We start from the raw sequence: 115343 nt of genomic DNA on the forward strand, positions 1-115343 counted from the left end.
TCCGGGGCGGCGCTTCGCCGCCGATAGGGCTCACCGGCCCTCCGGGTCGGCGCTTCGCCGCCGATAGGGCTCGCCGGGCCCTCCGGGGCGGCGCTTCGCCGCCCACCATCGCCCGGGCGCCGGTCTGCCCGCCCGGCTCAGCTCGCCGCCGAGCCGGTGACTCCGCCGGCGGCCCCGGCGAAGCGGGCGATGATCGCATGGGCCGCATCCCGGCCCTGCGCCGCCGCCGAGACAACCATCGCCTCGCCCTTCCCGGCGCCGAAGACAATGTCGCCGGCGGCGTAGATCATCGGATCGGAGGTGGCGTGCGTCCGCTCCTCCACCGTCACCACGCCGCGCTCATGGGCAAGGCCGAGATGGCCGATGAGTCCGGTCAGCCGCTCCTGGCCGATCGCCAGCACGACAGCATCGGCCGGAAGGATAAATTCCGAGCCCGGCACCGGCACCGGCGCAAGCCGTCCGTCCCTCGTCTTCTCGCCCGTCAGCCTCATCTGCACGCATTCCAGGCCGGCGACCCGGCCCTGTTCGTCGCCTACGATCCGGACCGGCTGGGTCAGCCAGTTGAATTCCACGCCCTCCTGCTTCGCGAACGCGTACTCGAAATCGTACGCCGTCATCTCGCTGCGCGTCCGGCGGTATACCATCTTCACGTTCGCCGCGCCGAGGCGAACCGACGTGGTCGCCGCGTCAATCGCCGTATTGCCGGCACCGATCACCGCTACCCGTTTGCCGAGCAGTTCCAGCGGCGGCACGCCGGCTTTGGTCGACTCCACCAGCCGGATGGCGTCATAGACGCCGCTCAGCTCTTCGCCCGGAATGCCGATCGGCGGCACATAGCCCATTCCGGCCGCCAGCACGAGCACATCATGCCGCGCCTTCAGCTCGTCGGCCGAAATATCCTCGCCGACCCGAATCCCCGTGCGGATCTCGACGCCCAGGCGCTCCACCTGCTCCACCTCCCACAGCGAGACGGACTGCGGTAGCCGGAATGAGACGATGCCGTACGTATCCAGCCCACCGGCGAGCGGCTTCGCTTCATAGACGACGACTTCCCACCCCGCCCGGGCCAGCTCGCGGGCGGCGGAGAGGCCGGCCGGACCGCCGCCGATAATGCCGGCGCTGAGGCCAGTGGGCGGGCCGGCCTGGAACAGCGCCGCCCCGCTGTTCATCGCCCAGTCGGTCGCATAGCGCTGAAGCAGACCGATGGCGATCGGCTCGGAGGCGCCGTTCAGCACGCAGGCGCCTTCGCACAGCTCCTCGGTCGGACAGACGCGGGCGCAGGTGGCGCCGACCGGGTTGGCGTCCATAATGGCATGGGCGGCGCCGCGGAGATTGTCCGTGGCGATTCTTTTGATGAAGGAAGGGATATTGATGCCGGTGGGGCAGGCCTTGATGCAGGGAGCATCGTAGCAGTACAGGCAGCGGTTGGATTCTTCAGCTGCGCCTTTGCGGGTAAGACCCGGCTCGGCTTCGGCAAAGTGTCGCATGAACCACTCGGGAGTCAGTTGCGGCTCATGATGATGATTATCCATCTACAATCCCTCCTTATGTAAAATAAAGTGACGCAATTATGGAATTTCAACCTACAGTCTAGACAGAATGGCCGGGATATAGTGTAAAATAGACCATAACCACAGCACCTGCACCCCACTCCACGGCCTAAATGAGTCAGTTATCCTTACATCTTACTCCACACTATAGTCAATTCACTTTTTCGTTACATTAGACAGAATGTCTAATTTCAAAAGTTAATTTTTTACGCGCGTCTAAGCGAGGGGGAGAGCGATGGATTGGGAATTGGTATTCACCATTCGGGAGGCGCTGAAGCGCCCGCTGTTCAGCGAAGCGGTACTGGCGGGGGGAAGAAGCGGAATAGACCGCCCCGTACGCTGGGTGCATGTGCTGGAGAGCACGGATTTTGACGGACTGATTCACGGCGAGGAGATGATTCTGACCACAGGGCTCGGCTTCCACACGGATCTGCCTGCGGCGCTGTCCTTCCTGGACAGTCTGATCCGCAAAAAAGCCGCCTGTCTCTGTATCGAGCTCGGCGGCTATTTTCCCGAAGTTCCGCCGGAGATGGCCGAGCTGGCCGACCGGCATGATTTTCCGCTGATTATCTTCACCAAGACAGTCCGCTTCGTCGATATTACGCTGGATCTGCATTCCCTCATCATCAACCGCCATCACAAAATGCTGCAGGAGCTGGAGAGCATCTCCCGCGAATTTCACCGGCTCACCCTGACCTCCCAAGGGACGGTCAAAGTGCTCCAGCTGCTGGCCAAGAGCAGCCGCGCCCAGCTTCTCTATCTGCCGATCCAGGGCAAGCCGCAGTTCCTCCCGGCCCTGCCCCCGGAAGAACAGGCTGCCCTGCTCCATTACGCCCTGCGGCTTGCCGAAGAGGAAGACCACGCCTCCCAGCCCGATGCGTCGCCGGTCATCCGCGATTACCGCGGCCGTCCCGCTCTGCTGAAGCCGGTCGGAGCGCATGATCAGACCTGGGCCTACCTGCTCATGATCTGTCCGCACAAACCCCAGGAATTCGACTGCCTGCTTCTCGATTCCGCCTCCCTCTCTATTGCCCAGGAGCTGCTGCGCACACGCTATATGGAGGAGCGCAAGCTGTTCTCCGAGAACCTCTGGGTCGATGAATTGATCGGCGGGCGGCTGGAGGATGAGAACCGGCTGAAGAGCGTGATCGGACCCGACTACGGTGTCGTGAACGAGCTGAACTACCGGGTATGCCTGATCGAGATCGAGCATGCCTCCGGTGCGCCCTGGAGCGGCTCCGAGAATGAGTGGGAAGCGGTCACCTTCCATCTGTCGCTCATTCTGCGTTCCATCTTCGAGAAATACTCGCTCCGGCCGCTCCTTACGCGGAGGAACAACCGGCTGACCGTCATCGCGCTGGATCTTCCGGCGAAGCTGCCCGGGCGCGCCCGGCTGCAGCAGGCGCTCGAGGCGCTCCAGAACGTCCGGTCCGACGAGAAGGTCAAGGATCTGCAGCTTATCATCGGCGTCAGCACCAGCCGCACAGGACTGCGGGAAGCGCCCGCCGGGTACCGCGAGGCCGCCCAGGCGCTGTCGCTGCACGGCTGCCGGAGGCAATCGACGCTCTTCTACGAAGAACTCGGCGTCTTCCAGCTCCTGCTGGGCCTCAACGACGGCCGGACGCTCCAGTCCTTCGTCCGCACCTACCTCGGTCCGCTGATCGACCATGACCGGCAGAAGGGCAGCGAACTCCTGCTGACGCTCCGCGTCTACCTGGACCATGACGGCTCCAAGCAGATTGCGGCGCGCAAGCTGTTCATTGTCCGCCAGTCCCTCTACTACCGTCTGGACAAAATCACCGAGCTGCTCGGGCCCGACTTCATGTCTCCCGAGAACCGCATCTCCATTCAGGTCGCGCTGCGCGCCTACCAGTTCCTCTACGACGGCAAGCTTACGTTGCCGGACTCGCGTTCATTACCGATGTGAAGGTCTCCAGTAGGAAGGCGATGTCTTCGTCGGTGGAGGAGAGCGGCGGCGCGAAGGTCAGGACATTGTTGTAGCCGGCCACCGTATCGCCGTTCTTGCCGATAATCAGTCCCTTGGCTTTGCAGGCGGCGATAAGGCCCTTGACGGTGTCCAGCGAAGCGGGTCTGCGCGAGACCTTGTCTTCGACCAGCTCTACGCCGGCCATCAGGCCGAAGCTGCGGACATCGCCGACCAACGGATGGTCCGCCAGCGCACGCAGTCCCTCTTCCAGCCGGCGGCCAAGCAGCTCCGCCCGCTCCACCAGCTTCTCGTCCTCCATGATCTGCAAATTCCGCAGCGCCAGGGCGCAGGCGGCCGGATTGCCGCCGAAGGTGTTCACATGGCGGAAGTATCCGTATTCGTCCGCATTGTCCTTGAACGCTTCATAGATCTCCTTGCGCACCGCCGTCGCCGACAGCGGCAGATAAGCGCTCGTCAGCCCCTTGGCCATCGTCACGATATCCGGCTTCACGCCGTAATTCTGATGGCCGAACTTGCGGCCCGAGCGTCCGAAGCCGCAGATCACCTCGTCGATGATGAGCAGGACGCCGTGGTCGCGGCAGATCTCCTGCACCCGGTCCAGATACACCTGATGCGGCACCAGAACGCCGCCCCCCGTAATCACCGGCTCCATGATGACGGCGGCCACGGTCTCCTCGCCTTCCCAGATGATCCGCTCCTCGATCTGCTGCGCCATCAGCAGATTGAATTCCTCCACCGTCTGTCCCGCCGGGCGGCGGTAGCTGTCCGGCGGAGAGACATGCAGGAAGCCGCCGGCAAGCGGTTCGTATTTATACTTCCGCTGGGCCTGGCCCGTCGCGGCCAGGGCGCCGAAGGAGTTGCCGTGATAGCCCCGGTAGCGGGCGATGAACTTGTGGCGGTACGGCCGGCCGATCTGCTGCTGGTACTGCCGGACGATTTTGAACGCCGCTTCATTGGCCTCGGAACCGCTGTTCGAGAAGAAGATGACATAGTCGCCCTCCAGCCATTCATTCAGCTTCTCCGCCAGCGAAATCGCCGGTATATGACTCTGGGTCAGCGGAAAATACGGGAGCGTCGCCAGCTGTTCATACGCCGCCTCCGCCAGTTCCCGCCGTCCGTAGCCGACATTGACGCACCACAGGCCGGACATGCCGTCCAGATAGCGGTTGCCGTCGATGTCCGTCACCCAGGAGCCGCTTGCCTCCGCCGCGATCATCGGCGGGTTCGCCTCATTGTAGGGAACGATGTTGTGCCACAGGTACTGGCGGTCTTTCAGGATGGCCTCCCGGCTCTTCATCCCCGTCTCAAGCATTGCTCTCTCTCCTCTCCTCAGTACCGCGCGGTCACCATCTTCTTCCGGGTGTAGAACTCGACGCCGTCCCGGCCGTTCGCGTGAAGATCGCCGTAGAACGACTGCTTGTAGCCCGAGAACGGGAAGAAGGCCATCGGCGCGGGCACGCCGAGATTCACGCCCAGCATCCCCGCGTCCATCTCTTCCCGGAACCGGCGCACCGCCCTGGCGCTGTCCGTATAGAGGCAGGCTCCGTTGGCAAAAGGCGACCGGTTGGCGACCGCTATCGCCTCCGTCAAATCCTTGACCCGGACAATCGACAGCACCGGCGCAAAAATCTCGTCCCGCCAGATCCCCATCCCCGGCTTCACCCGGTCGAAGATCGTCGGTCCGAGGAAGAACCCCGGACCGCTTGCGGCGGCGTCGAGACGGCCGTCCCGGACCAGCACGGCGCCCTCCGCCTCTCCGGCTTCAATGTAGCCGCAGGTCCGGTCCTTGCTCGACTGGCGGATGACCGGGCCGAGGAAGACGCCGTCCCGGGAACCGTCGCCGATGACGAGGCCGTCGGCCGCCGCCTTCAGGCGGGCGACCACCTCATCGGCCACCTCCTCCTGCACGGCCACGACCGAGCAGGCCATGCAGCGCTCGCCCGCCGATCCGAAGGCGGCGGCGATGATGTTGCGGACCGCGTTGTCCAGGTCCGCATCCGCCAGCACGATGGAATGGTTCTTCGCGCCGGCCAGAGCCTGCACCCGTTTGCCGTTCCCGCAGCCGGTCTTGTAGACGTACTCCGCCACCGGCTGGGAGCCGACAAAGGAGATGGCCTTGACCTCCTCGTGGGCCAGAAGGCCGTTAACAACCTCATGGGCGCCGTGCACCACATTCAGCACACCGGGCGGAAAGCCCGCCTCGGCGAACAGCTCCGCCAGTCTTCCGGCAAGCAGCGGCGTCCGCTCCGACGGCTTCAGCACGAAGGTATTGCCGCAGGCGACCGCAATCGGGAACATCCAGCACGGCACCATCATCGGGAAATTGAACGGCGCAATCCCGGCCACAACGCCGAGCGGATACCGGTACATGCCGGATTCGATGCCGGCGGCAATATCGGGCAGCTGGCTGCCCATCATCAGCGTCGGCGCCCCGGCGGCGAATTCGACACATTCGATCCCGCGCTGTACTTCGCCGCGGGCTTCCTCCAGGTTCTTGCCGTTCTCCAGCGTAATGATCGCCGCCAGTTCTTCCGCATGCTCCAGCAGGAGCTGCTGGTAGCGGAACAGATAGCGGGCCCTCCGGGGGACGGGGACGCCGCGCCAACCGGGGTAGGCTTCGGCGGCCGCAGCCACGGCCGCCGCTACATCCGCTGCGCCGGAGATCGGCACGAACGCAATCGTCTCGCCGGTCGCCGGGTTGAGGACCTCCTCCACCCGGCCGTCCGCCGGCTCAACCCAGGAGCCCGCAATGAAATTGCGGACCGGTTCGCTTGTTCGGGCGATAAGGGACATGCCGACACCTTCTTTTTCATTAATGTAGAACCGCTGCCTTGCACACGCGCTGCGCTACTTGCCGGCCATCTCCACAATCTCGTTGGTGAACGCCTTGCTGACATCCGCCTCTTCCTTGATGACCCCGAACTGGTGGGCAATTTCGGCAGTCTGCTTGAACGCAGCCTCATCGGTATATCCGAGCTTGGAAGCGTCGAAGCCCTCCGGCTGGATCAGCTTCGCCACCTCTTCCATCATCTTGAGCTGATGCTCCCGGTTCGTGCTGCCCTCCTCCGCCTGCTTCATCACGATGTCCACGGCGGCCTCCGGATCGGCGATGGCTTCCTTCCAGCCTTTGAGCGAAGCGCGGACGAACTTGGCCGCCGTCTCCTTGTTGTCCTTCAGCCAATCCGAATTGGCGAACAGATTGTCTTCCAGCATCGCCACGCCCTCTGCGTTCATGTCGATGACGTTCAACTCTTCCGGCTTGATTCCCGACTCCAGCACCACTTGATACTCGTTGTAGGTCATCGCCGAAGCGGCATCCAGCTCGCCGCCGAGGAACTGATCCATCGTGAAGCCCTGCTTCGTGAACTTCAGGTCTTTATTGGGGTCCAGCTTGTATTTGTCGAACAGCGCCAGCAGCTCGAACTCGTTGCCGCCCATCCAGTTGCCGACCTTCTTGCCCTTCAGATCGGCGGGCGCGCTGATATTCACCGACTTCTTGGAGACCAGCACAAGACCGCTCTTCTGATAGATCTGCGCGATCTGCACCAATGGCATGCCCTGCTCCTGGCTGGTCAGCAGACTCGCCACCCAATCGACGCCGATGTCCGCGGTGCCGCCGGCCACCTGCTGCTCCGGCACAATATCCGGGCCGCCGGGCAGAATCTCGACGTCCAGCCCTTCATCCTTGTAGTAGCCTTTGTCCAGCGCCACGAAGTACCCCGCGAACTGCGCCTGCGGCACCCATTTGAGCTGCAGCTTCACCTTGACCGGATCGCCGGCCGGAGCCGCCGAAGTTCCCGCTGCGGCAGACGGGTCGGCTGCATTCGCTTCCCCGTTGTTGTTCCCGCCGCATCCCGCCAGAGCCCCGGTCAGCAGCACCGCCGCCAGCAGTCCCATCCCGCGCTTCTTGCCGAATCTCTTCCTCTTCATTCCTACTCCCCCTATCCGGTATTGGTCTGTCTCTTCCCGCCGGTCCGGACCGGCAGGCTGTTATCGGCTAACGCCCGCCTGGCGGCGGGAAGGATGCCATTTGATAAACCGCCGTTCTATCCCTTCTACCAGCAGGTAGAACAGGACACCGGCTACGGCGGCCAGCACGATGCACGACCAGCCGATCGGCATTTTGGCGACCTTGATGGAATTCGAGAGCAGATATCCGAGGCCCCGCGACGAATAGAAGAACTCGCCGACAATGGCCGCGATCATGCTCGCCGTCGTGTTGATCTTCAGCGCCGTGAACACATGGGGCAGGCTGCTGCGAATCCGGAGATGGCGGAACACGGCGCTTCGGGACGCGGCGCAGGAACGCATCAGATCAAGCGCCAGCGGGTCCACCGAGGTCATGCCCTTGAAGGCGTTGATGGCCATGGCCGGAGTCGTCGCCGCCATGACGATGGCGACCCGCGAGCCGATCCCGTCCCCGAACCACAGATTCAGGATCGGAGCGAGCGCAACAATCGGCACGGCATTCAGGGCAGCGGCAAGCGACAGCCCGCTTCCGCCCCAGCGGGGCCAGCCGCTCGCCGCGATGGCGACGACAAATCCGAGCGCCGAGCCCGCCAGCATGCCGAGCACCGCCTCTGTCAGCGTATAGCCGGTGTACGTCGCCAGCAGACTGCTGTTCTCCCGCAGCGCCTCCACAATGGCGGAAGGCAGCGGAAGCTGGTACTTCTTCAGGTCGAAGAGCCGGTGGAACAGCTCCAATTGCCAAGCTGCCAGGAACGCGATTCCCGCCAGAAGCGGAAGCAGAATCCCCGCGGCCAGCGCTCTGGAGCGGCCGGATGAGGCGGAAGCGCGTGTCCGGCCTTCGGATTTCTTCCGGGGTGCTGCGGCGGGCGCCGCCGCGTGAAGGACAGGTTCCGGAGAGCCGGTTCCCTGGGAAGGGAGTATCGCTGTTTTGCGGGCGGTGCCGGTCTTCATGACCGCTCCCCTCCTTTCGGGCGGAATTCGGGCTGCCAGGGCGACAGCAGCCGTTCCAGCAGACTGATCAGTCCGTAGCCGGCCAGACCGAGCAGGGCGCCGACCAGTACCGTGGACCAGAACATGTAGGCGTGGGAGGGACCGTAATACAGGTTGCGCAGCATGAGAACGCCGATGCCGTGCCGGGCGCCCATCAGCTCCACGAGGATCGCGCCGGTAACGGCGAGGGGAGCGGCAATCTTCAGTCCGGCAAAAAGCCCCGGAACCGCCGCCGGAAGCCGCAGCTTCCCATAGACCGTCCACGGCCTGGCGGCCAGCGAATGCATCAGATCGACCGCATTCGGATCGACGCTGCGCAGACCGCGAAGCATATTCAGCGCTACCGGGAAGAACGTGATATAGCCGGAGATCAGAATCCGCGAGGTCTGTTCATCCCTCACGATTCCGTAGATAATCGGGGCCAGCCCCAGGATGGGTATCATCTGGGACGCGACGGCATAGGGGAAGGTCAGCCGTTCGACCAGCTTCGAGACGCTCATCAGCACCGCCAGCAGGACGCCTGCGGCCGCCCCGGCCGCAAAGCCGACGCCCGCGCTTGCGAAGGTTGCGCCTCCTTCACGGGCCAGCGTGCCGCTGTATTCCCACAAGGTGGCAAGAACTTCATGCACGTAGGGCAGCTTCGACTGGGCCAGCGGCACGTTCCGCTGAAGCAGCAGCCAGGAGACGAATTCCCACAGCGCCAGCAGCCCCGCAATCCACACCGCCAAGGGCAGCAGCCGCCCCCGGGCCGGGAGGCCGCCCCCTCTCATGGCTGCCCTCCTTCGAAGCTGCTCCGAATGCCGGCCACCAAGCCAAAGAACTCGGGACTGTTCCGCATCTCCGCCGTCCGCGGACGCGGGAGAGGGATGTCCACGACCGCTGACAGGCGGCCCGGATGCGGGGAGAGCACGAAGACGCGGTCGGAGAGGAAGATGGACTCGGGGATGCTGTGGGTTACGAAGACCACCGTGCTGCCGACCTTGCTCCAGACCGACAGCAGTTCCTCGTTCAGCCGCTCGCGGGTGAACTCATCCAGGGCGGAGAACGGTTCGTCCATGAGGAGAATCTCCGGCTCCATGGACAGCGCCCGGGCAATGGCCACCCGCTGCTGCATGCCGCCGCTGAGCTGCCACGGGTACTTGTCGGCAAAGCCGCTCAATCCCACCAGCTCCAGCAGCTCCAGCGCCTTCTCGTCGCGCTTGGCCTTCCGCACGCCCATCAGTTCCAGCGGCAGGGTGATGTTGTCCTTGACCTTGCGCCAGTCGTAGAGGACCGGGCTCTGAAAGACAATGCCGTACTTCCGGGCAAGCCGGGCTTCCTTCGCCGTCTTCCCGGCCACCGTCAGCGTCCCGTCTGTCGGTTCGAGCAGATCGGCCATAAGCCGAAGCAGGGTCGTCTTGCCGCAGCCCGAAGGCCCCAGCAGGGAGACAAATTCCCCCTTGGCGATATCAAGGCTGACCTGGTGCAGGGCCAGCACATCCGCCGTTCCGGCGCGGTATCTCATCTCCACATTCTCCATTCGAATCTCCGGTATGGAGCGCGCTGCCAAAGACATGTTCATCCACCCGCTTTCTGAAGTAAGTTCCGGATCTTCCCGGCTGTTGATGTAGCTTTAACTAACATCATACCGGGTGGAAGAAGGCTCTACACTAGACAAAAGGTAAAGTCGGAAGCCTGAAATACCGTCGTTTTGTCCAGACCGGCCATTTTGTTGTCAGCTTTCTTCCCTCAACCTTTCCGCATCCTTTCCATTCCGCTTCCCGCAACTTTCTGAAATTCCGGCTGCGCCATCGTCTCAAAACGGCAGACCTCTGCCGATATATTAGAAATAGGCGCTGCGGTCGAATATGCTATGATAGAATCCAAGCGCGTAATCGCTTTCCAGGAAGCACTTCCGGAGGTACCCTATTGTCTAACTTCAATTTTGTTTATACAGTTCTGGTCTGCATGGCAGGGGCGATGAACCTGCTGCTGACCGCCCTTGCCTATCATCGAAGGAATGATTTTGCCGGAGCCCGGATCTTCGTGGCAATTGCCGCCTTCTCTGCCGTCTATGTGTTCGGCACTGCCCTTGGGATGGCGGGCGATTCCTTGTCCAGCCTAATATGGTGGACCAAGGTCTCTTATCTGGGCCTGCCGTTCATCGCACCCTGCAGTCTGATTATGATTCTGTATTTTGTCGGCTTTGAGCGCTGGGTAACCCGCTTGCGGGTTGCGCTTCTCTTCGCCATACCGGTTATCACCGTTGCTTTGGTCTGGACGAACGAGCGGCACCATCTCTTCTACCAGCGCATCGAGGCCCTTGGCGACGGCCCTTATCCCTTGGCATCTGTCGTCGGCGGCCCTTGGTATCTCGTACAGGGCAGCCTGACTTTTCTCTGCCTGGCAGCGGCGACGGTGCTGCTGCTTCAGGGCTGGGAACGGCTGAAGGCCGCCTACCTGCCCCAATACATGGTGATGCTGATCGGTCAATTGCTTCCCATGGCCTGCGCCTTCCTCTACCTCATCGGAGCCGCGCCTCCCGGCATCGACCCGGTTCCGGCCAGCATGAGCATAACGGCAACCCTCTATATCTGGGCCATTCTGTCCCGGGGGATGCTTACGGCCGCGCCGATTGCCCGCGAGAATCTGTTCGAGTGCCTCCGCGACGGCGTGCTGGTGCTCGATCTGGAGGACCGTCTGGTGGACTTCAACCAGGCTGCGTCCGAGATGGTGGACGGTCTTGGCCCGTCGTCGATCGGCAGGCCGCTGGCCCAGCTCTTCATGGGAGCGGGCCCCGAGGCGCTCGCCTATGTTATGGAAGGCGCAAATCCGCCGGGCGAGACGGTGAAGGACCTGAAATGGCGGCGGGCCGGAGAGAGCGGCTATTACCAGATCCGCTCCTCGCCCGTCCAGAAGCGCGGCGGACAAGTCGCCGGACGGATGATTATGCTGATCGACATTACCGAACGTATGCTGCTTCAGGAAGGCCTGCGGCGGCTGGCTACCATTGACGGCTTGACCGGAACAGCCAACCGGGCCCATTTCATGGAACTCAGCCGCAAGGAATTGGAACGGTTCGATTCCCTCCAGCATTCCCTGTCCTTTATCCTGCTCGACGTCGACCACTTCAAGAACATTAACGACCGTTACGGCCATCCCTGCGGCGATGCCGCACTCCGGCATATCACGGATATTTGCGCGGCGCATCTGCGGGAGGGCGATGTGCTCGGCCGTTACGGAGGCGAGGAGTTCGTCCTCTGCCTGCCGGGCATCGGTCTGCTGGAAGCCGCCCGGCTGGCCGATGCCATCCGCCTCGATATCCGCAGCCGGCCGCTGGCTTCCTCCTCGGGCCCGGTTGCGATTACCGCCAGCTTCGGCGTTACCGAAGCCGTGACCGGAGACACGCTCACCGAGCTGCTCCGGCAGGCGGACCGGGCGCTCTACGCGTCCAAGAATGCGGGACGGGACCGGGTGCACCTGTTCCGGGAATCTGTCACCCTTCCCTATGACCAGAATGACCAGACCGTCCATGAAACACCGACAGCCGCAGCCCCGTGACGGAGCGCGGCTGTCTGCATTTCCGGAGCCCCTCATCCCTAAGCGGCCTGTCCGCCTGTTCATTAAATTTTAAATTCCGCCAACCGATATATAGAAGGTCTCGGACCACACTTCCAGAGAAACTATTGTTCAGCAAAGGAGATTATATGAGAAACACCCGTTTGGTCTCTCGAACCATTTCTGCTCTAACCGCAGCCTCGCTGCTGGGGGCCCTGGCCTTCCCGGCATCGGCAGCCCCCGCTGTGAACGACATCCCTAACAACTACGCCAAGGAAGCGATCCAGGAGCTGATCTCTAAAGAGATTATGGCCGGCACCGGGAACGGACACTTCAAGCCGTCCGGCCAAATTTCGCGTCAGGACTTCGTTATCGTCCTCGTCAAAGCGCTGAACCTGGACCTTACCCAGCCTCCTCGGACGGCGACATTCAAGGATGTGGCTCCCGGCCACTATGCCTATGCTGCCGTCGAAGCAGCGGCCAGCGCCGGACTGGTCAAGGGAGTCGGCGGCCAGCTGCTGGGCGCCTCCCAGAATATCACCCGCGAGCAGATGGCGGTCATGTTCGTCCAGGCTCTGAAGGTGAACCCTGAAGGCATGGGCCGCAATCTATCCTTCACGGATGCGGCTTCCATCTCCGGCTGGGCCAGAGATTACGTCGGAGCCGCCATCCGGCACGGCCTGATGGTCGGAAGACCCGACGGGACCTTCAGCCCGGCAGAGACGGCCAGCCGGCAGGATGTGGCGCTGGTTACCGTCAAGTTCCTGACGGAGAAGACCCGGATTGCCGGGCAGACCCAGCTTCAGAGCCCCACGCCGGAAGCGACGGCGGAACCTTCAGCTGTTCCTGCAGCCACGCCGACGCCTGCCGTTTCCGCAGCAAGCTCTGCTCCATCGGCTTCAAGCCCTTCGATACCAGACCCGACACCGGAGCCGCCGCACAATCAGGCCCCTGTCGTCTCTGGCCTTAGATTTGTTGACGACGACCGCCATGCCATTGAATCCAAGCTCCAAGCCGGAACCCGGGTTCATGTTGATTTTGACTACAACGACGCCGAGAACGATCCGCCTGAAATTATCCGGTACAACTGGTACCGATCAGCAGAAGCCGATGGCAGCGACAAGGCGCTTATTCCCGACGCGCATCTCTATTACTACACGCCTGGAGCGGCCGACATCGGCAAATATTTAACCGTCGAGGTTACTCCCTATGCCGCTTCCGGCACGGAAGCCGGCGCCGGAGTATTCAAGACACTCGCTGTTCCCGTGTCCGCCCAGACGACGCTGACCGGAGGCTTCGGCTTTAATACCGACGCGTCGCTGGCCTCCAAGGAATTTACGGAAGGCAGCTTGTCCAAAATCCGGTTCGATTATTTTCCGAAAGAAGCCTTTATCGACGGAACCTTGCAGATCGACATTGAAGGCGTGTCCGTCACTACCGGGGACTATTACAGCCTGGGCGATGATACCGGCTGGACGAAATTCACAGCGGATCAGCTCAGCAATGACGGCCATACCGTCACCATTACACACATCAATACTGCCGCACAAAACGATGTATCTGTTGAGTTGGGCGGTTCCGTCTTTCCGGTCGGGAAGACCATTCCCGCCGCAGGCTCGTACCCGATTACCCTGAGGGCCGACGCCGACGGAGCCGGCGCCAAGCTGCCGTCCGAAGAACAGACGATCACGCTGGTTTCAACGGCCGCTCCGGCCGCTCCAGCAGTTCGAACACCGAATTCAACCTCTTACGGGGTCTACCAGATGGACAACTCGCTGACAACCGATTATTTCCTTGACGGCGACAGCACCCGAACCTTCATTCTGGGTTACCAGGTGGCTCCCCCTTTTGACAACGGCACCGTCACCATTACCATGGATGATTTCACGTTCACTACGAGCGATCAGTATTCACCGGGTTTTAACTGGTCGAACCTGACTGAAGAGCAGATCAGCAACAACGGTCATACGCTGACAATCAGCGGAATCGGCACCGTCTTTGATTCGGTTCTCATGGTCAAGCTCATGAACAAACAGACGCCGGAAATGGGCAGTTCCCTCGTTCGGTTCGTTGCCGATGCAGACGGTGCAGGAGGCAGCATGCTGCCGTCCCAGGAGCAGACCGCAACGCTGAGTTACACATCGCCTTAAGTCTTCTCCTCTTGCACGAAGAAGCAGAACCGCCGGCCAATGGCCGGCGGTTTTTTGACTTCCGCTGGTCCTTCGGGCTCCGCCGGCAGACACCAGGTATGATCGACCTGGCGATAGGTCAGGCTATTTTTAGCCGGCCCGGCTTATCCCGTGTAAGCGGAATTATCGGTCCCGCTGTTTGCCTGATGGGCTTTTCCGTTTAATGACATGTAGAACCAGGCGACACGGGGAGGGAACCGCATGATCAGAATCGGATTAACCGGGTTCGGAGACCACGAAGAACTCTACGGCAAGCTCAAGGCGCCGGAAAGGCTGCCGGCCTACAGCGCCCATTTTTCTATCGTCGAGATTGACAGTTCCTTCTATGCCGTGCAGCCTGTGCGCAACTTCAAGAAGTGGGTCTCCCAGACGCCCGCAGACTTCCGGTTCATCGTCAAGGCGTATCAGGGCATGACCGGACACTTGCGGAACAAGAAGAACTATTTCGACCATCCCGATGACATGTACCGGGCTTTTCATGAATCCATCGAGCCGGTTCGGGAAGCCGGCAAGCTGGCGATGACGCTGTTCCAGATGCCGCCGTGGTTCGACTGCACCAAAGAGAATGTGGAGACGCTCCGGGATACGAAAGCACGGATGAAGGATGTGCCCTGCGCCATTGAATTCCGCAATGCGACCTGGTACAATCCGCGCTTCCGGGAAGGCACCCTGCGGTTTCTCTCGGAGGAAGGCTGGATTCATACCGTGGTGGACGAGCCTCAGGCAGGCGTCGGTTCGATCCCGATTGTGCCTGAAGCCACATCGGCTGAGGCTACCTATGTCCGGCTGCACGGCCGCAATACGGCCGGCTGGAATCAGAGCAGCCATCCCGATTGGCGCAAGCTGCGTTATTTATACCGCTACAATACGGAGGAGCTGACCGAATGGCGGGACCGTCTGCGGGAGCTGGAGCAGAAATCCCGGGATGTCTATGTCGTCTTTAACAATAATTCGGCCGGAGACGCCACTCCCAATGCCAAGGAGCTGCAGGAGCTGCTCGGCGGCGGCGGAGAAGACGGGCTCGCGCCGTTGCAGATGGACCTTTTTACCGGGCGTCATACATAAATTCCGATACCCGATTCTATCAAGCAAGAATTCAAGCAGCCATTATAAAGGAGGGCAACTGTACAGATGAAGCGGAACCATACAATGATGCAGTTTTTTGAGTGGCATGTCGCCGCGGACGGAGAGCATTGGAAGCGTCTGGCCCGCCTGGCCCCCGAGCTTAAGGCGGCGGGGATCGACTCGGTCTGGATTCCGCCTGTCACCAAGGCGGTGAATGCGGAGGACAACGGCTACGGCGTATACGATCTGTACGATCTGGGCGAATTTGACCAGAAGGGCACGGTGGGGACAAAATACGGCACCAAGGATGAGCTGATTGAAGCCATTGCGGAGTGTCTCAAATGCGGCATCGCCGTCTATGTGGACGTCGTAATGAACCATAAGGCCGGAGCCGATGAGACTGAGGTGTTCGAGGTGGTAGAGGTCGATCCCAACGACCGGATGAAGGAGATTTCCGAGCCTTTTGAAATCGAGGGCTGGACCAAGTTCACTTTCCCGGGCCGGGGAGAGGAGCATTCCGCTTTCAAATGGGACCACACGCACTTTAACGGCACCGACTACGACGCCCGCGATGACCGGACCGGGGTCTTCCGGATTGTCGGAGAGAACAAGGGCTGGAATGAGAATGTGGACAACGAGTTCGGCAATTACGACTACCTGATGTTCGCCAATATCGACTACAAGCATCCCGAGGTTCGCGAGGAAATGCTGAACTGGGGACGCTGGCTTGTCGATACGCTTCAGTGCAGCGGGTACCGCCTGGACGCGATCAAGCATATCAACCATGAATTCATCAAGGAGTTCGCCGCCGAGATGAAGCGCAAGCGCGGCGAGGATTTCTACATTGTGGGCGAATTCTGGAACCCGGATGTGGGAGCCTGCCGGGAATTTCTGAATACGGTCGATTATCAGATCGACCTGTTCGACGTCGCTCTCCACTACCGGCTCTATTCCGCTTCGCTCGGCGGGAACAGCTTCGACCTGCGGACGATATTTGACGACACGCTGGTGCAGACCCATCCGCTGAACGCCGTAACGTTCGTAGACAACCATGATTCCCAGCCGCATGAATCGCTGGAGTCCTGGGTGGGCGACTGGTTCAAGCTGAGTGCCTATTCGCTGATTCTGCTGCGCCGCGACGGCTACCCCGTCGTGTTCTACGGCGACTATTACGGCATTGACGGACCGGCGCCGGTGGAAGGCAAGCGCGAAGGCATCGACCGCATGCTCGCCGCCCGCTACCACCGGGCCTACGGTGACCAGGACGACTATTTCGATCATCCGAACACGATCGGCTGGGTCCGGCGCGGCCTTCCGGAGCTTCCGGGCTCGGGCTGCGCGGTGGTGATTACCAACGGCGATGAAGGCAACAAGCGGATGTTCGTCGGAGAAGAACGCGCCGGTGAGGAGTGGATCGACCTGACCGGGCACCGTCAGGATTTGATCGCCATCGGCGAGGACGGCTGGGCCGAATTCCCGGTGAACGGCGGAAGCGTATCAGTCTGGGCGCTGCCGCTCGATGAGGAGGAAGCCGATAAGCCGGCGGAGGCTTCCCCGCCGCAATCGGGCCATAAGGGAGCCTCCGACTGATGCCGGTCCGGATGGGGCTTAGAGCCGGGGACGCCGCCAAGCGTCCCTTCCGGCTTCTTCTTCCCGCGCTGACGGCGGGAATGCTGTTCGCCGGGGCAGCCGTCTCCCCCGGCCCGACGGCTGCCGCCGCTTCAGCGGCGGTTCCCGCGGCGGCAAGCACGAACGCCGCCTCCGGCCCGGCACCGTTTGTTCAAGTGACGGCCGGAGCGTACTATTCGGCAGCGCTCCGGGCTGACGGCACGGTCTGGGCCTGGGGCCGCACGCTCTACGGCGAACTGGGCGTTCTGGAGCCGCGCGTTACCAGCAGCATCCAGCGTCCGGTCCGGCTGGCCGCGCTCCGCGGCATTCAGTCGATCGCCACGAACCGGGTCGGCTCCCAGGTGGGCGTCGGTTCGGACGGCTCGGTGTGGGAGTGGGGCGCCGGGACCGGGCCGTCTGCGCTTCCGAAGCAGGTTAAAGGGTTGGCGGGCATAACGGCAGCCATTCCCGGCTTTGCGCTGCAAAGAAACGGCACCTTGTGGTACTGGAGCCATCCCCTTGCGGCGGACGGCACCTCGGAGGCGGCGGGCGTTCCGCGCCGGATTCCGGGAACGTACCGCTTCACCGGGCTGACCTCCTGGAGCGGACTGGTCTACGGGCTGGACGAGCACGGCGCCGTCTGGGGCTTCGGCCTTGTCAACCAACCCTCCGGGGCGGGCCAAACGCTGATCTCTCCGGCCCGCATCGCAGGCCTGCCGGCCTTTAAGCAGATCTCGGCTTATCAGAACCGGCTGGTCGGCGTCGATTCCGCCGGCCGTGTCTGGACAGCCCAGGTAGAGACAGACGCTCTCTACAGCCGAAGCACCCCCGGTCCGCTCCGGCTGACCGGCAAGCCTCTGCGGGCGGGAACGCCGCTGAAAGCGGCCGAAGCGCAGCTCGTCGATTATAATACGCTGCTTATCCGCACGGCTGCCGGAGAACTCTGGACTACCGGCACCTGGCTGACAGGCAGAGCCGGACGGCTGAGCGGGCCTGCGGGCGTCCGGGAGGCCGAAGCCGGCATCCACCACGCCCTGGCGATTGATGCCGGCGGAAGGCTGTGGGGCGTCGGCGGCAACCAATGGGGAGAGGCCGGGTCGCCCAATGTGAACCGCGACCGCCTCCTGTACCGTCCCGTTCCGGTGCTGCCCGCCATCGGAGTATCCGTCAATGGCTCCCCGCTGTCCTCCGGCTATCCCGCAGATCTGCGGAACGGTCGGGTGAGCGTTCCGCTTCGGGATACGATCCGCAGCCTCGGGGGCTCTCTGACCGCCTCAGGCTCGTCACTCGCCGTTCAGTTGGGCCAGGCTCGGGCGCAGATCACGGCAGGCTCCGCCCAGGCCGAGGTCAACGGACGGTCGGTCGCATTGAACAGCCCTGTCTCCCAGTCATCGGGAGCCGTTATGATTCCGGCGCAGCTTCTCGCCTTACTCGGCGTGAATACGCAGTGGGACTCTTCCAGCGGCGAGCTTCACCTGGATTTCCCGGCTGCGGCGTCCGCCAAGTAGCCGGAACAGACCGGCGGGGCAGCGCTCCGCCGGACCGCATGGCACAGCAAAACAGCCAAGGACCGCTTCAAGCAGAAGCGGTCCTTGGCTGTTTCATTTTGCCTCCATCCCGAGCAGGCGGACCTGTCCGGAAGAAGAGCGGGATACGGAGGCGTCAGGAACGGACCGACGACTTGTCCCCTTCCAGCCAGCCGCGTTCTCTGCGGCCTACGATGCGTTCAATGGGATAGACCTTGTAGACAGCCGACACTACGGATGCGCACAGAACGGCCTTCGTCAGATCGCCCGGCAGAAACGGCCAGAAGCCCGCGACCAGCGCCTTGGATACCGTATCCAGACCATCCACGGAATGCGCCAGCCAGACCACGCCGCTCGGATAGACCAGCAGCGCGCCGAAGACGAAGTTGATGGCCAGCAGCTTCAGGAACGAGCCTTTGCCCTGTCCCCAGCGCTCGGCACACCAACCGATGGCAAAGGCCGCTACCGGAAAAGCCCAGATAAAGCCTGCGGTCGGGCCAACCAGTACGGAAACGCCGCCTCTGCCCGCCATAACGGGGAAACCTGCTGCCGCAAGGCCCAGCACGATCAGCACGGCCAGCGAGCCGAAGCGTGCCCCAAGCACGGAACCGGCCAGCATGACGGCGAGCGTCTGGAGCGTAATCGGTACGGTGGAGAACGGCAGATTAACCTTCATTGAGCTTAGAGCAACCATCACACCGGCGAACAATGCGCTGAATATCAAGCCGCGCAGCGACCATTTACTCATCTCTATCTACCCCCACAGTTTATTGTTTGGACCAATATACCATCCCCCTGCCGATACAGCAATGGTTCGGATTTGCTATAATCGTAAGCACACATAGAACGATAGAGACGGGAGAATCGGCATGAGGATGATTGAAGCGAGACAATTGGCCTTGTCGCTGCGCGAGGGAGCGGAAGAGCGGAAGGTTCTTCGGGGCATTGATCTGGAAGTGGAGCAGGGGAGCTGGCTGGCCCTGACCGGCCCGAACGGCAGCGGCAAATCGAGCCTGATCCGCACGTTCAACGGACTGCTCTCCCCCGCTTCGGGCTCGCTGGCCGTAGCCGGGCTTGATCTGTCCGTACCGGCCCACCGCACCGCTGTCCGGCGAAGCGTCCAGATCGTCTTTCAGAATCCCGAAGCCCAGACGGTCGGTTCTACGCCTGCCGAAGACGTGGCGTTCGGCCTGGAGAACCGAGGCATTCCCGGGGCCGAGCTTCACCGCCGGACGGAACTCGCGCTGGCCCGCACAGGGCTCGTCTCCAAAGCGGAGGCCCCGGTCGAATCGCTCTCGGGCGGCGAACGGCAGCGGCTGGCGGTGGCCTGCTGTCTGGCTCTGGAGCCTGAGCTGCTGATTCTCGACGAACCGACCGCCATGCTGGACCCTGCCGGGCGGCGGGAGCTGTTCATGCTGGTCCGGCGGCTCCGGGATGATGGGCTGACCGTGGTCTGGGTCACGCAGCGGCCGGAGGAACTGGCCGCCTCCGCACGGGTCGCCGTCCTTAAAGACGGCCTTCTCGTCTATGACGGCGCTCCGAGACCTCTCTTCTACGACAGCCCCTGGCCGGATACACTGGGCTGGGAGCCTCCGCTGGCCGTGGCCGCCGGAAGGGTCCTTCTCGCCCAGGGCTGGCCCCTTGCGGAGCTGCCATTAACCGAGGCCGACCTGGAGGCCGTCCTGTGAGCGTCCGGGTGAAGGATGTTTCCCTCCGTTACAACGGGCGGCCGGTGCTTGAGAATCTGAGCTTCGAGCTGCCGCCGGGAAGCTTCACGCTCCTGTGCGGCACGAACGGCAGCGGCAAATCGACGCTGCTACGAATTCTGGCCGGGCTGGAACGGCCGGATTCGGGCTTAGTCGAGCGGACTGGGGACGATGCGGCCGCAGGCGCAGCCCGGACGCTCTCCGATCCGACGGGCCGCTACCCCGGGAGTGGTGCCGGCGTCGGTCCGGCTCTGGTCTTCCAGCAGCCGGAGAATCAGCTCTTCGCGGGCACCGTAGCCCGCGACGTTGCCTATGGCCTCGGGCAGCGGGGCGTCCCCAAGCGGGACCAGGCCGCGCTGGCGGCGGCGGCGCTGCGCCGGACCGGGCTAAGCCCGGAAGAATACGCGGAGCGTTCGCCCTATCTGCTCAGCGGCGGCGAGAAACGGCGGGCCGCCATCGCGGGAGCGCTGGCGGTCAGTCCGCGCCTGCTGCTGCTGGACGAGCCTACCGCCGGGCTCGACCCCGCCGGATATGCCGGCCTGCTCCGGACTGTCGCCGAGCTGAAGGCGGAGGGCGTCGGCCTGGTAGTCAGCACCCATGACCTCGACCGGTTCCTCCCGCTGGCCGACCAGGCGGTGGTCTTGGCCGGGGGCAGACTTCTCTATGCCGGTCCCGCTGCCGCGTTGGCCGAAGACGAGCGCGGCATTCTGGAGCAGGCCGGCCTGACGCCGCCGGCCTACCTCGCGCTCGGACGCCGGCTTGTCCGCCAGGGGCGGCTTACGGCGGTGCCGCGCAGCGAGGCCGAGCTGCTCGAGGCGCTCGCCGGATTGCGCCCCGCGCCTCCGGGCAGCGGCGGCCCGACGCTGCCGGGCAGCGGAACTCCCGGCGGCGCATCTGCCGGGAACGCCGCTGCCGGCGGGCAGACGCGTACTCCCGGGCAGAACGCCGCTCGCTCCGGCGCAGACCCCATCAAGCCGCCGGCCGTCTTCGGGAGCCGCTTCGCCGAGCCCAAGCTCCTTGCAGACGCCGGGCCGGCGGGGATTTCGGCGGGCGGCCCGGCAAGCCGCGCATCTAACGGACCGGCCTACTCCGTCGGCAGTTCTGCAAGCGCATCAGATCCCGCAGCAGGCCGCCCTGCGGTTCCGGCGGAGAACGCTTCGCCCGCCGGTCTCCCGGCCCTCGCCCGGCGCGCAGGGCGCCCCGTTCTTGGACTGGACCCGCGGGCCAAATGGGCGGCGCTGCTCCTGTGGTCGCTTGCCCTTCTGGGCGCACGGTCCTGGCCGCCGCTGCTGTTCATGGCCGTAGTCATCCTGGCGTCCGGCGCCGCCGCAGGCATCTCTCGGCGAACCCTACGCCGGTATCTTCGGCCTGCCGTTCCGATGCTGCTGCTCTTCTGGCTGATCTCCGCCGTTTCCTGGAACGGGCCGGGCCCCGCAATCGGCCCGCTCGGCTTCTCCCCGGAGGGCGCCGTATCCGGGGGGCTCTCCGCCTTGCGGCTCGGGCTGCTCCTTGCGCTCGGTCTCCTGTTCACCGAGACGACGACCGGCGCGCCGCTACGGGAAGCGATGGAATGGGCCATTGCGCCGCTTCGGCGGATCGGAATTCCTGTGCGCAACTGGTCGCTCGTCGTACAGATCACGCTCCAGTTCGCTCCCTGGATGCTCGCCAAGCTGGAGGATCTTCAGCTCGCTCTCGCCTCCAGAGGAAGACCGCGCTCCGGTCCCCGCCGCTGGTCGCCCCGGCAGACGGCGATGCTCGTTACCCCGCTGCTGATTCAGATTCTGACGCTGGGCGATGAGCTGTCCACGGCCATCGAATCCCGGGGATACGACGCATCGCGTCCCCGAACCCCCCGGCTGCGGCTCGTCTGGTCCCCGCGGGATACCCGGGCCCTGCTTGGGTCTGCGGCGGTTGCCCTCATCTGTCTGGCACTCAGTCGGCTGGCCTAGCCCTGCGCCTCGCCGCCCGGCAGGTTGGCAGCTATGGGGCCGGAGAGTTCCTCTTCCGTTCCTTCGGACAACACAAAGCACGGACCCTCGCCACTCGCGCCGGGTCCGTGCTTGTATTCATGCTCTGCTTCATCCTTCGCTCTGCGTCTGTGTCCGGACGATTCCGCATTCCGCCCGCAGGTTCTCCCGCCGTCGTCGCAATCGGTCAGGTCAGATCAGCGCGTCAAAATGGCCCTGACGGTCCACCGTCGCGGTCGCCGGATCGGCCGTGCCGATTCCTCTCAGAAATCCGAGCCGTTCCGTCCGGGACGGTGTCAGCGTAACCGGCGTCAGCGGCGAAGCCGGTACGAAATCGGCCGTCGCCACGCTTCCGGTCCGCTGAACCAGCTGAGCCTCCAGCAGACGAATCTGCCGCTGCAACTGCTCGCGCCGATAAGGAGCTTCATTGGCTCCTCCCTGCGCGGCGTTCAGCTTATCCAGTTCCGCGAGCAGCCGGTCGCGCTGCTTCTGCAGGGAGCTGACATCGCTCTCCGTACCGCCGTAAGCCGTAGCCGCCTGAACCCGGCTGATTCCCGAAATCGTAGGTGCCGCCATGAGAGTCCCTCCCTTTGTCTTGATCCGTGGTATGAATTAGATTTATTACCCCGTTCGCAAAAGGTTGACACCCCGCCTTGACGGCCCGGCTCCCAAATCGTTACAAAGTCCCGGCCGGCGGCCGGCTATGGGCCGGAAGCAGCTCCTTCCGCCGGCTTAGGAGAACTTCCGCCCGGGCATGACAAGAAGCCCGCAGCGGCGGTCAAGCCGTGCAGGCTGCTTCATTCCTGGCCCCGGACTCGGGCGTTCCGGCGCGGCTGCGCCGCTCAGATCCTCACATCCAAGTGCCCCTCGCTGTCCACGGTAGCGGAACGGAGATCGGCAGTGGCCTTCCCCATTCCGCTGGGCGCTCCGCCAGCCGCCTTCGGCTGCTGCCCTGCCGCGCCTGCGGGTCCGGCTGCGGCGCCTGCGGTCCCGGACGCAGCGTCTCCGGCAGAAGCCCCGCTCTGCTGCTTCTGCGCGATCTGCTGCTCGATCTGCTTGATCTGCTGCTCCAGTTCCTTCTTGTTCGCTTCCTTGGTCTTCTGGTCGTCCTTGCTCGATTCGACCTTCTCCAGTTCTCCCTCCAGCCGGGTCTTCTGCTTCTCCAGGGCGCGAATCTCGCTTGCCGCGCTGCCTTGAGAACCGGCGGACGCAAATGAGGCCGACGCCGAAATGCCGCTTGCCGATGCAATATTCATGGTTCTCCTCCTCCTCCAATGCCTCCAAGCATAACCCAGCCGGAGAAAGAGAACGTTAAAATCCGCTGAACGCCGGCTGAAAGTTGGTCCTCTGGCATTGGGAACAACCGCCCGAAGGGGCTGGCCGGAGTCTCAGGAGCGCAGGCCTCTGGCCGTCAGCCGATAGGCCGCAAGCGCCAGCAGAGACACGCCGGTGATAACCGCTGCCATCGGCAGGGCAGTGCCTCCGCCTCCAAGACCGACCAGCGGAGCTACGCCGCTTCCCATCAGCAGGGGCAGCAGGCCGAGCAGCGCCGAGGCGCTGCCTGCGGTCTCGCCTTGATCCTGCATCGCCAGCGAGAAGGTCGCCGTCCCGACCGGACCGACGCTGCCCACCACCGCGAACAGACCGGCCAGCACCAGCGGCAGCGGCCCGTCCAGCAGCACTGCTCCCAGGAGAAGCAGCGCGCCGCCCAGACTGAGCGCAAGGCTGAATTCCAGAATCCGCCGCTCGCCCAGACGCGGCGCCAGCCGCCCGCCGACCTGGCCGAACAGGATGATCCCCAGTCCGTTCATGGCAAAGATCAGACTGTAGGTCTGGGCGCTGACCCCGTACAGCTCCTGAAGCACAAAGGAGGAGCCCGAGATATAGGCGAACATTGCCGCCGTCACGAAGCTCTGGGTCAGCACAAATCCCATGAACATCCGGTTGCGCAGCAGCGTACCGAACGTGCGGACCGTCCCGGCGAGCCCGCCGGAATGCCGCCGCTCCGGCGGGAGCGTCTCGGGCAGACGGAAGACGATCATCAGGCAGAACAGCAGCCCGGCGGCGAACAGGGTCAGGAAGACACCTTTCCAGTCCGTCACCCGCAGCAGCTGCCCGCCGATGACCGGCGCGGCAATCGGCCCGACGCCGTTGACGATCATCAGCAGCGTGAAGAATTTGGTCAGCTCGCTTCCGCTGTACAGATCGCGGACAGCCGCCCTTGAGATCACGACGCCGACCGATCCGGCAAGGCCCTGTACGAGCCGCAGCGCGGCGAGGGCGCCGATCGAGGGGCTGAAGACGCAGAGCAGCGAAGCCAGCGTATAGAGCATCATCCCGACCAGCAGCGGCCGCCGGCGGCCGTAGACATCGCTCAAGGGCCCGGACACCAGCTGCCCGGCAGCCAGTCCCACCAGGAAGCAGCTCAGACTGAGCTGGGCGGAGGACGCCGAAGCATGAAAGCCCGCGGCCAGATCCGGCAGCGCGGGCAGGTACATGTCGATCGACAAGGGGCCGATCGTGCTCAGCGCGCCGAGAACAACGGCGAGCTGCAGCCGCCGGCGCTTGCTCAGCGCCGCCCCCTGATTCTCCAGAGACTCGTTGGCAGTAGACATAGAGGCAGATTCAGTTCCTTTCCATTACGACAAAAGGCCGTTTCGTTGTCCTTCTATCCTACTCCCATTCGGGAGGGGGACTCAACGCTGAATTATTCTTCGGGGATTGAAGGAGTCCTTCGTTGGGCTAGGCCTTCTGAATCCTGAATCCTCCGAACCAAACGGACCTCAGAGACTCTATTTTGTCCGCAAGCGTTTGTTATGACCAGAATGCGGACACCAGAGACCTTATTCTGCAATAAAGCCTTGAAATCAAGCCAAGAATAAAGAAATAAGGTCATCCGGGTCCGTTAGTGCCGAATATTTGCTTTTTTGGAGCCGATAAGGTCATCTGGGTCCGCCGCCTTCGATAAGATGCTGCTTTCATCGCACACATGAACCGGATCAGCAGCTTGGCGAGGCAACACCTGTACTAGCCGTCCAATGCCCGTACTAGCCGTCCAATCACGAACAAATGCGTACACGTTACTTACCGCACTCCCCTACACCATTCCAGAAGAGCACGATTCCAGAAGAGGCGCCAGAATAGCGTTATCCTTCTTACCGCTTGTAGCTCAACCGCCCCAGCCACTCCCGCGCCGCCTCGGCCTCTGCGGCGTTCAGCCGGTGGCCCTGGCTGCTCCAGTGGACCGCCACCTGAGCGCCGGCTGCTTCCAGCAGACCCTGAAGCTCGGCTGTCTCCCCGCCAGGGACAATCGGGTCGTTCGTTCCCGCACCGATGAACACCGGCGTTCCGGGCTGGGGTGCCCATTCGCGGCCGCGCAGCGGCACCATCGGGTGCAGCAGCACGGCCCCGGCGAAGACGCCGCTGTAATGCTGAAGCAGGCTGGCGGCGATGTTCGCGCCGTTGGAGTATCCTACCGCCACGACCCGGGAGCGGTCGAAGCCGTACTCCCGCGCCGCCTCATCCAGAAACGCCCTCAACTCATGGGTGCGCGCGGTCAGGTCCTCCTCGTCGAAGACGCCTTCGGCGAGCCGCCGGAAGAACCGGGGCATCCCGTTCTCCAGCACATTCCCCCGGATGCCCAGGAGCGCCGAGCCCGGCGAGAGCCGTTCGCCGAGAGGGAGCAGATCAAGCTCATTGCCGCCGGTTCCGTGCAGCAGCGCAAGGACGGGACGGGCGGAATCGCCGCCCGGCTTGTAAATATGAATCATCTCTGTCCCGCCTCCACTTCCCGGACGACAAAAGGCTCAAGTCCGGCCTCTATCGCGGCGCGGTGCGGCTCGTACCAGGACGGCAGCATCAGCTTCTCGCCCAGCCGGTCTGCTTCCTCATCACGGGCGAAGCCCGGCGGGTCGGTCGCAATCTCGAACAGAATGCCGCCGTCTTCGCGGAAGTAGATGGCATTGAAGTACTGCCGGTCCTGAACCGGCGTCGGCTGGAAGCCCCGTTCCAGCACCCAGTCGCTCCAGGCGAGCTGCTCGGCGTCGTCCTTGGCGCGCCAGGCGATATGGTGCACAGTGCCCGAACCGCCATGGCCGAGAGGCGGCGCTGCCTGCTTGACGTCGATGACGTTCCCCAGATCGCCGCTGCCCCGGAAGCGGACATAGCCGTCTCCTTCGGCGATCCGCTCCAGTCCCAGCGTGTGCTCAAGCGCAGCGGCTGTGGCGGCCGGCGCCGCGCTGTACAGCACCGCCCCGCCGAAGCCCTTCACGGCGTGTTCCGGCGGAACGCCGCCGAACGACCAGCCGCTGGACGGGCCCTCTGCCCGTTCCACCAGTTCAATGCGCAGGCCGTCGAAGTCGGAGAAGGCCAGGTATTTTTCCCCGATCCGCTCGACATGCTCCGCCGCGATGCTGTAACCTTCCAGCCGGTTCTCCCAGAAGTCCATGGAACCCGGCGGAATCACGTAGGTCGTGATCCCGACCTGGCCGGCGCCGATCCGCCCCTTGCGCCCTTCCTTGAAAGGGAAGAACGTAATGACGGTGCCTGGCGCCCCGGATTCATTGCCGAAGTACAGGTGATACACCTCGGGGGCGTCAAAATTGATCGTCCGTTTAACCAGCCGCAGGCCGAGAATGCCGGCGTAGAAATCCACGTTGCGCTGCGCGTCTGAGACAAAAGCGGTAATATGGTGAATGCCTGCCGTGTGAAGAGTTTTCATCGTTAACACTCCTTTTAATTTAATAATCTTTACTTCAAGATATTAAGCCAAAAGGGCCTGCCCGCAGCCGCCGGGCCGCCCCAGCGACCGAGGTTTGCCCGGGTCTGCCGCTGTTCCGAAAAATCCTTTTTCCGTCCGGCTAGGACAGGGCGCCCCTGCCCAGCTTCTTCAACAGCTCCGTCGCCGTCTGTTTCTCCTCCGCCGACAGTCCTTTCATCATGCCGTGCAGCTTGGACGCATGCTTCGGGAAGATATCGTCGAACAGCTCCCGGCCCGCTCCGGTAATCTCGGCATAGGTTACCCGGCGGTCATCCGCGCTCGGAATGCGCTTCAGCAGACCGCGCTTCTCCAGCTTATCGATATTGTACGTAATACTGCCGCTTGTTATAAGCACCTTGTCGCCGATCTGCTGAAGCGGAATCCGGGTCCGGTGGTACAGCACTTCCAGTATCATGAACTCGGCGGAGGCGAGGCCGTGCCGCTTCATATCCCGGACCGCTTCGTCCATCAGCGTCCGGTAGGCCTTCGAGAGAACTACGAACAACTTGAGCGAACCCGCTTCGCTGTCTGCCGCCAGCAACCCGAGCAAGTCTGCGCCGCTTACGTCTCTGCCCGGCTCTGCGCCTCCGGCGTTCTCCTCCGATTGCCCGGACTGCCCGAGCCGCCCGCTCCGGTTCCCGCCGCCGGCGGCGCTTCCGGCTGTCCGGCCCTCATCGGGGGCCCATACCGCTCCTGCGGACCTGATCCGTCGTCTATAGCTGTTCATTTTCTCACCTCCGAATTGCTGTTTTTTAATTATCTTTAATTTAAGATAAATATATACCCGTTATGTCCGCTTGTCAACCGCTCCGGGCCGATTGTTCCCTATTCAACGGTTCCGGTTCAGCGAATCCGGTTCAGCGAATCCGGTTCAGCGAGTTCGGTTCAGCGAATCCGGTTCAGCCGATCCAGCCAATCGCCGAAGTTCCGGCTCCCCTCCGCGTCCCTCCCCGATGCGCAGAAGTCGATCCGGCCCGTTCCTTCATGCCTCCGTCCGGCGGATTCCAGAATGCGCCGCAGGTTCCGGGCCGTTCCCGGCCCGCCCGAGATCAGGGCCACGCCGGGCCCGAACCAGCGCTGCAGAACCTGCTGAAAATACGGAAAATGCGTGCATCCCAGCACCACGGTTCCGTAAGCCTCGCAGTTCACGCCTTCAAACGCTTCCCGCAGGTAGGCTGTCACCCGCTCCTCGCCGAATTCGAAATTCTCGGCCAGACGGACCAGCCCCGGAAGCGCCAGGCTGTCTACCCGCTCTCCGGGATCTACTGTCTCGACCAGCCGGTGGTACTTCTCTTCCCGCAGCGTCAGCGCCGTCGCCAGCACCAGCACCTTCCGGCGAGAGCCCTCCTCCCGGAGAACCGCCGGCTTCACGGCAGGCTCGATCCCCAGCACCGGAAAATCATACCGGCGGCGCAGCTCATCCACCGCGATGCTGGTCGCCGTATTGCAGGCCACGACCAGCGCCTTCACGCCCTGTCCGGCAATATAATCGGCGGCTTCGAGCACATAGCCCCGCACTTCTTCCTTCGTCTTCTCGCCGTAGGGGACGTGCCCCGTATCGGCGTAGAAGAGATAATCCTCGTCCGGCATCAGCTTCAGCGCTTCCTGCAGCACGGTCAGTCCGCCCACGCCCGAATCCAAGAAGCCGATCCGGGCCGGACGGCTTGCAGATTTCTTCATTGCCATCCCGCTTTCTACTTGGTGGTCGCTCCATTGTACCATCCGTCCCCCTTCAATTCCACGGCAGCACCCGGCTCCGGTCCGCCGGACCGGGCTGCCGGACCGGGCTGCCGGACCGGGCTGCCGGACCGGGCTGCCGGCGAAGCTCTTCCTTCAAATTGACCGGGTCCGGCAAAGGGCGTATTCTAGATTTTATGATGTTTATTCCCCTCTCGCCTAGGAGGCGCTGCCCTTGAACCGTACACCCTCAACCGCTCCGGCGCGCGTGCTGATCGTCACGGCCGTTCAGGCCGAGGCTGACGCGCTGCGCCGGGGGCTGACCGGCCCTTACGCCGGCCGGTACGATCTGCTGGCCGCCGGGGCCGGACCGGCGGCCGCCGCGGCGGGCACCGCCGCCCGGCTCGCAGCCGGGACCTACGGCTGCGTCGTCAGCGCCGGCATCGCGGGCGGCTTTCCCGGCCGCGCGCCGGTCGGCTCGCTGGTCGTCGCCAGCGAGCTGGTGCATGCGGACTTCGGGTCGGAGACGCCCGAAGGATTCCGCAGCGCGGCCGAGCTCGGCTACGGCCGCACGGTGTACCCGGCCGACGCGGAGCGGGCCGGGGCGCTCGCCGCCGCGCTGGCGGCGGCGGGGCTTGCCGTGAGCACAGGACCCGTGCTCACGGTGTCGACGGCGACCGGCTCCGCCGCGGCCGCCGACGCCCTGGCCGCCCGCGTGCCCGGCGCGGCGGCGGAAGCGATGGAAGGCTGCGGCGTCGCGGCCGCCGCCCTGGCCGCGGGGCTCCCGGTGCTGGAGCTCCGCGCCATCTCGAACCCGGTCGGTCCCCGCGACCGGGACGCCTGGCGGATCGGCGAGGCGCTGGACGCGCTCGCCGCCGCCGCGACTCTACTATCGGAGGTACCGCTATGAATATCGCTTATTCCCCTTGTCCCAACGACACGTTCGTCTTTCATGCCTGGGCGCACGGCCTGGTGCCGGGAGCGCCGGAGCTTCACGTAACGTATGCCGATATCGACATTACGAACGGGCTGGCCGCCGCCGGCGAAGGACCCGAGGTGCTCAAAATCTCCTACGCCGCCCTTCCCTGGGCGCTGGACCGCTACCGGCTGCTGCCCTGCGGCGGCGCGCTCGGGCGGGGCTGCGGCCCGCTGCTCCTTACGCGGGGCGGCCATCCCGCCGCGAAGCGGCCGGAGTCGCTGAGCGGCCGGACGGTCGCCGTGCCGAGCGAGCGCTCGACCGCCTATCTGCTCATGCGGCTGTGGGCGGCGCAACATGTTCCCGCAGGCGGGCTGAATATTGTGGTGCTGCCGTTCCACGAGATTATGCCTGCGGTCCGGAGCGGCAGCGTCGATGCCGGACTCGTCATCCATGAAGCGCGTTTCACCTATCCCGATTACGGGCTGGAGCTGATGACCGATCTTGGAGCCTGGTGGGAAGAAGACACCGGACTGCCGATTCCGCTGGGAGCGATTATCGCCCGGCGCGATCTGGACGCCGAAGCGCTGGCCGGCTGGGTCCGCGAGTCGCTGCGGATGGCCTGGGCCAACCCGGAGGGAACGCGCGGGTATGTGCTGGAGCATGCCCAGGAGCTGTCGCCGCAGGTCGCGAAGAGCCATATCGACCTCTATGTCAACGCGTTCACCATGAATCTCGGCGAGGACGGCTATGCCGCCGTCTCCTCACTGCTGGAACGGGCGGCCGCCGAAGGGCTGGTGCCGGCGTTCGATCCGGTGCTGCTGCGCGGGTAGGACGGCGCAGGGCCTCGCGGGCATCTGCCGGGCCTTCCGCTCCGGCAGGCGCTTCGGCGCTTACAAGCTCCCGTCTCTTTGCTTCCCCTACCGTCCAATCTGATCCTACCAAAGACCCGGCGCCTTCGAGACGCCGGGTCTTTGGTGTGAATCTCATTCCGCTTCTCTGATTCCTAGCTCCAGCGGTGTATTCTCCGTCCGGCCGCCCGCTTCGCCTAGACCGCCGCCCGGCCGAGACGTTTGCGCTGAAGCCGGATCTGTCCCCGGTGGTTGATCTCGTCCTCGAAGACATGGAACCACATGAAGTACCGGTTGGCCGGCTGTCCGTCCCAGAACGGCTCTTCCCGGAACAGCCACTCATCGTCCACCTTCCGGAACGCCTCCAGCGTCCGTTCGCGCGTCTCCTCCAGCAGCTTCAGGTAATACTCCAGCGGATGCCCCTTGATGACGGTGCGGCCCTCGTCGCCCAGATTCAGGGCGGGCTGCCAGAACGCCGTTTCTTCTTCCGTCATCTCCCGTTCCTCGAACGTCTCCACCCGGTAGATATGATCCACCGCGGCAAAATGCATCAGCAGCGCACCGATCGAGTTGCTCTTCTCGTCCAGCAGTTCGTCCAGCTCGCTCACGCTCAGTCCCTGCACCGCACTAAGCGTCGTATAACGCGCATAATTCATCATCGAGATCAGCCGTCCAACCTCCGGTGTGTAGCCGGGAAGACCGCCGATCACATAAATCGGGCTCATGCCCAGTTCCTGATTGCCCATTGGAAATTATCCCCTCCCGGTTAATCTCTTCGGGATGGGAGAGCCGCATTCCTGCATTCCAGGAAAATCCTGCGTCTGCCGCCCGGGCTACAGGCCGCAGCGGGATATACCCGGTCTTTGCCCTCCCTCCGGGTCCCCTGCCCGGGTTATTCAGGCAGAATCCAGGCCCTTCCCGGACATCAAGCCTATAGTCGCCCACTGGAACCGGCCGCCGTTAACGGATACAATACCGGTATTCGGCTATTCAAGGAGGAAGAAGCTATGGCTATGATACCGGAAGGCAACCGCTCCGCCCATATCGACCGGTTCAGCGGCTTCCAGGAGCTGTATGACCGGCACCGTCCGGAAGCTCCGCCGCTTGTGATCCGGCTCCTGACGGACTACCTGGGCCGGCGGCCCGGTCTGGTCGTGGATCTCGGCTGCGGCACCGGCCTGTCCGCCTTTCCCTGGCTGGATGCGGCGGACCGCATCCTCGGCGTGGAGCCGGGCGACGGCATGCGCCACATCGCTCTCGCCAAGCGCGCGGCGATCGGCTCGCCGGCCAATCTCGAATTTGTTCCGGGTTATTCCAACCGGCTCGGCCTGCCGGACGGATGCGCCGACATCGTGACCTGCTCGCAGTCGTTTCATTGGATGGAGCCGTCCGGCACCCTGCGGGAAGCCGCGCGGGTGCTCGCGCCCGGCGGCCTCTTCGCCGCCTATGACTGCGACTGGCCGCCGGTGCTGACACCTTCGGTCGAGACGGCATACCGGCATCTGATCGGCTCTGCGGATGCCTGGAACGCGGCGCACGCGCCCCAGGAGCAGCGGGCCGTGAAATGGAACAAGGACGGCCATCTCAGCCGCATGGAAGCAAGCGGACACTTCGCCTTCGTCCGCGAAGTCGTCTTCCATCACCTGGAGCGCTGCGACGCCGAACGCTATGTCGGCCTGACGCTCAGCCAGGGCGGTGTCCAGCAGGCGCTGAAGCTGGAAGCAAGCGGCCTGGAGGACGAAATTGCCGCTTACCGGGAACGGGTAGAGCGGCATTTTGCCGGACAGACGCTGGAGATTCTGTTCCCCTACCGCCTCCGGCTCGGAATTACACCCTCGTAAGCCCGTCCGGGGAGTTCTTCCCCCTAACCGGCAGCGCTGACTCGTCCATACGCCAACAGCCCCTGCTCGCGATCCTTCGAGGCTCGCGCGGAGGCTGTTCTGCTGATTCGGCCTATTCTCGTGGCCGTTCTATTGGGTTCTATTGGTCGTTCATTTTGAAGCGCAGGAACAGCTCGTTATAGTGTGCCAGCATCGGCTTGCCGAGATTGTTGTAGACTTCCAGCTTGTCGGTGACCTCGGCCGGCGGGTAGAACCGGGTGTCGCCCGAGATCTCCTCCGGCAGCAGCGCCAGCGCATCCTTGTTGGGCGTCGAGTAGCCGACATACTCCGCATTCTTGGCCGCGACATCGGGACGGAGCATAAAATCAATAAATTTGTAGGCCCCGTCCTTGTTCGCTGCGCTTGCCGGAATCACCAGATTGTCCGCCCAGACGTTCGAGCCTTCCTCCGGCACCACATAGTCGAGCTTGTCGTTCTCATCCAGAATCTCGGAAGCATCGCCGGACCAGACCAGTCCGACCGCCGCCTCTTCGCCGGCCATCAGCATCTTGATCTCGTCGCCGACAATCGCCTTCACGTTCGGCGAGAGCCGGTTGAGCTTGGCCAGCGCCTGCTGGAGATGCGCCTCGTTCGTATCGTTGAGCGAGTAATGAAGACTGTTCAGCGACATGCCCATGACTTCCCTCGCCCCGTCCAGCAGCAGAATGTCATCCTTCAGGCGCGGGTCCCACAGGTCGTCCCAGCTCTTGAAGTCCAGTCCGTGCGTCAGCTTCGGATTGTAGACTATGCCTACCGTTCCCCAGAAATACGGAATGGAGTACTTGTTCTCCGGATCGAAGCTGAGGTTCATGAACCGGGAGTCGATATGCGACAGATTCGGCAGCCGGGACTTGTCCAGCGGCTCCAGCAGCTTCTCTTCGCGCATTTTGGCAATGGCATAGTCGGAGGGAACCACCACATCGAAGTTCGTGCCCCCCTGCTCGATCTTGGTCAGCATCGCTTCATTGGAGTCGAACGTCTGATAGATCACCGTAATGCCCGTCTCCTTCTGGAACTGCTTCAGCAGATCGGGGTCGATATAGTCGCCCCAGTTGTAGATCGTCAGCGTGTTGCCGCCGGAGTAGCCCTCGCTCTTGTTCATCCAGGAAGCGAGATACATCAGGCCGAAGGCAACGACGAGCACAGCGATGAACGCATTCGCAAGTCTCTTCATCTTGGCACCCCCGCTTCCGCCACCGGCTCGGCAATCGCCGTTCCCGGCTTCCGGGCTCTGCGGCGGGTCAGGATGTAGTAGCCGACCACGAGCGCCAGCGTCACAAGGAAGATCAGCGTGGACAGCGCGTTGATCGACAGCGATACGCCTTGGCGGGCCCGCGAGTAGATCTCCACCGACAAGGTGGAATAGCCGTTGCCCGTTACGAAGAACGTGACCGCGAAATCATCGAGCGAATACGTCAGCGCCATGAAGAAGCCGCTAAAGATGCCGGGCCGGATAACCGGCAGAATCACCTTGGTCAGCACGTCGCGCTTCGTCGCGCCCAGGTCCCGGGCGGCGTCGGTCAGCGTCGGGCTCATATCCTCCAGATGCGGCAGAATCATCAGGACCGCAATCGGAATGCCGAAGGCGATATGCGACAGCAGCACGGAAGCGAACCCGAGCTTGACGCCGACAATGGTGAACAGGATCAGGAACGACGCCCCGATAATAACATCGGGACTGACGATCAGCACATTGTTGAGCGACAGCAGCGCATTCTTGGCCCGGCGGCTGCGGATGCGGTGAATCGCCAGCGCCCCGGCGATCGCCACAATCGTTGCGGCGACCGAAGACAGCAGCGCAATGACCAGCGTATTAATGAGGATAATCAGCAGACGTTTGTCCTCGGCCACTTCCCGGTAGTAATCGAGCGTGAAGCCCTCGAAGCGGTGCATCGTGCCTCCGCTGTTGAAGGAATAGTACATCAGGTACAGGATCGGCGCGTACAGCACGGCGAACACCAGCACCAGGTACAGATTGAAATAGCGGTTTTTATTTTCCATGCCGCACTCCTTTCCGCGCCCCGCCGGCCAATCCCATCACCAGCGCCATGACCGCGATCAGGAATACCGCCACCGTGGAGCCCATGCCCCAGTCCTGGGTGACGAGAAAATGCTGCTCGATCGCCGTGCCGAGCGTAATGACCCGGTTGCCGGCGATGAGGCGGGTAATCATGAACAGCGACAGCGCCGGAATGAATACCGCCATGCACCCCGAGCGCACACCCGCGGTGGTCAGCGGGAAGACGACCCGGCGGAAGGTGGTCCAGCCCGAGGCCCCGAGATCCCGCGAAGCCTGGAGCAGCGTCGGACTGAGGTCTTCCAGACTGCTGAAGATCGGCAGAATCATGAACGGAATGAAGATATACACCGACACGAACACGAAGCTTGAGCTCGTGAACAGCAGCTGCTTCTCTCCGATCCCGACCAGGTCGAGCAGGCTGTTGATCGGACCGTAGGTGCCGAAGATGCCGATGAAGGCATAGGTCTTCAACAGCAGATTGATCCAGGTCGGCAGAATAATGAGCAGCAGCCACAGCTGCTTGTGCTTCGTCCGGGTCAGGAGATAGGCGGCCGGGTAAGCGACCAGCAGCGAGAAGAGCGTGACCAGAAAGGCATACCAGAAGGAGCCGAGCGCCATTTTCAGATACACGGGCGTGAAGAAGCGGACATAATTGTCCAGCGTCAGCTTCCCGCTGAGGTCAAACAGCGAATAATACACAATCAGCAGCACCGGCGCGATGACGAACAGCAGAATCCAGAGATAATACGGGAACAGGTACAGGCCGCTCTTCTTAGCCTTCATGTCCGTCCCCCTCGCTGTACGCCTCCAGCCGACGGTCGAACTCTTCCTCCGTTTCGCCGAATCTCATGACATGGATCGCCTCGGGATCGAAGTAGAGGCCGATTTCGCCCCCTACCTCCGCCTTCTTCGTGGAATGGACGAGCCACTCGTGGCCCGATTCATCGTAACAGCTGATCTCATAGTGTACGCCGCGGAACAGCTGGGTATCCACCCGCACCCGCAGCTTGCCCTGGGCAACCGTCGTAATCTCCAGGTCCTCGGGCCGGATGACAATCTCCACGGCTTCATTCGGGCGCAGGCCGGCATCGACGCATTCGAACCGGCGTCCGTTGAACTCCACGAGATAATCTTCGATCATCACCGCAGGCACAATATTCGATTCTCCGATAAAATCGGCCACGAACCGGTTGATCGGTTCGTCGTAAATATCGTTGGGCGTTCCGCTCTGCTCAATGACGCCCTTGTTCATGACGAAGATCCAGTCCGACATCGCCAGGGCTTCCTCCTGGTCGTGCGTGACGAAGATGAAGGTAATGCCCAGCCGCTGCTGCATTTCCCGCAGAACATACTGCATTTCGGTGCGCAGCTTAAGGTCCAGTGCCGACAGCGGCTCGTCCAGCAGCAGCACCTGCGGCTCGTTGACAATGGCCCGGGCGATGGCGACGCGCTGGCGCTGGCCGCCCGACATTTCGGTAATGGCGCGTCCCTCGTAGCCCGACAGATTGACGAAGCGAAGCGCTTCCTGAACCTTCCGCTCGATCTCCGCCTTCTTCATCTTCTTGATCCGCAGGCCAAAGGCCACATTCTCGAAGACATTCAGATGCGGAAAAAGCGCGTAGTCCTGGAATACGGTGTTGACCTGGCGTTCGTTGGGCGGCACCTGGTTGATGACCTTGCCATCCAGTGTAATGGTTCCGCTTGTAGGCTCGGCAAACCCGGCGATCAGCCGGAGAATGGTCGTTTTGCCGCAGCCCGACGGGCCCAGCAGCGTATAGAACTTGCCCCGCTCAATCTCGAAGCTGACACTCTTGAGTACCGGCTCCTCATCATCCTCATAGCGCTTGACGACTTGATCGAACGCAATAATAGTCGAGTTCTGGGTAGTAATATCGACAACCTCCTGTCCTTTTCGACCTCAAAAACCCTCAAGGTCTATCATACCACGCTCCGAATCCGTTCGGAATGTTGTAAAAAACTCGGCGTTTGCACGGCCCCCAGCTCCGGCCATCGGTGCTATAATGAAAACAGCTGAAACAATCAGATTGTTTTCTTATTTTTCCGAAAAGAGATGAATGACGATGACTGCCGATCCGATGAGAACGCTGGAGCGTTTCGGGTTCTCCTTATATATGATCCGCGTAACGCTCGCCGCCTCCCTGTCCTGGATGACGGTGCATGCCCTGTACGGCAACGAGTTTTTATATTTTGCACCGCTGGCCGCTATACTTATTACCCAGGGAACGGTCAAGGCTTCTCTGGAAAAAGGAATCTGCCGCCTGATCGGCATTGTCCTCGGCGGCCTGGTCGGCCTGGTCGTCGGCGCCTTTCTTCCAATCGGCCCCCTGTCCATCCTGCTCATCCTCCTGATCGGACTCGGCATTGCCACCGCCTGCCGGATCAACTTTCAGGCGATTACGCAGGTGGGCGTCACCTCGGTGCTTGCCCTTACCTTCTATCAGGACCATTATGTGCTGTGGCGGGCCACCGAGACGCTGATCGGCGTTGCCATCGCCCTTCTCGTGAATATGCTGGTGGTTCCTCCGAAGAACGGCGTGCGCGCCAAGGGTCTTGCCCTGGAGGGCAGCCTGATGCTCGCCGACAGCCTCAGCGGCCTCGCCCCCGGCCGGGACGAAGCGTGCCGCGAGGAAGCCGTCAAGCGTTCCGGGAAGCTGCTGAAGGAGAGCGCCGAGAAAGAGAACGAACTGCGGTTCACCATCTTTCATTTGCAGCGCCGGACCGAGCTTGGCCGGCTGATGCCGGCAGCTTCCCATCTGCGGGTCATCCACGGCTACGTGAAGGATATTGCGTCGGAGATGCGCCTGCTTCCTCCGGCCTACGCCGGAGCCGAAGGCATGCGGGAAGTCCTGGCTGCGACCGCGGACTGCATTGCTCTTCTGGGAGCCAAGCATCTGTCGGACGCGGTCTGCGACCGCTCCATGGCCGAGACGGTACGGCTGGCACGGAGCAAGCAGCTTGAAGTCTTCGCCGGGCTTCAGGGACAATGCGAACTGACGGCCATGCGCGACCTCGGCGCGGTATTCAGCCATCTCAACCGCATTCTGGATGAGGTGGAACAGGCCGACTTCGAAGCCTGCGCCGCAGCTCCCCGTCAGGCCCGTCTGGACGCCGCCCGGGCGCTCCGGGTCGTCAAGAACGGCCTGACCAGCAAGTTCTGATCTTCCGCATGTTCATATCAGCGGCCCGCGTTGTCTACGCGGGCCGCTTTTGTTGCAAGGTTCTTGTTTCGCGAAATGCGGACTGGTGATACAATGATTGCGCAAGAGAGAATGGGACGTCAGGCAGGCAAAAAGGAGTGATCGAGAGTGAAGTTTCGGCGACTCGGAGGAAGCGGGCTGATGGTATCGCAGCTCGGGCTTGGTACCAACGCTTTTGGCAAGCGGGCCGATCAGGCTACTTCCATCTCCATTGTGCACGCTGCACTGGATCATGGTGTGAACTTTATCGATACCGCCAATATTTATGCCGGTACGGAATCGGAACGGATTATCGGCATTGCCCTGCAGGGCAGGCGGCATGAAGCCGTCCTGGCCACCAAGGCCGGACTGCCGCGGCATGACGGACCCAACGGCAGCGGGGCCTCCCGCCATCATCTGATGCGGGAGTTGGATAACAGCCTGCGGCGGCTCCGCACGTCCTATATCGATCTGTATCAGATACATACTTTTGACCCCAACACCCCTCTGGAGGAGACGCTCCGGACCCTGGATGACATGGTGTCCAGCGGCAAAGTCCGCTATATCGGCGCTTCCAATTATGCTGCCTGGGAACTGATGAAGGCGATCGGCATCAGCGAGCGCAGGGGCTATTTGAGCTACGTCTCCATTCAGAGCAGTTATTCCCTGGCCGACCGGACGCCGGAGCGGGAGATCATCCCGCTCTGTCTCGATCAGAAGGTCGGGCTGATTCCTTACTTCCCACTGGCAGGCGGCATCCTGACCGGCAAGTACAGCAGCGGCGGGGTTCCGCCCGGCTCGCGGGCCGACAGCGACCCTCCGTTCGCCCGCTTTCTGACGGGCGAACGGATTGCCCTGGCTAATGAAGTGCGCCAGCTCGCGCTGGCAGCCGGCACCACACCCGGCGCGCTGTCGCTGGCCTGGCTGATGAGCCGTCCGGCCGTCTCCACGGTCATTGCCGGGGCAACCCACCCGTCCCAGCTGGAGGACAGCCTCGGCAGCCTCTGTCTGAAGCTGGACGAGGCTATTCTAAAGCGCCTGGACGAGCTCAGCGAGCCGTTCGTACACAGCAGTCCGTTCGCCGTATACCGGCTGCCGGTCTGACGCCAGACCAACCCCAACACCTTCAAGGGAATGGAACTCTATCATAAGATAGAGACATTCTCTTGGAGGTGTTTTTGCATGGCCAACCGGAGGTGCCGTTCATACAGTTCTTTATTTTGTGACAAAAAGGTTTTTTTGTTAGTTTTATGCGCGATATGTCTGTCTGTGTTTTAGTAGGTATGGTAATTTTTAAGAAGAACATCCAAGGAGGTTAATTAATTATGGATACCGAAGAGCAAATGAATCAGAATTTAAATAATATAGCGAATCAAATTAGTAACAGTTCTTCGAACACTTCAGTGGGTATGGGGAATATCTCCGATAGTATTAACGATTTAAAATCAGGGGTTAACCTCACTAACAATCTATTGATCGTGTTGATTATAGTTTTGGCTATAAATTTTCTTGTTAATTTAAGGAATAAAAAATAAAGACATCTGTCCGAGAGTTGGAGGCAGATGTCTTCATTATTAGGCGGTTCACAGCCTTACAGGATTACGGCTCTTCCCGGGCCTCGCGGGGCTGCAGGATTCCGTCGGCGATCAGGGCTTTCTCGAACAGGTCTACCATGTGTCCGTCGTAATGAATGCCGGACAGCCGCTTCAGCTCATCCATCGCCACCTCCGGCGGCAGCCCCCGCCGATAGGGCCGGTCGGAGGTCATGGCGTCGAAGGTGTCGGCGATGCCGATGATTTTGGCCTCCAGCAGGATATCCTCTTCCTTGATGCCGTAAGGATACCCCGAGCCGTCCAGCCGTTCGTGATGCTGAAGGATAATCATACAAATGTTGTTGTAATACAGATCCTTCACCATTACATAGCCGTCATAGGAGTGGCGCTTGATGATCTCGAATTCCTCGACGGTCAGGCGCCCTTCCTTGTTGAGAATTTCGGCAGGGATATGGATTTTGCCCACATCGTGAAAGGCGGCGGCGTAGTAGAGGTCCTCCCATTGGTCTTTGGAGAGCTTGAGCATTCCGGCGATCATCAGGCTATACTTCTGGACTCTGGCACTATGTTCAAACGTGTAGTTATCTTTCTGCTGGACTTTCTTCAGCACTTCCTCCAATGTCCGGATTCGATGGCTGATAAGATGAAAGGCAGGTTTGGTCGTATACCATAATAGCTTCATATCAGTTAGGGAGTTAAAGTTCTCCACCGTATCCAGATAATGAGCGTAGAAATAATCGCCTTTCTTCAGAACAATGTTATGCTCTTCTCCGGCGTAACTGCACTCACCCTCAAGGATATAGAAGAACTCCATGGTGTTGGCTTCGTCAGCCGGGTAAACGCAGAAAATTTTGTCTTTTTTGATGGACTGCATAATAATTTCAGAGCCGTCTCCTCTTGCGAGCAGAAGGAATTCCGAAGAACTCTGGTACTCTCTAGCGATAGATTCTCCTTCTCTTCCTAAGTTCAGGCCCCTCATCTTATATGGTCAGTCCCTTCTCTTAGACGCTCACTGCAATGGGATCAATCCACACCTGACGGTCTCCGAGGGTTACCAGCTCCCAGTAGCGCTCTGCCTTTACTCCCAGACGGGCGGCTTGGGCGATTGCCCCATCGGCGATGGCCAGCGTCTCGTTGTATAAATTCCGGATCAGCTTGTCGAGATCATTGCTGTATTTCAGGGTAACGAGGGAAGCGGTTAAATCCTGGAGCGACTGGTTCTGGAACGACGCCGTCAGCTCCCGCGCATTCAGGCTCACCGTGCCCCGCTGCGCAAAAGCGGTGTCGATCAGCTCCCGGCTCTTCTGGTCAATATCGGCCAGCACCCGGTCCACCTGCGGATTATCATTGGCTGCCTGAGGCTCCAGTGCCGCCATCTCGGCGGCCATCTGCGCCTTGCGGGCAGCGCTGCCCTCGGTCAGATATTTGACCTTCAGTTCATTAAGCTTGGCCAGCGCCTGGCTCTGACGGATTGCTGTAACCGCCTTGACATAATCCTGCTGCATACGGTCCGCTTGTTCGACGGCTGCCGCGATCTTGCCTTGGATCTCCTGATTGGCTCTCTCCACAATCTTCAGCGCTTCTTCCCGGTTCTGGGCCGTCCGGTCCGTCACCGCAGGCGCTGCAAGAGCAGAGCCGCAGGTCATGATGAGCAGGAGCAGCATAAGGGAGCCGCCCGAAAACAGCTTTTTCAACATAATGGTAATTCCCTCCTGAGTATAAATTGCATAATTTCCTCCAATTATATTATCTCCGTGAACATTTTACCAGAAAGGATTCAACGCCGTAGGAAAGCGTTCCGGACGATTGCGTTCTCTGCCGTTATGCGTCGATTTTGCTGTTCTGGAAGGACTCCAGCCAGGCCTGAACCTGAGATTCCGGCAGCGGCCGGCTCAGGTAATACCCCTGGATCTTGTCGCAGCCCGTCTCTTCCAGCACACGGCGCTGCACCTCGCTCTCGACGCCTTCCGCCGTAACGCTCAGCCCCATGTCATGGCCGATGGCAATGATGGAAGAGGTCAGGGAGGCCGTCCGTTCCTCGGCCGGAATGCCGTCGATGAACGACTTGTCGATCTTCAGCGTCGTGATCGGAAGCTGCACCAGATAGCTCAGCGAGGAATAGCCCGTTCCGAAATCATCCAGGGCAATTCCGATTCCCGTCCGGCGCAGATATTCCAGCTTGCTGCGGATCAGATCGAAGGATCCCATGAAGATGGACTCCGTAATTTCCAGTTCAAGGTGGCGCGGGCTCAGCCCGCTCTGTTCAAGCGTCTGCAGAACGTTCTCCGTGAAATCCTCCTGCAGCAGCTGGCTGACCGAAAGGTTGACTGAAATCCGCCCGTCCGTGAGTCCCTTCTTGACCATGCCCGCCATGAAGTCGCACGCCCGGCGGAGCACCCACTGGCCGATCGGGATAATGAGACGGCTGTCCTCGGCAATGCGAATAAAGGTAAGCGGAGAGACGAAGCCGAGCGCCGGACTGTTCCAACGGAGCAGCGCCTCGAAGCCCCACACCTCGCCTTCTGCCCCCAGCTGCTGGATCGGCTGGTAGTGCAGGGAGAGCTCCTGGCCTTCAATCGCATTGCGCAGATGCTTCTCGATCACGACCCGCTCGTCGAATTCCCGCTGCATATCCTCTTCGTAGACGACATACTTGCCCTTGCCGGTCTCTTTGGCCCGGTACATGGCGATGTCGGCGTTCATAATCAGCGTGTCCGTCCGTTCGCCGTTGCGCGGGTACTGGGCAATTCCGATACTTACCGAGAGATGAGCGGAGCTCTCGCCAAGCCGGAACGGAGCCCGGAACGCGGCCGCCAGCTCCTGCGCATAAGCTGAAATCTCTTCCAGATTGCCGACCCTCTCCTGCACGACTACGAATTCGTCTCCGCTCAGACGGTAGTTGCGGCATCCGGTCCAGCCCAGGCCCTCCAGCCGTTCGCCCACCCCGTGCAGCAGTTCGTCGCCGAAGGAGTGGCCCATGGAATCGTTGATATATTTGAAGTTGTCGATATCCATAAAATACAGCGTGAACGGCTGCCCCGGCGCCTTCTCGATCATCCCGGCCAGCTCTTCATAGAGCGAGAGCCGGTTGGGGAGACCGCTGAGCGCGTCGCGGTAGGCCAGTTCGCGGTACTGCTCTTCGCTGGCCTGAAGCAGGGTCTGATTCTCCACGACCTTGTTGTACTGCTCCAGCAGCTCGTCCTGCAGTGCCGCCAGCTCTTCGTAAGTGGACTCCAGCTCCTGATAGCTCATCTGGAGCTCGCTCTCCATCCCTTTGCGGTCGGTGATATCGACCATCGAGCCGGCGAAGCGGACGAAGCCGCCCCGGTCGTCCCTCAGCAGCTTGCCTCGGGCCTGGAACCACTTGTATTCTCCGGATTTGGCCCGCATCCGGTACTCGCTGTAATAATAAGCCGTTCTGCCGGAGAGATGCTCGCGCCGCTGCTTGTCCTCCTGCTCGGCGTCTTCGGGATGCACAATGGAGCGCCAGCCGCCGCGGCCTTCATCCAGTTCGCCCTTCGAATAGCCGAGCAGTTCGTACCAGCGGTCGGAGAAGTAATAATTCATGGCCGACATATCCAGCTCCCAGATCACGGCGTCGGCGCCATATGTAGCCAGGCTGAATCGTTCATTGCTCTTCTCCAGCTTGCGCCGCATGGCCCGGATGGAGCGAACGTAGACCAGCAGAAGAACGATCAGAGCCAGCAGAAGCGTAAATATGGCCAGCAGGCTAATTACCAGCGCCTGGTATTCTTCATAGAAAGAGAAGGGTTTGTTGATGATTTCGCTGCCTTTGGGCAGATCGGAGGCGGAAATGTGAAAACGTTCCATCTGCTTGTAGTCGAACACCCGGCGGGCGGTGCTGCCTTTATACACCGGAATGGAATCGGGATCTTCCCCCTGAATCACGCGCAGCGCAATTTCCGCCGCCTTCTGGCCCTGCATCCGTCCGCTCAGCAGACTTCCGCCGAAGGCCCCGTGCCCGAGCCCGAAATCGTATAAATGATAGACGGGGACCGAGCTGGCCGCCGCCAATTCAGCAGAGAAGCGCCCGAACTCCAGGATGCGGCCGGTGCTGTCGCTGTAATACGTGGTCATCAGGACGATGCTGTCTTCGCCCAGACCGGCGACAGTCCGTCTGATCTCTTCGGCGCTCAGTTGGTTCATGGCGTGTATGTTCAGATGTGCAGGAAGCTGTTCCAGCCGCTGCCGGGCAAGGGCGCCCGTGGACTGTCCGCTCTCCGAGTTGTCGAACAGCAGGTAGACATTCTTGAGGTTGGGGTTGATCTTCAGCGCCAGTTCAACGGTCTCGGCCGGTTCAATCTCTTCCTGAACGCCGGTAATGCGTTCCTGGCCCTGCTTGATCTGGTCGGCCCGGATTTCATTGATGCCGCTGAAGATAATCGGAGCGTCCTGAAACAGCTCCGTGCGGTATTGGATGGCAAAGTCCAGGGCTTTGTCATCGGTTGTAATGACGGCCGACAAGGGGACTTTGGCGTATTTTTGCAGAATGGTCTGGCGGAACCGGTCCAGCGTATCCTGGCTGGGGTATCTCTTCCAGTCCATGTATTCTTCATATAAGGCGGGCGGCTGCGCTGCGGCCTTCAACCGCTCTTCAATCCCCTGCGACTGCTCGTCGGTCCATTCAAAACCTTTGTGGTAGGAATGGAGAATCAGTACGTTCCGCTCCCTGGAGGGTGCGGGTGCTTCAGCGCCGACGGCGGGTACAATTCCCGCTCCCAGTACTATTAGCAGGAGGAAAAGGCATATCCCTGACTTGGCGAACCGGGTGACTTTCAAAACCGATCAATCCTCCTGTTTTCGCTCCTTCTTTTTTATGTCGGCAAATGCTTATCTTTTAGTAACGTTTTCTTCGACAAAAAATGAGCATCCCCTTCTTCCCGGCCCGGTTCTGCCCAAAGAATGGGACCTTGCGCCGGGACATCGGCCTGTGGTTCGTGCTACAATCGGTACTGAAAAGGAGATGACCGTATTGAAACAGGAGCTTATCGAACGTCTGGTCAGATATGCCCAAGTCGATACCCAATCCAGCGAGGACAGTTCCTCCTGCCCGACCACACCGGGACAACTGGAGCTGGGAAGATTGCTGGCGGGGGAGCTGCAGGAAATCGGACTCGAGGACATCGCCATTGATGAAGGCGGCTATGTCATGGCTACGCTGCCGGCCAACACGGACAAGGAGGTGCCTGTTATCGGGTTCCTGGCGCACCTGGATACCTCGCCCGATTTCAGCGGACGGAATGTCTCTCCGCAGGTGGTCGAGAACTACGACGGAGGCGATCTGCCCCTCGGCAATTCCGGCATCGTCATGACCACGGACAGCTTCCCGGAGCTTGCGGGGTATAAGGGGCATACCCTCATCACGACAGACGGCACCACGCTGCTTGGAGCCGACAACAAGGCCGGAATCGCCGAGATTATGACGGCTATGCACCATTTGAAGGCGCATCCCGAAATTCCGCACGGCACGATCCGCGTCGCCTTCACGCCGGACGAGGAGATCGGCCGGGGACCGCACCGGTTCAACGTTCCTGCCTTCGGCGCGGCCTACGCCTATACGGTGGACGGGGGACCGCTCGGCGAGCTGGAGTACGAGAGCTTCAACGCTGCCGTCGCCAGGATTACGGTGCGCGGCGTGATTGTTCATCCCGGAACGGCCAAGGGCAAGATGATCCATGCCGCCAAGATTGCGATGGCGTTCCACCAGCGGATACCGGCGGGGGAAGCGCCCGAGTTCACCGAGGGCTATGAGGGCTTTTACCACCTGAACTCCATGGAGGGCGGGGCTGATGTGTGCACGCTGAAATATTACATTCGCGACTTCGATCGGCAGCGCTTCGAGGAGCGCAAGGCGTTTCTTGCCGAGCTTGCCGATGAATTCCGGTCCACTTACGGAGCGGAGCGTATCGAGCTGGAGATGAGGGATCAGTATTACAACATGCGCGAGAAAATCGAGCCTGTCCGCTTCATCGTGGATACGGCCGAGGAAGCTATGCGGGGACTTGGCATCGTCCCGGTCATCAAGCCGATCCGGGGCGGCACCGACGGCTCCCAGCTGTCTTACATGGGGCTGCCGACGCCAAATCTCTTCACGGGCGGGGAGAACTTCCACGGGAAGTTCGAGTACGCCTCCGTCAATGTGATGGAAGCGGCAGCCCGCGTCATTGTGGAGATTGCGCGGCTGTTCGAGGCCAAAGCCTGATCAAGCAAAGCGGGCTTCATGGCCCCTTCAAGTTCTTCGCACAATAAAGAAGCAGGCCCCCAGAGGGACCTGCTTCTTCTGTTCAACCGGCCTTGTACACTCCGCGGTACGTTCCGCCTACCTCTTAGGCCCGGCCCCGCATCGGCAGCCAGCCCGGCGTATTCACCAGCATATTCCAGAGGGGCTGGGGAATAACCAGCCGCTGCTGGCCATCCGGATCAAGCTCGGTCTCGATATCGGCGGCGCGGCCTTCTTCGACCTTCTGCACCCAGTCGGGGTCGATCAGCAGCGGACGGCCCAGAGCGACCAGATCGGCTCCCGTCTCTTCCAGCGCCTGAAGCGCCGCTTCGGCCGTATAGAGGGACCCGACGCCGATCACCGGCGCGCGTCCGGCCACGCGGTCGACGATCTGGCGGAGCGCCGGACGCGAGTCTTCCGTTCCGCGGTGCGGCAGGGAGTCGAACTTCCGCAGAGACACGTGCAGGTAGTCCACGCCTTCCTCCGCCAGCGCATCCAGCAGCGCGAACGTATCGCTCATCGTAAGGCCGGGCGTCTCCGCTTCTTCCGGAGAGAACCGGTAGCCGACGATGAACGGCATGGCCGCATGCTTCGCCACCACGGCCTTCACTTCGCGGAGAACGGCCAGCGGGAAGGCCAGCCGGTTCTCCAGGCTGCCGCCCCAGCGGTCTTCGCGGAGGTTGGAATGCGGGGAGAAGAACTGCTGGATCAGGTAGCCGTTCGCACCGTGGATCTCCACGCCGTTGAACCCGGCCTCAATCGCCCGGCGCGTCGCTTCGCCGAAGTCGGCAATGATGCCGGTAATTTCCTCTTCCGTCAGCGGACGCGGCGCGGGGCCTGTCTGTCCGCCCGGACGTACCGGCGCGACATCGCTTGCGCTGACCGGCTGGCCGTCAGGCAGCAGCTCCGGCGGGCACTCCCGTCCGCCGTGGAAGATCTGCAGAATAGCCTTGGCTCCGGCGGCCTGAATAGTCTCCGCCAGCTTCCGCAGTCCCGGCACGAGATCGTCGCGGTCTGCGCCGAACTCGTCGTAGAAGCCTTTGCCTCCCTTATTGACATACGCGCACGCCGTAATCACGGCGCCTACGCCCATGGACCGCCGGGCATAATAAGCCAGCTCTTGCTCCGAGACCGTACCGTCCGGATTCGAGGAAGAATGCGTCATCGGCGCCATGACCACCCGGTTGTTCAGGACGATCCCGCCCGCCAGCATGCAGGGTGACAGCAATGCGTCAAACTCAGCTTTAGACATTAATTTGGTTCCCTCCTATTTTCTGTTTTCGTCTGCTCTTTTTTATTGTACTATACAAAGGTTAGCGTCTGCATCTTTGCCTTAGACCCGTTCCAAGAAAGAAGGAATTCCGTTGACCAACCCCGCCCAGCCGCTCAGCCTGGTCCGCCTGACCTGGCCGATCTTCCTTGAATTGTTTCTCTTCATGCTCATGGGCAGTGTCGACACGTTCATGATCAGCTCCGTCTCCGACAATGCCGTATCCGGCGTCGGGGCGGCGAACCAGATTGTCGGCATCGCTATTCTCGTCCTGAGCGTCATCGGCAACGGCGCTGCCATTGTCGTCTCCCAATATATCGGCTCCCGCAGACTCCGGGAAGCCGCCCAGGTCACGGGAACCGCCGTGTCCCTGAATCTGATGGTCGGCCTGGCGCTCAGCGTGATGCTGCTGTTCCTGGGCGAATCCCTGCTCGCCGCCCTGCATGTCACCGGGCAGATCCGGGAATACGGCGCGACCTATTTGCAGATCGTCGGCAGCTTTATTTTTCTGCAGGCGCTGATCAACGCTCTGGCCGCCTCCATCCGCACACACGGCTTCACGAAGCAGACCATGCTGGTTTCCCTGCTGATGAATCTGCTGCATGTTGCAGGCAACTATACCCTGATCTACGGCCACTTCGGAATGCCTGCGCTCGGCGTCCGCGGCGCCGCCATTTCGACCGTCCTCAGCCGGCTGATCTGCCTGTTCCTGTTCTTCCTGCTGCTGTACCGGGTGACGGAAGTCCGGGTCAAGCTCTCTTATTACCTGAAGCTGAGCTGGAATTACGTGAAGCAGATTCTCCGGATCGGCATTCCGTCGGCCTTTGAGTCGATCATCTACCAGGCGTGTCAGCTGACCTTCACGCTGTATATCACCTACTTGGGCGCCGAAGCGATGGCCACCCGTCAGTATGCTCTGAATATCTCCAATTACATCTACCTGTTCAGCATGGCGGTCGCCATGGGAACCTCCATTATCGTCGGCCGCCTCGTCGGAGCCCGGCGGCCGGAGGAAGCTTACCGGCGGGTCTTCCAGAGCGTCAAATGGGCGCTGCTGGTTACGGTGGTCATCGACGCCATTGTCATCGTCTTTCGCATTCCGCTGCTGGGGCTCTTCACGGACAATTCGGAGATCATCGCCCTCGGTGCTCAAGTCCTGCTGCTCAGCATCTTCCTGGAGACCGGCCGGACCACGAACCTGGTCATTATCAATTCGCTCCGGGCCTCAGGCGACGCCCGTTTCCCGGTGTATATGGGCCTTCTGTCGATGGTCGGCATGAGCCTTCCGCTCGGCTACCTGCTGGCGTTCAAGCTCGGCCTGGGACTGGCGGGCATCTGGCTCGCCACCGCGGCCGACGAGTGGACGCGGGCGGTCATTATGTACTTCCGCTGGCGCAGCCGGGCCTGGGAGCGGCACGCCTTGATCGGCCCGGGCGACGAGGCCGCTCCCGCCGCAGCCGCAAGCGGCGGCTGACCGCTGCCCTGCCGGCCTTGCGTGACAGCTGCCGCCCTTAAGGCGCACGCCGCCCGGCCCCGGCAGGAGCCCAAGACGGTCAACAGGCCCCATCCTCTCTCGCCGGGCGGCGAGAGAGGATGGGGCCTGTGTGCGTTCCCGGGCGCTGCCGCCAGCGGCGGCAGACGAAGGCGGCCGGCTAATCCAGATAGCCGGCGAGGCCCTTGTCCATCAAGTAATCCATTTCCCGCTCCAGAATATCCTCGACTGCCGGTTCGGTCAGGGTCACATCCCGGCGGCTCAGCACATAATCGACCAAGTCGTCCAGATCAATGTCCACTTCGCCCTTCCGGCCGGGCTTGGCCTCCTCCAGAAAGCGCTGTTCATGCTTCAGCACCAAGGCAATCTGCTTCGGGTCGGCCTTGGTCTTGCCGGCGATATAGCGGATCAGCTCGGCTTCGTTGATTCGGTCGTTCATTCGTTCGTTCACTCGTGTCTCTTCCTTCCGCGCAGCTCGTTCTGTCCCTGCCTGCAAGGACGTATGCTACTGAATATACCGGGTCCGGGTCCGGTTCGTCAAACCAGGCTGCCGGGAAAGCCAAAGACCCCTTCCCGGCAAGACCGGCTGCTGCCGCCCTTGTCCAAGTGAGGGGTCTTTCGGCGATATGACGCGGAGACTACTGCTGCTTCCGGTTAAGCCGCTGATTAAACCGGTCCACCCGGCCGCCGGCTTCCGTATTCTTCTGCCGTCCCGTATAGAACGGATGCGAGGCCGAACTGGAATCGACCCGGATGACCGGGTACGTATTGCCGTCTTCCCATTCCATGGTCTCATTCGAGCTGCGCGTGGAAGCGCTCAGGAATTTGTAGTCGACGCTGGCATCCAGGAATATCACCGGACGATAGTTGGGGTGAATGCCTTCCTTCATCGGATAATCCTCCTTCCGAAGACGCGCTTCGCGTCTTCTTCCCTATTATTACCCGATTGCCGGCTCCTTCTACCTGCTCTCCTTCCCGGGGCGGCCTCCTTCTATCCGGTTCTCCGGTCAGAGCCTGCGGCCGGAAATCCGGCAGTAGGTCTCCTTGTCCGACACTGCGTAGAGCCGGGCTTCCTTCGGAATCGGCTCGTCCAGACGCCGGTTGATGCCAAGATCGCCGCGGTCCGACAGCAGCGTCGCTCCCTGGCGCAGCAAGGCCTGGAAAGCGTCGCCGTAGGTCGCCCAGGAGCGGTCCACCGGCACCTCATAAATGTCGTCGCCGTGCGAACGGCTGATCAGCTGCGCGATGACTTCGGAGTTGCCTTCCTGAAGCGCTGCCCGAACGGCCAGCCGGGAGATGGCGTCATGCGACAGGACGAATTCGTTGACCTGAACATGCCGGAAATTCTTCACGTTCTTCTCCTGCATAACCTCAACTGTGGTATGCACGTGCGGAGCGACCCGCTCAATGCTTGAGGCAATGAGCAGGGACTTGCCGTCCACAAGCGGCGTCTCGTCAATGCGCGCATCTCCGAAGATGATCGCCGCCCGCGCACCGGAGATTCCGGCCTTCGTCAGCACCTCGTCGGAAGACGGATCGCCGCTTACAAAGTGGACCTGGCGCAGCGCCTCCATCGGATGGCGCTCGGATTCATCAATGATGACAATGTGACCGTCCGGAGCGTAGCTCAGAATTTCCTCGACGGCGGCCTCCGCCTTTTTGTTCCAGTTAATCAGAATAACATGGCCCTTTCCGACGAACGACAACTTGCCCGCCCTCCTCTGTCTGCCGATTTCAGCGATCGTGTCGATCACCTTGCCGATGACCAGACTGAGCAGCCCGATGCCGAATATGTACAGAAATATGGTGAATATTTTGCCGAGCACCGTCTTGGCGAAGAAATCGCCGTAGCCAACCGTGGCCATCGTTGTCAGCACCCAGTAGAACGAATTGAACCAATTCCCGAACGTGCCGGGTTCAAGCAGAAAAGCGACGGTGGCGCTGGCTCCGACGAAGATCAGGGTTATCAGCGCAACCGTTCTTTTGCGGATGCGGACCATAAGCGTTGACAGCCGGAGCAGAAAATGAATGACGTCCACCGCCCAGTTGTAAGAGTAGAGTAAGGGATTAAATAATCAGACTGCTGATGGCAAACGCGGTTCCGATATAGACCAGACACAGCATGGCGCCAACGGCTACGTTGCCCTGCTTGAGATGGTCGGAGACCTTGAACCCGACGGTCACCAGCTCAAAGATCCAGTACGCCAGCACGAGACACACATAACCGACGGCGAACCAGAGCGCCATATGCCAGATCGTGCTGTTCGTATAAGCGGCAATGCCCAGCACAATAGCCGTCGCCAGGAACTTGCCCCCCATCGCCAGACCGACGGCGAGATTCCCTCGCTTGAGTTCTTCCATATCCTTGAACGGCGTCATCCAGCTGAAGACCAGCATGCCGACAAGCTGCAGCACAATCATGGCGAAGATGCTGATGACAATGTTCGCTACCGTAATCAATCCGCCCACCCCCTGAATTTAGCATACGCCGTATCGTAATCGGCAAAATCATGGACTTCCTCCAGCACGACCGAGATCCGCTTCTTCTTCTCCATCGCCTTGTACCGCTCATCGTCAATCGGCTGCTTGATCCGGTTGCCCGAAGGCAGCTCCAGCACGGCAAAATTGCGGGTCTTCCCTTGGTATTCCGTCTTATAGACGCCCACCAGATCGACTTCGGTGGTGACGGACAGCTTCAGATTCTGCATGTCCTCGGTCGCCGACTTCAGATCGCCATAGGACTTGATCGGCGTCCAGGCCGACAGCTTGACCGTATTGCGGTTGTCAGCGTCGGTCGTCAGTTCGGCGTCCATGTACTGGAGCGTCCAGACCGGGTCGCCGGTCGCATAGTTGTTGTCATTGGGCAGCAGCGTGTTGTCCGGCAGAACCGTCATGTCGCTTCCGACCAGATCGCCCACGGTGCCTTCCACTACTTTGTAATCCCACGGCACCGTTGCCACAGCGGAAGACGTATCCGTTCCTTGGTCGGTGGACAGCACGCTGTCCGGGTTGCCGCAGGCGGCAAGCGCCAGCGCATTCGCAAGCGCCAGGGCCAGCAGCCCCAGACGCAGACGGCGACGGGCCGAACGGCCTCCGTATAAGCTTGATTTCCGCAAATCAGTTCACTCCCAACGCTATAAAATGACTCGTGTTGCCCGTAATCAATCCGCCAGCGCGTCCCAACAGCCCGCACGGCTCGCCGTTCAGCATGAACAGCCCGGTAAGAAGGCGCAGCTCGCCGTAGCTCGTCTGAAGCTCGGCCAGCTCGGTCCGCTTCTGATAGACGACCGGGAACAGTTCGCTGCTGTCGTAGCCGTCCTCATCGGCCGTCTCCAGTCCTCCTGCGGCATCGTAGAGCCGCACCGAGCCGCCCTCCCGCCCGAACATCGACTTGGAGACAAAGCTGCCGGAGAAGACCGGCTTGTTGTAGGTCGGCAGCATGTAAGCAGCGATGGCTTCCCGCTCCTCTTCGCTGAAAAGAATGCCCAGTTCATACAGGCCCCACACGGCGGCCAGCAGACCCTTGGATTGCAGCAAAATGCTGTGCGGCGGGTTAAAGAGCGCCAGATTGCCGGTCTCCACCGCGTAAGCCAGCGCGTCGCCGCCTTCGTCGACGGCCATCCATTCCTTCGGGTAGAGGGCGAACATCCGCCGGATGACCCGTCCTTCCCCGTCCATCACGACGCCGTCGTCGATGCTAAGATCGAGGCAGTCGACGCAGCGGACGTCCAGGCCGCTGTGCCGGGCAAGCGTCTCGATGGTACCCGAATCTTCCTGGTGGGTGCCATAGGCGACGCAGGCAACCGTATCCGGACGTTCTTCTCCCCAGGCAGCGGCCAGCAGTTCCGGCATCCGCCCGTTGACGGTGTCGACCCCCGCCTCCCGGCAAATCCAGGGCGTCGCAACGGAAGCCTCCACATAGCCGGTCGGCGTATCCGCATTCAGCTCCAGCAGCTTGATGCGGCCCGAGCCGTCCACCGCAAAATCAAACCGGGCGTAGCGGCTGATCGGCCCCTCCGGGATCGGCACCTGATCCAGCATATCCCACAGCACCTCGGGAATGCCGGTCAGCTCATACAGATCGCGCCGCCGGTGAATATAACGGGCCGTCTTGTCCAGAACGGCCCAGAGCTTGCCGGCGGCGGCCTCCAGCTCGCGGTAGACCGCTCCGTCCATCACTACGACACCGTCCAGCCAGTATTCCTCGTCCTCCAGATCCGCCCAAGGGAAGCCAAGTTCCGCCAGCTGCCGAACCCGGTCCGCGCGCTGCTCCCGGGGAAACTCGCGCAGTTCAAACACGGATCCGCTCATCCGCCGAACAGTCCGCCGCCGCTCTTCGAGCCGGAGCTGACCGAGGATCTGGAGCCGGAGCTCGATTTCGAACCGGATTTGCTGGAGCCCAGTCCGCTTGAAGTGCCTCCAACCGAGCCTTTGCCCGCCGAGGTGCCCCGTCTGGTGATGGAACCGGTCGTCGAGGTCGAGGTCTTGGGCTTCACCACCGAACCGGCAACCGGCTTGTTCTGAAATTTGGTGCTGTCGTACGACTTCGGTTTATAGGCCGTTCGTGTGCCTCCGTAATACGTCGGGCGGTCACCGTAATAGCGGGCCGGGGAGTAGCCGCCGCCGCTGTTGAACAAGAAATGATAGAGCAGCAGATCGTCCCAGCCGAAGCCGGAATTATAGCCGCCGTAATTGTTGATGACCGTCGTTCCGCCCGAAGATGTTACCCCCGGCGAAGCGGTCGGCTCCGCCGTCTCGGATGCGCGATCTTCCGGATACGGAATCGCCCAGTCGGCGTTCGGGTCATAGTACTGCTTGACTTCGTCCGTTGAATAAGAGACCAGCTTCGGCTCCCCGGCGGCGGAAGAAGCGCCCGCTTCCGGTGCGCCGGCCGCCATCAGCGCGTTGGCCAGCAGTGCGATTCCGAGCGAAGTCGTGAGAACGCGCGCCGGCGGCCCGCCCGGAGTCATCCACCGGTCGGCGGGAGCGGCTTGCTCCGGCAGCTTGTCTGCGGCAGCCGAAGCTCCCCGGCCGGCGGCACGCCCGTCCGCTCCGGCCGCTTCCCCGGGCGGCTGCATGCTCCCGGACGCTTCATTGCTTCTGCTGTGTGTCTCCTTGATACTCTGTCTATCCCGCTTCTCTTGCTCTCTGTCCAAGCCAGTTACCCTCCTTCTTCTTCGAAGCCTTCTTGCTCAATCGTTCCGCAGCGGAACGAGCAGAAGCTCCAGCTTGCTGTCGTCCAGATTAAGCCGGCCCTCTACCGTCTCATATTCCTGGCCCTGTACGACCAAATAATTGACATGCTCCAGCGCGGCGATCATATTCGCGTTCCAGACGCGCTCTTCAATTACCCGAAGCTCGCCGTCCGACCGTTTCTCGTACAATACCACATTCATTCCACTGTCCAACTGCTCTTCATCCTTTCTTCTGAAAGCGTTTGTTATGTCTCTGATACGAGGCAGGAGAATGAATGTTTCAATTCCGCAGGCCTCGGCCTTCATCGTAAACGTATCTTTTACCAGAATACGGGTTAAGCGGGATGAAGGCAATGATTTACACCGAAGTCTTCTGGCAATGGCCCTATGGGTATGATAAGCTTGGGTCTCATGTATTTTTATTCCATAAAATAGGAGGAATCTGCATGAATACGCCAATCCGGTTCATCGGAACCTGGACTTTGGGGCTGGTCCTTCTTCTGGCCGCGGGCTGCCGGTCTTCTTCCGAAGCCGATTCGGCCGCCACCGCTTCCCCTTCTGGAAGGCCTACCCTCGCCTGGACGGAGGCTGCACTGCCTTCCTCTCTTGCCGAAGAGAAATGGAATCCGGAGACCCGGGCAGCCGCCAAGGCGGCCGAAAGCTACAAACAAGCCGAATATACCATTCGGCATTCCGATAATTTGCTGTCCGAAGCCTCCATCCGGCAGCGTAACGACGAGATGAGGGCGCATCTGACGAGCGACTTCTGGACCCGGGCGGTCAATCGGCGTTATACGCTGCTGCCGCTTGAAATTTCGGTCCGGCAGAAGGTTTCCCTCCGCCCGGAGAACCTCCGGTTTCAGGTGTGCGATCAGACCGAGAACGCCGTCCTGCTGGATTATTCCGCCGATCTGGTTCTTCTGGACGGCAGCGGGCAGGAGACACGACGGGTTCCGGTGGAAGGCAGGCTTACCCTGACCTCGGCCGAGGGGGACTGGCGGGTGCAGGGCGATGCCTGGGACGACGCCGCTCTCCGGGACTTGATCGTCCCGTAGACCAATTACTCCTTCCCCGCGGTCAGCGTGTAGGTTCGGGTCTTCGGCTTCCCGCCGCCAAGCGGCGAATAGACAAACGTCAGCTTGCTGCCTTCGCGCTTCGTAAGCGTAAGCATCCGCTCCAGCACATAGGGATCATTGCCGTCGGCCTGCTTCCAGTCGGCCCGGTCCGGGCTGTCTATGAGCCGTTCGCCCAGATTTATAACCGCTCCGGTATCGGGGTGAACCGCATACAGCTGCGCCGACGGCAGCGCCCGGACCAGCAGCACATCGGAAGCGGCATACTCGACCCGCAACTTCCCCTCGTCCTGCGTGATCGCCTTCAGATCAAGCTCGGGCCCCAGACTGCCGCCGGAGAGAATATAGCGGACCCGGGTTCCATCGAATAAATACTGCCGGGTGCTCGCCGGGACAGCCGGACGGTTATAGGCCGGCATCCCCAAATGATAGTCGGCCTGGGCGACGACCGCATTGCCGCGCAGCAGCACCTGATAGACGTTCTCAAATTCATTGAACATGGCGTAATGCCGGTCTGCCAGCTCCAGCAGGACCGCGCCGCTTCCGGCGCTGGTCAGCGTCAGGCCGTGGTTGTAAGGGGAATCCTTCAGCGGAAGACGGCCGATCCGCCCGGGCTCGGCCTGACCGGCCAGCCGCGCGTACAGCGTGCCGTCGGCCTGCGAGACCCAGTACGTCCCGCCGTCGATGGACGCGGACACCAGTCTCTCCTTATCGGCAATATACAGTTCGCCGCCGTAGACGCGGACCGTTCCGCCAAGCGCCCGCGCGGCCGAAGCAAGCGGCACATACAGCGTACCGCCGATGGTTCGGGCCGGCAGCGCCAGCTTCACGGCCGTGCCGTTCACCGCCGCCGACGAAGATCCTGCGGCGACGAGCACCCGCCGCGACGGCCGGAGCAGCGTTGCCTGCCGCTTGCCGGCGTCCCACGCGAGCGTATAGCCCATCGCCGCCGCAAGCGGCTTGAGCGGAACGAAGGCCGTGCCGCCCAGGCTGCGGAGCCGGCCGGTCTCGATGTGCTTGTCATTCAGGAGCACGCCCGAGACGGAAGGGGCCGCAAGCACCCGGACGGCGGCAGTCCCCTTCTCTCCGGCAGGCGATACTGCCGCCCGTGTGAAGGCCGAGGCGTTCGGCCGAGTAACTGCATGGCCATTCTCCGGGCTTGCCGCTGCGGTACCCGCTCCTGCGAGCGCTGCGCAGAGGAGAACTGCGATGGATTTCTTCATTTATTTTGCCTCCGTTTCCTGTATCCGAATTTTGGAGTTCGCTTCACTATATATCTATGTGTACTCCATAATATGGATGGAGTTGCGATGGGCGGAGCTGCGGCGGCCGGAAGAACGCAAAGGCCGCGCCTCCCTAGAAGGAAGCGCGGCCTTGGATGATTTGCTGCGAATGCGGACCGCTCTAAGCGCCGCGGGCTTGCAGATCCGGGGCGGAAGCAGGCAGCTCCGACGCGGCCGGAGCTTCGCTGCGCGAGAACAGCAGATTCAGCACGATGGCCGTCAGCGAGCCGGAGACGATGCCGCTCTGCAGCAGCATCCGGGCGAACTCCGGCAGCTGGTCGAACATGGACGGCAGCGTCGCCGAGCCCAGCCCCACCGCAATGCTGCAGGCGGCAATCAGCAGATTGCGCTCTTTCCGCAGATCGACGGCGGACAGAATCGAGATGCCGGACGCGGCCACGGAGCCGAACATGACAATCATCGCTCCGCCCAGCACGGCGTTCGGAATGACGGTGGTCAGCGCCGCCAGCTTCGGCAGCATGCCGAGCACGACCATAATGCCGCCTGCGGCAAAGATGACGTTCCGCGTCTTGACGCGGGTCAGCGCGATCAGGCCGACATTCTGCGAGAAGGCCGTGTACGGGAAGGCGTTGAATACTCCGCCGAGCATGATGGCCAGACCTTCGGAACGCAGGCCGTTCACGATCCGCTTGGGAGGAACGTCTTGATCGGTTGCTTTGCCGACTGCGAAGTACACGCCGGTCGATTCTACCATGCTGACGAGGTTAACGATAATCATCGTTACAACGGCCGTCAGGCTGAATTCCGGTCGGCCGAAGTAGAACGGCTGGGCCATGCTCACCCAGGAAGCGCCGCCGACCGGCGCGAAGCTGACCACGCCCATCAGATAGGCAGCGAACGTGCCGGCGGCCAGGCCGACCAGAACGGAGACGGAGCGCAGGAACCCGGTGGTCAGGCGGTTCACCAGCAGAATGACCGCCAGGGTGATAAGCGCCAGCAGCAGATTGCGGGGCTGGCCGAAGTCGGCGCTGCCCTGCCCGCCCGCGGCGTTGTTCATCGCGACCGGAATCAGCGACAGGCCGATGATCGTCACGACCGATCCGGTGACGACAGTCGGGAAGAAGCGCAGCAGCTTCCCGTATAGAGGGGCGGCAAGAACGACGAAGAGGCCGGACAGAATGATGGCGCCGTAGGCGGTTCCGAGGCCTGAAGACGAGGCGATGGCAATGATCGGGCTGACGGCCGTAAAAGTGCAGCCGAGCACGACAGGCAGGCCGCTGCCGAAGAAGCGGGAGCCGAGACATTGCAGCAGAGTGGCGAGTCCGCAGGTGAACATATCAGCCGCGATGAGATAGGCCATCTGCTCTCCGGTAAGATGCAGCGCCCCGCCGACAATGATCGGAACCGCGATGGCGCCTGCGTACATGGCCAGCACATGCTGGAGGCCAAGGGTAAATACTTTGCGTCTGCTTAACATGTTATCCGCTCCTTCTGATTGCATTCCTCGCCTGCAAACTGCACTTCTCCCGGCTTCATCGAGACAATCCGCGCCAGCGAGCAGACCTCGATGCCCCGCTCTTCCAGCAAGAAGCGACCTTCCTGGAAGCTCTTCTCGATCACGCAGCCGACGCCGACCAGAACGGCGCCCGACCGTTCCACGATGTCGGCCAGGCCGACCAGCGCAGCGCCCGTCGCCAGAAAATCATCCACGATCAGGACCCGGTCGCTGGGTCCGAGGTATTTTTCAGCGATGCTGATCTGGTAGGCTTCCCGGCGTGTGAAGGAGTAGACCGGCGCTGCGTATACCGCCTCGCCCTGCGTGATCGCCTTCTTCTTCTTCGCGTACACGAACGGGACGCGGAGCGCGATGCCCGCCGCCATGGCGAACTGGATTCCGCTTGCCTCCACCGTCAGCACCTTGGTCACGCCGCGGCCGCCGAACCGCTGTCCGAATTCCCTGCCGATCCGCAGCGCCAGCTCTGTATCCACCTGATGATTCAGAAAGGAATCCACCTTCAGCACCGTCTCCGACAGAATCTGGCCCTCCCGTCTGATCCGTTCCTTCAACTCTTGCATGTTCCTGCCGCCCTTTCTTATCTGATCCAACCAAAAAAAGGACAGGTTCACCTGAGCGTTTCTCTCAAGTGAACCTGTCCGGACGCGGGGCATCCCGCGCGGATACACATCTCTGTGTACACGCCCCGGGAAGGCCGCCGTTCTCCGAGACCCGCCGGAACGGATACGGAATACAGCGGCCCGCGCGGGACGCTCGCTTCACTCATAGTCGGACGATTGCAGTGGTCATCCGGTAGAAACTTATGGGCCATATTCCCATTATTATATGAGTCTTTGGTAGGCAGTCCGGGTTCTCCCCGAACAAATATGGTGTTTATATTACACGCCTTGTGTCGGAGTTGACAAGGAGTTTTTTGGGGATGCCAAGCAATGGAAAAAGCTGCGGGCTTATGGGCCAACAACTGCGGCAAGTTGTAGGCGGCTGGGACGTCTGCCCGCCGTTCGTCCGGCGCCTGCCAGGGATCTCAAGCCGCAGGCGCGGGAGAACGGGACAGTCGCGGCGGCGGCTACGGCTGCGACTGCGGCAACGGCGGCGGCACCGGCACCGATAGCGGCTGCGACTGCGGCTGCGGCTACGACTGCGGCTACGACTGCGGCTGCGACTGCGGCTACGGCGGCGGCTCCGGCTCCGGCGGCTCCGGCAGCGACTGCGGCTACGGCACCGGTAGCGGCTACGGCGGCGGCTGCGACTGCGGCTACGGCACCGACTGCGGCTACGGTAGCGGCTGCGGCTACGGCGGCGGCGGCGGCTGCGACTGCGGCTACGGCAACGACTGCGGCTACGGCGGCGGCTGCGACTGCGGCTACGGCTGCGACTGCGGCTACGGCGGCGGAGCGGCAATGGCAGATGGCAGCGACTGCGGCTACGGCACCGACTGCGGCTACGGTAGCGGCTGCGACTGCGGCGGCGGCACCGGGTAGCGGCACCAACTACGGCACCGTGTCGCCAAGCGGACTCCAGAGCCGCTATTTCGGCGATTAATGCCTCTGCGGTGCCAGTAGCGGACACCAGCGACCTTATTTAATGGTGGAAGCGCATACATGAGCTGGATATGCCAAAATAAGGGCGCTCCGGTCCGATAACCCGGACGATTGGGGGATATGGACCGGAATAAGGGCTGTCCGGTCCGGACGTGCCCCGCACTTGCAGGCGGTGCTGCCTCTGCGCCAAGGACCGCCTGCGGACAGCAGGCACAAGACCGGCCGGGTAAATAGCCGCCCGGCCGCTGTCCGGCGGGGAATGCGGGCGGCAGAAGCACCTGAGCAGCAAGGCCGGACTGCGCCAAAAACCGGCGGGAGAGGCCCATGCCGGCTTGAAGGGACTGACGGTTATTGGGGGTTCTTGAGGTCCTCCGATTCAACCAGCGCTTTGAGCATCGACAGCTTGTTGGTCCAGAATACTTCGTAGTAGGCGAGCCAATCCTTCAGCTCGGCCAACGGCTCCGGCTGGAGCCGGTACAGCTTCTCGCGGCCGGCCCGGCGGCCGCTGACCAGCTCCGCCTCCTCCAGCACGGCGAGATGCTTGACGATCGCGGTACGGCTTACCGGGAACCGGGAAGCGAGGTCCGCGATTCGCAGCTCCCGGGCGGCAAGCAGCCGCAGCATCTCCCGGCGCGTCGGATCGGCGATGGCCTGGAAGACGTCGGCCTTGGCCGCGCGGCCATCCATTTTAGGCCTCCGCAGCCTTCTTGAACCGTTCGCCTACGATGGCGACCCAGCCCTGGCCCATCCGTTCGCGGACAACGGAAGCCTGCTCGTTCGCCTTCGGCAGCACATCGTCCGGGTATCCCCACCCGCCGTGGGTCAGCGTAAATTCCGTCCGGCCTTCGCCGAGATCGGACAGCTCGAAGGTGATAATCCAGCCGTCCGTATCCCAGGAGAACTTGAGCCGGGTCGGAGGCTCGACGGCCAGCACCTTGCAGGGCGACGGGCCGAACGGCGAGCGCAGATGAAACTCATGCCCTTCTTCCGGGACAAAATCGTTGGGCATAAACCATTCGGCGATGCCCTCCGCCGTAGCGACTTTGGCCCATACCTTCTCTATCGGTGCTTCGACTACTACCGTCTGCTTCACATCTTCCAGCTTGTTCCGTTCTGTCTGATCCATGTCTGCTGTCGCTCCTTCACGGGTGTGAGACTGCTCCTGTCCGGCTGCCGGCACATCGCCTGCCCGGACCAAGGAAGTCTGCTATACTTTGACACCCCGGGGTTGTATTTATGTGTCCCATTATATATAACCCAAAGGTGTCATGTCTACGGCGGCGCACAGTGGAACGTCCAGCCGCAGCCGGCCGGCTGTTGCGAGCAGGCCGGATTCAGCGAACGCTCCGCCCAGCGGACCCCGGCGTCAGCGAACGCTCCGCCCCAGCGGACCCCGGCGTTAGCGAACGCTCCGCCCCAGCAGACCCCGGCGTCAGCGAACGCTCCGCCCCGGCGTCAGCTGCTGCAGGCGGCGATCAGCAGCGGCAGCCACAGGAACGACAGGAGCGTGCTCCACAGAATGCAGCGCGATACATAGGCCGGGGAGGCGTCGAACCGCTCTGCCAGCACCACCGCATTGACGGCGACCGGCATGGAAGCCAGGATGAACAGCACCTTCAGCAGCAGATGGTCGGCCGGCAGCAGAAACAGCAGTCCCGCCGCCAGCAGCGGGGCCGCCAGCATTCTTACGCCCATGCCCGTATAGAAGGCCGGCCGGGCGGCCGGGACCGGAGGCGTCATGGCCACCTTCATCATCTGCGCGCCCAGCACGCAGAGCACAACCGGCGAGTAGGCGCCGGCGGCCAGCGATACGCCCTTGGCGAGATCGGCCGGCAGATGCAGGCCGGTCAGGCGCAGCAGCAGCGCAAGCGCTGCGGCATAGATCGCCGGCAGGGAGAAGACCGAGCGGACCGCGCCCCGGGCCGAGAAATTTGAGCGCGCGGCGAAGTAGACGCCCACGGTGTTCGCCAGAATCATCTGGCCGACCACATAGACGGAAGCCTTATCCATTCCCGCCTGGCCGAAGGCCAGCAGCACGACGGGCAGGCCGTAATTGACACTGTTCGTCAGCGTCGAGATCAGGGTCAGACCGGCCGTATCGGCGGGTCCAAGCCGCAGCGCCCGCGACAGTCCCAGCGCAAGCAGGCGCATCAGCACCAGGTTGAGCAGCGTAAAGGCAACCGTTACATAAATATCTCCCGGCTTGATCGAGGCCCGGGTCAGCGTATCCAGCAGCATCGCCGGGCTGAGAAAATACAGATACAGCGTCAGCAGCGGCTTCGTATCGAGCCGCTGATAGCGTCCGAGGAGCGCCCCGGCGGTCACCGGAACCGCCAGCGGCACCATGACGCCCAGCATGGTGGACAGCAGAGAGGAGAACAACGGGCAGGACCTCCGTTTCGGTTGCAAAAGTGTCCCTTAATGATAGACCCGGTTCCTCCTCCCGGTCCAAGACCTGCAATGAATAAAGGCGATAGGGAGCGCCTATCGCCTCTCCTATCGCCTGTCTGCCTTGCCTATGAACCGCTTCAGCTTCAGAGCGCTGCCGGTCATTCCGCCTCCAGCAGCCGCTCCACAGCGGAGGACCGGGACTGGGAGCGCGTTCCGGTCCAGGTTACCGCCCAACTGACCAGTGCGAACAGCGCAACGCCGGCCGCCAGCGGCCACAGAATCGGACGGTAGAACATAAAGGCCATCTGTCCGGCAATGCCGCTTGCGGTCAGGATCACTACAGGCACGCCGATCAGCCCGGCCAGCAGCGCGATCAGTAGGGTGGTGAACAACCCCTCATAGATCAGCAGCCGGCGCAGTTGGGCGTTCGTCATGCCGATGCTCTCCAGTACGGCGAATTCCTTCCGCCGGGAATGCATCCCGGCAAGCGCCGTGGTGATGTAGTTAAGGAGGCCGACCAGCGCCACGACTCCGCCAAGACTGTAGCCGAGCACGCGTAAGAGGTTGATGTACCCCTGCATTTCGGCCCGGTAATCCGCCCGCGTCTTGAACTCGGTGCCCGGCAGCGAGCCGGCGATGGCCGACATGGAGCGGACGGCCTCCGCGATCTCGCCGGGGTTCGCCTGCACCGTCGCCGACAGGATGGAGCGGTCCGGAAAGTGCGCTGCCATCGTCTCCGCCGGCAGGTACACGCTGAACCCGGCTAAGGTGAAGAAACGGGTGCCCGCCGCATACAGCGCATCCGTATTGAGCACCGCCATCACCTCGTAGCTGCCCTGCTTATCCCCAAGGCTCAGCGTATCGCCGGGATGAAGATAGCTTCCCTCCGTATCACCCAGCAGAGACTGCGAAATGAGCGCATACCGGCCGGTCGCGAATCGCTTCGCGTCAAAGGCGCCTTCCACAATGTCGTTCCTGCGCAGCACATCGTACCAGCCCGGGTCGAGTCCGTAGATTTGCAGCGGGAGAAAGCCGTGCTTCAACGTCTGAGTCAGCGCAGGGCGTGCCGGGTCTTCGGCGGCGGCCAGCGGCTCCAGGAAGCGCCGCGCGCGCTCTCCGATCTTCAGATTCATCTCCCGGAAGAGCACCCGGTCCACCCGCGCTACGCCGGGAGCAGCTGCGAGCTCTGCGACCACCCCGTCGGTAATTGTGCCGGAGCGCTCCTGCACCGCCATCCCTCCGGCCAGCGTCTGCTCCTTGACCTGGGCGTCGCCGGTGATAAAAGCATTCAAATATTGATTAACGTCCAGCGAGCCGATGACGCTGACCAGCGTGCCGAAGAGAATCAGCGCAAGCGTCAGCGACGCGGCCATCATGGCGAGCCGCCTGCGGCTGCGCAGCAGGCCGCGCAGCGCCATCTGCGGAAGCCGGCCCCCCCGCTGCGAGGCCCGGGTCCGTCCGGGCTTCCCGCGCTTGCCCTGTCCGGCTCCGCCGCTGACGCCGGCGTATTTGACCGCCTCCACCGGAGCAATCGCCGCCGCAATCCGTCCCGGACGCCCGGCGGCGATCCGGACCGTCACGTAGGCGAACAGCGCCGCGCCGGCAAAGATAGCCGGACTGGCCGAGCGGACCGTCCCGCCCGGCATATCCGTGTACGAGCCGAGCATCGGCAGCAGCAGCACGCCGGCCCCGTAGCCGAGGACAAGGCCGGCCGGAAGCCCGGCGGCGAACAGCAAATGCGCCTGGGCGGAGATGATCCGCCGAAGCTGGCGGGGCGTCGTCCCGATGGTCTTAAGCAATCCGTAGAACCGGATGTCCCGGGACACGGTCATGTAGAAGATATTGGCAATCAGCAAATAACCGCTGAGCATAATAATCAGGAACAGAACGGCATACGGCAGCCAATCATTCCGGTTATCGCCGAGGCTGACCGACGTGTACGCCCAGTTGACGCCGTATTCAGCCTGGATCCCCGTATCTGCCATCACCCGCTTCAGCTTGCTCTCGATCCGCAGCGAATTGTTGAACATGACATCGAGCCGGGTCGTGTTCGTGTAGGTGCCGTTCAGCCGCGTACGGGCGGGATCGAAATCCTTTAACTCGCGGTCTACAAAAGCCTTGGACACATAAGCGATGCCCGACATGCCCAGATTGGGATTGCCTTCAAAATATCCGCTCAGCCGGAAGGTGCGCGTCAGCGTCCGGCTGTCCGCGACGCCGATATAAAGCTTCACCTCCGCGCCAAGCCGATGCGGCACGCCCAGAAGGTCGAGCGACCAGGACGGCATCGCGATGCCGTCCTCCGCCTTCGGCAGTCCGCCTTCCAGGAAATCGACGAAGCTGTGCTTCGGCGCTTTGCCGTCGGCCCAATCCACCTCCAGCGAGCTTGTCCCAAGCGCCGGATTCGATGCCGACCCGACAGCAATAGCCTTGCTGAATTCGATGATGGAGGGATGGCGGCTCAGCCGGTCCGCCTCGTCCGGCGTAAGGTATTTGAAGCTCCCGTGAAAATCGCTCCCCGCCGTCATCATGCTTGTCCGCTCCATCGTCTTGTTGAGGCTGATCGCAAGCGTGAGCACAGCGGTCAGCAGCAGCGCCGTCAGCGCAATCGCCGCTGCCACGAATCCGCTCTGCATTCTCCCGGTCTTCAGGCTGCGGAAGGCAACCCGGTACAGCGTTCTTCTCTGTCCGTTCTTCATCCCGCTCACCGTCCTCCCGCAGCCGTCCGGACGGCAATCCTCCCGTCCTCGATCCGGATCATCCGGTCGGCGGTCTGGGCAATCTCCTCGTTGTGCGTAATCATGATCGTCGTCTGGCGGTACCGTTCCGCCAGCCGCTTCATCAGGATCAGCACCTCCTGGCTCGTCCGGCTGTCGAGGTTGCCCGTCGGCTCGTCGGCCAGCACAATCGCCGGCTTCGCCGCCAGCGCCCGGGCAATGGCGACCCGCTGCTGCTGGCCGCCGGAGAGCTGTCCCGGCAGGCTGTGGGCTTTGCTCTCCAGTCCGAGCGCGTGGAGCAGCTCGCCCACATGCCGCTCATCGGGCGCGGAGCCGTCGAGCTCGACGGGCAGCGTAATATTTTCGCGGACGTTCAGGATCGGAATCAGGTTGTAGTTCTGAAAGACGAATCCGACCGACCGCCGCCGGAAGATCGCCAGCTTCTCGTCCGTCAGAGCGGACAGGTCCTGCCCGGACACGACAATTCTGCCCTCCGTCGGCCGGTCCAGGCCGCCCAGCATGTGCAGCAGCGTCGATTTGCCGCTCCCGCTCGTTCCGACAATTGCAACGAATTCGCCGGCCTCTACAGTCAGATCAACGCCCCGAAGCGCCTCCACGGCGTTCTCCCCCCGGCCGTAGATCTTGGCCAGCCTCTCTGTTACCACCATCGCCATCGCGTCTGCTTCCCCCTTCTCTGCCGCGCCGCTGCCGCGGACGCGCTCTGTCTCCCATTGTACCGGAGGCATCTGTCGGGGCCGTGACCGGGTTCTTACAGAATGGTCACTTTTGCGGACGAGGCTCGGGCCGGGGAAGAAAGAGAGAGAATACCGCTCCCTCTCCGGGAACCGAAGACGCTTTTACATAGCCCCCCTGGGCATTGGCGATACTGCGGGCCACATACAGTCCGAGTCCCACGCCTTCCGTCTCTTCCGATCCCGCCCCCCGGTAAAAACGCCCGAATACGCGCGCAAGCTCGCTCTCTTCAATGCCGGGTCCGTTGTCCGCGACATCGACGCGCACGAACAGCTCGTACGCCTCGGCCCGCACCCGGACCTCGCCTCCCCGCGGGCTGTATTTGACCGCATTGTCGAGCAGATTGAACAGCGCCTCCGCCGTCCATCGGCGGTCGTACAGCGCCTCCAGCCCTTCCGCCCCCTCGACCGTCAGCCGGGTATTCCGGCGCTCGGCCTTGGGGTATACCTGGGATACCGCTTCCGCGATCCCGTCCAGCAGCGGACGGATCTCCGGCTTCATCTGGAGCGTGCCGGTCTCCAGGCGGGACAACCGGGTCAGCGACGTAATCAGCCAGTCCAGCCTCTCCGCCTGCTTCATCAGCTCAGCGATAAGCCGGCGGATCTCATCGCCGCTTCCGTCCTCGCCTTCGGCATCGCTTTTGGATTCGCTTCCGGTCCCGCGGCCTTCCGCTTCCCGGCCGGACGCCTCTGCAAGCAGGCCCCCGTAGAGCAGAATATTCGCGAGCGGCGTCCGGGTCTGATGCGAAATGTCGGACAGCAGCGCCTGAAGCCGGGCGCGCTCCTCGGTTGCCCGCCGCTCGCCCTCCGCCGCGATCTCCACGACGCGGCTCAGCTTGCCGCGCAGCGACGACAGGGGCGATTCCTCGCAGTCGCCGGGCTGCGGCTCGCCGCGCAGCGCGCGCTCCAGCATCTCCCCGGCCTCCGCCAGCGTTCCCGCCGAAGCGGTCCGCTCGGCCCAGGCCCATCCGGCGAAGAGCAGCAGGACAACCAGCGCAAAGACCGCCGTCAGGGATATCGCGCTCCTCCCGGGATCGGCCAGCGCCGTCATCCCGGCGGCGTAGCCCGCCAGACTCAGGAGGAAGAGGCCGCCACAGAGCAGGGCGCTCGGCCGCCTGCGTCCCGGAAGAGGCCGGTCCGGGCTTCGGCGGTCCGCTCCCGTCCTCATCGCACCTCCTCCGTCCAGACGTAGCCGACGCCGTAGACGGTCCGAATCCACCGGGGCGAAGCCGGGTCATCCCCGAGCTTCGCCCTGAGCCGCTTGACCGTCACACTCAGCGCGTTCTCGTCCACGTACTCCGTCTCGCCGCTCCATACGCTCTCCATCAGGGCCGCGCGCGTCAGCACCCGGCCTCTGGAGCGAAGCAGCGTCTTCAGCAGTCGCTGTTCCGTTCGGCTCAGCGGAATCCGTCCGCCGTCCCGCTCGATCTCCATCCGTCCGAAATCGAAGACCATATCGCCGAACCGGGCCCGTTCCTCCGGGACTGCCGTCCGGCGCAGAACGGCGCGCACCCGGGCGCGCAGCACCATCAGGCTGAAGGGCTTGGTGATATAATCGTCCCCGCCCAGCTCCAGCCCGGCCACAATATCGCCTTCCCAGTCATTCGCCGTCAGAAAAATCACCGGCACCCCGGACCCCTCCCGAAGCTGCCGGCAGAACTCCAGTCCGCTGCCGTCCGGCAATTGAATGTCCAGCAGCACGAGGTCGGCTCCCTGCTCCCGCCACAGCTTCTCCGCTTCGCCCAAGGTATACGCCTGCCGGATCTCCAGCCCTTCGCCGCCCAGACTGAGGGCGATTCCCCGGTTCAGGCTGACATCGTCTTCCACAATCAGAATAGCGGGCATGTCTGCACGCTCCCTTCGTATGCTCGCTTCGCTTGCTTCTCTCCACCTGTATGACTCCAGTGTATGACTATACGCCGCGGACGCCGGTCCGACTAAGACATTGGGCACATGGAGCCAGCTGCCCTGCTCCGCCGGATTCCCGCCCGTCATAAGGCGCGGCAAAAAAGGCCAGCCGCCCGGCTGGCCCTCTCCTCTGTAACCTGCTCCGCAGCCGGCTCTCCCCGGAACGGACTGCCGTTCTCTCCGACACGGTCCTGGCCTGCTGGTCCGCCGGCCCTCTGGCCCGCCGGTCCCTCGGCCTTAACGGATTACGCCTCTTCTCCGATCTTCTCCCGGCAAAAAGCCGCAAGCTCCGCCTCTTCTTCCTCTTCCAGCTCGAAATCCAGCAGAGTCTGCGTGGTGGTCTCCATCAGATCATAGGTCACAAGCGACACCTCGCCGTCCAGCTCCTTCATGACCACGCGGGCGGTAACGCCGCTCTCGGAATACAGCTCGTCCTCTTCCGGGATGTCCAGTTCCACCATCAATTCGTAGCGCTTGCCGGGTATAATCCCGAACGGATCGCGGATTTCTTCCACACTGTAGCTTGCAATGGGCAGCATTGTTGTTCTTCTCCTTCTTGGCTCAAGTCATTGCCTTCATCATATCACACGCGCGGGGGCTTTGCCTCCGCAGGACCGGTGCCCGGCCCCGGTTCGGCAGCGGCCCCGAATGTTCATCCTTGCGGCCGCATGCTATAATAGGCCCCGTCGAATACGGACGGAAACCGCGAAAGCCGCTATTTCATTTCCGACAGAAAGCGAGGGGAAGCTTCTTGGGATTATCCGCCTTTGACCGGCGGCCTGCACAGGGAATCCGCCATGCCGGCGGGTTCCGCTCGCTGCATCCGGCCGTCTGCCTTCTTTATTACGCGGGCGCCGCGGGACTTGCCATGATTATGCTCCACCCCGTCTTTCTTCTGGCGGGGGCCCTGATTGCGGCGCTGGCCGCCGGGCTGCTCGGCGACGGTCCGCGGCTGCGCCGGGCGCTGCCCTGGTACCTTCTGATGTCCGGCGCGGTAGCTGTCATCAACCCGCTGTTCTCGCACAGGGGCCGCGTCATTCTGTTCTATTTTCGGGACCAGCCCATTACGCTGGAAGCGATTCTCTACGGGGTCACGGCCATGCTGTCGCTGCTCTGCCTGCTGCTGGCCTTTCTGACGTTCCAGTCGGTCATTACCGCCGACAAATTCATGTATCTCTTCGGGTCGGCGCTGCCCCGGACCGCCCTGCTGGCCCTCATGACCATCCGGTTCGTTCCGATGCTGACCCGGCGGCTGCGGCAGATCACCCGCGTCCAGCGGCTGAAAGGCATCGATATGGCGCAGGGAAGCTGGCTGAAGCGCGCCCGCGACGGAATGACGCTGCTTCAGGTGCTGCTGAACGCCTCGCTGGAGGAGGCGATGGGAACGGCCGACTCCATGAAGGCGCGCGGCTACGGTACGGTGCGGCGGCGCAGCTCCTATGTGCTCTACCGGATGGACGGGCGCGACCGCCGCGCGCTGGCGGTCTTGTCGCTGCTGCTGCTCTTCTGTCTCGGCGGAAGGGCCGCCGGACTGGGCGTACTGCCGCTCTACCCGGTGCTGGCAGAGAAGGTATGGCGCCTGGGGGACCTGCCCCTTTTTGCCGGATTCAGCCTGTTCTGGCTGGCTCCGGTCTACTACGAACTGCGGGAGCGATTGGCGTGGACTTCATCGAAATCAAGAACTTAACCTTCCGTTACGCCGGCTGCAACCGGAAGGCTCTGGACGGCGTCTCGCTGACCATCGCCGAAGGCGGGTTCACGCTGCTCTGCGGTCCTTCGGGGGGCGGCAAGACGACGCTGCTTCATCATCTCAAAAGCGGGCTTCAGCCCGTCGGCCTTCGCGAAGGCGGCATTCTCTACCGGGGCCGGCCGCTGGACGAAGTAACCCCCGCCGAGGCGGCGGCCGACTTCGGGCTGGTCTTCCAGCACCCCGAGAGCCAGGTCGTCATGGATACGGTCTGGCACGAAATGGCCTTCTCCATGGAGAACCTGGGCCTTCCGCTCTCCGTCATGCACAAGCGCCTGGCCGAGCTCGCTCATTTCTTCGGCCTGGAGCCGCTGCTGCACCGCTCGGTCCATGAGCTGTCCGGCGGCCAGCTTCAGCTCGTGAACCTCGCTTCGGTGCTGCTGCTTCAGCCGAAGGTGCTGCTGCTCGATGAGCCGACCTCGCAGCTGGACCCCGTCTCGGCGCGCGAATTCCTCTTCATGCTCCAGCGGCTGAACCGGGAGCTGGGCCTCACGGTTATCATGAGCGAGCATCGGCTCGAGGATGCGCTGCCGCTGGCCGACGCCGTCTTCCTGCTGGACGGCGGACGTCTGGCGGCGGGCGGAGCGCCGCACGCCTTTGCCCGGCAGGCAGCCGCGGCGGGCCGTGCGCTCTACCTGCCGGCCGCGGCCCGGCTCTCGCTCTCGGCCGGAGCGCCCGGACAGCCGGGACGCGGCACGGGCCCGGCGGCGGTGCCGGACCCGGCTGCCGGCCGGGGCCCAGCGCAGGCAGCGACGGAGCCGGTGGGGGCAGAGGAGGCGGCGGAGCCGGTGAAGGCGCCGGACCCCGCGGCGGACCTGCCGCCGCTGACCGTCCGCGAAGGCCGCCGCTGGCTGGAGCAGGCGGGCGAGCGGCTGCTAATCCGCCGCTCGGACCGCCTCCGGCCGGAGCTGCCGCCGTCCCAGGACGACCCGCTGCTGTCCTGCCGGGAGATCAGCTTCCGGTACGGCAAGGACGATCCCGCTGTGCTGAACCGGCTGTCCCTGAACATCCGGGAGCGGGAGTTCCTGACCGTGCTCGGCGGCAACGGCGCAGGCAAGTCCACTCTGCTTCAAGTGCTCGCCGGCCTGCTTGTCCCGAAGCGGGGCAAGGTCTCCCCCGCCCGGGGCGTCAGGATCGGCTACCTGGCCCAGAATCCCCTGCTCTATTTCAGTTACGACACGCTCGGCGAAGAATTCGAGCAGGCCGTCCGGCGCAGCGGGGCCGGGGACGCCCGGGAGACCCGGTCCGAGCTGGTTGCCCTGCTAGGGCTTGAAGAACTGCTGGACCGCCATCCCCATGACCTCAGCGGCGGCGAACGGCAGAAGGCGGCGCTCGGGCTTGTCCTCATGGCGCGCCCGGATCTCCTCTGCATCGACGAGCCGACCAAGGGACTGGACCCCGAGGCGAAGCGGCGCGTCGGACTGCTGCTTCAGGACCTCCGAAGCAGGGGCCTTACCCTCATCATGGTCACCCATGACGTCGAGTTCGCCGCCGAATACGCCAGCCGCTGCGCGCTGCTGTTCGACGGGACCATTGCGGCGGAGGACGCGCCCGCCGCTTTCTTTGCCAGCAATTACTTCTACACCACTGCGCTGAACCGGCTCCTGCGGGACCGGCTGCCGGAGGCGCTGACCGATGAGGATGTGATCTGCGAATGGGCCGTTCCCGAATCGCCTTCCTCCTCGTAATCCTGCTGTTCGGAGCCGGCCTGGCCCTGACTTCGCTTGTCCTGCAGATGTACTATCTCCCGGCCAGCCTTGTGCTGCTGGCCGCCGCCATGGCCCCGTTCTTCGCCCGCTTCGAGCTGCGCCGGGTCGAAGCGCGGGAGATTGTCCTGCTCGCCGTTCTGGCCGCGATGGCCGCGATGGGCCGGGTGGCGTTCGCGCCGCTGCCGAGCGTGCAGCCGACCTCTTTTGTCATCATCGTCACTGCGCTCGTATTCGGCGGAGAGTCCGGGTTCCTCGTCGGCGCGGTCGCCGCGCTCGTCTCGAATCTCTTTCTCGGCCAAGGGCCCTGGACGCCCTGGCAGATGTTCGCCTGGGGATTGATGGGCGCCAGCGCAGGCTGGCTGCGGCATCCGTTGCTTCTGCTGCGCAGCCGTATCCTGCTCTGCCTGTTCGGTGCTGTCTGGGGCTTTCTCTTCGGCTGGATCATGAATATCTGGACCTTGCTGACGATTCCCGATGCGCTGAACTGGGCGACGGTCTTGCTGAAGTATTCCGCCAGCGTTCCGTTCGATCTTGCCCATGCAGCCGCCAATACGGTGCTGCTTGCCTTATTCGCACGGCCCTGGGTCCGTACACTGACCCGGTTCAAGGTCAAGTACGGCCTGCTGGATGGCGGCCGGGACTGACCGAAGGCCCGGTACAGGTCACGCTGCCGGGAGAAACGCCGGATTCCTGCCGAAAGGCGGGGGTCCGGCGTTTTATTTTTCAACTTGTCACGATCTACTTCGACCAGAGACAACATAGTAGTTCCGTATAGAACTAATATTAATGGCGATATATGACGAAGCTTGTAGAGAATGGCGGTATCAGGTTCTTGGCTTGAGGCCGATCCGTCCAGACCGGTGCGACCGGTTCTTGGCGGCTCGGGTGGGCCGCTTCCCATCTGCCGATTGGGCGCGGAAGGTTAAGGCCTGCCCGATCGCAACGACGGATTCCAAGTTTTGCGGCTTTCTGCCAGAAACGGTCCGTAATCGGCAGATGTTGCGGAAATCCGCTTCTTTTCGCATCTTATACGAGAAGAAGTGACGCATATTCGTGTTTTTTGGCTCCAAAAAAAGAGGGAGCCTCTCCCTCTCCGGGAAGCTCCCTCCTCCATTCGGGGCCTTGAACGGCTCATTTGCCTCCGCCGGCGAGTTGCAGCGGCGCTCCGTTCTCCTTCAGCCGTGCCAGAATACGGCGCTTGCGGTACAGGACGGCGGCGGCTTCGCCGACGCTCTTCAGCGTCTCCCGGTTGTTGTAGGCGCCTAGGACGACGCCGACGACCGGAACGGCCTGCATCACTTTCTTCGTGGCGAAGCTGTCCCGGTAGGCGGCGATTACTTCCCGCCAGCCCTGGATATCGGAGACCGAGCTGCGGCTTGCTGCCCCGAGCCACTCGCCGCCCGGCCCGGTCTCCCGGGCCAGCACGTCCAGCACCGCCTTCTTGCCGACGACATCGGCGAACGCAAATTGCAGCACCCGGACGGTAAAGACCCGCTCCGCCTCCTCGGTCGGATCGTAGCCGTAGCAAAGGCCGATCTCCTGGATCGCCTTCAGAGACAGTCCAAGCACGGCCGGAATATCCGCCGCCAAGGTGAACAGTCCGCCAAAGCCCGTTGTCGCTCCTTGTACCGTCGCCGTATTGCTTCCGCTGCGGCCGATCCGCTCCGCCGCCTCGTCCATGACGCGGAGCGGATAAGGGCCGGTTCCGCTGCCGCCCCGCTCGCGGGACAGCTTCTCCATCAGTGCGCCGACCTTGCGTCCGGCCACCAGATAATTGCCGCCGTACTGAATATAGCGGCCCAGCTCGTCCAGCACCCGGCCGGTCTTGTCGCGGATGACTTCCGGCGTAATTTTGTCGAGCAGCTTGAACGGAAGCCTGGTGATCCGGTCCCGAAGCTTCACGCGCTTCTGTTCCTTCTCCCACCGGCGCACCTCTCCAAGCGCCTCTATCAATTCTACCCGCGTCTCCAGCCGGTAATCCTGTATTGCCATTATAAGGATCGCCCCTCATGGCGGCTCTGCCGCCGAGTCTAAACGCCCATGCGTTCAGAACGTTATTACCCCGTCGGCCCCGGTCCGCCTCTCCCTATTCCAGTCCGTTCCAAGTCCGTTCCTCAGTCCGTTCCGTGCATCTGCCGCAGCCGGGCGAGCCGCTCCTTCTCATCCTGGAGCATATCCTCGGCCAGATCGACGCCCTGTCCGCCAATGGAGCCTTCAGGCGCATGCCGGACCGCTTCCTCGGCATGCTCGAGACTGTTCTCGGCCTGCCGGAGCATCGCTTCCGTCGGGTGGCTCATGGCTTGGGTGACGGCATTGTGCAGCCGGGTTACCGAATCCTCCGCCTGATCGACCGTACTGTTGGTGCGCTGGCTTGATTCATAATGTCGGGTCATGAATGCGGCACTTCCTTTCTCTTCTGTCTTCGGAACAGGCTTAGGATGTATGGAAGAAGCATTTTTAATACATTTCATCCTGCTATGTAAACTGGCAGTCCCCAATCAAAATTCATCCTAATTAAACTTTTGCAATATGGAGGCAACGATGATTATTCTAATTTTATTGTCGGTTATGCATGTCAATTGCACCCAATGATTTAATATGAGTATGACAGATACTCAAAGAAAAGAAAGGAGCGTAATCCGTAATGCCCAAACTGCTGAACATGACGCTTACTGCACTTAAACAGAGGATTGAGAAAAACCCAGTTTACAGCATACAAAGAAGCTATGGGTTCGGTATGGAATGTACGTTCACATGGTCTAAACCTGCAAGCATACAAGCAATCAACCAGTTTGAAGAAGCGTATGGGTTTGTTTTGCCGGAGGACTACAAAGCCTTCTTGACGCTGCATAATGGCGCGGAGCTTTTTCAAGATATAGGCTCTGATTCGCCCCATTGGCATATTTTTGGGCTTGATGAGATTGAGGATGCGCTAGAACGCTATCCAACTCCAGCTCATGTGTATATCATCGCAAAGTATGATCAAACATTAATAGGTGTCGATAACACCCGGGTAAAAATGGGGGCTAAAAGTTATCTGCTGGATCAATCCACCTATACCTCTGCAAGGGATGATCCCGAGCCTATGTCTTTAAACTTCGAGCTTTGGCTGGACCGATTAATTGCTGCTCAAGGGGACCATTACTGGTTTTGGAATCACATTGATCCTAACAATATGTTTGACGGCTTCCCCGAATAAAATATCGGAAGCATCGGCCTTTGTCCTGAATTTCTGGATAGAGGCTTTTTCGTTTGATTTCTATTATGCTTACTTCCAGTAGCCGAAGGGTAGTATACAGATGAACTATTAATAAAGGTTCTTAAGGAGGAACTTATAATGACGGATTATGTACCGCGCAGCCGCAGCGGCGAACCGCTGCACACTGCGCTTGCCGGACAGGCCGTAGACGCCATCGAAGGGCTGTCCGGCAGACACCCCGGCTTCCGCCGCGCCCATGCCAAGGGCATCTGCTGCGCCGGCGTCTTCAAGGCGAGCGGCGAGGCGGGGCATCTGACGACGGCAGCCCATCTGCAGGCCGGCGAATATCCGGTGACGGCCCGCTTCTCGGGCAGCTCCACCGATCCGGCGTTAGCCGACCTGCTGTCGCCGGCCAAAGGGCTGGCGGTCCGGTTCGAGCTTCCGGAAGGGGAGGTCGCCAATCTGGTGGCGACGACGGTTCCGGTCTTTTTTGCCCGGACGCCGGAATCCTTCGTGGAGATCGTCAAGGCGGCTCATCACGCCCGGGAGAAGCTGACCGGCAAGCTGGAGCTGCTGAAAGAATTGGCGGTCCATTTCACCGAAGCCAAAGAAAGCGCGCTGGCGATTCACCGTCTGAAGCCGCCTGCAAGCTACGGGACATGCCGGTACTTCGCGATTCATGCCTATTTCCTGGTCGATGCCGGCGGCAATCGGCGGCCGGTCAAGTTCGAATGGCTGCCGGAGGCGGGCGAGCACCCGCTGAATGCGGAAGAAGCGGCGGCGAAGAGCCCCGACTATCTGGAGGAGGAGATCGCCGCGCGCTTGAAGAACGGGCCGGTGAACTTCCAACTGAGCCTGGTCCTCGGCCAGGAAGGCGATCCGACGGATGATCCGACCCGGGTCTGGCCGGAAGACCGTCCGCGCATCCCGGCAGGTACGCTGACCTTGACCGAAGCGGTGCCCGAGCCCGAAGGACTGGTCATGGACCCTACCGCCGTTCCCGCTGGCATCGCGCTGTCGGACGATCCCATCCTGAATTTCCGCCGCGCCGCCTACGCCAATTCGCTGGAGCGCCGCACCCGGGAAGAAGCCGGAAGTGAAGACGGCCCCCTCGCCTGAATGAAACCGGCGGCGTCCGCCCGGAATACCCGGAGGACGCCGCCGGTTTCAGATGCGCTAGAACATCAGCTTGGCGCTGTACTGCTTCCCTTCCAGCAGATCGTACTCGACCAGCCGGTAGTCGCTTAGAAGCGCCTCCTGCTCCGGGGTCAGCTTCCGAATCTCATTACCGCCGGAGCCGATCCGGACGCTTCCCGAAAGACCCGGCAGCTCGGCCTTGACCCGGTCCAGCAGCTGATAGAACGGCGGCTCGGCAAGGCCGGCCCGCCGAAAAACTTCGGGTCCGAGAAAGGCGGGACTCAGCGTCCCGGTTCCTTCGGCCCCGATATCGAAGTTGGCCAGAAGCATCAGCTTCGTCTCATGCTTGAGCCGGGGCTTGGCGTCCCAGCCGGCTTCGGCATAGATACCGGCGGAGAGCGCCGGAAGGTGGTCGCCCCAGAAGACGGCCACGGTCCGGCGGGGCAGCTCCTTGAGCTCTTTTGCCAGCTCGGCCAGCGCCTCGTCCGTCAGCTTCGTATCCTGCGCATATGTCTCCAGCTCCTTCCGGTACGCCTCCTTGCCGCCTGAAACGGCAATCGTGTTGGGTCCGTTCTTCCCGGACGTGAACGGAAAATGATTCTGCATCGTCACCAGGTGCAGAAACGCCGGTCCTTTCGACGCTCTCAGCTCGCGCACCGCCTCCTGCACGGCAGCTAAGTCGCTGATGTACCCGCCAGGGGTCATCCGCGCCGCCTTCGGCAGATCCTTCTCCGAGGTGAACCGGTCGAACCCGAGCATCGGGTAGACCCGGTTGCGGTTATAGAACGTATCGTCGAACGGATGTAGCGCGAGCGCAGCGTAGCCCCTCTGCTTCAGAATGCTGACGATGGAGGGCAGCGAGGACATTTTCACCAGACGCTGTTGGAACGGGACCGAACCGTCATTCAAAAAATACATCGAGAGCCCTGTCAGGGCCTCGAATTCCACATTGGCCGTGTTGCCCCCGAACTCGGGGGACAGCAGATACCCGGACGGCGACGATTTCGCCGCTCCGTGGATGAAGACCAGCGGGTCCGCGCTGAAGGAATAGCCGGGCAGCCGGGTCGGATCAAAGAAAGCCTCGTCCATCATGAACAGAATATCGGGCATCTTCGCGTCCTGTTCGGCTTGGGTCCCTCCGGTTGGCGCCGGATTTGCCGCTTCGGAGCCGTTCCCGCCATACTTGGCGGCAATTCGCAGGATCGCCTCCCGGCTGTACCCGTCCGGCTTCTCCATTACGTTCTGGTGCAGATTGCCGGCAAAAGCGAACAGAAAGCCGTTCTGGGTATAGTTGACCTTCTGGTTCCAGTACAAATTCTCATAGTGAAGCGAGGAAGCCAGGCTGGAGCCGCTGCCGACTACAAACAGAAAGCCTCCGGCCAGGGCCGCCGAGACGCCGCCAAGCAGCAGACGCCAAGTCAGCCGCATCCGCACCTTCGGCAACTTCCGCATCCCGTAGAGGAGAAGAACGATAAGGGCAGCAGCGATGGCGATCCATAACGGGGACAGCATCCCTCTGGTGATATGGCGCATCTCGCCGGCATTCTTCAGAAGCATGAGGTCCCAAGGGAACAGCGGCTCGCCGGTTGTGGCAAGCTTGCGGTTGTCGGCGGTTCCAAGCAGCACCACTACAGCAACGGCCAGCAGCGGGCCGGGGTAGCCCCCTGGGACAAGCGCCGCGAACAGCAGCAGCAGAAAGAAGAGAAACAGACTTCCCGCGAGATAGAGAGCCGGATATCGGGCCACCCAGTCCGCCACCGCCCCGAATTTCATTCCAAGAGAAGCGGCCTGGAGAAAGATATTCAGCATGCAACCGGCCAGGAGCAAACTCCCGCCCCACAGGGCCGTCCCCCGGAGTCGTCCGCGAAACATAAGCGAATCCCCCTTTATCATCTTAATCTCCTGAGTATACGCCTATCCCTTTTAAAATTCCTCCATTCTCCTAAATCGGCAATTGTATCTCTATCAAAGGGGTGCTATAATTTTCTAAACTTTATGATGCAAACGTTTGCAAAATAATACCACTTTCCTGCTTATAACATGTCACTTTTCCTTTCTAAGCTTATTCCTCCCACTTTCTGACATGCTGCTCTTGTGCAACTTGGTGTGCAAACGTTCGCCCTACTTCTAAATGGAGGTGTTGTTTGGCACTGCCCGTCTATTCCTTACCTGATGCAACGCTCCTATGTTAACGCTTACTTAATTATTCATTCGAGAGGGGTTATGTCATCCATGCACGTCAAGCAAGCCTATAAGCGCCGAGGTCTCCGGTTCTGGTCCTGTGCGCTGATTCTGTCTCTGATCCTCGGCCTCTTCCCCGCAGCTCCGGCAGTTCATGCCGACTCTGCACACCCGGACGCGGCAACCTTAACCAGCCCAGTCTTCGGACTGGACGAAGCCGGAACGGTAACCGCTACCGTGTACCGCGTAACGGACAGCAACGTTACGAAGCAGTATATTAACGGGAATTTTAGCGGATGGAGTTTTACTGCCATGACGCAAGGGGATCAGGTCTCCGATCAGGGCGTATCCAAGAATACCTTCTACTACACATTTACCACTGCACAGTTACAGGCACAGGGTTGCAGTGTGGAATATAAGTTTATGCCCGAGCAATCCTGGGACGTCTCTCTGGTGGACCCGCTCAACCCGAGCAAGACTTCAGGCGGGAACTCGCTCGTTTCGGCTATGGCTCTGAGCGCCGCGTCCGATACCGCAGCACCGGGCTCTACGGTTCAGATCAGTGCGGCCCGCAAGCTGGCCGACGGGACCTCCAAGGATCTGACGGACCTCGCGGTATGGTCGAGCGACACAAGCAGCGTAACCGTCGATAAGGGACGCGTCACGATTCCGGCCGGAACCGCTTCCGGGACAGTCGTCAAGATCAGCGCTGCCTATGAGGGATTGACGCTGACCAAGAACCTGACCGTACTTAGCGGAGAGGTGAAGAGTCCCGTCATTAACAAGGAAGACGGAACCGTAACGTTCAACAACATCTCCAGCCCCGGACCCGAAGTTTACCTCGCCGGACAGATGAACGGCTGGAGCAGCAGCGCTGCCAAAATGACTAAAAAGAACGGTGTATACACGGTCACGCTTCCGTTAAGCGCCGGTACTTACGAGTACAAATTTGTTACGGTAAAAGCGGACAAGACCCAGGACTGGTTCACCGATCCGCTGAACAGCAAGTCTTCCAACGGGAACTCGGTCGTCTATGTGCCGGGAATCAAGATTACCTCCGATGCCAACATCGTGAAGGGCAAATCGCTTGACCTGACTGCGCTGCTTGTCAGCGGCACGGATGGCAGTTCGTCGGCCCTGACGCCGACATGGGAACTGGCCGAGCCGAAGGAGGGCGTGACGCTGAGCGGCAGCACCCTGAGCGTGGCGGCCAACTATAGCGGCGGCAATAAGGTAACGGTTACCGCCACAAGCGGAGACTATACCGCCAGCCAGACAATCACGGTTCTGGATAAAATGTATACCTTCAATCTGCATTATTACCGGGATAAACAAAATTACTCCGGCTGGGATAACTGGATCTGGGGACCCGGCGTTGACGGAAAGGCTTACGCCTTCACCGGAACGGATACTGACGGTTTTGCTACCGTATCGGTAACCCTGCCGATTGACACAATCAGTATCCTTCCGCGTCTGGGCGGAGATGCCTGGACCCAGAAGGACGCCGAACATGGCAATGTCCAAATACCGGCGGGAGCCACCGCGGCGGACGTATGGCTGGTCCAGAACGACAACAAGGCCTACTTTAACCGCGAAGCTGCTCTGGCCGCCAAGGATGCCATCCCGGCGCCGCGCTACGCCGAAGTGCACTACAAACGCCCTGCCAAAGATTATGAGGGCTGGAATCTGCATGTGTGGAGTACTGGAGCCGCCGGAGGCGATATTCCGTTCGAATATACTCCCGGCAGCGACTACGCTGTAGCCCGTGTCGAAATAGGCAGCCGGACAGACAAGTTCGGATTCAAGATCCACCACGGCAAAGAGTGGGAACAGATTGATATCGACTATGACCGCGAGATCAGCACCCCGCTGGACCTGACGGTTACAAAAGTGGAAATTACGCAGGGCGTCGGGGCCATTCGGACAATTCCGAGTGTGAACGGTCCTGTGCTGGAAGACGGCGGTATTACGTTCTATTACCGGAACAACGAGCTCTATAACCAGGGCCGGATGAATGAACTGACCGCCGCTTCGGTAAGAGTGAAGCTGAACGGGCAGACGGCAGAGTACCCGATGGTCTATGACAGCGCCAACGAGTACTTCACCTATACCCTGCCGAATCTTCAAGAAGGGGATTACACCTATTCCTTCCTGGTTACCCAGAAGGACAAAGGAACCTCTGAGATTGTCGATCCCAAGAACAATGCTGGCGGAGTATCCGCTTTTGCTTACCGGAAGCCTTCGGGTACCGTGAACGCCTCGCTGGCCCCGGCCGCCATTAGCCCGAACGAGAATACGGTGCTGACGGTGACTTACCAGTTGGAGAACAACACGGCTGTCCGCAGCCTGTCGGTCGATCTGACGCCGGTCGGCGGTCCTGCCAAGTTCGCCATTGATCCCGAGCTGCTGCAAGGCACAATCGCCGTAACGGACAGCACGGGCGCCGGAGACAAAACGCTGCTGGTTACAGCGGTGGACGTATACGGCAACAAGCACACCACGCAGGCGAGCCTGACGGTGAAGCCGCGGGTGAATGCGGGCAGCCTGGATTTTGACTGGGACGAGGCCCGGATCTACTTCCTGCTGACCGACCGCTTCCAGGACGGCGACGCGGGCAACAACGCCAATGTGGACAAGACCAAGATCAACGCCTACCACGGCGGGGATTTCAAAGGTCTGACCGGGAAGCTGGATTACATCAAGGACCTCGGTATCAACACGATCTGGATTACGCCGATTGTCGACAACATTGATTTCAATGTGAGCGGAGACGGCGGTACTTCCTATGGCTATCACGGCTACTGGACCAAGAATTTCGAAGCGCTTGAAGAGCATCTCGGCAACATGGACGATTTCAAGACGCTGATTAACAGCGCCCATGACAAGGGCATCAAGATCATGGTGGACGTTGTCCTGAACCATGCCGGCTATGATCTGAAGGAAACCAGCACCAACCCGAACGTTACCCAGGAAGACAAGGACCGCTTCAAGGGCATGCTGCGCACGGACGGAGTCAGCTCCGACCAGGATGTGGTCAAGGGCGAACTGTCCGGTCTCCCGGACTTCAAGACGGAAGATCCCGCTGTGCGCGCCAAGCTCATTGACTGGCAGGCCGGGTGGCTCCAGCGGGCCAAGACGGAACGGGGCGACACGATTGATTACTTCCGTGTAGATACTGTGAAGCATGTAGACGATACAACCTGGAAGGCCTTCAAGAATGCCTTGACCGCGATTGATCCGGATTTCAAAATGATTGGCGAACAATTCGGCGCCAGCATCAACGCCGACGGGGGCAAGCTGAAGACGGGCGAAATGGACGCCCTGCTTGATTTTGAATTCAATGCCAACGCCGACAACCTGATCAAAGGCAAGATTGACCAGGCCGAAACGTATCTCGAGCAGCGCAACGAGCTGCTGAACAACACGGCTACGATGGGCAACTTCCTGAGCAGCCACGACGAAGACGGCTTCCTCGCTACCAGTGCAGGCGGCGACAAGGATCTGCTGAAAGTGGCGGCGGCTATGCAGATGACGGTCAAAGGCCAGCCGGTGGTGTACTACGGCGAAGAGCTGGGGCTCTCCGGCGTAGCCAAAGACAACCTCAACCGGTATGACATGGACTGGAGCCGCGTGGATACCGAGAAGGATCTGCTGAACCATTACAAGAAGCTGCTGAACCTGCGCGCCGAATACTCGAAGGTATTTGCGAAGGGGACGCACACCAAGGTAGCCGGCGGCAGCGCTGACGGCTATCTCGTCTACAACCGCGCCTATACTTCGGGCGGCACGACGACGAATCTCTATGTCGGACTCAATCCGACCAACAAGGAAGCAACGGCAACGTTCGCTGTTCCGTATACGGCGGGATCGGTGCTGACCGACAAGTATAACGGCGTCGATTACACCGTTGGCCCGGACCGCAAGATCAGCGTCAAGCTGCCGGCCAGAACACAAGGCGGCACCGCAGTCATCGCCTTGACCAAGGAAGCTGCCGATTCTTCGGCAACCCCGGCTCCTGCGGCCACTCCGGCCCCGTCGGCCTCTGCCGCAGCGGTAGCCGTAAGCGCCGCTCAGCTGCAAGCGGCTGGCGACAAAGTAAGCCTGGACCTCGGCGCCATGACCGCCGGCGTCAAGAAGCAGATTACGCTTCCGGCGAATGCCGGCACGCTGACCGGCGGCAGACCGGTTGAGCTCAAGACGGCTGAACTGGCCCTGACGCTTCCCGGCCAGGTGCTGAGCGACCTTCAGGCGCTCGTTCCGGCGTCCGGCCTTGCAGGCGCCCAGATCTCGCTGACGGTCACCAAGCAGGCCGCCGGCAGTCTGGATGGAGCGCTGGCGAAGGCTTCGGCAGCGGAAGGCGCTTCGCTGAGAGCGGCAGGCGGCATATACAGCTTCGAGCTGGCAGCCGTTCTGGCCGATGGAACCGCCAAGAAGCTGGAGCGCTTCGCGCGTCCGGTTACCCTGACGCTGCCGGTCAATGCCGGTGCCAACGCCGATCTCGTAGGCGTGTACTACATTCCGGCCAGCGGACAGCCCGAGTATGCCGGCGGCCAGACGTCCGCTGCGACGGTAACGGCCAATGTCTACCACTTCAGCACCTATGCCGCTCTGGAATACGACAAGACGTTCACCGACGTCAAGCCGACCCACTGGGCATACGGCAACATCCGCACGATGGCGGCCAAGCACATCGTGCAGGGCAAGAACGCGGCACAGTTCGACCCATCCGGTCAGGTGACGCGCGCCGAATTCGCGGCCATGCTCGTCCGCGGCCTCGGCCTTGAGGGCAAGACCGGAACCGCAAGTCCGTTCCGGGATGTGCCGGCAGGCAGCTGGTATCTCTCCAGCGTGCTGGCCGCTTATGACGCCAAGCTGATTCAAGGCACGGATGCGGCGCACTTCAGCCCGTCCAAGGCCATCTCCCGCCAGGAAATGGCGTCGATGCTCGTCCGCGCGCTGGCGCTGAAGGGCATCTCCGTTCCGGCCGGCGGCAGTGCCGCCTCGGCCTACAGCGATGCCGCCTCGATCAGCGGCTGGGCACTTGATGCGATGAACACCGCGGTCGCCTCCGGCCTGATGAGCGGCAAGAGCGCCCTGCGGCTTGACCCGCAGGCGCAGTCCACCCGCGCCGAAGCGGCCGCCGTTCTGGCCCGCCTGCTCGCGAAGTAATTCCGTCCGCCGGGCCATGCCCGGCAGCCGGACGTAAGACCCGGATACAGACAACGGCTGAACCTTCCGTAAGACGGAAGCGTTCAGCCGTTGTTTTTTTGCCGCGTTCTAGAAGAATTCGTACAGGTTCTCAAAATACTCCCGTTCCGTCCCGCTCACCCGGTAACGGGTATAGCCCTCGTAGAAGGCCGACAAATACGCCGGGTCCCGGAATGTGCGAATGGCGAGTGTCTCATCGTAGCGGGGATCGCCGATTGCCATTCCGGCCGCGTCGATCCACAGGCAGGCTTCGCCGCCGGAGACCAGCACATTGTCCGTCGTGCAATCGCCATGGATAAGCGCAGAACGGACGGAAACGGGCCGGTTCCTCTCCAGCCGGACCAGCAGATCAGGGCTTCCCTCGGTCACGCCCTGTCCGACATAGTCCCCCGCCCGTTCCAGCCGGCCGGACAGCCAGTCTCCGGAATCGGCTTCCGGTCCGGAATGGTCCGGTCCTACAGCCTCCCACGGCAGTTCGTGCAGCTTCTGAAGCAGCCGACCGAAGCTGCGGATCAGCCCTTCCTTCTCCTCCGGCGTTCCCGCGTTCCGAAGCGCTGCGGTGACCGTGATGCCCGGCTCGAAGGTCATCAGCAGATGGCTCCCGTCTGCGCTCTCGAAGTAACCGGCATACCGGGGAAGCGGGACTCCCGGGCGGCCGCCGTAAGCCTTCAGCACCTTCGCTTCTTCCGCCAGCCACTCCCGGTAGCGGTGATCGGTTACGCTTTTGAGCAGGTAGACGCCCTGGCCGGTTACGAGGCGGGTGACCTCCGAGGTGCCGCCTTGTTCCTCCAGCCGGTCAGCCGACCGGATGACTCCGATCCGCTCCTCCATTTCCGCTGCAATCGCTTATCCACGGTTCTCCAGAATCTCCTTCTTGGCCTTCCCGAGAGCGGCAATGACCCGGTCGCACCAGGCGTCGAATTCCGGGTCTTCTTCCTGAAGCTCCGGATGCGCCAGAATATGCTTCACCGTCTCCCGCATTCCCTGATCGAGCCGAATGCCGGCCGTGAAGCCCGGAACGAGGCGCTTCAGCTTGCTGTTGTCGAAGACGACGGAATTCGCCTTGTCGCCGAGCAGCCCGCCCCGCAGATCTCCGTCCCAGCAGTCCGCCAGAAATTCGGAGGACACATGCACGGCCTTCAGCGGAACATTCAGACTATCGGCGAGGATGCCGTAGATCTGATTCCAGGTCACCGTCTCGTCCGAGGTAATGCCTACCGCTTCCCCGATGGCGTGCAGGTTGCCCATCAGACCGACAAAGCCTTGGGCAAAATCGCGGCTGTGCGTCATCGTCCACAGCGAGGTTCCGTCGCCGTGAATCAGCACCGGCTTGTGCTCCAGCATCCGCTTGGCGACCTGCCAGCTCCCCCGGTTGCCGTGCACGCCCATCGGAATGAAGCGTTCATCGTAGGTGTGGCTCGGCCGGACAATGGTAACCGGGAAGCCTTCTTCGCGGTAGAGACGCATGAGGTAGTCTTCGCAGGCGATTTTGTTGCGGGAGTATTCCCAGTAGGGATTGCTGAGCGGCGTTCCCTCGTTCACCCGGTAATCGGACAGCGGCGTCTGATACGCCGAGGCCGAGCTGATGAAGATGAACTGCCGCGTCTTTCCTTTAAATAGCCGGTAATCGCGTTCCAGCTGCGCCGGTTCGAAAGCGATAAAGTCGGCTACGACATCGAAGCTGTGCACGGCAAGCAGCCGGGCGACCGTCTCTTCGTCGTTGATATCGGCCTGAATCGTCTGCACCCGCTCCGGCAGTTCTTCGTTCCGCGAACCCCGGTTGAGCAGATACAGCTCCCAGTCTTCGCTGCCGGCCAGCAGCCGCGTAATCGCTGTACTGATAATGCCTGTTCCTCCAATAAAAAGCGCTTTCATATGTAACGCCTCCCTGCTGAGATTGGAATATCTTCATCATAACGAAGAACAGACCCGAAAAGCAAAAGCCTCCGGGTCCCACCTCTCCTTGCGGCGCCCCAGGCGCGAAACAAGCTAGTCCATCTCCATAACCCCGATCTCCAGGAAGCTCTCGGCATCATAAAGTGTGTTGCAGTAAATATGAATCTGCTTGCCAATGACGTCCGCCAAGGAAGACCAGTTGTTGGCGATGGTGAATGACATCCGGTACTTGTAGTCCTGGCTCATCTCGGCCTGAACATACGTGGTCTGCTTCTGCAGCTTCAACCGGACCGCCTCAATCCGGATATAGTCGCTGGCCGAGGTGCGGACCTGAACGGCGTAATAGAGCGTGCCGTTGTCATACAGGATATGCTTGATAGTCCCGTTCTCGGCGACCTGAATCCGCAGCGTATTGGGCTTCCCGTCCTGGCCGTAGGTAGGGCGTCCCTCGCTGTCATAGACGTCGATCCGGTCCTGGGCCGCCTTAAGGAGGAATCCGCTTGCTGGATCGAAGCTCCATAATTCCCCGCCGGTCAGCGGGCGGTTGATCGCAACCGGCTTCGCGGGATCGTCGAACCGGTACAGCAGCGTCCGCGCCTCCTGCTGATAGATAACGCCCCGGCCGCCGTCCGCCCAGTACAGCGGTCTCACCGATTCCGCGGAGCCGGACGTCTTGCCTGCGGGCGTCTTGTCCAGATAGTAGTCGCGGCCGACCGAGCCGTCGGGCAGCAGCTCCAGGCAGCGCAGGCCGGCAGCATCCCGGACCAGGTAGCGGTTGCCCTGTACCCACTCCGTCCGGACGCTGAGCTCCTCTGCCTTAGGAAGGAGCGCCACCTTCCGGTCCCGGACCGTCCAGTTCTTCCCTTGCGCAACCGACACATAGAGCTGGTCCTTTTGCCCGCTGCGCTCTTTGTAGTACACATACAAATTGCCGGCGGCGTCCTCCCCGATATAATCGGCAATATGGGTTCCGTCGGTATAGGCTTTTGGAGAGGAACTGCCCTCCTCGTTCCAGTAAGGGCGGATATAGCTGAGGTTGCGGATATAGATCACATTCCCCACGCGCATCACGCTCTTGCCGGTTGCTTCCGCTACGAAGCGAAGCGGAATCCAGGCACTGCCGTCCTTGAGAATCGGCGCCGCGAGCAGCGGCTTCTGTTCGCCGTTGATCAGCGCGGTGCCGCTGCCGATCTGGAGCGTCAAGTTCAGATCGCCGCGAGAACCCAGAATGGCAGAGTCCTCCTGCCGGTACTCCACCTTAAAGCCCAGCGCCTCGAACAAGGCCCGGAACGGCACGAGCGTAACGCCCTTCACCACCATAGGGTCGCCCGGCAGCGATACCGGATGTTCATTGACCAGCACCGTTACTTGCTGCCCTGCGGCGGCTTCAGCCGGTCTCCCTGCCGCCATTCCTCCCCAAATCACCGCGATCAATACCCATACGGCCACTCCCCAACGCTTGCCGTGTTTCATTCCCTTCCCCCCAGAACGGTTGACTTCTTCACGTCTTGCACAGACGCACTACGCCTGAGAGAGTACCATTAATGGCCTGGCAGGGACAAGGGGAAAATGCACAGCCGCCTTCCGCAGGAGGGAAGCGGAGGTTATTCCTCCGGCTCGCCGGCCGCTTCCCAGCGCGCGATCTCTTCCCGCACGCGCGGCGCCACTTCGGTGCCGAGCAGCTCAATGCCCCGCATAACGTCCGCGTGCGGCATGGTGCCAAGCGGCATGTGCAGGAAGAAGCGCGTGATGCCGACCTGCTTGCGCAGATGAATGATCTTGTCGGCGACCGTCTTCGGGTCGCCGACATAGAGCGCGCCCTCGGGGCTGCGGGCGGCGTCGTAGCTGGCCCGGGTGTACGGCGGCCAGCCGCGCTCCCGGCCGATGACGTTCATGCTGGCCTGCGTGGACGGGAAGAAGCGTTCCGCCGCCGCCTCGGCCGATTCGCCGACAAACCCGTGCGAATGCGAGGCAACCGGCAGCTTCGAGACGTCGTGCCCGGCCTGGGCGGCGGCCCGCTTGTACAGCTTCACCAGCGGGGCGAACTGCAGCGGCCGCCCGCCGATGATCGCCAGCACGAGCGGAAGCCCGAGCAGACCCGCACGGATGACCGACTCGCGGTTCCCGCCGCTGCCGATCCATACGGGAAGCGGCTGCTGCACAGGACGCGGGTAGACGCCCAGATCGCGAATGGCGGGGCGATGCTTGCCCTCCCAGCTCACCCGCTCCGAATCCCGCAGCTTCAAGAGCAGCTCCAGCTTCTCCTCGAACAGTTCTTCGTAGTCGTCCAGGTCGTAGCCGAACAGCGGGAACGATTCAATGAACGAGCCGCGTCCGGCCATAATCTCCGCCCGGCCGCCGGAGAGCCCGTCCAGCGTCGCGAAATCCTGGAACACGCGCACCGGGTCGTCCGACGAGAGCACCGTCACGGCGCTCGTCAGGCGAATGCGCTTCGTCTGGGCCGCGGCCGCCGCCAGCACCACGGCCGGCGAGGACGCCGCATAGTCCTCCCGGTGATGCTCGCCGACACCGTATACGTCCAGACCGACTTCGTCGGCCCGGACAATCTCCTCTACAATCTCCCGCAGCCGCTCGGCGTGGCTGATCGTCCGGCCGGTCGCCGGATCGGGCGTTGTCTCTACAAAAGTGCTGATGCCAATCTCCATAAATGCTCCTCCTTCGCTGTTCTTCCTCTGCGCTAACGCTTTAACCTTATACCGCTATAATATAGTTGCGAACCGGCACCCGATGGAGTACGATGCGATATATCACCCGAAAGGAACCTAAAGCTGTGAAATGGAAAGCTAGAACGTTTGACTTTTCCCTTTTTGCCGCCGGCCTGCTTCTGGCGCTGGTTCCCGGGCGGCTCGTCGCGCCGGTGGATGTCTCGCTTCGGGCGCTTGTGGTCTTCTGGTTGTTCTCCATTATATACTACCGGTTCCGGATCACAACGGCCAGCGGGACGACGGCCATCGACTACGGCATCAACTATACCTGGGCGTTTGCCATCTATACCGGACCGGTTGGAGCATTCGCTTTTGAATTTCTATACGCCTTCTCCATCTACGCCTACAAGAAGCTTCGGGGCAAAGCCGACCCCGATGAAGGCCTGGATATGTTCTACAACATCGGCTCCTACACGGTGATCGGTTCGCTGTGCTACTACCTGTACACAGGCCTGTATTCGCTGTTCGATTACGCGCCTTACGGCGATTGGGTCCTGCTGGTTCTGCTCGTCGCCCTGTCCACCTTGTTCACCCATGTGAACCTGTTCATTACGTTCACGCTGTCCCGCGATCTGGATCTGCGGGACAAGGCCGCCAATCTGATCCGGAGTCCCAACTGGGCCGATCTCGCCAAGGTCTCCATCACCAATGCGATGCTGGCCGTTCTGCTGCGGGAGGAGCGTTGGGACATGATGATTCTCCTGTTCCTCCTGAACTATATTGTCAGCCTGTCGTTCTATTCCAAGTCGCAGAACATCCAGAACAAGTTCGAGCGCGACAAATTCGAGCAGATGGCGTACCGCGATTTTCTCACCGGCGTGCACAACCGAGCCTATATGGATCAGCGAATGAAGGAGCTCGACCGTTCCGGCGAGAGCATCGGCATTCTGGTCACCGATATCGACAAATTCAAGAAGATCAACGATACCTACAATCACGCCGTCGGCGACCGGGTGATCCGGCATCTAGCCGAATCGCTCCAGACCCGCCTGCGCACCGGCGATTACCTGTTCCGCAGCGGCGGGGAGGAATTCACCATCTTTCTGCGCGGCCGCAGCTACGACGAATGCCGGGAATGGACCCGGCGGCGGCTGGAGGAGATCGGCAGCAGCTCCGTGGAAGCGGAGTACGGCGACCAGACCACGACAATCCACTATACGGTCTCCTTCGGCCTGTATTACTTCACGGTGGGACGCAGCGTTATGATGGAGAGAGGGTATGTCTATGCCGACCAGCTCCTGCTGGAGTCCAAAAGACAAGGCCGCAACCGGCTGTCTGCGGCCTCCGACACTTCAGGGCCGGAGTCTTCGCCTCCGGCATGACTCTGCCCGGGAACAGCGGCTGGACCGCCGTCCGGGCTTTTTGCAAGCATTTTCATTTGAGCCGGGAATATGACATAATGAAGATGACGCCGCTTACAGGCGGCTATCCTTGCGCGAGGAGGCATTATCTCTTGAGAACGATTCAACTGGGAACAAGCACCCTGGAGGTGCCGGTAGTGGCGGTCGGCTGCATGCGGATCCATTCGCTGGACAAGACGCAGGCCGAGCGGTTCGTACAGACCGCGCTCGACGAGGGCGCGAACTTTTTTGACCATGCCGATATTTACGGAGCCGGTGAATGCGAGACGATCTTCGCCGAAGCGGTACATATGACGGACGCGGTCCGCGAGAAGCTGATTCTTCAATCCAAGTGCGGCATTCGCCAAGGCCAGTTCGATTTCTCCAAAGAGCATATTCTGAATTCGGTGGACGGCATTCTCCAGCGTCTGCACACCGATTATCTGGACATTCTGCTGCTGCACCGGCCGGATGCGCTGGTCGAGCCCGAGGAAGTGGCCGAAGCGTTCGACCGGCTGGAGTCGTCCGGCAAAGTGCGCCATTTCGGGGTGTCGAACCAGAAGCCGATGCAGATCGAGCTGCTGAAGAAACATGTCAAGCAGCCGCTGGTTGCCAACCAGCTTCAGCTCAGCATCACCAACGCCACCATGATCTCGAACGGCATCAACGTCAACATGGAGAATGACGCCGCCGTCGACCGGGACGGAAGCATTCTCGACTACTGCCGTCTGCACGACATCACCATCCAGCCGTGGTCGCCGTTCCAGTACGGCTTCTTCGAGGGCGTGTTTCTCGGCAGCGACAAGTTCCCGGAACTGAACGCGGCCATCGACCGGATTGCCGCCCGTTATAACGTCAGCGCGACGACCATCGCCATCGCCTGGCTGCTGCGCCATCCGGCCAAGATGCAGCCGGTCATCGGCACGATGAACCTGGAGCGTCTGATCGACTGCTGCCGCGCCGGGGACATTATGCTCACCCGCGAAGAATGGTACGAAATTTACCGCGCCGCGGGCAATGTGCTGCCGTAAGCAAACGTGCTGCCGTAAACAAACGCACTGCCGCAAGCAAGAGCGTCGGCCCTCTTCATGCCGGGAGAAGACGAAGACACGAAGGATAGCTCCTTCGTGTCTTTTCTTTTTTTGTCCGCATCCCCCGCTTGGCGAACAGCGGAAGAGGGCCTGACCCGTCGTGCTGACCCGGTCTTGCGGGATCTTACCGGCTCTTCGGGCCGGACGTCCGGCCGTCAGGCCCAGCAGCGCGCTCCAGCAGCCAGACCAGACCGCCCGCGGCAAGGGTAACGGCAACCGCGAGCACGGCCGATCCGCCGGCATGCAGCAGGAGCGCCGGAACCCAGAGGAGCGCAAGCGAGCGGTGCACGCTGCGCGTCCATTTATTGCGCACCTTACGGATTATCACTCCGTAGGCAGCCAGAGCCGCGAGCAGCACCAAGGCGGCCAGACCGGAATAGATGTGGCTGTCTCCCGGCTTATTCAGCAGAAAGTAGGTCCCGTGAACGGCAATCAGCGCCAGCGCGGCCCAGCCCAGGAAGGGATGGAGCTTGCTTAGAAGCCTGGCCCCTTGGCGCACCGGAGCCGAAGGCGATTTCCGCTTGCGTCTGACCCAGAACCAGGAGAACGAGGCCGCGCCGAGGAACGGGACCGCCGTTCCCATTCTTTTAAACCACTCTTCGCTTCCTTCTCCCCCATGCGGATGAGGCAAGCGTACGCCGCCGGCCGGTCCGGCGCCTGGGTGAAGAACCCCGGCGATCAGCAGGACGGCAGCAATCAATCCGGCGATCATCCCCGGTATCCATATTCTTCGGCTTGAACTCATTTCCATCCACCCCGTCTCCCAAGATTGGTCTCAGCTTAACACGGCTCTATTAAAATTTTATGAACTCCTCATAAAGGATTCCGTTAGAGGGTAATGGGAGATAGCAGCAATGCGGCATTACGGCTACCCCATCATGTCAGGAGGCCATACCTTATGAAATCAGCCCTACTCATCATCAATCCTTCGTCCGGGCGCGAAGAAGCGCTCGGCTATGTGCATCAGGCGGAACGGGTGCTGCGGGACGCCGGATACGAGGCGGAAATCAAGCAGACCGGCGGGGTGGGCGATGCCACCCGGTTCTGCCTGTCCGCCTGTGAAGCCGGAGCCGACCTCGTCGTGTCGATCGGCGGCGACGGGACCCTGCATGAGACGATCAACGGCCTGCGGGGCCAGAGCCGGCTGCCCCGGCTGGGAATCGTTCCGCTGGGAACGGTCAATGATTTTGCCCGGGCGCTTCATCTTCCGCTCGATCCGTCCGAGGCGATCCGCACGCTGGCCTCGCCGCACACCCGGCCGGTGGATGTCGGGGTAATGAACGGCCAGCTCTTCATCAACGTGGTCGCGGCGGGCACGCTCGCGGAATCGCTGTCGGCCGTTACGCCCGGCGACAAGTCCCGGATGGGCGCTTTTGCCTATGTCAAGGAAGGCGTGAAGGAACTGGCTTCCCCGACCAGCCATCCGCTGATCATCCGGACCGGAGGCAGGGAGTGGACGGCGGATTCGCCGCTCTTCCTTGCGGCCCTGACCAATTCGGTCGGAGGCTTTGAACGTCTGGCTCCCGATGCCGAAGTCGACGACGGTCTGCTGCACTGCTTCCTGGTGCGCGACCTGTCGCTGCTGCGCACCCTGACGGCAGGCCTGTCGCTTCTGTTCGGCAACCTGAAGAACCACCCGGATGTGACCTATTTTACCGCCAAGGAAGTCTCGGTCACTTCCTCCGCCCCCGTCCGGACGAATGTGGACGGCGAGGACGGCCCGCCGCTGCCGATCTCGCTCAGCCTTCTGCCGCGGCGGATCTCTGTGGTCGTTCCGGCCTCCGATTGAAGACCGCTCCGTTCCTCGTATATGATGGAGGTATCCATCTGGATACAGGGAGGCTTACAGAACGTGGCTGTACTCATCAATGAACAGATCCGGGCCGCCGAGGTGGATCTCACCGGCCTGGACGGAGAGGCGCTCGGCGTCGTGTCCCGGGAAGAAGCGCTGGCCCTCGCCAGAGCCGCCAAGGCCGACCTCGTCTGCACCTCGCTCCTGAGCAGTCCTCCGCCCTGCCGTCTTGCCGCCAAGGGCACCGGCAAAGCCCGGACGCCCAAGCCTACGGCGCCGGGCGCGGCGGCAGCCAAGGCGAAGGAGCTTCGCCTTACGCCCGGCATCGAGGAGCATGACTACAGGACGAAGCTCCGCCAGGCGGACAAGCTGCTGCGCGGCGGAACGCCATTGCAGCTCGTCGTCCGGGCTGCCGGCGCCAAGGAGGCCGCCGCGGCCAAGGCGGTGCTGGAGCGGCTGCTGGCCGACCTCAAGGAGGCCGGCGTCCGCGAGAGCGGCATTCAGACCAGCGGCAAAGGCGCTCAGGTGAAGGTGAACCCGCGTTAGCGGGACGCCCGCCAGGCGCTGCGTTCGGGTCCGGACGCCGGACTCGGGACGCGGGGAGCGCGGCTCGGAACTCCGGGAGCGCCCCTGCTCTACCGCCTGCGGGATGCTCTCCGCCCTGCGGCGCCCTGCGGCGGGTCTGATCCGCCGCTTGGCCTATAGCACAACATCCCCGTTCCACGATGGAACGGGGATGTCCTTTTTTTACTTCATCTCATCCTTCAGCGTCCGGACCCAAGTCTCTCCGCCGCTCTTGCGGTCGGCTTCATGTGATTGCGTCGCTTCCTGAATGTCGCCGAACGCCCAGTAGGACGCCGGTACATCCGGGAACTGCGGGGCAAGACCGGCCAGCGGTCCGCGGTACAGCATCCGGTTAATCATCGTCACGGCTTCAGCGCGCGTGATCTTCAGATTCGGCTTGAATGTGGCATCGGGATAGCCCGACACGAACTTGCCGCCGTACAGACTCTCGATTGCATTCGCCGCCCAATGGCCGCTTAGATCGGCAAAATGCGGCGTGACGGCAGGCTTCACGTCAAGCTTCAGGAACTTCGCCATGACCGCCGCGATTTCACCGCGCGTCACCGGCTCCTCCGGCCGGAAGGTTCCGTCCGCATAGCCGCTGAAATAAGCGTTCCCGGCCGCGATGCGGATGTAGTTCGCCGCCCAGTGGCCGCTTGGCACATCCTTGAAGACCGGCGCTGCGCTCGGCTGCGCGTTCTCGGTCAGACGGGCGACAATTGCCGCGAGCTCCGCGCGCGTCAGGCTCTTCGCCGTCTTGAACTGTCCGTCCGGGTAGCCCAGAATGTAGCGCTGGTGCTTCAGTTCGCCGTAGCGGTTGGAGTACACCTTCAGCTTCGCCGAAGATGCCGCCTTTGCCGGCTGCGCCTGGCTGCCGCCCGTCAGGGACGCCTTGACTTCGTAAGCCTGCTCGGCCCCGCCGAGCTGCGGCCATTGTACAGTCAGTTCACGGTGGCCGGTTTGTCCCGGCGCCAGCCGGTCCACCGGCCAGGTTACCGTGCTGCCGGCCACAATGCCGCCGTCCGCACGGACAACGACGACGCCTTCCGGCAGCGAGACTTCAAGCGTTCCGCCGACCAGCGTACCGATACCGTTCTGAGCGTAATCGACGGATACGGTGGAGGTCCCGCCCTCTTCCACCAGATTGCGGTCAAGGCTGACCGACACGGACGGGGCCAGGATCGGGCCATCCGGCTCCGAAGCCGGGAGAGCCGTCCGTTCGGTTACCGGAGCCAGGGAAATGTCGTGGCGCACCAGTTCGGTCTCCACGGGAATGGTCTGGCTGGTATACGTCTCATAGCCCGGCTTGCTGACGACCAGATAGTAGTCGGTATGCGGATAGACCATATAGGCGTACAGCCCCTGCGCGTTGCTGGTCTGTTCCGGGCTCGCATTGTCATTCGGGGCAAAGCCCGGAATCGCCGGGAGCGTTACGGGCGAGCCGGCCTTGCTGCCGTTGCGCGCCGTCTGCGCATAATAGAGCGTTACGGTTGCGCCTTCCACCGGCTTGCCGGTTACGCGGTCTGTAATGGCGCCGTACGGGTCAACCAGTTCTTCCGAAATGTTCATTTCCCCGTCCGCCGTTACCTTGACTTCGCTCTTCTGAATCGTAATTTCCTGACCCGGCCCCACTTCATACCGAATCTCCATTACATAGGTTCCCAGAGCCAGACCGTCGGCGCTGAATACGCCGCTTGTCTCGGTCGAGAAGGCTTTGGGGGAACCGTTCTCCAGGATATATTGTCCGGTTGCCGCATCCTTGAGATAAACCTTCGTTTTGCGGATCAATTCTTCGGATACGGCGCGTGTTCCGCCTTCCGGTTCTTTCATCAGAATGATGCCGGTTGCGGTCTTGGCGGAATCGTAATTCTCCTGACCGGTGCCGCTCACCGAGCCGACTTCGGCTGTCTGCTTGTATGTGACCGGCGTCGGAACGCCGCCGACCATAACGTTCTGGGTTACTTCCACGGTATAGACCGCGCTGCCTTTGGGCACCGCAACCGAGTAGGAACCGTCCGCGCCCGTTACCGCCGTCTCGTCAAAATCAACGCCCGGCGTAATGACATTGTCGCCGTTCAGATCCAGCGTCACACGGACGGTCGCGCCGGCGACCTTCTCATTGGCGTTGCCGCGGGTAATGAAGCCGCTGACGACAGCCGGCTGGAAGGTAACCAGAATCTCGTCCTTCGCATGGAGGCCCTTCGTCAGATCGAGCGCTTCGGCTTCCACCTGCACCTTTTGTTCCTGATTGGAAGAGAGGTCCGCCGACCGGTAGGTCGTCGCCGCCCGTCCCAGCGCGTCGGTCCGCACACGGTCGGAGCCGACAAAGGTGCCGAGGCCCGAAGGCACGGAGAAGACCACTTCCGTGTCCGGCAGCGGCATGCCGCTGCTGTCGGTCAGCACAGCGCTCAGCTCGGTCGTCGAGCGCCCGTCGCCGACGATGCGGTCCGGCGCCGCCTGGAGCGAGAGTGAATACGCCAATACCCGGAAGCCGTTGTCGGCCAGATTTGTCTCGGCCGGAAGCAGGGTACCGTCCGCTTTGTAGGCTTGGAAGGTTGCCGTATAGGTGCCTGCCGCCAGCGGCGCTGTCAGCAGATAGCTGGTGTTCTCCCACTGCTTGTAGCCGTCTTGCAGATAAGTGGACGGATTGCCCAGCACAAGAGTGACCGTGCCGCCTTCAATCTGTGCCTTCACCGTCTGGGCCTGCAGCGAACTGACGGCCGAGAGCTTCAGGCCATAGCCGGGAACGGCTGCTGCAAGCGTGCTGTCGCCTTCCGGCTTGTTGCCGGTCCACCCGTTCAGGGCTTTATTCATCTGAATCGTCACCTGCATCGGCGCGCTGGTCTGCCCGTCCGCATCGGTCACCGTGAAGCTGAAGCTGTCGGTGCCTGAGGTGAATGCCGGGTCCGGCGCATACAGGTAGGAGCTGCCGCTCTGGAGCGTCAGCACCCCACGGGTCGGCGGGCTCGTAATCTGGTAGACCAGACCGGTGACCGTCTCGCGGTCGCTGCCCTGAAGCTCAATCACCGCTGTGCCGGCACCTTCGTTGAGGTCGACCTGCTGCGGCGAAGCGACCGGGACGCCGTTATAGGCGATCGTGACTTGACCTGCTTCCGCAGCATCCTGTCTGCCGTCATGTGCCTTCCAGGGGAAGGTCACAACGGAACCGGCTGGGAGCTCGGCATCCGGCGTGAACGTCAGACTGCCAAGATCGAAGAGCGCTACCGTATTGGCGCCCGGCGCCAAATACACAGCCGACGACACACTGGTGTACCACAGCTTGCCGCTGCCGGCAAAGTCCGCAGGCAGCTCAATCGTTACATGATCCAGCGCATCGCCCTCGACATCGCTGTAGGCGGGGGCGATGGTGAAATCAGCAGCGGTGAAAGCGACGCTGTCCCCGCTGAGGCCCGTCTTCTGAATTGTTCCCGATACCGGGGGCGAATTCAGGAAGAGCGTCACGTTTTGCGGCGCAGCGGCGTATTCCTTGCCGTCCGAGGCAGTCCATTGCCAGACGGCTGTTCCGGTGAAATCCGGGGCCGGCACAAAGACAAGCTGTCCCACCTGCGCTGCGGGAATGATCTGTCCGGCCGTAACCGGCGTTCCGTTCAGCTTAAGCGCTCCGAAGGCGGCGTCCGGCAGCGTTACCGCCTTGATGGCCGACAGCGGCTCGCTGTTGGAATCCGAATAGGAGGCGGTTGTAAAATCCGTCAAGGCAAAGCTCAAATTGGAGCCTTTGACGCCATCTTTGGTAACCGGCCCGATCACCGGAGCCGTGTTCGCCGTCAGCGTCACCGCTGCGGCGGCCGCAGCATACTGTGAAGCGTCCTTGCCGTTCCACTGGAAGCTGACCGTTCCCATGAATCCGCCGGCAGCGGCGGTCGGAACGAAGCGCAGATTGCCGATATCGGCAACCGGAATTTCCTGGTTGACGGCAACGTCCGTTCCGTTCAGCACCAGCTTGCCGGCCGAAACCGCCGGCAGCGACTCGAACCGGATCCCGGTCAGGGCAGGGCCGTTGGAGGCGCCGCTCAATTTGGTGAAGACGGCTTTGAAATCGGCAGACGAGAAGCCCAACGGCTCATACTGGAAGGCTGCCTTGTTCACCGGTCCGGTCGCCGGATCATTCAGAGACGTGTAGGTGACCGTTTGGGAAGCCTGGGACCAGTCCGAAGACTGATAGCCGGTTCCGTTGCCGACCGCCTGCACCTTCACCGTGTAGTTGCCGGTAGCCAATTCCCGGTCGGCCAGTTCAATTGACAGGGAGCTGCCGTTGTCGATGTCGCCGCCGATCTGAAGGTTGTTCGAATCAAAAATCTGCACCTTATACTTCACCGCATTTGGTACAGCCGCCCAGCTTACGACCGTGCCGCTGACCGACGGGACCGGCGCAGGCAGCTTCGCCGTGATAACGGACGAATCGGTGGCAGGCACCGATGGATTGCCCGCCTGGTTCACTACACTTGCCGAAAGGCTGATGTTCCCTGCCGGCCAGGCGGACACATCCATATCCACGGCATAGCCGCCGGACTGAACGGTTGCGGTGTAGGCATGGGTCGTTCCCGCGCTGTCCGTCACCACAATATTGACGGTCTGTCCCGCTTCCGCACTTGTAGTGCCGCTGACCCGGACTTGGGTCAAGTCTTCGTCGCCTGCGGTCAGCTTGCCGTCTGCGCCGTCGCTGATTGAAGCGGTAATGGTAGGCGAAGAAGCGTTGTTGTATTCCTGCGGGTTGCTGAACACCCCGCCAGCAGCGCCAAAGTTGACCGAGAACAAACGGTCGCTAAGCGCCCCTTCATTCCCCATCGTCACGTATACCGTGCTGACCGGCGCCGTGTACGACGCAATGGCTGATGCGGAGTTATCAAAGCTCCGGTCTGGCAGACCGGAGGAGATCCCCAAGAACCGGGTTTTATTGCCTACCGTACTGATGGTCAGTCCGCAGGACCGGTCTTTTGTATACTTGGTGAACCCGGCCAGTTCAACAAATTCCTTGCGTGTGCTGCTGCTTCCGTCGATATCAATAACCGTTGTATAGAAATTATACAAGAATACCGGATTCGACGATCCGCCGAGCACAAAGTCGATTTTGTAATCGACCGATCCCGTACTGCCCGTCGTTGTAAGCATCGGGTTCAGACGCTTGTTGATGCTGGCGTTGCCGTCGGTCTGATCGACATCCCCGACCGTCATCGTATTGGTCACGCCCGTAAGGGTGAGCAGCGCGTCTACGGTCACTCCGTCTTTGGTCAGCACATTGCTGTACCGGTAGACGGCGTTCTGTTGATTGGCCGTTCCGCTTACCAAAGTCGGTACGCCGAAATTCATCTGGTTGTATTCGACATTCACGAGCGTCGCCGGAGCGGCGCTGGCCCTTTCCGCAGGAATGACTCCCGCCCAGATGGATATAAGCAGCAGCACGCAGAGCGCCGCGTGTTGACTTTTGGCAAGCCAGCCTGAAGTTCTGGTCATTCGACTTATCCTCTCCCTTGTTGAGTAATAGATTTCGGCTGAAAGTTACGGGACAGGAAGGCCCTTTCCCGCCTTGTCGCCAAATTAATTTATCGGATTAACCCTACAAATTAATTAGATTTAAATTCTTATTAAATCCGGCAAAAAAGCCGGAAAACCCGGCGAACTGCCCGGGGTCTCCCGCATCTTTCGCATAAAAGGCTCCGCCTGGGATCAAGCTATCCTTTAGCGCCCATCCCGGGCGCAATTTGAGTGCAAGGAGCGATCTCCCATGGCCAAGCCGGACAACCGCGCCGACAATGTGGCGCATCTGCAGAAGAATATCCAGAATACGCAGCAGAATCTGCATGAAGCCGAATCATACTTGAACGAATTCGCCTCCGAAATCGGCGGTGAGGAGAAGAGCCAGATCGAGGCCAAGAACGAACGCCGCCGCGAGAGTATTGAAGGCTTCCGAGAGGAAGTCAAGGACGAGGCCCGGCACAGCGAAGAATAGGCCCGTTCAAGCGCCAACGGCGTCCCGCCCACCTGATTCACTCAGGTGAGCCGGACGCCGTTATTCATTCAGCAGGAGGTTCCATGGAGGGCAGAGCCATCGACGGCCGCTCGGCAGCCTTCAGCACGACCGGCCGGTCGCCATGCCGCAGCTCCAGCTCTTCGCCTTCCAGCAGCGTGTAGTCCGTCTCTTCCCGGCCGATGCGCACCTCCAGCAGACAACCGCGGAAGGAGATGCGGAACCGGCAGCTCTGCCACTGTGAAGGCAGACGCGGCCGGAAAGAGAGCTGGCCGCCCGGCAGGCGCAGGCCGCCGAAGCCGTGGACGATGGACATCCAGGAACCGGCCATGGCTGCGGTATGCAGACCGTCCTTGGCATTGCGGTTAATGTCGTCGAGGTCCATTCGCACCGTCCGGTCGAAATACCCGTACGCGCTCTCCAGCTCCCCGACCTCGGCCGCTACGATGCTGTGAATGCAGGGCGACAGGGAAGAGTCATGCGTCGTCAGCGGTTCATAATAGGCGTAATTGCGCACCTTCTCCTCCCGGGTGAACTGCTCGCCCAGAAGGAACAGCGCCAGCACAACGTCGGCCTGCTTCAATACCTGATGACGGTAGATGACCAGCGGATGATAGTGCAGCAGCAGCGGGTACTTGTCCGCCGGCGTGTTCTCGAAATCCCAGCGCTTCTTGGTCAGGAACGTATCGTCCTGGGCGATGATCCCGAGCTTCTCCTCCCGGGGGATGAACATCCGCGCGGCGCCTTCCCGCCAGAGCCGGGGCTCCTCTTCCGTGAGCCCGATGGCTTCGGCCAGCCGCTCATACTCCTTCGGGTAGGACTCCCGCAGCAGATCGGCCGTATCGGCCGCATACTCCAGCTGGCTGCGGACCATCAGGTTCGTATAGGCGTTGTTGTTGACGATCGCCGTATATTCATCCGGTCCGGTAACGGCATCAATGCAGAAGGCTCCGCCGCGCGCCGGGTTGAAATGGCCGAGGTCGGCCCAGAACCGCGACGTCTCGAACAGCATCTCCGCCCCCTGGTTCACGAGGAACGCGGTGTCCCCCGTCGCCAGCACGTACTGGCGGATGGCATAAGCGATATCGGCGTTGATATGGGCCTGCGCCGTTCCGGCCGGGAAGTAGGAGGAATTCTCCTCTCCGGCAATGGTCCGCCACGGATAGAGCGCCCCTTTCTGCGCCATAATGCCCGCGCGTTCGCGCGCTTTGTCCAGGGTATGATAGCGGAACTCCAGCAGCTTGCGGGCAATCTCCGGCATGGTGAAGGTGAAGAACGGCATCATGTACATCTCGGTGTCCCAGAAGTAATGGCCCTCGTACCCTTCGCCGGTAAGTCCCTTGGCTCCGATATTGGTTACGCCGTCCCGGCCGACGGATTGCAGCAGTTGAAAAGCATTGAACCGGATGCCCTGCTGAAGCGCCGGGTCGCCCTCGATTTCGATATCCGCCCGTTTCCAGAAGTCGTCCAGATACGCCTTCTGCGCCGCAAGCAGCGGCTCGAAGCCCTCGCGGACCGCCATCCGGTGCAGCGCTTCCGCTCTTGGCAGCAGCTCTTCCTCCGGGTAATCCCTCGACGTATGATAAGCAATGTACTTGGTCAGCACCGCCGTCTCGCCGCTTCGGAGCGGGACGCGGAATTCCTCGGTCAGCCGCTGTTCCGCCGCTGTCCGGCTTCGCTCGAAGCCCGGCGGCGCGGACAGCTCATGGCTCATCGTCGTCAGCAGCACGAACCGCGTATGCCGGGTGCGCTGGCGCACCCAGGAGAACGCGCCGCCGTGCTCCATTCCTTCCGGCAGCAGGCTCGGCAGCCCGCCCCCGGCCCCGAGCCGGGGATCGCCCTCCGTATTCAGCGGGCGGGCAATGGTCCCGTCGACGGCAGAGGCGAAGGTCAGCGTGCCGTCGAAATTAAGCGCCTTGGCCTCATAGCGGATGGCGGCCAGGTGCTTGTTGCCGAATGCGGCCAGCCGGGTAAGGGTCAATCGGACCCGGCGGCCCTCCGGCGACTCCCAGTCCACCTCCCGGCGGAGGATGCCCCGCCGCATATCGAGCGTGCGCTTGTAGGCGAGCACGGTTCCGGTGTTCAGATGAAAGGTCTCGCCTTCGACGGAGAGGCCGATGATTTTGGCGTCCGCCACGTTCAGCATGGCCTGGTTCACCACCGCGAAGCCGTAGGCGCCCTCGGGATAGACAATCGGCTCGGCATCGTAGAAGCCGTTCAGATAGTTGCCGCTGACCGACGTTCCCCGCTCCCCGTGATAGCCCTCCTCCAGATTGCCGCGCATCCCGATATAGCCGTTGCCGATGGCGAACAGGCTCTCGCTGCGCTGATTCTCTTCGTCCTCGTATCTCTCTTCTTCGAGAGTCCAGTCCCGGTACGGATACAGCGGTTCGGGATGGATGTAGGGTTTCATTTTCATAATCGTCCGGACTCCTTTCCGTTCGTCAGCCTTTGACCGATCCGCCCATGAGGCCTCTGACAAAGTATTTCTGCAGCAGGAAGAAGATGGCGAGCGGCATCAGCATCGAGATAAAGGCCGCAGAGGTCAGAAGGTGCCAGTCGTTGCCGCGGGAGCCGACGAGGTCGGCAATCTTCATCGACATGACCTGCACATCCGGCTGGTTGCCGATAAAGATCAGCGAGACAAGATAGTCATTCCACACCCAGAGGAACTGGAAGATCCCGATCGACGCCAGCGCCGGCACCGACAGCGGGAGAATCAGCCGGCTGAAGATGGTGAAATGGCTGGCGCCGTCAATGAAGGCCGACTCGAACAGGTCCTTCGGCAGCTGGCTGATAAAGTTGTACATAAAGTAGGTGACCAGCGGCAGGCCGAACGCCGTATGGGCCAGCCAGATGCCGAGATAGCTGCCGTTCAGGCCGAGCGCCGTGTAGTCTTTCAGAACCGGGATCAGCGCCACCTGCAGCGGAATGACAAGCATGGCGATAATCGTGACGAACATCGTCCGGCGGCCCGGGAAGCGCAGCCAGGCGAATGCATACGCGGCGAAGGAAGCGATCAATACCGGAATAATCGTAGCCGGCACCGCAATGGTCAGCGTATTCCAGAACGCCTGGGACAAGCCGGTGCCTTTCTCCGTCGTCACGCTGCCGTCGGCGTTCTTCAGCTTGTACTCCTTGCCGGACAACACCGCTTTGTAGTTATCCGTTGTCAATTCCGGCTTCGTCACCCAGCCTTCGGTCATCACGCTGACGGTGCGGGCCCGGCGATTCTCCCACATGAGCCGCTTGCCGTCCTGCATCACCCCCGCTTTGAGCTGGGCGTCGGTGTACGTCTTGCCGTTGACTTCAATCGGTCCCCGCAGATCCACGTCTTTGGACAGCTTGATGACATCTCCGGACGCCTTGTATTCCTGGTGAGGGAACACCTTCCACCATCCGGTCTCCAGAATATCCGCCGCCGGACGGAACGAGGAGATCAGCAGGCCGAGCGTCGGAATGAGCCAGATGAAGCAGATGACGCCGAGCACGAGATTGACGACCGTCTTGCTGCCTTTTCTCTTCTTGGTGCCGACCATATCAGAACCCCCCCTGCTTGCGGAACTGGCGCAGATTGATAAGGATAACGGGCAGGACCGCAATCAGCAGCACAATGGCAAGCGTCGAGCCGTAGCCGAAGTTGCGGTACATGAAGAACTGCCGGTAGAACTGGGTCGCGACGACCTCTGTATCGTATTGACCGCCCGTCATGACCATGACGACGTCAAAAATTTTCAGTGTGAAGACAATAATGGTGGTTGTTACCGTCAGAATGGTGCTGGAGATAAACGGAATGATGATCCGGAAGAAAATCCGGACTTCGCCGGAGCCGTCCACGCGCGCCGCTTCCAGAATGTCGTCCGGCACTCCCTTGATCGCAGCGGAGAAGATGACCATCGCAAATCCCGTCTGCATCCAGATCAGAATCAGAATCAGGAAGAAATTGTTCCAGGGCTGCAGCATGCTGGTCCAGGCCTGCGGCTGTCCGCCGAAGAAAGTCACGATAGCGTTCAGCAGACCGATCTGCTCGTCGCCCGGCTGATAGTAATACACGAATTTCCAGATGACGCCCGCTGCCACAAAAGAGATCGCCATCGGCATGAAGATGATCGACTTGGCCACCCGCTCATAGCTGCTCCGGTCGGCCAGGATGGCAATCAGAAGGCCGAAGGCGACGCAGGCCAGCGTGCCGACGAACACCCAGAGCAGGTTGTTGCGCAGGGCTGTGCCGAGCAGCCGGTCGCTGAAGATCGCGGCGTAGTTGCTGAGCCCGACGAACTTGTCGGACGAGGCATTGAAGAAGCTGAGGTACAGCGTGCGCAGCGCCGGAAGCACCAGCAGCCAGCCCAGCAGCAGCACCGCGGGTCCCACGAAGATGAACGGGAGGATGCGGCGGCGGACCGCGTCGGAGAATTGCTCGGCCGCATAGTTCAGGGTGTAATAAATCAGGTAGATGCCTACAATGCCCCACAGCACAGCCAGCAGCGCCGTTACAATCGGGTTCAGGGTGGAGTCCCGGAAAAACTTGAAGATCAGTCCGTTGACCGCAATGTTGGCCAGCAGTATGCCCACGGATATCAGCACGGCCCGCGGGCGGACTCCCCGCTTGGCTTGTGTCTCCATACGCGCTCCTCCTATCGGTTGCTTGAATGACGGTCCCTATACAAAAGGGGCGGGGCCTTCCCGCCTCCGCCCCCCTCGTTATTCCCTTGGCTCCGGCCCTAGCAGGCGCCGGTTCTATTTGTCCCAGCCATTCTGGACCTGCTGCAGCGCCTGGTCCAGCGTCGCCGTGCCGCTGACATAGTCGGTCATGCCCTTCCAGAAGCTGCCGGCGCCTACCTTGCCCGGCATCAGGTCGGAGCCGTCGAACCGCAGCGTCGTGGCATCCTGCACCAGCTGGGCCATGCGGCGGTCGGATTCCGACTGGTACCAGTCGAGCGAAGCGTCATTCATCGGCGCAATGACGCCGCCGGACTCGACCCAGCTCTTGATCGACTCGCCCGTTGTGAAGAATTCCATGACAGCCCGCACCTCCGGACGGTCGCTGAACATCGCATAGATGTCGCCCGCTACGAGTACCGGCTTGCCGTACTGTTCGTCGATCGGCGGCAGGTAGAACCAGTCATAGTCTTCATCGACCTTGGCCGTCTCGGGGAAGAAGCTCGTAATGAAGTTGCCCATCAGGTTGAACCAGGCTTTCGGAGGATTCTCGAACATCGGCTTCGGCGCGTCGCCAAAGGCCGTCGTGACGATGGACTTCGTCCCGCCGTACACATAGTCGGGGTTCATCCAGATCTTGGACATGATCTCCGCCGCATTCTTCACCTCGGGAGAAGTGAACGGCAGTTCGCCTTTGACCCACTTGTCGTAATTCTCCGGCGTCGTAGTACGCAGCATAATGTTCTCAATCCAGTCCGTTGCCGGCCAGCCGGTAGCCGCGCCGCTCTCAATGCCGATCGCCCAGGCCGGGTCGCCGTCCTTGGCAATCTGCTCTGTAAGCGTCATCAATTCATCCCATGTCTGCGGTACGGTGTAGCCCGCTTCCTCGAACTGCTTCTTCGGGTACCAGACCAGGCTCTTCACGTTGCTGCGGTTCCAGATGCCGGCCATAATCTTGCCGCTCTTGCCGTCCATCGTCGCCATATCCAGCCAGCTCTTATTGTAGTTGGTCTTCAGCTTCTCGGGGTCCAGCACCTGGTTCAAGTCGATCACCTTGCCGGTCTTGGCGATGGCGGCCAGCAGGCCCGGCTGCGGGAAGTCGGCGATATCCGGCGCGTTGCCTCCGTCCACGCGGACGTTGATCGTGGCCTCGAACTCCTTGGAGCCTTCGTACTGAATATCAATGCCCGTCTTCTTCTCGAAGTCCTCGATGCTCTTCTCGAATTTCTTCTGGTCGGCATCCACGAACGGGCCGAACATGGTGACTTTCTTGCCTTTATATTCGCCGTTCAGCGCTTTCTGGAGCGGGCTGTCGGCCGAAGCGGCCGCGCTGGCCGCCGGAGCCGCACTGGCCGCAGGCGTTCCCGCATCGGAGGCCGGAGCCGTGCTCGGCGAAGCGTTGTTGTTATTATTGCCGCAGCCAGCTGCCAGCATAGATAAGGAAAGGCCAACCGCTGCCAGTGTCGAAAGTCTGCGTCCTGTCTTTTTTGTCATCTTCCCATACATCCCCTTTTGGTGGTTTGGTGAGAATGGCCTGCCAACGTCTCCGGAAGCCGGCGCGCCGCCGGTCTTCCCGCCCGGTCCTTATGGCCCGGGCACACCCGTGCGATGGACGGGATCACCTCCTTGTCAGAGTCTAAGTCAACCATTGACGAACCGTTGGATTGAAAAGCTTTTCACAAAGTCCGGAGAAAAGCCCTTGTTCAAGGGGCACCTCTCTCCCGGGACGATTCCCGGACAATCAGCCGGTGCGGCATCTTCTCGCGCAGCACTTCTACCTTCCCCGTCGTCAGCAGCTCGTGCAGCTTCTCCGCCGCCCGGTAGCCGAGCTCGTAGATCGGCTGGGCAATTGTCGTCAGCTTCGGGATGAACATGCCCGCCATCCGCAGATTGTCGAAGCCGATGACCGATACCTGACCCGGCACCAGAATGTTCCGGTCCTTGAGGTAGGAGATCGTGCCCATGGCGAACTCGTCGGCGACGCAGAATACCGCTGTCAGAGACGGATAGGCAGTGAACAGCTCATGCGCGGCCTGATAGGCCTCCTCGAACCGGTGATTCGCGTTCTTCACCCGTCCGGCGTTGTCTTCCAGCCCCGTTTCGGCAAGGGCCCGGACGAACCCGGCGTACCGCGGAGGGCCTGCGATGGAATCATGGTGGCTGAAGCCGATCATGCCGATCTCCCGGTGGCCGAGGTCAATCAGGAACTTCACGGCGTCGTAGGCGGCCGCTTCGTCGTCCACTTCAATGCTCGGCACCTCGTGCTCGTCGGAGTGGGTAGACAGCAGCACGAACGGGATGCGGCAACGGGTCAATCGCTCGTGGTACTCGGGATAAAGCCTGTCGCTTGCCAGCACAATGCCGTCCACCTGCTTCTCGTGAAAGGCGTCGATATAGGCAAGCATCCGTTCCTGGTCCCGGTCGGTGTTGGAGATCATCAGGCTGTACCCCAGCTTGTTGCAGGCATCCTGCATGCCCCGGATAATGCCGGCGTAATACAGGTTCTCGATGTCGGGAATCAGCAGCCCCAGCGTGAATGACTTCTTATAGATTAGCCCCCGGGCAAAAGCGTTCGGTTGATACTGAAGCTGCCGGATCGCCTCGAGTACCCGGTCCCGCTTGCTGGCGACGACGGTCTCCGGCGCGTTCATGACGCGCGACACAGTGCTGATGGATACTTCGGCCAGTCGGGCCACGTCTCGAATGGTTGCTTTCATGCTAAAGCTCTTCTTTCTGCAAGTCGTGTTTCCGGCTGCGATTAGTGTTTTGGCAACTGCTTTGGTAACCTTTTCAACCCGAATTATAGCAGGATATCTTTCCGATGGCAACAGAAATTTAAGCGCTTACATTTTATCTTGGCAAGGGACCTCTCCGGCCCCGCCGAAGCGGTCTTCCTCCGCGGCGCCCCTACTCCGGGCCGCCGATGGCCCGGTACAGATCCTCCGGCCGGGCCCGATAGACCGGGTAGTCCCGGCCGTAGAACGGGACGGTGCCGGCGGCGGCGAAGCCAATCCGCTGAAGGCTTCGGTCGCCGTCGCCGGTAACCGCAATGGCCCCGATCTCCTGGACGTCGATGCCAGCGGCCCCCAGACGCCGGAGCTCGTCCGGGATGGCCCGGATAAGGCTTCGGGCATAGGCCCGCCGCTGCGGGGAACGAATGTCCACGATTAGGGAAATCAGGTAGAGCCACACCGGACCGGGGTTGCGGTAATCCAGCAGATGGGCCGTCAGCTCATCCTCCTCCAGCGTTCCCTGCAGCATCCGCTCATACGACGGCTGCGGAAGCGGGAACAGGCTGAAGATGCCCTGGATTCCTTCCGGTGTCTCCAGCACATTGTATACCTCGGGATTAAGGCTCATCACCTTCTCCACATAGCTCCGGTCCACATGCCATTCCTCGGGATAAATGGCATAGTTCAGCTCCAGCATCGCGTCGATGTCGCCGGCTTCCGGCTTTCTCAGGCGCCAGCCCGGCTGCTCCATTCCTGCACCTCCTTCTCCCGCTCCTCTTCCAGCTTGCGAAGAACCGAAGCGTAGAAACCGGACAGCTCCCGTTCGTACAGCGGATAGGAACGCTCTACAATGTCCCTTGCCTGCGAAGAGCGGCGCAGAAAGGATTCCATATACTCCCGCCAGGCCCGCCAGGTCTCCTTATCTGTCCGGTTCATGATGATATGCTTGTTGTAGAACTCATAAATGACATCAAAGTAATTCAGGTAATAATAAATCAGCGACTCTTTGCGCGCCTGGTCCTCTTCGCTGGAGGGCCGGCTGGCCGTCAGCGGGTGATCGTCGTAGATTGTCCACAGCCACGGATCGGCAATCATCATTTTATTGACTTCCAGCAGCATCTTCTGATGCTCCTGCTTGGCCGAGTTGCGGATGGTAATCCGATTGAACCGGTACGTGAACACGACCGTCACCATTGATAAGAAGAACGTCACAATCGAAATAATCAGCGAAATTTGACCCGACAATCTTTCTTCCCCCTGTCTTTACTGCATATCTGAATCCATTATATCCGGATATGGGTCCAAAAAGGTATTCTTTCGGGCGTTATGCGCTATAATCAGAAGTAGAGGTCCGGCGGGTTCCGGACATCCCAACCGAAGGGCTATGCTTCCCGGAATCCTCCGAGCTAAGCAACCCCGCAGTCTTCGCTGCGGGGTTGCTTCGCGTGCCATCTCCCCGCGAAAGGATGATTGTTGAATGACCGATTATGCAAGCGGACAGCCGATTCTGACCCTCCCCGACCTGATCCGGGAGTTCCGGGCCTGCGGACTGGCCGAAGGCCAGACCGTCATCGCCCACGCTTCCCTGAGCCGTCTCGGCTTCGTAGTCGGCGGCGCCGAGACGCTGATCCGCGCTCTGCTGACGGTGCTCGGTCCCGAAGGCACGCTGATGATGCCTTCGCAGACCTGGAAGAACCTCGACCCCGACACCGGCGTCCACGGAGATCTCCCCGCGGCGTGGCGGCCGATTATCCGCGAACACTGGCCCGCCTACGACCCGGCCCTTACGCCGGCCATCGGGATGGGGCAGGCGGCGGAAATGCTCCGCACCTGGCCGGGAGCGGCCCGCTCGGACCATCCGGCGCGCTCGTTCGCCGCAGTCGGCCCTAAAGCCCGGCATCTCACCGGCGGGCATGATCTCCGCAACATCTTCGGCAGCGGGTCGCCGCTGGATAAGCTGTATCAGCTCGGCGGGCATGTGCTGCTGATTGGCGTGGGCCATGACAAGAACACGTCGCTGCATCTGGCCGAGACCCGGGCGGCGTACCCTTCCAAGCGCCTCGTCGAGGAGAGCAGCGCCATAATGGAGAACGGGGTCCGGCGCTGGGTCACCTATCCGACGCTGGAGGTAAATGACAGCGATTTCACCGAGCTGGGCGAAGCGTACGAACGGGAGCAGGGGACCCCGATCCACCGGATCGGAGGCGCAGAGGTGCGCTTCTTCGAGCAGCGTCCCTTCGTGGACTGGGCGGCCGCCTGGATGGAAGAGCACCGGCGCTGACGGCAGGCGGAGGCTCCTGCTGCGATTAACGGGTGATCTGCTTCCTCTTCTCCAGCCCCTTGCTCTTCTGATCCGGTTTCTGTCCCGGCGCCAAAAGTCCCTGCCGCAACCGCGGCAGGGACTTTTGGTAGCATTGGCGGCCCGGACAATCGGCCAGCGCCGGGCCGGAAGCGCCGGCCTTACTGCGGCGACCGGTCCGCCAGGCTCTCCCGGGCAAGCCGGATCATTTCGCGGACCATGGAACCGCCGATCCGGCCGCCGACCCGGCCCGCCGATTCGGTGGTCAAGCCCCCGTTGCCGCCGGGCTGCAGCGGAACGCCGAGGTCCCGGGCCACTTCGTACTTGACCTCGTCCGGACGGGCCGGATCGACCGGATAGCCTTCCCGTCTCATCGTCTCGGCTTTGAATGCCTGCATGCCCTGTTCCGCTCCGGACACGGCATATGTTCTTCTTCGCCTTGCCATTCTTCAGACCTCCCCGGGGTGGAATGTTCCCCCTAGGTTGTTCCGAAGCCGGGCCGTTCATACGCCCTAGAGCGCTTCTTCTTCCTTCCAGACGGCGCTCTCCGTCTTCCCGGCCTTGACCCGGACCTCGCCCGGCTTCTTCATCAGCAGCGATAATCCCACGTTGACGGCGGCCAGAATGAGGCCAATCAGGAACACGCGGGAGGACCCCGCCGCTGTCGCCTCGGCAATGCCGCCGGGAGCGCCCGACAACTCGCCGCTTCGGGCGGAGAATACCGATACCATCACGGCGATGCCGATCGCCCCGGCTACCTGCTGGACAGTCTGTGTGAGCGCGATGCCGTCAGGATAGTAGGCTCGGGGCAGCGAATTCAGTGTGTTCGTCTGGACGTTGGCCAGCACGGCGCCGACGCCGATCATCATTACAATATGGGCAGCTACAATCAGCCACAGTGCTGTATCCGCTCCGAACTGCGCGTAGATCGCATAGGCAGCGGCCACGAACAGCGTACCCGGCGTTACGACGGCCTTCGGTCCGTATTTATCGAAGAGCCGGCCGATCACAGGGGCCAGCACGCAGTTCAGCAGACTTCCCGGCAGCAGCACCAGGCCGGTCGTGAACGCGGCGACCAGCAGAGTCCCCTGCATGTAGAGCGGCAGGATCACCAGCATGGACAGCATGTTGAAGAAGGTAATGAAGCCCATCACTACCCCGACTACGAACATCGGATACTGAAAAGCCTTCAGGTTCAGCATCGGGGTCTTCATCTTCAACTGGCGGACCGTGAAGAGCAGAAGACCCAGGATGCCGAGAATTAGCGCAAGGACAACCCCGGCGCCGCCCCATCCCTTCTCTCCGGCGATGCTGACGCCGTAGACGAGGCCGCCGAAGCCGAGGGTGGACAGCACGATGGACAACGCGTCCACTCTGACCTCTCGGACTTCATGAAGATTCGGCACATATTTCAGGCCGAAGACCAGCGAGAACAGCAGGAACGGAACGGTGACCCAGAAGATCCAGTTCCAGGACAGCGTGTCGAGGATCAGACCGGCGATCGTCGGTCCCAGTGCCGGACCGGCCAGCATGACAAGCCCCATAATTCCCATAGCCGCGCCTCGTTTCGCCGGGGGGAAAATAGTGAAAATGACATTCTGCGTCAGCGGCAGATTGATCGCAAGCCCCGCCGCCTGGATGACCCGCCCTGCCAGCAGCACCGGAAAGACAGGCGCCAGCGCCGCCAGCACCGTGCCTCCCAGCATCAGTACGACGGCGGTGATGAACATCTGCCGGGTCGTCAGCTTTTGCATCAGAATGCCGGTTACCGGCACCAGAATACCCAGCGTCAGAAAATAGGCGGTAGCCAGCCACTGAATTACCGTAGCATTGACCTCAAAGATATGGCCCAGGTCCCCCAGCGCAATATTGAGGGCCGTCTCACTGAACAGTCCCACAAAGCCCGCCACCAGCAGCGCGGCCATAACGGGACCGGATTGGATCCGTTGATTCATTTCTTGGTATGCTCCTTTGCTTCATTGCGTTCATTAGGGATTTCTTCGCGGCTTTCCGCTGCCCCGTTCCCTCCAGAGCAGCGCCGACAACGTGCCTGCCGCTCTCTTCAGCGGCTCTGCCGACCGCTGCGTCAGGCTGAGCAGCATTCCACCCTCAATGGCTGCGTTTATCAGCAGCGCCAGGGAAGCGGCTTCTTCCGCGCGATATCCGTCGCCCTCCAGCTTGCGGGCGTAAACGTCCTGCAAGCGGGCATACAGCAGCCCGCAGGCGTGCCTTACCGGATCGCTCAAGGATGCCATTTCGCTGACCATGCTGCTGAACGTGTAGCCCATCAGGGTCCCGCCCGCTTCGAAGTCGGCCGTCAGCTTCCCGATCATATCTTCCAACGCCTCCAGCGTCCCGGAATTTCTCGCGAAGATTGCTTCTGCATCCTGGGTAATGGCATCGTTCAAGGTCTGAAGGCAGGCGATCAGCAGTTCCTCTTTGCCCCCCGGAAAATGGTGATAAAGCGAGCCCTTCGAGATTTGGCACGCCTTCAGAATTTCGTTCAGACCAACTCCAATATACCCCTTCTGTTGAAAAAGCCGGGTGGACACTTCAATAATCAGCGCTCTTGTAGCTGCGGCCATGATTCGTCTCCTCCTCCCAGACCAACCGGTCTGTTTAACTTACCAAAAAAATAATTTATAAGTCAAGGGGTTCTCCTTCAAAATGCGGATACGTCAAAACAGCCGGCTCCCTATGGAAGCCGGCTGTCCCGGTACCCTCGCCGTGCCGATCACCGCTCTATCACGGCTGACGGACAAGTCCCTGTATGAAGCTGTCAAAATCGGGCGCCAGCCGGGTAATCTTGCCCGGCCGACCCTTGGCGACGTGCACCACTTCGGGTTCGCCGTCATTGTCCGATTCCCGGTAATCCAGCATCACAACCCCGCTGTCTCCCGGACACTCGGCGATAATGACGCCGAACTCCGGGTAGCCTTCCCGCTCCATCAGGAACCGGCTGCCCAGCGAGCCGCAGAGGGAGTGATCCTTCTCCCGGCCAATGCCCAGAATGGCCGAGATAACCACCGCCTGGTCTTCCGCGCCCTCGGGCACGAACAGCCGGTTTCTCGGAATGCCGCCGTTGTGCGTCTTCATGAGCGATACATAGGCGGCGGGCAGCTTGAAGACGAGCGCCTCTTCCACGGACGCGACCCGCTCGTCGGACGGCGGCTCCATGACATACCGCTCCGCATCGGGATGAAGATCATCCCAGAAGCCGGCGGCATTCGGTCCACCGTCCGGCTCGCCCCAAGCGGTTGGCTCTGCCGGGACAACGGCTTCCTCCAGCCTGGCTGCACTGTCAGAGGCTAGCACCGGCTCCGGCGCGCGTTCCGGCCCCTTCTTCTCCCGGATCCATTGCAGGAACTCCAGGGTATCTTCGTCCCCCGGTTCCAGGAAGTCGGCAATGGTGAACTCCCGCTGGGCCTCGTCGTAGCGCCCCAGATAATACAGCGCAAGTCCCGTGCGGTAATGCCACAGCGGGTCGTCCTTGCCCTCTTCCCGGACGGCATGGAACTGCTCCAGCGCTTCTTCATACCGTTCCAGATTGTTCAGCGCCCGTCCCAGATGGCTGACCATCTCGTAATCCCGCTCTTCCTCCGGGATCTCCAGCACCGCTTCTACAATGCTCTCGTAATCATCTTCCTCGTGATACGTCTCCAGACGTTCGCGCAGCTCCTCGTTCATCCCCATGCCTCCGCCACTTCAGTATGCGTGAATTATACCATTTCCCGGCAAGGAAGCTCCAGTCCGTCCGAATGCGCGCCTGCCGTCCGCCTATTCGGCGCTCAGCTTCGCAAAGATCGCCAGCAGCTGCCGCTTCTCCTCGTCGTTCAGCCTCTCGAAGAGCCTCCCGCGCAGACGGCGGCCTTCCAGATCCGCCCGGCGGAGCATCTCCAGTCCATCGGGCGTGATCTCCAGATAGACGATCCGCCGGTCGTCCTCATCCGCGGACCGGACGATTAGGCGCTTGCGGCTGAGCTTGCCGGACAGATGCGTCAGCGTCGCCGGCGTCAGACCGAGCGCCTTGGCGATGTCCGACGGCCGGCTGCGGCCGCTGTCCCTGAGATGGGCCAGGACGAGAATATGCGAAATTCCGAGGTCCTGATCGAACATTTTGTTCCACTTAATAATCAGATGGTTCGTCACCTTGTCCATATTGTGGATGATTTCAAATATGGTCTGCTCTTCCATAGGTCTCCCCCGGCATGCTATATACTGTACAGGCTCCTAATGCGCGCATTAGGAGCCTGTTACTCGCTTAACCGTCATGATACCTGTTATTGGGCCGAGAATCCACCGTCGATTACAAGCTCGGCGCCTGTAATGTAGGAGGCGTCGTCCGACGCCAGGAACAGAGCCGCCCGGGCTACATCCTCCGGCTGGCCGAGACGCTTCAGCGGCGTCGCCTGGATGAGATGGGTCAGCAGTTCCTTGGAAGAGCTCAGCGCCTCGGTCATCGGGGTCTCGATAATTCCGGGGAACAGCGTGTTGACCCGAATCCCCTGGTTGCCGAAGGTGGTAGCAGCCGCCTTCGAGATGGCCCGGACCGCTCCCTTGGAGCCGGAGTAGTGATTGAAGCCCTGGCCGATCTGGGCGGTGTAAGAGGAAATGTTAACAATCGCGCCCTGCTTGCGGGCCGCCATATAAGGCGCCACATGCTTGATGCCGGCAAAAGGCCCGAAGCCGTTAATGGCGAGCATTTTCTGCCAATCTTCCAGCGTAATATCGGAATACGGCTTCTCCGAAGAGATGCCTGCATTGTTGATCAGAATATCAATCTGCCCGAATTTCTCGTTCACTTCTTTAGCCAATGCCGCCCAGTCGTCGTCGGACGTCACATTGAGCTTCATTCCATGCACATTTGGCTTCTGGCTGACCTTCTCAAGCGCAGCTTCGTTGATGTCTGCGGCTACGACAACGGCTCCCTCGCGGCTGAACAGATCGACCATTCGTTCTCCGATGCCTGAAGCTCCTCCAGTAATGATTGCGATCTTGCCGTCTAATTTGCCCATGTTTTGTCGCTCCTTAATTAATATTTAGGTATCTAAAATTTTTGTATCTAAATATTAACAGACTTCTGCGCGGTCTGCAACTTGCAAAGGCTGCCAGCCGCCTCACTCATTATAGACCGTTCCGAAACCGATTATTCCCTCACCGTCCTTTCGCCCCGCCGCCACACCTGGCGGATCGACAGCGTATCGGCGATATTCACCGACGGGTCCCCGTCCACCAGCACCAGATCCGCCCGCGCTCCTTCGGCGATGCGTCCGCGGTCGTGAAGTCCGAACACCCGGGCGGTCTTTGAGGTGGCGGAGCGAAGCGCCTCGACCGGCGTGAAGCCGGCCTCGACCAGCAGCTGCATTTCATGGTGGACACTGACGCCGTGGGCCAGCCCGCCCAGTGTGGGAACCGGCACGGAGACGTCAGTTCCCACCAGAATATCGACGCCTGCCCGGTGAAGATCCATCACATTGCGGTAGTTGTCCGCCATGCTGCCCTGCGGGTAGGTGTTGAAGCAGGACTTCAGCGTCCCGAGCCATTCGGGGCTGAGCTTGGCGTTCACACGCGGATCGTCCGCCAGCGCGGAGGCGGAATGCCCGATAATTGAAGCATTAAGGACGAGACAAGGCGTGACGAACACGCCCGCCGATGCAATCCGGTTCACCAGCTCCGGCGTATCCTCCGGCCGGTCGATGAAGAGATGGGCGAGACCGTCGATCCCAATCTCGACGGCCTGACGGGAAGATTCGGCCGTGAGCACGTGGGCGATCGCCATTTTGCTATGCCGGTGGGCTTCATCTACGGCAGCCTTTAGAATATCCCTCCCCAGCACCGGCAGTCCGGGCGAAGCCAGCACCGAGCCTTCTTCAATCATGATCTTGATATAGTCGGCTCCGTCTTCGACCTGGCGGGCAACAAACTCCACCGCTTCTTCCGGTGTAGAGACCGCTGGCGTTTCTTCATGGTCATGCGCATGGGCAGCCAGCAGAGCATTCCGTTCCTCCTCGGGCATCTTCTCCAGTTCCTTCAGCACAAAATCCGGAATCTCTCCGTCCCCCGGCATCAGCTCATCGGGATGGCCGCCGGGCGGGGTCACGCCCATGCCCGCAGACCGAACGTCGGCAATATCCAGGATTCCTTCCAGCTGGGCCTTGCGTCCGCTTGCGGTGAAGCCGCCCATCATCTCAAGCTCGGTCGTCACGCCGAACTTCAGCGCATCCCGCAGACCTTCAACAGAAGTATGCACGTGGGCATCAATCAGACCCGGGAGCAGCATGCCTCCGGCCGCATCCACAATCTTCGCTTCTGCCGGAACCTCTCCTCCCACAGACACAATCCGGTCTCCTTCGATTAGAACGGCCCCCGCTTCCCGAACCTCTTCGCCGTCGAACAGGCGGGCATTGATAATCGCTGTAACCATACGCCAGTTACCTCCTTTGTCATTATATTAGAACTATAACAGTTAGAATTCTAACAGTCAATCGGAATCGGGCCCTTTTCGGATCGGTCTTTGACATTTCTAACACCTGCACGTAGATTTAATGATAAGATTCAATGCCTTTGGCAAAGGAGAAGAAGACATGACTGCATCCACTTCGCCGACCCCTTACTCCGACTTAATCCGCGACATCGGCATGAAGATCCGAAGCCTCGCGAATACGCGTCTGTCCGAGCTCGGGCTGAATTCCCAGCAGGGACAAATGATGGGCTACATATTCGAGCATCAGCACCGCGGCGTCATCCAGAAAGACCTGGCCGACCACTTTAACCGGACGGGAGCAAGCATCACCAGCATGCTTCAAGGACTGGAGCGCAAAGGCTACATCAAACGGATTATTCCCGAAGACAACGAGCGGCAGAAACGGATTTATCTGCTGCCCAAGGGCAGCGATCTCGTCGAAGAATTCAACGCCATCTTTCGGGATGTCGAGCACAAGATTACCGGCGGCCTCACGGGAGAAGAGCGCGAGGAATTCCTGAATCTGCTGGTTAAGGTGAAGTCGGCCCTCTGACCCTAACAAGCCCGAAGCATCCGCCGCGCGGATCTTCGGGCTTATTTACTCTGCATGATTCAGCTTGCGCCCGGTGAGTTCCCTGCCGGCTTGAACGAAGGCAGCGCCCGGTAAATCCGGATTTCAACTCCGGGTTCCGACTCCCGGCCTTCCCCTGCCAGCAGATCTTCATTCAATCCGGCAAGCGCGGCGCTGTTCGTAATGATCTTGGGGCAGGTTCGGAATAAGGCACCGGAATCCCCGCCGCCGAACTCCCCGTTATTCTCGACATAGATTTCGCAGGGCTGGCCCGTATAATCGGTTCCGCGGAGCATATACCTGGCCGACAAGCGGGGCCGGCCGCTTCCTTTCTCCATAATCTGGGTGTCGATTCCTCCGTCGAGGATCACACCCTCGAAGTAAGGCCCTGATGCGCTTCCGCTGAATGCTATCATCGTGACGGAGCTGCCGTCGGGGCTGTGCAGCTCCGTCGTCTGGCCGATCTTCACCTGAACGGTGAACACTTCCTCCCACTCCATTCGGGTTCCTCCTTCCGTGTCCGTCCCTTTACTCCTGCTCATGCTGAAAGGGCGTTCTCTCCATGACCGGAGCATGCAGGAACGCCGCCAGGAACCTCTCGGTGACGTCCAGCACTTGCGGGCTCCAGACTCCCGGACCATGCTCGGCGCCCGCCACCTTGTAGAACCATACCTGCTGCCCGTGTTCCTTGAGCGCCTTGTACAACTCGATACTCTGGCTGACGTGGACGACAGAGTCGCGGTCGCCGTGGACAATAAGACAGGGCGGAAGCGGCCGGTCCAGGTTCTGATGAAGCGGACTGGCCTGCCGGGCCAGTTCCTGCCGCTCCTGTACCGGACCTCCAAGCAGCAGCCCTTCCGGAGCATCCGCGGCATTATGATCGAGAATATCGTTGTACTGCCCCAAGGTCAGGATGTCGGTTACTCCGTAGTAATCCACCACGGCGCATACGTCATCGGATTGATCCGGATACAGGCCGTTGGCATGCTCGCCCGGCGTAAAGGCGGTCATGAGCGACAGATGGCCTCCCGACGAATCGCCCCATACCGCCACCCGCCGGGGATCAATCCCGTACTTCTCCGCATGGCTCCGCATGAACCGGATGGCGCATTTTATATCCTCGAGCGCAGCCGGATAACGGGCCACATCCGTATCGCGAATCTCTACACTCGCCATGACGTACCCCTTGGCTGCAATCCGGGAGAGATTCGGCAATGCGGCGTACACATTCTGCGGCCGCCAGGCTGATCCCTGCACAAAGACGACCAGCGGGAAGGTATAGCCGTTTCTTACAGGCGCGATAATCTGCACGCTCCGCTTAAGTCCTTCATAATCGGCATAGACCACATCGGGCTCGTAGGTACAGGGGTAGTCACTCCCCTTCTCCGCAAACTCCGCATACAGAATTTGTGCTCCTTCCGGCATTTCACGGGCCGCCCGGTACGCCGCCTGCTGATCCATGCTTCAACAACTCCTCGTCTCGATTTGGAATCCGCTTTCATTATACGGCCGGGGGTTCTCCAAAAAAAGAAACAATCGAAAGGAATATCCCCCCTCGATTGTTTCATCTGACTTCATCTCTCCTTCCGACAGACTCGAGAAATGAACTCACGGTACTGCATTCCGTCTTCCAATTTGCCGTCTACCGGTCCTTTCCGATCACTTCCCGCCTTGCCTTCTGCCATTTGTCGTTCAGCTTGGCGTATTCGGCCTCGATATCGGAGGACAGCGCAATCTCCCGGATCAGGCTGCTGTCGTCCAGTTGAATTTCGGCGGCCGAAGAGATCCGGGAGAA

Annotated in this window: 101 protein-coding genes and 1 riboswitch (1 of these 102 running past the window's edge); of the genes, 30 read left to right on the plus strand and 71 right to left on the minus strand. The window is 61.5% G+C overall.

Features of this window, described 5'->3' with window-relative positions; translation table 11 throughout:
• Positions 1–137: 137 nt before the first annotated feature.
• On the minus strand, positions 138–1532 hold the full coding sequence (locus tag F4V43_RS06760; RefSeq protein WP_223879804.1) for an NAD(P)-dependent oxidoreductase: 1395 nt from the start codon (positions 1530–1532) through the stop codon (positions 138–140).
• A gap of 253 nt (positions 1533–1785) precedes the next feature.
• On the opposite strand from F4V43_RS06760, the gene F4V43_RS06765 reads away from it, so the two are divergent.
• Positions 1786–3477, plus strand: a complete 1692-nt coding sequence (locus F4V43_RS06765; RefSeq protein WP_150457480.1) for a PucR family transcriptional regulator — start codon at positions 1786–1788, stop codon at positions 3475–3477.
• On the opposite strand, the gene F4V43_RS06770 is transcribed toward F4V43_RS06765, so the two are convergent.
• The 6 genes from F4V43_RS06770 to F4V43_RS06795 are packed head-to-tail and all read right to left on the minus strand — an operon-like array spanning position 3443 to position 10012.
• Positions 3443–4810, minus strand: coding sequence for an aspartate aminotransferase family protein (locus tag F4V43_RS06770; RefSeq protein WP_150457481.1), 1368 nt, complete (start codon positions 4808–4810; stop codon positions 3443–3445). The two genes, F4V43_RS06765 and F4V43_RS06770, sit on opposite strands and share 35 nt — an antisense overlap.
• A gap of 17 nt (positions 4811–4827) precedes the next feature.
• Entirely contained in the window at positions 4828–6291 is a 1464-nt protein-coding gene (locus F4V43_RS06775) for a CoA-acylating methylmalonate-semialdehyde dehydrogenase (protein WP_150457482.1), read from the minus strand.
• 54 nt (positions 6292–6345) lie between these two features.
• Complete coding sequence (locus F4V43_RS06780; protein ID WP_150457483.1) at positions 6346–7428, minus strand: ABC transporter substrate-binding protein; 1083 nt, start codon at positions 7426–7428, stop codon at positions 6346–6348.
• 60 nt (positions 7429–7488) lie between these two features.
• Entirely contained in the window at positions 7489–8418 is a 930-nt protein-coding gene (locus tag F4V43_RS06785; RefSeq protein WP_150457484.1) for an ABC transporter permease, read from the minus strand.
• Positions 8415–9227 (minus strand): ABC transporter permease, encoded by an 813-nt coding sequence (locus F4V43_RS06790; RefSeq protein WP_150457485.1) that lies wholly within the window; start codon positions 9225–9227, stop codon positions 8415–8417. Before F4V43_RS06790 ends, F4V43_RS06785 begins: the two co-directional genes overlap by 4 nt.
• Positions 9224–10012: an ABC transporter ATP-binding protein gene (locus F4V43_RS06795; RefSeq protein ID WP_150457616.1), complete on the minus strand. Its 789-nt coding sequence runs from the start codon at positions 10010–10012 to the stop codon at positions 9224–9226. The genes F4V43_RS06790 and F4V43_RS06795 overlap by 4 nt, the downstream gene beginning before the upstream one ends.
• Positions 10013–10365: 353 nt before the next feature.
• On the opposite strand from F4V43_RS06795, the gene F4V43_RS06800 reads away from it, so the two are divergent.
• From F4V43_RS06800 to F4V43_RS06820, 5 genes are all read left to right on the plus strand, one after another.
• Entirely contained in the window at positions 10366–11997 is a 1632-nt protein-coding gene (locus tag F4V43_RS06800; RefSeq protein WP_150457486.1) for a histidine kinase N-terminal 7TM domain-containing protein, read from the plus strand.
• A 146-nt stretch (positions 11998–12143) separates the two neighbouring features.
• On the plus strand, positions 12144–14144 hold the full coding sequence (locus tag F4V43_RS06805; RefSeq protein ID WP_150457487.1) for an S-layer homology domain-containing protein: 2001 nt from the start codon (positions 12144–12146) through the stop codon (positions 14142–14144).
• A gap of 240 nt (positions 14145–14384) precedes the next feature.
• Positions 14385–15248 (plus strand): DUF72 domain-containing protein, encoded by an 864-nt coding sequence (locus tag F4V43_RS06810; protein ID WP_150457488.1) that lies wholly within the window; start codon positions 14385–14387, stop codon positions 15246–15248.
• 66 nt (positions 15249–15314) lie between these two features.
• A complete protein-coding gene (locus F4V43_RS06815; RefSeq protein WP_150457489.1) occupies positions 15315–16838 on the plus strand; it encodes an alpha-amylase in 1524 nt (507 codons plus the stop codon).
• Entirely contained in the window at positions 16838–18364 is a 1527-nt protein-coding gene (locus tag F4V43_RS06820; protein ID WP_150457490.1) for a stalk domain-containing protein, read from the plus strand. Before F4V43_RS06815 ends, F4V43_RS06820 begins: the two co-directional genes overlap by 1 nt.
• Positions 18365–18518: 154 nt before the next feature.
• Here the strand turns inward: F4V43_RS06820 and F4V43_RS06825 are convergent, their stop codons facing one another.
• Entirely contained in the window at positions 18519–19130 is a 612-nt protein-coding gene (locus F4V43_RS06825; RefSeq protein WP_150457491.1) for a biotin transporter BioY, read from the minus strand.
• Between the two features lie 121 nt (positions 19131–19251).
• Between F4V43_RS06825 and F4V43_RS06830 the strand changes: the two genes are divergently transcribed.
• Together F4V43_RS06830 and F4V43_RS06835 are read left to right on the plus strand one after the other, a co-directional pair.
• The gene (locus tag F4V43_RS06830; RefSeq protein WP_223879805.1) at positions 19252–20070 is read left to right on the plus strand and encodes an ATP-binding cassette domain-containing protein; all 819 of its coding nucleotides are present in this window, start codon (positions 19252–19254) and stop codon (positions 20068–20070) included.
• On the plus strand, positions 20067–22037 hold the full coding sequence (locus F4V43_RS06835; protein ID WP_150457492.1) for an ATP-binding cassette domain-containing protein: 1971 nt from the start codon (positions 20067–20069) through the stop codon (positions 22035–22037). The genes F4V43_RS06830 and F4V43_RS06835 overlap by 4 nt, the downstream gene beginning before the upstream one ends.
• Positions 22038–22247: 210 nt before the next feature.
• Here F4V43_RS06835 and F4V43_RS06840 read toward each other — a convergent pair whose 3' ends face one another.
• From F4V43_RS06840 to F4V43_RS19965, 8 genes are all read right to left on the minus strand, one after another.
• Positions 22248–22631 (minus strand): FlxA-like family protein, encoded by a 384-nt coding sequence (locus tag F4V43_RS06840; RefSeq protein ID WP_150457493.1) that lies wholly within the window; start codon positions 22629–22631, stop codon positions 22248–22250.
• A gap of 266 nt (positions 22632–22897) precedes the next feature.
• Entirely contained in the window at positions 22898–23311 is a 414-nt protein-coding gene (locus F4V43_RS06845) for a FlxA-like family protein (RefSeq protein WP_150457494.1), read from the minus strand.
• Between the two features lie 132 nt (positions 23312–23443).
• Positions 23444–24670, minus strand: a complete 1227-nt coding sequence (locus F4V43_RS06850; RefSeq protein ID WP_150457495.1) for a multidrug effflux MFS transporter — start codon at positions 24668–24670, stop codon at positions 23444–23446.
• Positions 24671–25210: 540 nt separating this feature from the next.
• The gene (locus tag F4V43_RS06855; protein ID WP_150457496.1) at positions 25211–25825 is read right to left on the minus strand and encodes an alpha/beta hydrolase; all 615 of its coding nucleotides are present in this window, start codon (positions 25823–25825) and stop codon (positions 25211–25213) included.
• Entirely contained in the window at positions 25822–26775 is a 954-nt protein-coding gene (locus F4V43_RS06860) for a ring-cleaving dioxygenase (protein WP_150457497.1), read from the minus strand. The genes F4V43_RS06855 and F4V43_RS06860 overlap by 4 nt, the downstream gene beginning before the upstream one ends.
• Before the next feature lie 139 nt (positions 26776–26914).
• Positions 26915–27352: a MarR family winged helix-turn-helix transcriptional regulator gene (locus tag F4V43_RS06865; RefSeq protein WP_411898453.1), complete on the minus strand. Its 438-nt coding sequence runs from the start codon at positions 27350–27352 to the stop codon at positions 26915–26917.
• Positions 27353–27699: 347 nt separating this feature from the next.
• Complete coding sequence (gene murI, locus F4V43_RS06870; protein ID WP_150457498.1) at positions 27700–28494, minus strand: glutamate racemase; 795 nt, start codon at positions 28492–28494, stop codon at positions 27700–27702.
• A gap of 52 nt (positions 28495–28546) precedes the next feature.
• Positions 28547–28669: a hypothetical protein gene (locus F4V43_RS19965; protein ID WP_263406096.1), complete on the minus strand. Its 123-nt coding sequence runs from the start codon at positions 28667–28669 to the stop codon at positions 28547–28549.
• Positions 28670–28726: 57 nt separating this feature from the next.
• Between F4V43_RS19965 and F4V43_RS06875 the strand changes: the two genes are divergently transcribed.
• Entirely contained in the window at positions 28727–29401 is a 675-nt protein-coding gene (locus F4V43_RS06875; protein ID WP_223879806.1) for a futalosine hydrolase, read from the plus strand.
• Positions 29398–30240, plus strand: coding sequence for a 1,4-dihydroxy-6-naphthoate synthase (locus F4V43_RS06880; protein ID WP_150457500.1), 843 nt, complete (start codon positions 29398–29400; stop codon positions 30238–30240). Before F4V43_RS06875 ends, F4V43_RS06880 begins: the two co-directional genes overlap by 4 nt.
• 215 nt (positions 30241–30455) lie before the next feature.
• Here F4V43_RS06880 and F4V43_RS06885 read toward each other — a convergent pair whose 3' ends face one another.
• On the minus strand, positions 30456–31004 hold the full coding sequence (locus F4V43_RS06885; RefSeq protein WP_411898452.1) for a DinB family protein: 549 nt from the start codon (positions 31002–31004) through the stop codon (positions 30456–30458).
• Between the two features lie 267 nt (positions 31005–31271).
• Between F4V43_RS06885 and F4V43_RS06890 the strand changes: the two genes are divergently transcribed.
• A complete protein-coding gene (locus tag F4V43_RS06890; RefSeq protein WP_150457620.1) occupies positions 31272–32099 on the plus strand; it encodes a class I SAM-dependent methyltransferase in 828 nt (275 codons plus the stop codon).
• A gap of 139 nt (positions 32100–32238) precedes the next feature.
• Here the strand turns inward: F4V43_RS06890 and F4V43_RS06895 are convergent, their stop codons facing one another.
• Genes F4V43_RS06895 through F4V43_RS06910 form a run of 4 tightly spaced genes read right to left on the minus strand, consistent with a single transcriptional unit; the run spans position 32239 to position 36049 of the window.
• Positions 32239–33312 (minus strand): PotD/PotF family extracellular solute-binding protein, encoded by a 1074-nt coding sequence (locus F4V43_RS06895; RefSeq protein WP_150457501.1) that lies wholly within the window; start codon positions 33310–33312, stop codon positions 32239–32241.
• Positions 33309–34139: an ABC transporter permease gene (locus tag F4V43_RS06900; protein WP_150457502.1), complete on the minus strand. Its 831-nt coding sequence runs from the start codon at positions 34137–34139 to the stop codon at positions 33309–33311. Before F4V43_RS06900 ends, F4V43_RS06895 begins: the two co-directional genes overlap by 4 nt.
• Positions 34129–34941 carry an ABC transporter permease gene (locus tag F4V43_RS06905; protein WP_150457503.1) on the minus strand — a complete coding sequence of 271 codons (813 nt, stop codon included), beginning with the start codon at positions 34939–34941 and terminating at the stop codon, positions 34129–34131. Before F4V43_RS06905 ends, F4V43_RS06900 begins: the two co-directional genes overlap by 11 nt.
• Positions 34931–36049, minus strand: coding sequence for an ABC transporter ATP-binding protein (locus F4V43_RS06910; protein ID WP_150457504.1), 1119 nt, complete (start codon positions 36047–36049; stop codon positions 34931–34933). Before F4V43_RS06910 ends, F4V43_RS06905 begins: the two co-directional genes overlap by 11 nt.
• 190 nt (positions 36050–36239) lie before the next feature.
• Between F4V43_RS06910 and F4V43_RS06915 the strand changes: the two genes are divergently transcribed.
• The 3 genes from F4V43_RS06915 to F4V43_RS06925 all read left to right on the plus strand — a co-directional run bounded on the left by F4V43_RS06915 (position 36240) and on the right by F4V43_RS06925 (position 38890).
• Positions 36240–37337: an FUSC family protein gene (locus F4V43_RS06915; protein ID WP_191089505.1), complete on the plus strand. Its 1098-nt coding sequence runs from the start codon at positions 36240–36242 to the stop codon at positions 37335–37337.
• A 147-nt stretch (positions 37338–37484) separates the two neighbouring features.
• On the plus strand, positions 37485–38459 hold the full coding sequence (locus F4V43_RS06920; protein WP_150457506.1) for an aldo/keto reductase: 975 nt from the start codon (positions 37485–37487) through the stop codon (positions 38457–38459).
• A gap of 221 nt (positions 38460–38680) precedes the next feature.
• Positions 38681–38890: a hypothetical protein gene (locus F4V43_RS06925; RefSeq protein ID WP_150457507.1), complete on the plus strand. Its 210-nt coding sequence runs from the start codon at positions 38681–38683 to the stop codon at positions 38888–38890.
• Between the two features lie 64 nt (positions 38891–38954).
• Here the strand turns inward: F4V43_RS06925 and F4V43_RS06930 are convergent, their stop codons facing one another.
• From F4V43_RS06930 to F4V43_RS06940, 3 genes are all read right to left on the minus strand, one after another.
• Complete coding sequence (locus F4V43_RS06930) at positions 38955–39722, minus strand: HD-GYP domain-containing protein (RefSeq protein ID WP_223879807.1); 768 nt, start codon at positions 39720–39722, stop codon at positions 38955–38957.
• Between the two features lie 187 nt (positions 39723–39909).
• Complete coding sequence (locus F4V43_RS06935) at positions 39910–40605, minus strand: hypothetical protein (RefSeq protein ID WP_150457509.1); 696 nt, start codon at positions 40603–40605, stop codon at positions 39910–39912.
• Between the two features lie 124 nt (positions 40606–40729).
• Complete coding sequence (locus tag F4V43_RS06940; protein WP_150457510.1) at positions 40730–43708, minus strand: ABC transporter substrate binding protein; 2979 nt, start codon at positions 43706–43708, stop codon at positions 40730–40732.
• A gap of 193 nt (positions 43709–43901) precedes the next feature.
• Here F4V43_RS06940 and pepT point away from each other — a divergent pair, with 193 nt between their 5' ends.
• Positions 43902–45131 carry a peptidase T gene (pepT, locus tag F4V43_RS06945; protein WP_150457511.1) on the plus strand — a complete coding sequence of 410 codons (1230 nt, stop codon included), beginning with the start codon at positions 43902–43904 and terminating at the stop codon, positions 45129–45131.
• Between the two features lie 124 nt (positions 45132–45255).
• Here pepT and F4V43_RS06950 read toward each other — a convergent pair whose 3' ends face one another.
• On the minus strand, positions 45256–46401 hold the full coding sequence (locus F4V43_RS06950; RefSeq protein WP_150457512.1) for an NADH-dependent flavin oxidoreductase: 1146 nt from the start codon (positions 46399–46401) through the stop codon (positions 45256–45258).
• 112 nt (positions 46402–46513) lie between these two features.
• On the opposite strand from F4V43_RS06950, the gene F4V43_RS06955 reads away from it, so the two are divergent.
• On the plus strand, positions 46514–47893 hold the full coding sequence (locus F4V43_RS06955; RefSeq protein WP_223879808.1) for an MATE family efflux transporter: 1380 nt from the start codon (positions 46514–46516) through the stop codon (positions 47891–47893).
• A 178-nt stretch (positions 47894–48071) separates the two neighbouring features.
• Here F4V43_RS06955 and F4V43_RS06960 read toward each other — a convergent pair whose 3' ends face one another.
• The 8 genes from F4V43_RS06960 to F4V43_RS06995 form a co-directional block, all read right to left on the minus strand.
• Positions 48072–48350, minus strand: a complete 279-nt coding sequence (locus tag F4V43_RS06960) for a hypothetical protein (protein ID WP_150457621.1) — start codon at positions 48348–48350, stop codon at positions 48072–48074.
• 199 nt (positions 48351–48549) lie between these two features.
• Complete coding sequence (locus F4V43_RS06965; RefSeq protein ID WP_150457514.1) at positions 48550–48801, minus strand: type B 50S ribosomal protein L31; 252 nt, start codon at positions 48799–48801, stop codon at positions 48550–48552.
• 117 nt (positions 48802–48918) lie between these two features.
• A complete protein-coding gene (locus F4V43_RS06970; protein WP_317983771.1) occupies positions 48919–49950 on the minus strand; it encodes an ion channel in 1032 nt (343 codons plus the stop codon).
• A 28-nt stretch (positions 49951–49978) separates the two neighbouring features.
• Entirely contained in the window at positions 49979–50371 is a 393-nt protein-coding gene (locus F4V43_RS06975; RefSeq protein WP_150457515.1) for a DUF350 domain-containing protein, read from the minus strand.
• Positions 50368–51027 (minus strand): hypothetical protein, encoded by a 660-nt coding sequence (locus F4V43_RS06980; protein ID WP_150457516.1) that lies wholly within the window; start codon positions 51025–51027, stop codon positions 50368–50370. Before F4V43_RS06980 ends, F4V43_RS06975 begins: the two co-directional genes overlap by 4 nt.
• A 1-nt stretch (position 51028) precedes the next feature.
• Complete coding sequence (locus F4V43_RS06985; protein ID WP_150457517.1) at positions 51029–52222, minus strand: glutathionylspermidine synthase family protein; 1194 nt, start codon at positions 52220–52222, stop codon at positions 51029–51031.
• Positions 52219–53067: a hypothetical protein gene (locus tag F4V43_RS06990; protein WP_310551007.1), complete on the minus strand. Its 849-nt coding sequence runs from the start codon at positions 53065–53067 to the stop codon at positions 52219–52221. Before F4V43_RS06990 ends, F4V43_RS06985 begins: the two co-directional genes overlap by 4 nt.
• A 36-nt stretch (positions 53068–53103) precedes the next feature.
• The gene (locus tag F4V43_RS06995) at positions 53104–53319 is read right to left on the minus strand and encodes a hypothetical protein (RefSeq protein WP_191089507.1); all 216 of its coding nucleotides are present in this window, start codon (positions 53317–53319) and stop codon (positions 53104–53106) included.
• 233 nt (positions 53320–53552) lie between these two features.
• On the opposite strand from F4V43_RS06995, the gene F4V43_RS07000 reads away from it, so the two are divergent.
• The gene (locus F4V43_RS07000) at positions 53553–54161 is read left to right on the plus strand and encodes a hypothetical protein (RefSeq protein WP_150457518.1); all 609 of its coding nucleotides are present in this window, start codon (positions 53553–53555) and stop codon (positions 54159–54161) included.
• 5 nt (positions 54162–54166) lie between these two features.
• Here F4V43_RS07000 and F4V43_RS07005 read toward each other — a convergent pair whose 3' ends face one another.
• The 12 genes from F4V43_RS07005 to F4V43_RS07055 form a co-directional block, all read right to left on the minus strand.
• On the minus strand, positions 54167–55402 hold the full coding sequence (locus tag F4V43_RS07005) for a copper amine oxidase N-terminal domain-containing protein (protein WP_150457519.1): 1236 nt from the start codon (positions 55400–55402) through the stop codon (positions 54167–54169).
• Between the two features lie 181 nt (positions 55403–55583).
• Entirely contained in the window at positions 55584–56900 is a 1317-nt protein-coding gene (locus tag F4V43_RS07010; RefSeq protein ID WP_150457520.1) for a nucleobase:cation symporter-2 family protein, read from the minus strand.
• Positions 56894–57499 carry a xanthine phosphoribosyltransferase gene (locus tag F4V43_RS07015; protein ID WP_150457521.1) on the minus strand — a complete coding sequence of 202 codons (606 nt, stop codon included), beginning with the start codon at positions 57497–57499 and terminating at the stop codon, positions 56894–56896. Before F4V43_RS07015 ends, F4V43_RS07010 begins: the two co-directional genes overlap by 7 nt.
• 185 nt (positions 57500–57684) lie before the next feature.
• Positions 57685–57788: riboswitch (purine riboswitch) on the minus strand.
• A gap of 98 nt (positions 57789–57886) precedes the next feature.
• A complete protein-coding gene (locus F4V43_RS19685) occupies positions 57887–58426 on the minus strand; it encodes a hypothetical protein (RefSeq protein ID WP_191089508.1) in 540 nt (179 codons plus the stop codon).
• A gap of 402 nt (positions 58427–58828) precedes the next feature.
• Positions 58829–59167, minus strand: a complete 339-nt coding sequence (locus F4V43_RS07020) for an ArsR/SmtB family transcription factor (protein ID WP_150457522.1) — start codon at positions 59165–59167, stop codon at positions 58829–58831.
• A 1-nt stretch (position 59168) separates the two neighbouring features.
• Complete coding sequence (locus tag F4V43_RS07025) at positions 59169–59606, minus strand: SRPBCC family protein (RefSeq protein ID WP_150457523.1); 438 nt, start codon at positions 59604–59606, stop codon at positions 59169–59171.
• Between the two features lie 329 nt (positions 59607–59935).
• Complete coding sequence (locus tag F4V43_RS07030; RefSeq protein WP_150457524.1) at positions 59936–60862, minus strand: AEC family transporter; 927 nt, start codon at positions 60860–60862, stop codon at positions 59936–59938.
• Positions 60863–61029: 167 nt separating this feature from the next.
• A complete protein-coding gene (locus F4V43_RS07035) occupies positions 61030–63570 on the minus strand; it encodes an ABC transporter permease (protein ID WP_150457525.1) in 2541 nt (846 codons plus the stop codon).
• Positions 63571–63575: 5 nt separating this feature from the next.
• Positions 63576–64262 carry an ABC transporter ATP-binding protein gene (locus tag F4V43_RS07040; RefSeq protein WP_150457526.1) on the minus strand — a complete coding sequence of 229 codons (687 nt, stop codon included), beginning with the start codon at positions 64260–64262 and terminating at the stop codon, positions 63576–63578.
• A 106-nt stretch (positions 64263–64368) separates the two neighbouring features.
• Positions 64369–65508 (minus strand): sensor histidine kinase, encoded by a 1140-nt coding sequence (locus F4V43_RS07045; RefSeq protein ID WP_150457527.1) that lies wholly within the window; start codon positions 65506–65508, stop codon positions 64369–64371.
• Positions 65505–66185 carry a response regulator transcription factor gene (locus F4V43_RS07050; RefSeq protein WP_150457528.1) on the minus strand — a complete coding sequence of 227 codons (681 nt, stop codon included), beginning with the start codon at positions 66183–66185 and terminating at the stop codon, positions 65505–65507. Before F4V43_RS07050 ends, F4V43_RS07045 begins: the two co-directional genes overlap by 4 nt.
• Before the next feature lie 308 nt (positions 66186–66493).
• Positions 66494–66787 carry a DUF6509 family protein gene (locus F4V43_RS07055; protein ID WP_150457529.1) on the minus strand — a complete coding sequence of 98 codons (294 nt, stop codon included), beginning with the start codon at positions 66785–66787 and terminating at the stop codon, positions 66494–66496.
• A gap of 212 nt (positions 66788–66999) precedes the next feature.
• Here F4V43_RS07055 and F4V43_RS07060 point away from each other — a divergent pair, with 212 nt between their 5' ends.
• From F4V43_RS07060 to F4V43_RS07070, 3 genes are read left to right on the plus strand one after another with little or no spacing between them, the layout of a single operon-like run.
• Complete coding sequence (locus tag F4V43_RS07060; RefSeq protein ID WP_150457530.1) at positions 67000–67935, plus strand: energy-coupling factor transporter transmembrane component T; 936 nt, start codon at positions 67000–67002, stop codon at positions 67933–67935.
• Entirely contained in the window at positions 67908–69683 is a 1776-nt protein-coding gene (locus F4V43_RS07065; RefSeq protein ID WP_191089509.1) for an ABC transporter ATP-binding protein, read from the plus strand. The genes F4V43_RS07060 and F4V43_RS07065 overlap by 28 nt, the downstream gene beginning before the upstream one ends.
• On the plus strand, positions 69650–70348 hold the full coding sequence (locus tag F4V43_RS07070) for an ECF transporter S component (RefSeq protein ID WP_150457532.1): 699 nt from the start codon (positions 69650–69652) through the stop codon (positions 70346–70348). Before F4V43_RS07065 ends, F4V43_RS07070 begins: the two co-directional genes overlap by 34 nt.
• Before the next feature lie 487 nt (positions 70349–70835).
• Here F4V43_RS07070 and F4V43_RS07075 read toward each other — a convergent pair whose 3' ends face one another.
• Together F4V43_RS07075 and F4V43_RS07080 are read right to left on the minus strand one after the other, a co-directional pair.
• Positions 70836–71696 carry an EcsC family protein gene (locus F4V43_RS07075; protein WP_150457533.1) on the minus strand — a complete coding sequence of 287 codons (861 nt, stop codon included), beginning with the start codon at positions 71694–71696 and terminating at the stop codon, positions 70836–70838.
• 122 nt (positions 71697–71818) lie between these two features.
• The gene (locus F4V43_RS07080) at positions 71819–72097 is read right to left on the minus strand and encodes a hypothetical protein (RefSeq protein WP_150457534.1); all 279 of its coding nucleotides are present in this window, start codon (positions 72095–72097) and stop codon (positions 71819–71821) included.
• Positions 72098–72348: 251 nt separating this feature from the next.
• Between F4V43_RS07080 and F4V43_RS07085 the strand changes: the two genes are divergently transcribed.
• A complete protein-coding gene (locus F4V43_RS07085) occupies positions 72349–72903 on the plus strand; it encodes an SMI1/KNR4 family protein (RefSeq protein WP_150457535.1) in 555 nt (184 codons plus the stop codon).
• Between the two features lie 138 nt (positions 72904–73041).
• Positions 73042–74022, plus strand: a complete 981-nt coding sequence (locus F4V43_RS07090; protein WP_150457536.1) for a catalase family peroxidase — start codon at positions 73042–73044, stop codon at positions 74020–74022.
• Positions 74023–74079: 57 nt separating this feature from the next.
• On the opposite strand, the gene F4V43_RS07095 is transcribed toward F4V43_RS07090, so the two are convergent.
• Positions 74080–75912: an LTA synthase family protein gene (locus F4V43_RS07095; protein WP_191089510.1), complete on the minus strand. Its 1833-nt coding sequence runs from the start codon at positions 75910–75912 to the stop codon at positions 74080–74082.
• Between the two features lie 360 nt (positions 75913–76272).
• Here F4V43_RS07095 and F4V43_RS07100 point away from each other — a divergent pair, with 360 nt between their 5' ends.
• A complete protein-coding gene (locus F4V43_RS07100) occupies positions 76273–81390 on the plus strand; it encodes an alpha-amylase family glycosyl hydrolase (RefSeq protein WP_191089511.1) in 5118 nt (1705 codons plus the stop codon).
• Between the two features lie 108 nt (positions 81391–81498).
• On the opposite strand, the gene F4V43_RS07105 is transcribed toward F4V43_RS07100, so the two are convergent.
• From F4V43_RS07105 to F4V43_RS07120, 4 genes are all read right to left on the minus strand, one after another.
• On the minus strand, positions 81499–82260 hold the full coding sequence (locus tag F4V43_RS07105; protein ID WP_150457539.1) for a phosphotransferase family protein: 762 nt from the start codon (positions 82258–82260) through the stop codon (positions 81499–81501).
• A 15-nt stretch (positions 82261–82275) separates the two neighbouring features.
• Positions 82276–83304, minus strand: coding sequence for an SDR family oxidoreductase (locus tag F4V43_RS07110; protein WP_150457540.1), 1029 nt, complete (start codon positions 83302–83304; stop codon positions 82276–82278).
• A 114-nt stretch (positions 83305–83418) separates the two neighbouring features.
• The gene (locus F4V43_RS07115) at positions 83419–84798 is read right to left on the minus strand and encodes a copper amine oxidase N-terminal domain-containing protein (protein WP_150457541.1); all 1380 of its coding nucleotides are present in this window, start codon (positions 84796–84798) and stop codon (positions 83419–83421) included.
• A 131-nt stretch (positions 84799–84929) separates the two neighbouring features.
• Entirely contained in the window at positions 84930–85991 is a 1062-nt protein-coding gene (locus F4V43_RS07120; protein ID WP_150457542.1) for an LLM class flavin-dependent oxidoreductase, read from the minus strand.
• Between the two features lie 125 nt (positions 85992–86116).
• On the opposite strand from F4V43_RS07120, the gene F4V43_RS07125 reads away from it, so the two are divergent.
• Both F4V43_RS07125 and F4V43_RS07130 read left to right on the plus strand, forming a co-directional pair.
• Complete coding sequence (locus F4V43_RS07125) at positions 86117–87373, plus strand: GGDEF domain-containing protein (RefSeq protein ID WP_223879809.1); 1257 nt, start codon at positions 86117–86119, stop codon at positions 87371–87373.
• Positions 87374–87504: 131 nt separating this feature from the next.
• Entirely contained in the window at positions 87505–88422 is a 918-nt protein-coding gene (locus F4V43_RS07130; RefSeq protein ID WP_150457543.1) for an aldo/keto reductase family oxidoreductase, read from the plus strand.
• A 184-nt stretch (positions 88423–88606) separates the two neighbouring features.
• Here F4V43_RS07130 and F4V43_RS07135 read toward each other — a convergent pair whose 3' ends face one another.
• Positions 88607–89233 carry a hypothetical protein gene (locus F4V43_RS07135; protein WP_317983772.1) on the minus strand — a complete coding sequence of 209 codons (627 nt, stop codon included), beginning with the start codon at positions 89231–89233 and terminating at the stop codon, positions 88607–88609.
• A gap of 147 nt (positions 89234–89380) precedes the next feature.
• On the opposite strand from F4V43_RS07135, the gene F4V43_RS07140 reads away from it, so the two are divergent.
• Both F4V43_RS07140 and infC read left to right on the plus strand, forming a co-directional pair.
• A complete protein-coding gene (locus F4V43_RS07140; protein WP_150457544.1) occupies positions 89381–90271 on the plus strand; it encodes a diacylglycerol/lipid kinase family protein in 891 nt (296 codons plus the stop codon).
• 63 nt (positions 90272–90334) lie between these two features.
• Positions 90335–90820, plus strand: coding sequence for a translation initiation factor IF-3 (infC, locus tag F4V43_RS07145; RefSeq protein WP_150457545.1), 486 nt, complete (start codon positions 90335–90337; stop codon positions 90818–90820).
• Positions 90821–91021: 201 nt separating this feature from the next.
• On the opposite strand, the gene F4V43_RS07150 is transcribed toward infC, so the two are convergent.
• A complete protein-coding gene (locus F4V43_RS07150; RefSeq protein WP_150457546.1) occupies positions 91022–96310 on the minus strand; it encodes an S-layer homology domain-containing protein in 5289 nt (1762 codons plus the stop codon).
• Between the two features lie 271 nt (positions 96311–96581).
• Between F4V43_RS07150 and tlp the strand changes: the two genes are divergently transcribed.
• Positions 96582–96806: a small acid-soluble spore protein Tlp gene (tlp, locus tag F4V43_RS07155; protein ID WP_150457547.1), complete on the plus strand. Its 225-nt coding sequence runs from the start codon at positions 96582–96584 to the stop codon at positions 96804–96806.
• A gap of 64 nt (positions 96807–96870) precedes the next feature.
• On the opposite strand, the gene F4V43_RS07160 is transcribed toward tlp, so the two are convergent.
• The 7 genes from F4V43_RS07160 to F4V43_RS07190 all read right to left on the minus strand — a co-directional run bounded on the left by F4V43_RS07160 (position 96871) and on the right by F4V43_RS07190 (position 105460).
• On the minus strand, positions 96871–99243 hold the full coding sequence (locus F4V43_RS07160) for a glycoside hydrolase family 65 protein (RefSeq protein ID WP_223879810.1): 2373 nt from the start codon (positions 99241–99243) through the stop codon (positions 96871–96873).
• A gap of 25 nt (positions 99244–99268) precedes the next feature.
• A complete protein-coding gene (locus tag F4V43_RS07165) occupies positions 99269–100363 on the minus strand; it encodes a carbohydrate ABC transporter permease (RefSeq protein WP_150457548.1) in 1095 nt (364 codons plus the stop codon).
• A 1-nt stretch (position 100364) separates the two neighbouring features.
• On the minus strand, positions 100365–101447 hold the full coding sequence (locus F4V43_RS07170; RefSeq protein WP_150457549.1) for a carbohydrate ABC transporter permease: 1083 nt from the start codon (positions 101445–101447) through the stop codon (positions 100365–100367).
• Positions 101448–101561: 114 nt separating this feature from the next.
• Positions 101562–102977 (minus strand): ABC transporter substrate-binding protein, encoded by a 1416-nt coding sequence (locus F4V43_RS07175; protein WP_150457550.1) that lies wholly within the window; start codon positions 102975–102977, stop codon positions 101562–101564.
• A gap of 209 nt (positions 102978–103186) precedes the next feature.
• Entirely contained in the window at positions 103187–104200 is a 1014-nt protein-coding gene (locus F4V43_RS07180) for a LacI family DNA-binding transcriptional regulator (protein WP_150457551.1), read from the minus strand.
• Positions 104201–104390: 190 nt separating this feature from the next.
• Positions 104391–104966, minus strand: coding sequence for a hypothetical protein (locus tag F4V43_RS07185; RefSeq protein ID WP_150457552.1), 576 nt, complete (start codon positions 104964–104966; stop codon positions 104391–104393).
• Positions 104942–105460 (minus strand): hypothetical protein, encoded by a 519-nt coding sequence (locus F4V43_RS07190; protein WP_150457553.1) that lies wholly within the window; start codon positions 105458–105460, stop codon positions 104942–104944. Before F4V43_RS07190 ends, F4V43_RS07185 begins: the two co-directional genes overlap by 25 nt.
• Positions 105461–105692: 232 nt before the next feature.
• On the opposite strand from F4V43_RS07190, the gene F4V43_RS07195 reads away from it, so the two are divergent.
• Positions 105693–106496 carry an aminoglycoside N(3)-acetyltransferase gene (locus F4V43_RS07195; protein WP_150457554.1) on the plus strand — a complete coding sequence of 268 codons (804 nt, stop codon included), beginning with the start codon at positions 105693–105695 and terminating at the stop codon, positions 106494–106496.
• Positions 106497–106675: 179 nt separating this feature from the next.
• Here F4V43_RS07195 and F4V43_RS07200 read toward each other — a convergent pair whose 3' ends face one another.
• The 7 genes from F4V43_RS07200 to F4V43_RS07230 all read right to left on the minus strand — a co-directional run bounded on the left by F4V43_RS07200 (position 106676) and on the right by F4V43_RS07230 (position 112938).
• Positions 106676–106960, minus strand: coding sequence for an alpha/beta-type small acid-soluble spore protein (locus F4V43_RS07200; RefSeq protein WP_150457555.1), 285 nt, complete (start codon positions 106958–106960; stop codon positions 106676–106678).
• Between the two features lie 66 nt (positions 106961–107026).
• Positions 107027–108469 carry a DHA2 family efflux MFS transporter permease subunit gene (locus F4V43_RS07205; protein WP_150457556.1) on the minus strand — a complete coding sequence of 481 codons (1443 nt, stop codon included), beginning with the start codon at positions 108467–108469 and terminating at the stop codon, positions 107027–107029.
• A gap of 33 nt (positions 108470–108502) precedes the next feature.
• Positions 108503–109099 carry a TetR/AcrR family transcriptional regulator gene (locus F4V43_RS07210; protein ID WP_150457557.1) on the minus strand — a complete coding sequence of 199 codons (597 nt, stop codon included), beginning with the start codon at positions 109097–109099 and terminating at the stop codon, positions 108503–108505.
• A gap of 160 nt (positions 109100–109259) precedes the next feature.
• Complete coding sequence (locus F4V43_RS07215) at positions 109260–110201, minus strand: SMI1/KNR4 family protein (protein WP_150457558.1); 942 nt, start codon at positions 110199–110201, stop codon at positions 109260–109262.
• A gap of 90 nt (positions 110202–110291) precedes the next feature.
• Entirely contained in the window at positions 110292–110708 is a 417-nt protein-coding gene (locus F4V43_RS07220; RefSeq protein WP_150457559.1) for a MarR family winged helix-turn-helix transcriptional regulator, read from the minus strand.
• Between the two features lie 86 nt (positions 110709–110794).
• The gene (locus tag F4V43_RS07225) at positions 110795–111529 is read right to left on the minus strand and encodes an SDR family NAD(P)-dependent oxidoreductase (RefSeq protein WP_150457560.1); all 735 of its coding nucleotides are present in this window, start codon (positions 111527–111529) and stop codon (positions 110795–110797) included.
• Positions 111530–111660: 131 nt separating this feature from the next.
• The gene (locus F4V43_RS07230) at positions 111661–112938 is read right to left on the minus strand and encodes an amidohydrolase family protein (protein WP_150457561.1); all 1278 of its coding nucleotides are present in this window, start codon (positions 112936–112938) and stop codon (positions 111661–111663) included.
• Between the two features lie 160 nt (positions 112939–113098).
• Between F4V43_RS07230 and F4V43_RS07235 the strand changes: the two genes are divergently transcribed.
• A complete protein-coding gene (locus tag F4V43_RS07235) occupies positions 113099–113530 on the plus strand; it encodes a MarR family winged helix-turn-helix transcriptional regulator (RefSeq protein ID WP_150457562.1) in 432 nt (143 codons plus the stop codon).
• Between the two features lie 59 nt (positions 113531–113589).
• Here the strand turns inward: F4V43_RS07235 and F4V43_RS07240 are convergent, their stop codons facing one another.
• The 3 genes from F4V43_RS07240 to F4V43_RS07250 form a co-directional block, all read right to left on the minus strand.
• Positions 113590–114048, minus strand: a complete 459-nt coding sequence (locus F4V43_RS07240) for a DUF3237 family protein (RefSeq protein WP_150457563.1) — start codon at positions 114046–114048, stop codon at positions 113590–113592.
• Between the two features lie 28 nt (positions 114049–114076).
• Positions 114077–115009: an alpha/beta hydrolase gene (locus F4V43_RS07245; RefSeq protein WP_150457564.1), complete on the minus strand. Its 933-nt coding sequence runs from the start codon at positions 115007–115009 to the stop codon at positions 114077–114079.
• A gap of 181 nt (positions 115010–115190) precedes the next feature.
• On the minus strand, positions 115191–115343 hold the 3' portion of the coding sequence (locus F4V43_RS07250) for an ABC transporter substrate-binding protein (RefSeq protein ID WP_191089512.1). 1173 nt of this gene lie beyond the right edge of the window; only the last 153 of its 1326 coding nucleotides appear in the window; the start codon falls outside the window, past its right edge; its stop codon occupies positions 115191–115193.

Origin of the sequence: Paenibacillus spiritus, assembly GCF_008710135.1 — a bacterium.
In the GTDB taxonomy this organism is placed as follows: domain Bacteria; phylum Bacillota; class Bacilli; order Paenibacillales; family Paenibacillaceae; genus Paenibacillus_AQ; species Paenibacillus_AQ glufosinatiresistens.

Bases quoted from the DNA above. Each gene is read 5' to 3' on its own strand.
- F4V43_RS06760 (WP_223879804.1), bottom strand. From the start codon at position 1,532: ATGGATAATCATCATCATGAGCCGCAACTGACTCCCGAGTGGTTCATG.
- F4V43_RS06765 (WP_150457480.1), top strand. From the start codon at position 1,786: ATGGATTGGGAATTGGTATTCACCATTCGGGAGGCGCTGAAGCGCCCG.
- F4V43_RS06770 (WP_150457481.1), bottom strand. From the start codon at position 4,810: ATGCTTGAGACGGGGATGAAGAGCCGGGAGGCCATCCTGAAAGACCGC.
- F4V43_RS06775 (WP_150457482.1), bottom strand. From the start codon at position 6,291: ATGTCCCTTATCGCCCGAACAAGCGAACCGGTCCGCAATTTCATTGCG.
- F4V43_RS06780 (WP_150457483.1), bottom strand. From the start codon at position 7,428: ATGAAGAGGAAGAGATTCGGCAAGAAGCGCGGGATGGGACTGCTGGCG.
- F4V43_RS06785 (WP_150457484.1), bottom strand. From the start codon at position 8,418: ATGAAGACCGGCACCGCCCGCAAAACAGCGATACTCCCTTCCCAGGGA.
- F4V43_RS06790 (WP_150457485.1), bottom strand. From the start codon at position 9,227: ATGAGAGGGGGCGGCCTCCCGGCCCGGGGGCGGCTGCTGCCCTTGGCG.
- F4V43_RS06795 (WP_150457616.1), bottom strand. From the start codon at position 10,012: ATGTCTTTGGCAGCGCGCTCCATACCGGAGATTCGAATGGAGAATGTG.
- F4V43_RS06805 (WP_150457487.1), top strand. From the start codon at position 12,144: ATGAGAAACACCCGTTTGGTCTCTCGAACCATTTCTGCTCTAACCGCA.
- F4V43_RS06810 (WP_150457488.1), top strand. From the start codon at position 14,385: ATGATCAGAATCGGATTAACCGGGTTCGGAGACCACGAAGAACTCTAC.
- F4V43_RS06815 (WP_150457489.1), top strand. From the start codon at position 15,315: ATGAAGCGGAACCATACAATGATGCAGTTTTTTGAGTGGCATGTCGCC.
- F4V43_RS06820 (WP_150457490.1), top strand. From the start codon at position 16,838: ATGCCGGTCCGGATGGGGCTTAGAGCCGGGGACGCCGCCAAGCGTCCC.
- F4V43_RS06825 (WP_150457491.1), bottom strand. From the start codon at position 19,130: ATGAGTAAATGGTCGCTGCGCGGCTTGATATTCAGCGCATTGTTCGCC.
- F4V43_RS06830 (WP_223879805.1), top strand. From the start codon at position 19,252: ATGAGGATGATTGAAGCGAGACAATTGGCCTTGTCGCTGCGCGAGGGA.
- F4V43_RS06840 (WP_150457493.1), bottom strand. From the start codon at position 22,631: ATGGCGGCACCTACGATTTCGGGAATCAGCCGGGTTCAGGCGGCTACG.
- F4V43_RS06845 (WP_150457494.1), bottom strand. From the start codon at position 23,311: ATGAATATTGCATCGGCAAGCGGCATTTCGGCGTCGGCCTCATTTGCG.
- F4V43_RS06850 (WP_150457495.1), bottom strand. From the start codon at position 24,670: ATGTCTACTGCCAACGAGTCTCTGGAGAATCAGGGGGCGGCGCTGAGC.
- F4V43_RS06855 (WP_150457496.1), bottom strand. From the start codon at position 25,825: ATGATTCATATTTACAAGCCGGGCGGCGATTCCGCCCGTCCCGTCCTT.
- F4V43_RS06860 (WP_150457497.1), bottom strand. From the start codon at position 26,775: ATGAAAACTCTTCACACGGCAGGCATTCACCATATTACCGCTTTTGTC.
- murI (WP_150457498.1), bottom strand. From the start codon at position 28,494: ATGAAGAAATCTGCAAGCCGTCCGGCCCGGATCGGCTTCTTGGATTCG.
- F4V43_RS06880 (WP_150457500.1), top strand. From the start codon at position 29,398: ATGAATATCGCTTATTCCCCTTGTCCCAACGACACGTTCGTCTTTCAT.
- F4V43_RS06885 (WP_411898452.1), bottom strand. From the start codon at position 31,004: ATGGGCAATCAGGAACTGGGCATGAGCCCGATTTATGTGATCGGCGGT.
- F4V43_RS06890 (WP_150457620.1), top strand. From the start codon at position 31,272: ATGATACCGGAAGGCAACCGCTCCGCCCATATCGACCGGTTCAGCGGC.
- F4V43_RS06895 (WP_150457501.1), bottom strand. From the start codon at position 33,312: ATGAAGAGACTTGCGAATGCGTTCATCGCTGTGCTCGTCGTTGCCTTC.
- F4V43_RS06900 (WP_150457502.1), bottom strand. From the start codon at position 34,139: ATGGAAAATAAAAACCGCTATTTCAATCTGTACCTGGTGCTGGTGTTC.
- F4V43_RS06905 (WP_150457503.1), bottom strand. From the start codon at position 34,941: ATGAAGGCTAAGAAGAGCGGCCTGTACCTGTTCCCGTATTATCTCTGG.
- F4V43_RS06915 (WP_191089505.1), top strand. From the start codon at position 36,240: ATGACTGCCGATCCGATGAGAACGCTGGAGCGTTTCGGGTTCTCCTTA.
- F4V43_RS06925 (WP_150457507.1), top strand. From the start codon at position 38,681: ATGGATACCGAAGAGCAAATGAATCAGAATTTAAATAATATAGCGAAT.
- F4V43_RS06930 (WP_223879807.1), bottom strand. From the start codon at position 39,722: ATGGAGTTCTTCTATATCCTTGAGGGTGAGTGCAGTTACGCCGGAGAA.
- F4V43_RS06935 (WP_150457509.1), bottom strand. From the start codon at position 40,605: ATGTTGAAAAAGCTGTTTTCGGGCGGCTCCCTTATGCTGCTCCTGCTC.
- F4V43_RS06950 (WP_150457512.1), bottom strand. From the start codon at position 46,401: ATGTCTAAAGCTGAGTTTGACGCATTGCTGTCACCCTGCATGCTGGCG.
- F4V43_RS06960 (WP_150457621.1), bottom strand. From the start codon at position 48,350: ATGAACGACCGAATCAACGAAGCCGAGCTGATCCGCTATATCGCCGGC.
- F4V43_RS06965 (WP_150457514.1), bottom strand. From the start codon at position 48,801: ATGAAGGAAGGCATTCACCCCAACTATCGTCCGGTGATATTCCTGGAT.
- F4V43_RS06985 (WP_150457517.1), bottom strand. From the start codon at position 52,222: ATGAGCGGATCCGTGTTTGAACTGCGCGAGTTTCCCCGGGAGCAGCGC.
- F4V43_RS07000 (WP_150457518.1), top strand. From the start codon at position 53,553: ATGAATACGCCAATCCGGTTCATCGGAACCTGGACTTTGGGGCTGGTC.
- F4V43_RS07005 (WP_150457519.1), bottom strand. From the start codon at position 55,402: ATGAAGAAATCCATCGCAGTTCTCCTCTGCGCAGCGCTCGCAGGAGCG.
- F4V43_RS07010 (WP_150457520.1), bottom strand. From the start codon at position 56,900: ATGTTAAGCAGACGCAAAGTATTTACCCTTGGCCTCCAGCATGTGCTG.
- F4V43_RS07015 (WP_150457521.1), bottom strand. From the start codon at position 57,499: ATGCAAGAGTTGAAGGAACGGATCAGACGGGAGGGCCAGATTCTGTCG.
- F4V43_RS07020 (WP_150457522.1), bottom strand. From the start codon at position 59,167: ATGGATGGCCGCGCGGCCAAGGCCGACGTCTTCCAGGCCATCGCCGAT.
- F4V43_RS07025 (WP_150457523.1), bottom strand. From the start codon at position 59,606: ATGGATCAGACAGAACGGAACAAGCTGGAAGATGTGAAGCAGACGGTA.
- F4V43_RS07035 (WP_150457525.1), bottom strand. From the start codon at position 63,570: ATGAAGAACGGACAGAGAAGAACGCTGTACCGGGTTGCCTTCCGCAGC.
- F4V43_RS07040 (WP_150457526.1), bottom strand. From the start codon at position 64,262: ATGGCGATGGTGGTAACAGAGAGGCTGGCCAAGATCTACGGCCGGGGG.
- F4V43_RS07045 (WP_150457527.1), bottom strand. From the start codon at position 65,508: ATGAGGACGGGAGCGGACCGCCGAAGCCCGGACCGGCCTCTTCCGGGA.
- F4V43_RS07050 (WP_150457528.1), bottom strand. From the start codon at position 66,185: ATGCCCGCTATTCTGATTGTGGAAGACGATGTCAGCCTGAACCGGGGA.
- F4V43_RS07055 (WP_150457529.1), bottom strand. From the start codon at position 66,787: ATGCTGCCCATTGCAAGCTACAGTGTGGAAGAAATCCGCGATCCGTTC.
- F4V43_RS07070 (WP_150457532.1), top strand. From the start codon at position 69,650: ATGGGCCGTTCCCGAATCGCCTTCCTCCTCGTAATCCTGCTGTTCGGA.
- F4V43_RS07075 (WP_150457533.1), bottom strand. From the start codon at position 71,696: ATGGCAATACAGGATTACCGGCTGGAGACGCGGGTAGAATTGATAGAG.
- F4V43_RS07080 (WP_150457534.1), bottom strand. From the start codon at position 72,097: ATGACCCGACATTATGAATCAAGCCAGCGCACCAACAGTACGGTCGAT.
- F4V43_RS07085 (WP_150457535.1), top strand. From the start codon at position 72,349: ATGCCCAAACTGCTGAACATGACGCTTACTGCACTTAAACAGAGGATT.
- F4V43_RS07090 (WP_150457536.1), top strand. From the start codon at position 73,042: ATGACGGATTATGTACCGCGCAGCCGCAGCGGCGAACCGCTGCACACT.
- F4V43_RS07095 (WP_191089510.1), bottom strand. From the start codon at position 75,912: ATGTTTCGCGGACGACTCCGGGGGACGGCCCTGTGGGGCGGGAGTTTG.
- F4V43_RS07100 (WP_191089511.1), top strand. From the start codon at position 76,273: ATGCACGTCAAGCAAGCCTATAAGCGCCGAGGTCTCCGGTTCTGGTCC.
- F4V43_RS07105 (WP_150457539.1), bottom strand. From the start codon at position 82,260: ATGGAGGAGCGGATCGGAGTCATCCGGTCGGCTGACCGGCTGGAGGAA.
- F4V43_RS07110 (WP_150457540.1), bottom strand. From the start codon at position 83,304: ATGAAAGCGCTTTTTATTGGAGGAACAGGCATTATCAGTACAGCGATT.
- F4V43_RS07115 (WP_150457541.1), bottom strand. From the start codon at position 84,798: ATGAAACACGGCAAGCGTTGGGGAGTGGCCGTATGGGTATTGATCGCG.
- F4V43_RS07120 (WP_150457542.1), bottom strand. From the start codon at position 85,991: ATGGAGATTGGCATCAGCACTTTTGTAGAGACAACGCCCGATCCGGCG.
- F4V43_RS07135 (WP_317983772.1), bottom strand. From the start codon at position 89,233: ATGGAAATGAGTTCAAGCCGAAGAATATGGATACCGGGGATGATCGCC.
- F4V43_RS07140 (WP_150457544.1), top strand. From the start codon at position 89,381: ATGAAATCAGCCCTACTCATCATCAATCCTTCGTCCGGGCGCGAAGAA.
- F4V43_RS07150 (WP_150457546.1), bottom strand. From the start codon at position 96,310: ATGACCAGAACTTCAGGCTGGCTTGCCAAAAGTCAACACGCGGCGCTC.
- tlp (WP_150457547.1), top strand. From the start codon at position 96,582: ATGGCCAAGCCGGACAACCGCGCCGACAATGTGGCGCATCTGCAGAAG.
- F4V43_RS07160 (WP_223879810.1), bottom strand. From the start codon at position 99,243: ATGAAAATGAAACCCTACATCCATCCCGAACCGCTGTATCCGTACCGG.
- F4V43_RS07165 (WP_150457548.1), bottom strand. From the start codon at position 100,363: ATGGTCGGCACCAAGAAGAGAAAAGGCAGCAAGACGGTCGTCAATCTC.
- F4V43_RS07170 (WP_150457549.1), bottom strand. From the start codon at position 101,447: ATGGAGACACAAGCCAAGCGGGGAGTCCGCCCGCGGGCCGTGCTGATA.
- F4V43_RS07175 (WP_150457550.1), bottom strand. From the start codon at position 102,977: ATGACAAAAAAGACAGGACGCAGACTTTCGACACTGGCAGCGGTTGGC.
- F4V43_RS07180 (WP_150457551.1), bottom strand. From the start codon at position 104,200: ATGAAAGCAACCATTCGAGACGTGGCCCGACTGGCCGAAGTATCCATC.
- F4V43_RS07185 (WP_150457552.1), bottom strand. From the start codon at position 104,966: ATGGAGCAGCCGGGCTGGCGCCTGAGAAAGCCGGAAGCCGGCGACATC.
- F4V43_RS07195 (WP_150457554.1), top strand. From the start codon at position 105,693: ATGACCGATTATGCAAGCGGACAGCCGATTCTGACCCTCCCCGACCTG.
- F4V43_RS07200 (WP_150457555.1), bottom strand. From the start codon at position 106,960: ATGGCAAGGCGAAGAAGAACATATGCCGTGTCCGGAGCGGAACAGGGC.
- F4V43_RS07205 (WP_150457556.1), bottom strand. From the start codon at position 108,469: ATGAATCAACGGATCCAATCCGGTCCCGTTATGGCCGCGCTGCTGGTG.
- F4V43_RS07210 (WP_150457557.1), bottom strand. From the start codon at position 109,099: ATGGCCGCAGCTACAAGAGCGCTGATTATTGAAGTGTCCACCCGGCTT.
- F4V43_RS07215 (WP_150457558.1), bottom strand. From the start codon at position 110,201: ATGAACGAGGAGCTGCGCGAACGTCTGGAGACGTATCACGAGGAAGAT.
- F4V43_RS07220 (WP_150457559.1), bottom strand. From the start codon at position 110,708: ATGGAAGAGCAGACCATATTTGAAATCATCCACAATATGGACAAGGTG.
- F4V43_RS07225 (WP_150457560.1), bottom strand. From the start codon at position 111,529: ATGGGCAAATTAGACGGCAAGATCGCAATCATTACTGGAGGAGCTTCA.
- F4V43_RS07230 (WP_150457561.1), bottom strand. From the start codon at position 112,938: ATGGTTACAGCGATTATCAATGCCCGCCTGTTCGACGGCGAAGAGGTT.
- F4V43_RS07235 (WP_150457562.1), top strand. From the start codon at position 113,099: ATGACTGCATCCACTTCGCCGACCCCTTACTCCGACTTAATCCGCGAC.
- F4V43_RS07240 (WP_150457563.1), bottom strand. From the start codon at position 114,048: ATGGAGTGGGAGGAAGTGTTCACCGTTCAGGTGAAGATCGGCCAGACG.
- F4V43_RS07245 (WP_150457564.1), bottom strand. From the start codon at position 115,009: ATGGATCAGCAGGCGGCGTACCGGGCGGCCCGTGAAATGCCGGAAGGA.